Raw genomic sequence first — 92,366 nt, forward strand, 5'->3', positions numbered from 1 at the left:
CAGGCCTACGCCAAGGCGCTGCGCATGGCCAAGACCTGCGTCGGCAGCACCTGGTGCCGCTTCGGCGTGCAGGACAGCGTCGGCCTCGGGGTCTTCCTCGAGAACCGCTACAAGGGCATTCGTACCCCCCACAAGATGAAGTTCGGCGTCTCCGGCTGCACCCGTGAATGTGCGGAAGCACAGGGCAAGGATGTCGGCATCATCGCCACCGACGCGGGCTGGAACCTCTATGTAGGCGGCAACGGCGGCATGAAACCGCGCCACGCCGATCTGCTGGCGTCTGACCTCGACCGCGAGACCCTGATCAAGCTGATCGACCGCTTTATGATGTTTTACGTCACCAGCGCCGACAAACTGCAGCGCACCTCGGTCTGGCTCGGCAACCTGGAAGGGGGCGTCGACTATCTGCGCGAGGTGATCGTCGATGACAAGCTGGGGCTGGCCGAGACGCTAGAGCGCGATATCCAGACCCTCATCGACAGCTACGAGTGCGAATGGTCGCGCACCCTCAACGAAGAGGAAGCGCTCAAGCGTTTCAGCCACTTCATCAACAGCGACAAGCGCGACCCGGACGTTCAGTTCGTCGCCGAGCGCGACCAGCACCGACCGGCCACTCCGGCCGAGCGCATCCCCGTCTACCAGATCGAGGTGGAGACCAAATGATGAAACTTGCCTGCCAACTCAACCACATCCTGCCGGGCACCGGCGTCTGTGCACTCATTGAAGGTCGCCAGAATATGCCTGTTTCACTCGATGTGGAGGTTCAATCATGAAATTCGCCTGCCAACTCAACGACATCCTGCCGGGCACCGGCGTCTGCGCTCTGATCGAGGGTCGTCAGATCGCTCTGTTCCGCCCGAGCGCGGCCGCCGAGGTGTTCGCCATCGACAACCGGGATCCCTTCTTCACCGCCAACGTGCTGTCGCGGGGCCTGATTTGCGAACACGACGGCGAGCTCTGGGTCGCCAGCCCGCTCAAGAAGCAGCGCTTTCGCCTGAGCGACGGCCACTGTTTCGACAACCCTGAGATGTCGGTGCAGAGCTACCCCGTTGAAGTGCGCGACCAGCAGGTCTGGGTCGCCGTCTAACACCAGACCCCACCCCGGCCCTCCCCTTCACAGGGGAGGGAGCAAAAAGCCCCTCCCCCTTGACAAGGGGGAGGCAGGGAGGGGGTTAAAAAACAGTCAGGGCTGCCCGCGGGCGGCCCTCTTGAAGGAAACAAAGATGTATACCGAAACCATCAACAAGTGCGCCGCCAACGCGGCCCGCATCAATCGCTTCGAGCGCAGCGACAAGCTCGGCTTCTGGCTCAGCTCGGCCATGGCGGGGGCCTATGTGGGCCTCGGCATCATCCTCATCTTCACCCTGGGCAACCTGGTGGATCCCGCCATCCGTCCGCTGGTGATGGGGGCCACCTTTGGCATCGCCCTGACCCTAGTGATCATCGCCGGCTCCGAGCTGTTTACCGGCCACACCATGTTCCTCACCTTCGGGGTGAAAACGGGCAAGATCACCATGGCCGACCTGCTGCGCATCCTGCCGCAGACCTGGGCGGGTAACCTGATTGGCTCCATCGTGGTGGCGCTCATCTACTCCTACGGCGGCAGCCTGCTGCCGGATGCGGGCAGTCTGGCCCACAAGGTGGCGCTGGCCAAGACCCAGGCACCTGCCTTGACCCTGTTCATGAAGGGCGTGCTGTGCAACTGGCTGGTCTGCCTCGCCATCTGGATGGCGCTGCGCACCGAGGGTGCCGCCAAGTTCATCGCCATCTGGTGGTGCCTGCTGGCCTTTATCGCCTCCGGCTACGAGCACTCGGTCGCCAACATGACCCTGTTCGCCCTCTCCTGGTTCGGTGCCCATTCCGAGGCCTACACCCTGGGTGGCATCGGCCACAACCTGCTGTGGGTGACCCTGGGCAACACCGTCTCCGGTGCCCTCTTCATGGGCCTCGGCTACTGGTATGCCACTCCCAAGGCTGAGCGCCCGGTCGCGGTGAGCGACGCCACCACCACTGCCAGCCAGACCCAAACCGCCTGATCAGGAGGCCCCATGGACTACTTGCCCATCTTTTGCCGACTCGACAACAAACCCGTGCTGCTGGTCGGCGGCGGCGAGGTAGCGGAGCGCAAGGCGCGCCTGCTGCTGGATGCCGGTGCCCAGCTCACCGTGGTCGCGCCCGAGCTCGACCCCGAGCTGGCAGAACTGGCTGCCAACGGCAGCATCGAGTGGCTGGCCGGTGAATTCGCGCCGCAGCAACTGGCGGGCAAGTGGCTGGTGGTAGCCGCCACCGATCGGCGCGAGGTGAATGCCCTGGTCTACCAGAGCGCCAATATGGCGCGGATCTTTGCCAACGTGGTGGATGACCCGAAACGCTCCAGCTTCATCATGCCGTCGATCATCGATCGCTCGCCCCTGATGGTGGCCATCTCCTCCGGTGGCAAGGCGCCTGTGCTGGCTCGCTTGCTGCGGGAAAAACTCGAGGCCCTGCTGCCCCAGCATCTGGGCGCCGTCGCGGCCTTCGCCGGCAGCCTGCGGGAGCAGGTCAAGGCGCGCTTCGCCACCATGGGCGAGCGGCGCCGCTTCTGGGAGCGGCTACTCGGGGCGGACCGACTAGGGCAGGCGCTGGCGCGGGGGGATCACGCCTCTGCCCACCAACTGGCCGACAACCTGTTTGCCGACGAGAGCCAGAGCGCTGGCGAGGTGGTGCTGGTCGGTGCCGGCCCCGGCGATCCGGGTCTGCTCACCCTGCACGCCCTGCGCCAGATGCAGCAGGCGGACGTGGTGGTCTATGACCGGCTGGTCTCGGACGAGGTGATGGCGCTGGTGCGCCGCGACGCCAAACGCATCTTCGTCGGCAAGCAGGCGGGCAACCACTGCGTGCCGCAGGAGGGGATCAACCAGCTCTTGCTGGAAGAGGCGAAGAAGGGCCAGCGGGTGGTGCGGCTGAAGGGGGGCGACCCCTTCATCTTCGGCCGTGGCGGCGAGGAGCTGGAGACGCTTGTTGGTACTGGCATCGGTTTTCAGGTGGTGCCGGGAATCACGGCGGCCAGCGGCTGCGCGGCCTACGCCGGTATTCCGCTGACTCACCGCGATCACGCCCAGAGCGTGCGTTTCGTCACCGCCCACGGCAAGGGTGGCGCTCAGGATCTCGACTGGCCGCTGCTGGCCAAAGATCGGCAAACGCTGGTCTTCTATATGGGGCTCTCCTCCTGTGCCACCATCCGCGAACAGTTGCTGACCCACGGCAAGGCGAGCAACACCCCGGTGGCGCTGATCGAGCGCGGCACCCAGCCCTGCCAGCGGGTCATTCGTGGCACCCTCGATCAGTTGCCCGAGCTGGCGGTGGGGGTCGAGAGCCCGGCCCTCATCATGGTGGGATCTGTTGTGACCCTGGCGGACCAGCTTGCCTGGTTCGGGCAAGGAGGCGCCGCAGACGCGGCCCTGGCCTCGGCCTGATCGCTGCATCCATTCCAACGCCACCCTCGGGTGGCGTTTCTTTTTCTGCATTTACTGTCATAACCTGTTGTTTTAAGTCTGGTATCCTAAGGGGACTGTCCGCCGGATCACCGAATTCAGGAATTCTGCTTCATGTCCCTCCCCCCCAAGAACAGCGCCAAACAGCGTGAACACGACAGAGCCCGCATCCTCACGCTGCTGCTGGCCGATGACGCCCTCACCGAGAGCCTGCTCGACCCGCAAGGGGAGCAGGACGCAGAGCTTCGGGACCAGACCAGCGAGCTGACCCGGCTGGTCAACAGCCTGCCCGCCGCCGATATCGCCGATGCGCTGGAGTCCCTGCCGCCGGACGAGCGCCACGTGCTGTGGCAGCAGGTGGATGCAGACAAGCACGGCCAGATCCTGGTGGAAGCGTCGGAGACGGTGTGGGACAGCCTCATCAGCGGCATGAGCGACAAGGAGCTGCTGCACGCCCTGAGCACCCTCGACATCGACGACCAGATCTACCTGGGCCAGCACCTGCCCCGCAACCTGATGGGGCGGCTGCTCACCTCCATGGCGCCGGTGGACAGGGACAAGGTGCGGGAGGTGATCCGCTACGGCAAGCACACGGTCGGCGCCATGATGGACTTCGAGCTCATCACGGTGCGGCCCGATGTGACCCTGGCCACCGTCCAGCGCTATCTGCGCCTACGCGGCCAGATCCCCGAGAACACCGACAAGCTGTTCGTCACCGATCGGCGCAACCGGCTGCAGGGGGAGCTGCCCCTCACCGCCGTGCTGCTGCACAAGCCCGAAACCCTGGTGAGCGACGCGATGGAGAAGGATCCGGTCACCTTCGATCCGGAAGACAACGACGAGGCCGCCGCCCGCACCTTCGAGCGGGACGACCTGGTCTCCGCCGCCGTGGTGGATGCCAGGGGCAAGCTGATGGGACGGCTCACCGTCGCCGAGGTGGTGGACCTGGTCTATGAGGAGAGCGACACCGACCTGCGCCGGATGGGGGGGATCAGCGAGGAAGAAGACGTGTTCGCCCCCGTCTCCAAGGCGGTCAAGACCCGCTGGGCCTGGCTTGCCATCAACCTCTGCACCGCCTTCGTGGCATCGCGGGTGATCGGCCTGTTCGAGCACACCATCTCCCAGCTGGTGGCACTGGCGGCCCTGATGCCCATCGTCGCCGGGATCGGCGGCAACACCGGCAACCAGACCATCACCATGATAGTGCGGGCGCTGGCGCTGCAGCACATCCAGACAGGCAACGTCTCCTTCCTGCTGTGGCGCGAGCTGGGGGTGGCCCTGATCAACGGCCTGGTGTGGGGCGGCATCATGGGCATCGCCACCTTCCTGCTCTATCAGGATGCGGCGCTGGGGGGCGTGATGACGCTCGCCATGATCCTCAACCTGCTGGTGGCGGCGCTGATGGGGGTCATCATCCCCATGACCATGAGCCGGCTGGGACGCGACCCGGCGGTGGGGGCCAGCGTGATGATCACCGCCATCACCGACACCGGCGGCTTCTTCATCTTCCTGGGGCTGGCGACCCTGTTCCTGCTCTAGAGCCCGAGGCTGACCGCCTGCGGCTCCTGCCATGACGCGGGGCAGCTTTCGCGCAAAAACGGCATTTCCCGCCACTGGGCAAGGAATAGTCGTTGAAATGCCAACCCCACTCCTTATACTGGATCCACCTGTTTCCAGCGGTGGATCTGACACAATGGAATACAACACTTCAGAACTGTGCGACATCTATCAGGACATGGTGGATGTACTCGAACCCATGCTCTGCTCCTTCGGCGGCCGCGCCTCTTTCGGCGGCGTCATCACCACGGTCAAGTGCTTCGAATCGAACGGTCTTATCCGTGAACTGGTCAAGGAGAACGGCGTTGGTCGCGTGCTGTTGATCGACGGCGGTGGCTCCATGCGACGTGCCCTGATCGACAGCGAGATCGCCACCACGGCGGCGGAAAATGAGTGGGAAGGGATCGTCTGCTACGGTTGCGTGCGCGAAGTCGACATTCTGGAAGATCTGGATATCGGCATTCAGGCCCTGGCGGCCATTCCGGTGGGCGCCGACAGCAAGGATATCGGGGAAACCGATCTGCCTGTCAACTTCGGCGGCGTTACCTTCCTGCCGGATGACCACCTCTATGCCGATACCACAGGGGTGATCCTCTCCCCCGATGCCCTCGACATCGAGTAAATAGCGCTGAGTGAAAATGGGAGCCCTGGCTCCCATTTTTTATGCCCGCTGATGGCGGAAAAGACGCAAAAAAAGAGGGCCAGTAAACTACTGGCCCCTTAACTGGAAGCAATGTGAGCAATGTCGTGCCTTCACAAGAAGTCCATCACGTTGGAACAAATGAAGTCTTTCCCGGAAAACAAGGTAACAATAATCATTCTCATTTAACTGTGCAAGCCTTATTTGCGAAGATCGCAAAAAAATTGACCACCCATGGGGGTGGTCAATCTCATCAGGCTTGTCGCGTAGCAGCTTGCAGGCCAGCCAATCCGGCCTCCCCCACCAGCTTGCGGCTGAGATAGCGCAGCAGCACACCGTAGAGCGGCACAAACAACCCCAGACTTATCAGCAACTTGAATACGTAATCCACGGTCGCGATCTCGACCCAGTGCTCGGCCATGAAGGGATCCGTGCTGCGCCAGAAGGCGATGCTGAAGAAGGCGATGGTATCCACCAGATTGCCGAACAGGGTGGAGGCCGCCGGTGCCACCCACCAGGCTTTCAGCAGGCGCAGGCGGTTGAACACCACCACATCCATGAGCTGGCCCACCAGATAGGCCATAAAGCTGGCTAACGCGATCCGGGCAACAAAGAGATTGAACTCTGCCAGATTGCCCACCCCCTGGAAGCTCCCTTCGAAGAAGAGTACCGAGAGCACGTAGGATACGGTCAATGCCGGCAGCATCACGGTCTGGATGATCTTGCGCGCCAGGCCTGCGCCGAAAATCCGCACCGTCAGATCGGTGGCCAGGAAAATGAACGGGAAGCTGAAGGCACCCCAGGTGGTGTGGAAGCCAAAGATGGTGATCGGCAGCTGCACCAGGTAGTTGCTGCTGGCAATGATCAGGATGTGGAACAACGAGAGACGCATCAGTGCCGTCTGGTACTGAGCCGGAGTCAGGTTCATATTGTGACCTTTTTGGTTAATGGGGTTAGGGAACCCATATCGCCACCATGGCGATAATCAAGGGGCGAGATTATACGCCCCAAAATTGATAGTTCAATCTTTATGCGGTTATCTCAAGGGATTGACTCGCATCGCACGCCAAGCTCACTCCCGGGACTGCCGAGCCAGCCAGAGCAGCGCCTCCGCGTCGTCCGGCTGCACCGCCGCCAGCCAGCAGCCGCTGTAATGTTCGTACTCGAGCCGAAAGCAGCTGCCTTCAAACTCCAGCAGCCAGCTGTGGCGATCCGCCCCCCACTCCCGCTCGAGTGCCGCCAGCTCCCACTCCTGCAACAGGGCCTCTGCCAGAGTCGGGAAGCTGTCCCAGTCAAGGCCCGGGCAGGTCAGCATCACCACCCCGGCTTCCCTGTCTATCTGCGTGATACGCCAGTTCATCTGCGGCTCCTCAACTGCTGCACGAGAGCTCGCCCCCGCAATACCAGCCCGGATGCGGGGTGGCGAGATCCTCGTATTCGGGTTGGTCATCATAGGGGTGCTGCAGGGCCACAAACAGCCGCTCGAACGGCGCCATGTCGCCCCGTTCAGCCGCCTCTATCACCTGCTGGGCCAGGGCGTTGCGCAGCACATACTTGGGATTGACCGCATCCATCTGCCCCTTACGCACGCCATCCTCGCTCCCTTCCCGGGCGAGGCGTGCCCGATAGGCCTCAAGCCACCCCTGCCAGACGGCAGGATCGGGCAGCAAGGCCAGCAGGCGGGCGGGCCAGTCACCCTGAGCGGTCAATTCCCCCAGCCGTCGCAGGAAGAGGTGGTAATCCACCTTGTGCGCCGCCAGCAGCCGGAACAACTCGCGGAACAGCGCCGGATCGTCGTCTTCCCACACCGCCAGCCCCAGCTTGGCGCGCATCAGCTCGGAGTAGTGCAACATCAGCTGGTGCTCGTACTGGGCCAGGGCCGACGCGAGCGCGTCGCCATCCACATGGCCGGCCAGCGCCTGCGCCAGCTTCTGCAGGTTCCAGTATCCGACCGCAGGCTGCTGATCCAGCGCATAGCGGCCGTCCGGATCCGAGTGGTTGCAGACGAAGTCCGGCACATAGGCATCGATGAAACCATAGGGGCCGTAATCCAAGGTCAACCCGAGCAGGGACATGTTGTCGGTGTTCATCACCCCGTGACAGAACCCCGCCGCCTGCCACTTGGCGATGAGCCGCGCGGTGCGGCGCACTACTTCGGCAAACAGCTCGGCGCCATCGGCCAGCTCGGGGAAGTGGTAACGCCGCGCATAGTCGATGAGGGCGGGGATCTTCTCCCCCTGCCCGCTCCAGGCGAAATACTCGAAGTGACCGAAGCGCAGATGGCTCGGCGCGGTGCGCAGCACGGTCGCCCCGCTCTCCACCAGCTCCCGGTAGACAGGCTCGTCACTGCCCAGCAGCACCAGAGCCCGGGTGGTGGGAATGCCGAGGGCATGCAGCGCCTCGGAAGCCAGGTACTCGCGAATGCTGGATCGCAGCACGGCACGGCCGTCGCCGAAGCGGGAGAATGGCGTCTTGCCCGCCCCTTTGAGGTGCAGGTCCCAACGGCACCCATCCGGCGCCAGCTGCTCCCCCAGCAGCAGGGCGCGGCCATCCCCGAGACGCGGGCTGTAGCCGCCGAACTGGTGGCCCGCATAGACCTGAGCCACCGGCTGCATGCCCGGCAGGGGCTGCCCCTGGCCGCAACAGGCGAGCCACTGCGCCTCGCTCACCTCCCCGAGCCCCAGCTCCCCAAGCAGCGCACGGTTCAGATGCAGCAATCTGGGGCCATGCAGCGGCTGCGGGGCAACGGGCTCGCAAGCCCAGGGGAGTTCGGTGGCAAAAGTGTTGATCAACTTCATGGTGATGAGGGTTGTCCCTGCGTATGCTCGTGTCACTCTTTATACCGCCGTCGGCTCGTCGAGGCTAACAGGCGATCACGATTATTCATTTCAAGGAGAAGACGATGCAAAAGTGGGTCTATACCCTGCCCCTGCTGGCGCTTGCCTGGGGCCATCAGGCCAAGGCGGCCGACATAGACGAAGGCAAGGCCAAATCCGTGGTCTGTGCCGCCTGTCATGGCGCGGATGGCAAGGCGAGCGTCCCGACCTACCCCCACCTCGCGGGCCAGAACCAGGCCTATTTGCTCAAGCAGATGAAGGCGTTCAAGGAGGGTTCCCGTACCGAGCCACTGATGGTTCCCTTCATGGCGATGCTGACCGAGGCGGACATGGAGAATCTGGCGGCCTATTACGCCAACCTCAAATAATGCATGGCGCCGACCAACGGGCGCCTTTCCACTGTTTGTTGTGCCAGCCTACCGGCCTGGGCCTGCTGCGGTCGATGACAAGGTCTACCAGGGCCGACCCTACCGGCGGCAGTAGTCGATGATCAGGTCCATAAATGCCTCACCGAAGCGCTCCAGCTTGCGGTGACCGACACCGTTGACCGCTAGCATTTCCTCCTCGGTCATCGGCATGAGCTGCGCCATCTCCACCAGAGTCGCATCGTTGAACACCACGTAGGGCGGCACCTCTTCATCCTCGGCGATCTGCTTGCGCAGGGCGCGCAGCTCCTTGAACAGCCGCTTGTCATAATTGGCGTTGTCGAGCAGGCCGTTGCGCTTCTCCTTGCGGCTGGAGATGGGCTGCAGGCGGGGTACCGCCAATTCCAGCTTCACCTCGCCGCGCAGCACGGGGCGGGCCGCTTCGGTCAACTGCAACACCAGATTGCGGGTGATGTTCTGGGTCAGCAATCCCTTGTGGATCAGCTGGCGGATGACGCTCATCCAGTATTCGTGGCTCTGATCCTTGCCGATGCCGTAGGTCGAGAGCTTGTCGTGACCGTGATCCTTGATGCGCTGGTTCAGCGACCCGCGCAGCACCTCCACCACATAACCCACCCCGAAATTCTGTCCCACCCGCCAGACACAGGAGAGCGCCTTCTGGGCATCTTCGGTGCCGTCATAACTCTGGGGTGGATCGAGGCAGATGTCGCAGTTGCCGCACGGCTTGTCGTTGTACTCGCCGAAGTAGTTGAGCAGCACCTGACGGCGGCAGGTCTGCGCCTCGGCAAAGGCCGCCATCACGTTGAGCTTGTACTGCTCCACCTGCAGCTGCTGGGGGTTTTCGATGTTGTCGAGCAGCCGGCGCACCCGCCCGATGTCGGCGGGATCGTAGAGCATCAGCGCCTCGGCCGGAGTGCCGTCACGCCCGGCACGGCCGGTTTCCTGATAGTAGGATTCGATGTTCTTCGGGATGTCGTAGTGCACCACGAAGCGCACGTTGGGCTTGTCGATGCCCATGCCAAACGCCACCGTCGCCACCACGATCTCGATGTCATCCTTGAGGAAGGCCTCCTGGGTCTGCTGACGCAGCTCCAGCGGCAGACCGGCATGATAGGGTGCCGCCTTGCAGCCGTGACGGGAGAGCCGCTCGGCCACCTCCTCCACCCGATTGCGGCTGGAGCAGTAGACGATGCCGCAGTTGCCCTTCTGGCTCTGCACGTAGCGCAGCAGCTGCTCCGCTGCCTTGAACTTCTCCACCAGGCTGTAGCGGATATTGGGCCGATCGAAGCTGGCGGTGTGGATGAAGGGATCGTTCAGTTCCAGCCGGTGCAGCATGTCGCTGCGGGTCGCCTCGTCGGCGGTGGCGGTGAGCGCTACCACCGGCACCTGGGGGAACCACTGCTTGAGCCGTCCCAGCGCCGCGTATTCCGGCCGAAAATCGTGCCCCCACTGGGAGACGCAGTGCGCCTCGTCGATGGCGAACAGGCCGAGGGGCAGCTCCGCCAACCGGTCCATGAACTCGTGCTGCAGCAAACGCTCGGGGGAAACATAAACCAGCTTGATCTCGCCCCGGCGCATGGCGGCAAAGTTCTGGATCATCTCTTCCCGGCTCAGTGCCGAGTTGATGTAGACCGCCGCCACGCCGTTGGCGCGCAGGGTGTCGACCTGATCCTTCATCAGCGAGATGAGGGGGGAGACCACCACCCCGAGCCCGGGCCGCAGCAACGCCGGGATCTGGTAGCAGAGCGACTTGCCGCCGCCGGTGGGCTTGAGCACCAGGGCATCGCGCCCCGCCACGATCTGCTCGATGATTTCGAGCTGGCCCGGCCGAAACTGCTGATAGCCAAACACCGCCTGCAACAGGGCAAGGGGATTCTCTGGCTGAGGGTCAGGCAGGGTTTCGGCAATGACGGTCATGGGCTCTCCTTTGGGGTCGCCATTCTAAAGCAGCCGCCGCCCACAATAAACCTGCCATTGCGAGTGTTAAGGAAGTGTTGCAGACTGGCTGGAGTTTTTACTCGGCTTTGATGACAGGGCGGACTCAAGGAATGAAACAGATGCTCAAGAAGATGGCGCTCAGTGGCATAGCCAACCTGTTCGCCGAGAGGATGCCCTTCAACAAACTGATCGGCATGCAAGTCACCCACTACGACTTCGATAAAGTGGAGCTGCGCATCAAGATGGAACAGAAGCTCATCGGCAACCCTTTTCACAACATACTGCACGGCGGGGTCACCGCCAGCCTGCTCGATGTGGCGGGCGGCATGATAGTCGCAGCCTCCTGCATCGACGAGCTGGAGGACTTCTCCCCCAGCTATCTCAAGGAGCGCTTCTCGCGGCTTGGCACCATCGATCTGCGGGTGGACTATCTTCGTCCCGGTCGCGGCAACGAGTTCATCGCCACCGCCCACATCATCCGGGCAGGCAGCAAGGTCGCGGTCGCCCGCATGGAGCTGCACAACGAAGAGGGCACTCACATCGCCTTCGGCACGGGGACCTACCTCGTCGGCTAATGGTTTTTATTGCATAAAAAGTGCGCTTCTAAGCTGATTTTAATCATTAGAATTCTTACCCCCTCCTCCGCTCAGGGTCCATACTGAAAGTCGGGATTCTGTGCAGAGGGAGGATTGCAGACGATGAGCGCGATACTGGCTACCCAACCATCCAGAGCCTTGCTGACACGACTTGAGGCCATGCGCGAAGAAGTGCAGACCCCAGAGTGCCGTCACTGGTTGGAACAGGAGCTGGAGGGGTATTCTCTCTGTTCACCCCTGCCCTGGTATCGCATCATTGCCTGTCGGCAACGCGGTCACTTCCTGAATCTGAAGACGGGAAAATATCTGACTTGCCATATCGGCAGCCAAACGCTAAGCCAACGCGACCTGGCCCAAGTTCAGTTCATCTATGCCCGTGAACCCGCCGCCCACTATTTACTGCGTCACGATTCCCATATCGAGCCCTGGCCGGAATCGCTGCTGGAAGCGTATCGAGAGCAGCTGATCCCTGGTCATCTCTGCCTGCAAGCCTGGCATGAGCCCGTGTCTTCGCTGCGTTCACAACTGATGGAGGGAATAGCACATTTCATTAGTGAGTACCCCAAGCATGCAGCCCTGCAAACCCAACACGGTTTCAAGGCATTGCGGCATCAACACTGGCATATCTGAATGAGCGCCTGGGGCGCAAGGAGGGCACCATCGACAAGACCCATAACGAGATTGTCACAATCTAGAGTGCCGGAGTCAGGATCAGACTCCACCAGTGGGGCCACCGAGCGGTGGCCCTTTTAGTTGGGCAAATGAGGGAGATCGGAGCAGTAGAAGCATTCGACAATGGAAATGTCAGCTTTGCTTCAACAAACCAAATGCGAAAAGGCCGCTCATTGAGCGGCCTTTTCAAATGTGGTCGGTGTGAGAGGATTCGAACCTCCGACCCCTTCGTCCCGAACGAAGTGCGCTACCAAGCTGCGCTACACACCGATGTCTGCGGGGCGAGAATTTACCGAAAGCCCCGACCCGACACAAGCCTTTTTTTGCATTCACTCTAAAAAAATGGCTTTACGCTCAATAATTCAGCGAGTCGCAGCAAAAATCGCCCACAAGGTATCTTTCCGCCTGCCTTCAGTCCTGTCGAGGCAACCTGAACTCGGTCGGCCCCAGCAAACGCCGGCTCCAATCCGCCACCACTCCATGTTCCAGCCAATGAGCCGCATGCTGGCGCCAGTTGGGAGAGAGCGCCGGGTTCTCCAGCAGCAGTTGCAGCTCTTCCTCGTTGCGAGCCTGGTTGAACAGGATGTCGGCGGTGCGCTTCACCGTCAGCTCAGGGTAGGGTCTGTCCACCAGTGTCAGCTCCCCCTGCGGATCCACCCTTCCCTCTTCCAGCACCCGCAGCAGCCAGCCACAGCGACCACTCAGCTGCATCACCTGGGAGAGCTGGCCATAGCCAAAGCGCTGGTTGAGCTTGAAACAGGGGGATCTGGGCTGGCTTATCTGGATCAGCGCCTCTCCAAGTCGATAAACATCGCCGATGCAGGCCTGCGCCTCCGTCAGCCCCGAACCAGAGAGATTCTCGCCAAAGGCGGCAGGCTGCCAGGGTGTGCGTGGTACAGGCAGTCCCAGCGCGGTTTGCCAGGTTTTCCACCAGGCGTAGTGCTCCGCAGGGTAATGGTGCAGGGCCCGATCCGGGCCGCCATGATGGCGTCTGTCGCTCTGCTCATCCCCGCGAAGGCCGAGGAAATCGCACCACAGAGGGGCGTTGGCAGGCTGCTTGTGGATGGCACTGATGAGGCCGGGGGCCTGCTCTGGGTTCAGTTCGGCGCTCTGGCCGATGAAGAGGGAGATCCGCATTCCATTCTCCTGACGGATGGGGGAATGCGGATCTTATCACGGGGCAAGTCAGGCAACTGCCTGCATCTGGGTGGTCATGGCGATTTCGGCACGGCGGCGTTTCTCCGCCCGGGCCATCAGATACCAGCTACCGAAGGTGAACAGGGATACCGACAGCAGGATCAGACTCGCGATAGCGTTGATCTCGGGCTTCACGCCGAGACGCACCGCCGAGAACACCTCCATCGGCAAGGTGGTCGAACCCGGGCCGGAGACGAAGCTCGCCAGCACCAGATCATCCAGCGACAGGGCGAACGACATCATGCCACCCGCCGCCAGCGACGGGGCGATCATCGGGATGGTGATCAGGAAGAACACCTTCCAGGGCTTGGCTCCCAGGTCCATGGCCGCCTCCTCGATGGAGAGATCCAGCTCCCGCAGCCGCGCCGACACCACGATCGCCACATAGGCGGTACAGAAGGTGGTATGCGCTATCCAGATGGTCAGCATGCCCCGCTCCGCGGGCCAACCCACCAGCTGGGCCATGGCCACGAACAGCAGCAGCAGGGAGAGACCGGTGATCACCTCGGGCATCACCAGCGGCGCCGTCACCATGCCGCCGAACAGGGTCCGGCCACGGAAGTGAGGGATCCGGGTCAGCACGAAGGCCGCCACCGTCCCCAGCGCCACCGCCGCGATGGCGGTGTAGAAGGCGATCTCCAGGGAGCGGAACACGGACCCGATCAACTGTTTGTTGTCGAGCAGGCCGAAGTACCACTTGAGCGACCAGCCCCCCCACACCGTCACCAGCTTGGAGGCGTTGAAGGAGTAGATGACCATGATGATCATGGGCAGGTAGATGAACAGCAGCCCCAGCCACAGCATCAGCTTGGCAAAACCGAAACGTCTCATGCCTTGCCCTCCAGCTCTTTGGCCTGGTTGCGGTTGAACAGGATGATGGGAATGATCAGCACTGCCAGCATCACCACCGCCAGGGCGGAGGCCACCGGCCAGTCACGGTTGTTGAAGAACTCCTGCCACAACACCTTGCCGATCATCAGGGTCTCCGGGCCACCCAGCATCTCGGGGATGACGAACTCGCCCACCACCGGGATGAAGACCAGCATGCAACCGGCGATGATGCCGTTCTTGGAGAGTGGCACCGTGATCTGCCAGAACCGGGTCAGGTTGCGGGCACCCAGATCGGAGGCCGCCTCCAGCAGGCTCTGGTCGTGCTTGACCAGGTTGGCGTAGAGCGGCAGCACCATGAACGGCAGGTAGGAGTAAACGATGCCGATATAGACCGCCAGGTTGGTATTGAGGATCTGCAGCGGTTCGTCGATCACCCCGATGCCCAGCAGGACGCTGTTGAGCAGGCCGTTGTTGCTGAGGATCCCCATCCAGGCGTAGACCCGGATCAGGATCGCCGTCCAGGTCGGCATCATGATGAGCAGCAGCAGAACGGTCTGGGTCTCCTTGTTGGCCCGCGAAATGGCGTAAGCCATGGGATAACCGATCAACAGGCAGAGCAGGGTGCTGACCAGGGCTATCTTGAGGGACCCCAGATAAGCCGCGATGTAGAGCTCATCCTCCTGCAGCAGCAGGTAGTTGCCCAGGTTGAGCAGTATGGTGAGCTGATTGTCTGCCCAGCTCACCACGTCCGTGTAGGGCGGGATGGCCACGTCCGCTTCGGCGAAGCTGATCTTCACGACGATGATGAAGGGCAGCAGGAAGAAGAGGAACAGCCAGAAGAAGGGGATGCCGATCACCAGCTGCCGCCCTCCCACCTGTTTGAGTCGTCTCAATGCCTTCATGATTGCAGCACCACGCCGCTGTCATCTTCCCAGTAGAGGAACACCTGGTCATCCCAGGTCGGCCGTTTGCCGTGGCGTTCGGCATTGGCGATGAAAGCCTGAACGATTTTGCCCGAGGGCAACTGGATGTGATACACGGAATGGCCGCCCAGATAGGCGATGTCATAAACCTCGCCCTTGGTCCAGTTGAAGTCCGGATGCTCGATCTCTTCCGGCTTTTGCAGGCTCATCAGCAGTTTTTCCGGACGCAGGGCATAGGTGACCTTCTTGTTCTCCGCCCGGGAGCTGATGCCGTGACCCACATAGATGGGCTGCTCCAGATCCGCACAGGCGATGATGGCGTGGTCCTGCTCATCCTCCACCAGCAGGCCGTCAAACAGGTTGACGTTGCCGATGAACTCGCACACCAGCCGGCTGGCCGGGGTTTCGTAGATGTCCATCGGGCTGCCGATCTGCTCGATGCAACCGAGGTGCATGATGGCGATCCGCTCGGCCATGGTCATGGCTTCTTCCTGATCGTGGGTCACCATGACGCAGGTCACGCCGACCCGCTCGATGATCTCGACCAGCTCGAGCTGCATGGTGGAGCGCAGCTTCTTGTCCAGCGCCCCCATGGGCTCGTCCAGCAGCAGCAGCTTGGGACGCTTGGCCAGGGAACGAGCCAGGGCCACCCGCTGACGCTGACCACCGGAGAGCTGGTGCGGCTTGCGGCGGGCGTACTGGGTCATCTGCACCAGCTTGAGCATCTCTTCCACCCGGGCATCGATCTCCGCCTTGGGCAGGCCATCCTGCTTGAGGCCGAAGGCGATGTTCTGGGCCACCGTCATGTGGGGGAACAGGGCATAGGACTGGAACATCATGTTGATGGGGCGCTCGTACGGCGGCATGTCGGTAATGTCGACGCCGTCGAGGAACAGCCGTCCTTCCGTGGGTCGCTCGAACCCGGCCAGCATCCGCAGCAAGGTGGACTTGCCGGAGCCGGACCCACCCAGCAGGGCGAAGATCTCGCCCTTGTGGATGTTGAGAGACACGTTGTCGACCGCCAGCGTTTCGTCGAACTGCTTGCTTACCCTGTCTATTTTGACCAGCACTTCTTTACGCTGCTGGCTGCCCTCGAGGGCTTTCTTGTAGGCACTGGAGGCTATCGCCATTACCAAACTCCCAAAGGTGATTCCGGCCTGGGCCGATCCATCAATACAATCTGGCGCCCCGGGATGGGCGCCAAGGTTAGGTTCCGGATTTGATCTTGGTCCAACTCCGGGTGATCAGGCGCTGCACCGAGCGGGGATGTGCTTCCTGCACATACAGACGCTCAAGCACCGCCTGGGGGGGATAGACAGACTCGTCCTCGCGCACGGCCTTGTCCATGAACTCTCCCGCCTTGATGTTCGGGTTCGCGTAACCCACATAGTCGCTCACCTTGGCGATGACCTGCGGTTCGAGAATGTAGTTGATCAAGGCGTGAGCCTCTTTCACGTTGGTGGCATCGGCCGGGATCGCCATCATGTCGAACCAGAGATTGCCACCCTCCTTGGGGATGCTGTAGGCAATATTGATCCCCTTGCCCGCCTCCTCGGCCCGGGACGCCGCCTGCAGGATGTCGCCGGAGAAACCCGCCGCCACGCAGATGTTGCCGTTGGCGAGGTCACCGATGTACTTGGAGGAGTGGAAGTAGGCCACGTAGGGGCGCACCTTGAGCAGCTGCTCTTCGGCCCGCTTGATATCCGCCGGCTCATGGCTGTTGGGGTTGAGCCCCAGGTAGTTGAGGGCAGCCGGGATCATCTCGTCCGCCGAATCGAGGAAGGCCACGCCGCACTGGGAGAGCTTCTTCATGTTTTCCGGCTCGAAGATGGTCGCCCAGGAGTCAATCTTGTCGACACCCAGCACTTCCTTGATCTTGTCGACGTTGTAACCGATGCCGTTGGTACCCCAGAGGTAGGGCACGGCGTACTGATGGCCCGGATCCACCTTCTCGAGCTGCTTGAGCAGCATGGGGTCCAGGTTGCTCAGGTTTGGCAGCAGGGTGAGGTCCAGCTTCTGGAAGGCCCCCGCCTTGATCTGCTTGGCCAGGAAATTGTTGGAGGGCACGACCAGATCGTAGCCGGTGCGTCCGGTCAGCAGCTTGCCTTCCAGCGTCTCGTTGGAGTCAAACACGTCGTAGACGGTCTTGATCCCGGTCTTCTGCTGAAAGTCACTGAGGGTGGTCTCGCCGATATAATCGGACCAGTTGTAAAAATGAACCACAGGGGCTGCCTGGGTCAGATTTGCAAACCCCAGGGTCAGGGCCAGCGTTGCCATCTTGGTCATCTGCACTTATCAGTCCTCATTTGTGTGATTTTGCCAGTCGCGCATCCATACGCGCCGTCCAACCTGTCGGGTGGTCACCACCCTCCCGGCCGAACTGCGGACCGGGAGGGGTACTCGTCACTCTTACTTGCCTGACTTGATCTTGGTCCAGCTGCGGGTCATCAGACGCTGCACCTTGGCCGGCAGATCCGGGAAGGTGTAGATCTTCTTGAGGGTATCCGGCGTCGGGTAGATACCCGGGTCGGTACGGATCGCCTCGTCCACCAGCGGCGTGGCCGCCTTGTTGCCGTTCGGGAACTGCACCACGTTGGTGATGTTCGCGATCACGTCCGGCTTCATCAGGTAATTGATGAAGGTGTGGGCCGCCTCGACGTTCTTGGCATCCGCCGGGATGGCGATCATGTCGAAGAAGCTGCCTGCCCCCTCTTTCGGAATGGTGTAAGTCAGGCTGACACCGTTCTTGGCCTCGGCGGCACGCGCCTTGGACTGCTGCAGGTCACCGGAGTAACCCACTGCCACGCACAGGTTGCCGTTGGCCAGATCCGAAATGTACTTGGAGGAGTGGAAGTAAGCGGTATAGGGACGGATGGAGAGGAACAACGCCTCTGCCTTCTTCAGCTCGTCCGGCTTCTGGCTGTCCGGCTTGAAGCCCAGGTATTGCAGGGCGGCCGGCAGCATTTCGGTCGGCGAGTCGAGGAAGGAGACACCGCACTCCTTCAGCTTGGCCATGTTCTCCGGCTTGAACACCAGATCCCAGGAGTCCACCGGGGCATCGGCCCCCAGCACGGCCTTCACCTTCTCGGCGTTGTAGGCATAGCCGATGGTGCCCCACAGGTAAGGGATGGAGTATTGGTTGCCCGGATCGCTCGGTTCGAGCGCCTTGAGCAGGTCGACGTCCAGGTTCTGCCAGTTGGAGAGTTTGGACTTGTCCAGCTTCTGGAAGACACCTGCCTTGATCTGCTTGGCCAGGAAGGGGTTGGACGGTACGACGATGTCATAGCCCGACTTGCCTGCCAGCAACTTGGCTTCCAGCACTTCGTTGCTGTCGAACACGTCGTAGACCACCTTGATGCCCGTCTCCTTCTGGAAGTTTTCCAGCGTATCCGGCGCGATGTAGTCGCTCCAGTTGTAGACGTGCAGCACCTTCTCGTCGGCCATCGCCCCGGTACTCATCATGACCAGCGCCACGGAAGCAGCCATCATTCCCTTTTTAAAAGACATAGTCCTTGTCTCCTAAGCAAATTGTATGCGTAAGCCAACCTGCCCGGTTCCCGCCTATTCCCGCAGCTTTGCAGCCGTCAGGTCCAGACTGAGCCTGGCCAGTTTGACCAATTCATCCACCTGTTCCTCGGTGATCACCAAGGGGGGCGATATGATCATGGTATCGCCGACAGCCCTCATCACCAAGCCATTGTTAAAACAGAACTCCCGACAGGTCATCCCGGCATGGAGCTCGGCCGGGAAGCGACGTTTCGTCTGCTTGTCCTGCACTATTTCCAGCGCGGCAACCAGGCCTTTTCCACGGGTTTCCCCCACCAGCGGATGGTCCGCCAGCTCAGCCCAGCGGTGCTGCAAATAGGGGCCGATACTATCATGAACTCGCTTAACTATGCTCTCCCTTTGCATAAGCTGGATGTTGGCAATGGCCACGGCGCAGGCGACCGGATGGCCGGAATAGGTGAAGCCATGGTTGAACTCGCCCCCCTCTTCCACCAGCACCCTGGCTACCCTGTCCCCTACCATCACGGCGCCCATCGGCAGATAGCCGGAGGTAATGCCCTTGGCCAGGCACATGAGGTCGGGTTTGATGCCAAAACCTTCACTGGCAAACCAGTGACCGGTGCGGCCAAAGCCGCAGATCACCTCGTCGGCGATAAGCAGGATGCCGTACTGGTCGCAGATGCGCTGGATCTCGGGCCAGTAGCTCTCGGGCGGAATGATGACCCCCCCCGCACCCTGGATAGGCTCGCCGATGAAGGCGGCCACCTTGTCCACCCCCAGTGCCAGGATCTTCTCTTCCAGCTGGCGGGCACGGGCCAGACCGAACTCGTGGGCGCTCATGCCCTCTCCCTCACCGAAGTGATAGGGCTGGTCGATGTGTACTATGCCCGGAATGGGCAAGCCGCCCTGGGCGTGCATCCCCTTCATGCCGCCCAGACTGGCCCCCGCCACGGTGGAGCCGTGATAGGCATTGTGGCGGCTGATGATCACCTGCTTGTCAGGTTGTCCCTTGCTGGCCCAGTAGTGGCGCACCATGCGCAGCACGGTGTCGTTGCACTCGGAACCCGAGCCGGTGAAGAAGACGTGGTTGAGGTGGGAAGGGGTGATCTCGGCCAGCAGGGTGGCCAGCTCGGCAGCAGGGGGGTGGCTGGTCTGGAAGAAGAGGTTGTAGTAGGGCAGTTGCTGCATCTGGCGAGTGGCGGCATCCACCAGCTCCTGACGGCCGTAGCCCATGTTGACGCACCACAGACCCGCCATCCCGTCCAGAATGCGCTTGCCTTCGGAGTCTTCCAGATAGACGCCTTCGGCCTTGGTGATGATGCGACTGCCCTTCTTGTTCAGGGCCTGAAAATCGGTAAACGGATGCAGATGATGGCTGGCTTCCAGTTGCTGCCACTCACGGGTCGTGTGCTGCATTGCTTGCTCCTCGGTTCCTTCGATTCGGCGAATCTTGTCGCCATTCATGAGGGCACGGGTGGCCTGCCCGGTCACTGCCATTCACGGGGCTGGCACTCTCTTGCCTGCTCGATGCCTTTCCGTGGGGCGAACATCGTCGCCAGTTGATTGCAGGTGACCCCCCTCTCCATTGCGAGAGCGGGCCTCACCTTTACTCGGTGCCTTCCGGGTCGCGGGCACCGCCGCGAGACGGGCCTTCGGCCCCTTGCTTGCGATATGACGGGGAGAGGCCTCCCCCGGGGACAGATCAGACGTTCAGCAGCAGGAATTCCCGTTCCCAGCGGCTGATCACGCCGAAATAGGTCTCGTACTCCTTGCGTTTGACGGCCACGAAGGCGCGGATGAAGCGCTCCCCCAGCATGTCCTTGATGGGTTCACACTGCTCCAGGTGGCTCAGCGATTCCTCCAGCGAGCGGGGCAGGCTGTAGGGCAGGTCATAGGCACTCGCCTTCATCTCCTGCATGGGTTCGAGCTTCTCCAGCATGCCGAGGTAGCCGCAGGCCAGGGTGGCGGCCAGGGCCAGATACGGGTTGGCATCGGCCCCGGCGAAGCGGTTCTCGACCCGACGTGCGCTCGGTTCGGAGAAGGGTACCCGCAGGCCGCAGGTGCGGTTTTCCACACCCCACTGCACGTTGCGCGGCGCACTCTCGCCAAAGGTGAGGCGGCGGTAGGAGTTGACGTTCGGCGCCAGCAGGGCGGTCACTGCCGGGGTGTATTTCTGCAGGCCGGCGATGAAATGCATGAACAGATCGGAGTTGCCCCCTTCGCTGGTACCAAACAGGTTGTTGCCATCCATGTCTTCCAGGCTCTGGTGGATGTGCATGGCGGAACCCGGTTCGTTGCTCATGGGCTTGGCCATGAAGGTGGCATAGATGCCGTGGCGATGGGCGGCCTCGCGCATGGTGCGCTTGAACAGAAACACCTGGTCGGCGAGATCGATGGCATCCCCGTGCAGGAAGTTGATCTCCATCTGGGCGGCGCCGGATTCGTGGATCAGGGTGTCCACCTCCAGCTCCTGGGCCTCGCAGTAGTCGTACATGTCCTCGAAGATGGGGTCGAATTCGTTCACCGCATCGATGCTGAACGACTGGCGGGCCGTTTCCGGGCGGCCGTTGCGGCCCACCGGCGGCACCAGTGGATAGTCGGGATCTTCGTTGCGGGTCACCAGGTAGAACTCCAGCTCCGGCGCCACCACCGGCTTCCAGCCCTGCTTCTCGTAGAATGACAGAACCCGGCGCAGCACGGAGCGGGGAGCGATGTCGATGAGCTTGCCGTTGACGTCAAAGCAGTCGTGGATCACCTGGGCGGTGGGCTCCAGCGCCCAGGGTACGAAACGAATGGTGTTGGGATCGGGATAGAGCTGCATGTCCCGCTCCAGCGGGTCTATCATGCTGTCGTCATCCGGGTACTCGCCGGTCACCGTCTGGGTGAAGATGACCTCGGGCAGCCGCATGCCCCCTTCGCGCAGAAACTTGTTGGCTGGAATGATCTTGCCTCGGGCATTGCCGGTGAAATCCGGAAACAGGCACTCCACTTCCGTGATGCGATTGCTCTCCATCCAGCCCTTGATACTGTCCATGTTAAACCCCGACTTTACGGTTGCCATTGTCAAGGGTGTCTAATATAAGGAACACCCTTGTTAATAAAATGTAATAGACCACACCATAAAAGCCCGTGATAAAGGCCTTTGTCAAGCATCGGTGTTTAAAAAACTATAAACAACGGCCTGTATAATGACCAGCGCGGCACCAAATACTAAACACTTTGTGTCACGATCAGCCCACTGCAAGCTCGATGCCAACGGCGGCGGGATCTCGTTCGATACTCAGTCAGACCCTGTCGGAGAAGGCCCATTTCTTTGCAAGGGCGCACACTCCTTATCCAATTTCCTTTGCATGTCTGCATTTTTTTGGTACAAGGCCCGCCCTGATTTGCACTCTCCTGCATGGATTTGGTGCAAAACGGGATACAAGGGCTTGGTCTGACGACAGACAGCCCCCATCAATGGGTAACATTGGGAAACTGACTGGTAGCAAACCGTATGTGTGATTTCATGACAGAAGACCAACTGACCTTCTACAAAGGCCAGATCGAGCGACAAATCCTTGAGCTCGAAGAACGTCTCAACTCCCAGGCCAGCCAGGCTATCGCCACCGATACCAACGAGATGGCGGATGAAATTGACCGTGCCAGTGTCGAGGAGGCCCGTCGCCTGGAGCTGAACCGCATCGAGCACGACAAGTTGCACCTGCGCAAGCTGAAAGGGGCGTTGAAGCGGATCAATGAAGGGGATTTTGGCTATTGCGAATCCTGTGGCGACGAGATCTCTCTCAAGCGGCTGCAGGCCCGTCCCGAGTCCCGCTTCTGTGTTGAATGCCAGAGCACCAAGGAATTCAACGACACTCACGTGTTCCGTCGCGTCGCCTGATGCGGCGAACAAGCCCGGCCTCGGTACGAGCCGGGCACAGGGCAGGCCATGCCCGAAGATGACGCGGCCGGGTGATCCCCGGCCCCTTTCACAGCAAGAGCGTGACAACTTCTGTTAGACTCCGGGCAAGTCCCGGATCCTACAGGAGATCAAAGCGTGAAATGGCTCATCAGGCTGTGCTTGTGCCTGCCATTGCTGGCACAAGCACAGACGCTCACCGTCAAGGTCCCCAGCCGACCGATCAACGATCTCGACAACGAATACCAGCTCAAGCTGCTGGAACTGGCGCTCAACCACGCCGGGCAGCCCTACAAGCTGGAGCGGGTCGACCTCAATCTCAACCAGTACAGCCTCCAGCAGGCGCTTGCCAAGGGCAAGGTCATCAATGTGTTCTGGATGGGTACCTCCAGCGCACTGGAATCCTCCCTCACCGCAGTGCCAATCCCGCTGTTTCGTGGCCTGGAAGGGCTGCGCCTCTCCTTCATCCACGCCGATGCCCAGGAGCGGTTCAACCAGATCAACACCCTGGCAGACCTCAAGAAACTGAAAGCCGCACAGGGGGTGGGCTGGGCCGACAACAAGATCCTGGAACTGGCAGGCATTCCCACCTATGCCGGGCGCTACAGCAACCTGTTTCGCCTGATGAATGACGGCGACAAGCTGGACTTCTTCCCCCGTGGTCTGGTGGAAATCTTCGCCGAACGCAGCGAGCTGGCGGCACAATATCCCAACCTGGTGATCGATCAGCACCTGCTGATCCGCTACCCCTTCGCCGAGTTCTTCTTCGTCAGCCCGGAGTCGCCGAAGCTGGCCAAGGCGATCCAGACCGGCCTCGAGCGTGCCTATGCCGACGGCAGCTTCATGGCGTTCTTTCGGGAGAACCCCAAGATCCGCGAGGCCCTGGCCAGCGCCAATCTGGAGCAGAGAGTCACCATCGCCCTGCCCAATCCCGACATGACCCCCTTGCTCAAAAGCATTCCGGCCCAATATTGGGAATATCCACCGTCTCAGGAGTAAATGGGCACGATATCCGGCGTTGAGAATATCCACCGCTGCGAGCATGAGCAGACACGGCCTCCGGTGTTGGAAATATCCACCGCTGCGAGCGTGAGCAGACACGGTATCCGGCGTTGGGAATATCCACCGCTGCGAGCGTGAACGGACACGGCCTCCGACGTTGGGAATATCCGCCGCCGGGAGCGTGATCAGCCGCGGGTCATCCCATCCGGTGGGCGCAGCCCGCCGCAGACGCACAGGAACGCGAGGTCGCCCGGCCTCAATACGCGCACCAGGGAGGTGCCATGAAACGACTGGATGACTGGTTTCGCGACTATGGCCAGAGCCATCAACACCCCGTCAATGTGGCCATCCACAAGGTGGCGGTGCCAGGCATCTACCTCTGCATCCTGGCACTGCTCTGGTGCCTGCCCGCAGGTCCCCTGCCAGCGTCCCTCAACTGGGCGGAGCTGGCGGCCATCCCGGTGCTGGTCTTCTACCTGCGGCTGTCGTTGACGATCTTTACGGGGATGACGGCCCTGACCGCCCTGGGGCTGGCCTTCTGCCACGTCTGGCAGGGGCCGCTGCTGTGGCCTGCCCTTATCGGGTTCGTGCTGTTCTGGATAGCCCAGTTCGTCGGTCACCATATCGAGGGGAAACGCCCCTCCTTTCTCACCGACCTGCAATTTCTGCTGGTAGGCCCCGCCTGGGTGCTGGCCAGCCTCTATCGTCGTTTGGGCATCCCTTTCTGAGGGAGGCCAACAGGAGAGACCATGAGACATCTTCAGACCCTTGCTCGCACCCTGCCCCTGCTGCTGGGGGCACTGATGGCCGGCCCGGTGCTGGCCGACAAGGCCGATCCCGTCGGCGAGGTGAGCACCGCCTTCAAGCTGCTCGGCCCCAACCACAAGATCCTGGTGGAGGCGTTCGACGACCCTAAAATCGCCGGTGTCGCCTGCTATCTGGCCCGCCCCAAGACCGGCGGCGTCAAGGGCGGACTCGGGCTGGCGGAAGATCCCTCCCACGCCTCCCTCTCATGCCACCAGATCGGCCCCATCACCCTGCCCGCCAAGCTGAAGGCGGGGGAAGAGGTGTTCGACGTCAGCACCTCGCTGGTGTTCAAGGAGCAGAAGGTGGTGCGTTTTTACGACGAGAAGCGCAATGCCCTTGTCTATCTGACTTACAGCACCAAGTTGGTGGATGGTTCGTACAAGAGTGCAGTGAGTGCCGTCCCCATCATGCCCTGGGGTTGAAACAGCACCACTTATCCCGTGATGACGGCCACTATTTGTTGTAATTTAACCACATCATTATCTACGGAGAGCGCACCATGAGAGTCGCCGTTTTCAGTACCAAGAGCTACGACAAGGAACATTTCCACCAGGCCAACGCCCAGTACGGTTTCGATCTGGAGTTCTTCGACGTGCGGCTGGAGGCCAAGACGGCCCGTCTCGCCCACGGCTTCCCCGTGGTCTGCCTGTTCGTCAACGATGATGCCGACCGCGAAGTGCTGACCGAGCTGGCGCAGTACGGCACCAGGGTCATCGCCCTGCGCTGCGCCGGTTACAACAACGTGGATCTGGCCGCCGCCAAGGAGCTGGGACTCAAGGTGGTGCGGGTGCCTGCCTACTCCCCCGAGGCCGTTGCCGAACATGCGGTGGGCCTGATGATGACCCTCAACCGCCGCATCCATAAGGCGTATCAGCGCACCCGGGACGCCAACTTCTCCCTGGAGGGGCTGGTGGGCTTCAACATGCATGGCCGTACCGCCGGCATCATAGGCACCGGCAAGATCGGCATCGCCACCTTGCGCATCCTCAAGGGGTTCGGCATGCGCCTGCTGGTGAGCGACCCCTATCCGAACCAGGCGGCCATCGATCTGGGCGCCGAGTACGTGGATCTCGACACCCTGTTCCGTCAGTCCGATGTCATCAGCCTGCACTGCCCCCTGTTCAAGGAGAACTATCACCTGCTGAACAAGGAGGCCTTCGCCAAGATGAAGGACGGGGTGATGATCATCAACACCAGCCGGGGCGGCCTGCTCGACTCCAACGCCGCCATCGAGGCCCTCAAGACCTCCCGCATCGGCGCCCTGGGGCTGGACGTCTACGAGGAGGAGGAAGACCTCTTCTTCGAGGACAAGTCCAACGAGGTGATCACCGACGACGTCTTCCGCCGCCTGTCTGCCTGTCACAACGTGCTGTTCACCGGTCACCAGGCCTTCCTGACCCGGGAGGCACTGCACGCCATCGCCGACACCACCCTCAGCAACATCCAGGCCATCGAGAGCCAGGGCCGCTCTGACAACGAAGTGGAGTGATCCCTGAGGCGTTGTCGCCACGCCATTGATCCCGCCGCCGGGTTGTGAGACCCGGCGGCATCGGGTAGGCTACCAGCCCTTTTTTGTACAGGAGTCTGGCCAGCATGTTCATCGGATTTGATTACGGTACCTCCAACTGTGCCGTCGCCGTGATGGAACAGGGCAGCCCCAGGCTGCTGACCCTCTCCGGTTCCCATTACCTTCCCTCCACCCTGCACGCCCCCCACCGGGACGCCATCGCCGGCCTCCTGGCCGAAGGGCTGGCCCCCGTCCAGCAGAGCGAATACCTCAAGCTGCGCGGTCCCGTGGTGACCCGGGCCCAGGCGGTGCGCCGCCAGATGCGCGAAGAGGGACTCATCGACGAGCTGAGCTTCGGCGGTGCGGCGCTGGCGCGCTATCTGGAAGAGCCGGACGAGGGCTACTACATCAAGTCCCCCAAATCCTTTCTCGGGGCCTATGGCCTCAAGGCTCCCCAGATCGCCCTGTTCGAGGACATCGTCTGCGCCATGATGCTGCACGTGCGCCGGGAGGCGGAGCAGCAGACGGGCAGCACCATCCGCCAGGCGGTGATCGGCCGACCGGTCAACTTCCAGGGACTGGCGGGGGAAGAGAGCAACCGCCAGGCCATCGCCATCCTGAGCGAGGCGGCACGCCTCGCCGGGTTCGAGCGGGTGGAGTTCCTCTATGAGCCGGTGGCCGCCGGCTTCGAGTTCGAAGCGCGCCTCACCGAGGATGCGGTGGTGCTGGTGGTGGACATCGGGGGCGGGACCACCGACTGCTCCGTGCTGCGCATGGGCCCGAGCCACCGTGACCAGCTGGATCGCAGCGGCGACCTGCTCGGTCACAGCGGCCAGCGCATCGGGGGCAACGACTTCGACATCCGCCTGACCGTGGAGGGCATGATGCCGCTGCTCGGCATGCACGAGACCCTCAAGACCGGCAAGCCGCTGCCCCATCCCCTGTTCTGGGACGCCGCCGCCATCAATGACGTCAGTGCCCAGAGCCGTTTCTACAGCCTGGATACCGCCCGCCAGTTGCAGGATCTCCAGCTCGACAGCCAGCCCGGCAGCAAGCTCCCGCGCCTCGCCAGCCTGCGGGCCCACAAGCTGAGCCATCAACTGGTGTGGCGCGCCGAGCAGGGCAAGATCGCCCTCTCCGACCACGAGCACAATCACCAGACCCTGAACGAGCTGGAAAAAGGGTTGGAGGCGGCACTCACCCGCCCCCAGCTGGCCAGTGCTTCCGCCCCCTTGCTGGAGAAGATTGGCGAGCTGATGGACGAGGCTATCCTGGCGGCAGGCGTGCAGCCTGACCGGGTCTTCGTCACCGGCGGCAGTGCCCGCTCCCCCCTCATCAAGGCCTTCATCCAGCAGAAACTGCCCAAGGTACCGCTGGAGGGGGGTGATGACTTCGGTTCGGTGGCCTCGGGCCTCGCCCGCTATGCCGAGCGCCTGTTTGCGGACTGAGACGGCCAGGGGAGCCATGGGCAACCGGTAGACAGGTTCGCTCGGGGCGGGTGTTGCCATTTGCCGACACCCCCTCTTCCCCCGGGGCGACAGAAGCGGTCGGGCTCCTCCCCCCTCGCCCTGCCGCCTGGGCCCGGGGACAGGTATGCTTGTCATACCCACCACCGGAGCCCCTTCAATGCCCAGATACCTGCTACTGTTGCTCGCCCTGCTTCTGCTCAGCGCCTGCAGCAGTGCTCCCCGCTTTGCCTCGCAAGACCTGCAACACCATCACTGGGTGCTCGATCGGCTGGATGGCCAGGCCATCGCCAGCCGCCGCAGCAATCCCCCCGACATCGAGATCGGTGAGCACTTCACCGTCAACGGCATCGCCGGTTGCAACCGCTACTTCGGCCAGGGTCACCTCAAGGGGAACAAGCTCTGGGTCACCAGCCTCGGCAGCACCGCCATGGCCTGTCCCCCCGAACTCGATCTGATAGAGCAGGCCGTGCTCGCCACCCTGACGGAGGGGGCCACACTGAGCGGTTCCACCCAGACCCTGATCCTCCAGGGAAAACGGCACCGTTTGGAATACAGACTGCAAGACTGGGTGTACTAGGGCTCACAAAACCGCTCGCCAGCAGGAACAACTGGCCAGGCTGTGGCACAATATGAGGCATTGTTAGCAATGGAGGCTGCCTCAGCCATGTCGATGGATCGCCTGTTTGGCAAGATCAAGCAACTGCCCACAATTCCGAAACTGCTGCACGAGCTGATGCAGAGTTTCAACGACGAGAATGCCCGCATCGACGAGATCGCGGCCAAGATCGCCATGGACCAGGTGATCAGCGTCAAGGTACTGCGGATGGCCAACTCCGCTGCCCTGCGCCGTGGCAATGAAATCACCTCCATCGAACAGGCGGTGATCCGCCTCGGTTTCAACCGCCTGCGCTCCGTGGTAGTCGCCTCCGGCATCATCAGCAGCTTCAAGGCCCCTCCCGGCTTTGACAAGCTCCACTTCTGGACCCAGACCTTCCAGGTCGCCACCATTGCCCGCACCCTGGCACAGCAGACCACCTCGGTGGATCCCGAGACCGCCTTCACCTGCGCCCTCATTCACAACATTGGCGAGCTGCTGATCCAGAGCACCCTGCCGGAAGAGGCGGGGCTCATCAATCTGGCCATCGAGAAAGGCAGCAGCCGGGTCGATGCCCAGCGGGAGATGCTGGGTTACGACTATGCCCAGCTCGGCGCAGAGCTGGCGCGGCGCTGGAACCTGTCGCCCGCCTTCGTGGATGCCATCGCCCAGCAGCTCGACCCCCTCTCCCACGATCCGGTCAGCAAGGAGGCCGTGCTCATCCGGCTCGCCGTCTTCGTCTCCTTCGCCTGGCAGGCCGGCGTACCGGCACAGGCCATCATCGCCCGTTTCCCCAGAACCCTGGCTGACCAGCTGGGGCTGGATCCCGCCAGCCTGGCGGATCAGCTGGAGCAGCTCCACGAGCAGGGCAACGCCCTGGCCGATTTGCTGACCCAGTAGATGTACAACGGCCGATCAGCAGGAGCCGGATCCCCGTCTCATTCTGGCGGATCAGCTCGAACAGCTGCACGAACAGGGCAACGCCCTTGCCGATTTGCTGACCCAATAGCGTCACGGCAGACCGCCCAGCCAAGCCGGAAGCACCGTCTCATTCTGGCCGGTCGTCACATACACACGCCCATGGACGGGATAAGATGGCCTGCGCCCATCCCCCACTCCTGAGCCTCTCTGACACAGTAGATACCATGACCCATCCCTTCCTGTTTCACCCCCAGGCGGCACCCTGGTTCAAAGAGAGTGCCGACACCCTGCAGCTCACCCTGTTCAGCGAGCTGGACGCCCCCATCCGCGAGGTGTGGTTGCGCCACGAGCCGGACAACGAGGAGTATCTGGTCGCCATGACGCCGGTCGCCACCCGGGACAGGCTTCAGGTCTGGCAGGTCGAACTGCCGCTGGCCAGGGGGCAGGAGATCCACCTCTACTGCTTCAAGTGCCTCACCGACGAGGAGCAGTGGTGGCTGCACGGGGCAGGCGTCAGTGCCGCCATGCCGCCGCGGGAGCAGCATTTCCGCTTCAACAGCCATCACCAGCCCCCGGCCTGGGTGCAGGATCAGGTGTTCTACCAGATCTTCCCCGACCGCTTCTGCAACGGCGACCCGTCGCTGAGCGTCAAGCATCACGAGTACGAGTACAGGGGCAAGGCGGTCATCAGCAAGGCCTGGGGCGAGCCGGTCAGCCGCCACGAAGAGGGGCACGGCGCCTGTGAATTCTACGGCGGGGATCTGGCGGGCATCGACGCCAAGCTGCACTACCTGCAATCCCTGGGGGTGACGGCGCTCTACCTCAACCCCATCTTCGATTCGCCGAGCAACCACAAGTACGACACTCAGGACTACTTCAAGGTGGATGCGCACCTCGGTACCAATGCCCAGTTTGCCGAGCTGACCCGCAACCTGCACCAGCGCGGCATGAGGATCATCCTGGATGCGGTGGTCAACCACACCTCCACCGAGCACCCCTGGTTCTGCCCGCCGCTGGGCGCCCAGAGCAACCCGGATTCCCCCTGGCGCAGCTTCTACACCTTCGATCAGGAAGGGGATTATGTTAGCTGGAAAGGGATCCGCAGCCTGCCCAAGCTGGATTTCTCAAGTGAACAGGTGCAGGACGCCGTTTATCGGGCAGACAACGCCATTCTGCGCTACTGGATGCGCGCCCCCTACCAGATCGATGGCTGGCGCTTTGACGTCATCCACATGCTGGGGGAGCGGGGCACTGCCGAGGGCAATCGCGGCCATGTGCGCGCCATTCGCGGTGCGGTGAAGCAGGAGAATCCGGACGCCTACGTGCTGGGCGAGCACTTCTTCGAGGCGAGCCAGTGGCTGCAGGGGGATCAGGAGGACGGCGCCATGAACTACTACGGCTTCGCCCACCCCATCCGCGCCTTCCTGGCGGGGCAGGACATCGCATATCACCCCATCAAGATCAGCGCCACCGAGCTGGATCACTGGCTCAAGCTGGCGCGGGCCCATATTCCGTTCAAGAACCAGCTGGCCCAGTTCAACCTGCTGGACAGCCACGACACCGCCCGCTTCCTGCACCTGCTGGGGGAAGACAAGCAGCGGATGCGACTCGCCGCCACCCTGCTCATCACCTACATCGGCGTGCCCTCCATCTACTACGGCGACGAGGTGGGGCTCTCCGGCGGCAACGACCCGGACTGCCGCCGCTGCTTCCCCTGGGATACCACCGACTGGGATCACGTGCTGCACGACCACTATCGCCGCCTGATCCAGCTGCGCCGCCAGCGCCCGGCCCTGCGCCGGGGAGACATCCAGACCCTCTACGCCGGCCCTCACAGCTATGTGTTCGCCCGTACCCTGCAAAGCGATCAGGTGGTGGTCGCCTGCAACCGCCACCCCACGGAGCCGCGCACCATCAGCCTGCCCCTGTGGCAGACCGCCAGCCCCGCCAGCCGCTTCACCGACGCCTTCAACGGCGACAAGTTCGAGGTGGTGCAGGGGGAGGTGCAGCTCACCATCCCGGCCAACTCCGCCAGGGTACTGCTGTCGAGCTAGGGATCGCGGCAATAGAAAACCGGCGCTCGGGGCGCCGGTTTTTTTATGCCTGCATCCCCCGAAGTGGCGGATGCTGCCTCATCGCTGTTTTTCGATCCGATAGCCCTACGTCGCCATGTGTGATGCGACGAATACATCAAACATCATCTCTTCATCAGTAGTTGATGCTGACATAGGGGACTTCGGTCACATCCCACGCCTGCTTGAGGTAGACGGTGAGCACGAAGAAGAAGTTGGCCAGCAGATTGGCGAAGCGATAGAGGATGGGATCGAAGCGCACGCCGCTCTCTTCCAGGCGTACCAGCAGACGCACCACCTTCTTGCTGCCACAGCGGCACAGGTGCAGGGTGGGAATGGGCTGGGGCCCCTGGGGCAGCACGAAGCCGGTCACCCGGCCGCGACTCGCCTCGTTGTAGTGATCGTACCGTCCCTTCAGCCAGTCCAGATCCTCCTCGAAGATGCCGAGCCGTCCCCGCACCGAGCCGTTGAGGTTGTAGATGAGCCGCTGCAGGGTCGCCAGATCCGCCATCACGGGCCGGGTATCCTCATCCGGCATCAGATGAGAGAGCACGGCCCCCACCTGGCAGCAGAGCTCGTCGGTGGCGATCTCGTAATCGCACTGGAACTGGGTTTCGAAGATGAAGGGGTAGCAGAGCTCGCGCTTGTCTCTTGGCTTCTTGGGGTTCATGGCATCGCCGGGCTGGGGAAAAGGGCAGTGTGCCAGCCCGGGGACGGGCTGGCAAACACCCCGCCCCCGCCGGCATCACGGGGGCGTCGCCAGACTAGCCGGTCGCCATCTGCTGGCCAAGCAGCCGCATGGCCTCCAGCATCCGCTGGTTGAAGCCCATGAAGCCTGCCCCCTGGGTCGCCCCGTCCTGACCCCGCGCCGCCAGCACGGTGGGCGTCAGCGCCTCCTGCTGGGAAGGGGGCAGCAGGGCGTCGGCCTGCTGCTGCAACCGGCTGAGCCTCGGCAGGTAGTCCGCCAGGGGCTTGAGGCTCTCCTGCAGGGAACTGGCCCCCTGGTAGGTCTGACTCAACTTGGCCGATTGCTTGAGCTTGAGGGAGTAGGAGACCAGCTGGCTGTCATCCAGTTGCAGCCCGTTCAGCCCGTCCGCCAGGGTCTTGCCGTCGCCCCCCTTGAAGAACTGCCCGGCCAGCTCGTCCAGCCCCTTGACCAGGGTGCCGATGGCATCCATCTCGGCACTGTCGAGATCCCCCTCCAGGGAGAAGTCGAAGCTCTGGCTCGACTTGAGGCTGAACTGGCTGCCACCCCCATCGCTCTGGGACTTGAACTGCCAGCTGTCGCTGAAGCGCAGCATCACCTTGTCCCCGTCCCGGGTCTCGATCTCGAGGAGGGCCTGCTGGCGGCTGGCCATCCTGGCATCCCCCAGATCCGTGGTCGACACCTTGCCGAAGAACTCCTTCTCGAACTCGTCGAGCCCCTTCTGGATCAGCTTGTAGCTCTGATCCATGCCGGTCTTGATGTCCTCGTTGTCCGCCCAGTCACCGAGCTGCTTCCTGGCGTCACCGAAGCCCTTGTCCACCCCCTTGCGGGCCTGCTCCATCATCTTGGTCAGGTCGTCGTCGGACTTGCCGTCCGCACGGGCCGCGCCTATCCGCCCGGTGACGAACTGCAACACGTTGTCCGCCACCGACTGGAAATCGAACAGGGTCTCCGGGGTGACCTCCTGGGGCTCCTGCACCTTGGGTGCCTTGTAGCCCTGGCCGTTGATCTCCAGCGCAAATTGCAGCGCCTGCTGGATCAGCACCTGGGCCCATTTCGGGGGCTTGTTCAGGGAGACCTCATCCCCCTTGTCCGCCGTTTTCGACTCCGTCTGTTGAGGCGATTTGGGAGCAATGCCCACTCCCTTGGGTTGGGCTGTGCCCATGCCATCAATTTGCATCATTACTCTCCCGCCTATAGTGGTGGATCGGTTATCGGCCCGACTGGCCACTTCTTGACCACAAAAAACTTGGACAATCCGCAACGGCCTTTTAAAATCCCCACCCTTTGGTTGGCTGCGGCCTTCCCCCGGTCTTTCCCCGGCTCAGCCCGGTGCATGCGAGGTATCCATGACTCAATCCCAGCCATCTTCCGCCGACGCCCAGGGCAGACGGACTCCTGCCGACTACCAGGCCCAGCTCGACGAGAAGCGCGATCGCCTCACCCAGCTGTTCGCCCCCTTCAATCCGCCCGCGCTGGAGCTGCACGCCTCTCCCGCCGAGCACTACCGGATGCGCGCCGAGTTCCGCATCTGGCACGAGGGGGATGACCTCTTCCACTGCATGTATGCACCGGCCACCAAGGAGATCATCCGGGTCGACAGCTTCCCCACCGCCAGCCTGCTCATCAACCGGCTGATGCCTGTGCTGCTGGCCGGGCTGCGCCCGCACCCCGTGCTGCGCAAGAAGCTGTTCCAGATAGACTACCTCTCCACCCAGTCCGGCCAGATCTGCGTCAGCCTGCTCTACCACCGCAAGCTGGAAGCCGAGTGGCAGCAGGCCGCCGAGGCGCTGCAGGCCGACCTGCGTGCCAAGGGGTTCGAGCTGCAACTGATTGGCCGCGCCCACAAGCAGAAGATCTGCCTGGGGGATGACTTCGTCATCGAGCGGTTGACCGTGCAGGGGCGCGAGCTGGTCTACAAGCAGGTGGAAAACAGCTTCACCCAGCCCAACGCCGCCATCAATGAACAGATGCTGGGCTGGGCCCTGGACGTGACCAAGGAGAGCGAGGGCGACCTGCTGGAGCTCTACTGCGGTAACGGCAACTTCTCCATCGCCCTGGCGCAGAACTTTCGCGAGGTGCTGGCCACCGAGATTGCCAAGCCGAGCGTGGACTCCGCCCAGTTCAACATCGCCGCCAACGGTGTCGACAACCTGATCATCCTGCGCATGTCGGCGGAGGAGTTCACCATGGCGATGCGCGGCGAGCGGGAGTTCAACCGCCTCAAGGGGGTCGAGCTCGGCGCCTACCAGTGCAACACCATCTTCGTCGACCCGCCCCGGGCCGGTCTGGACGACGCCACCGTCAAGCTGGTGCAGGATTACGACAACATCCTCTACATCTCCTGCAACCCCGAGACCCTGCAGACCAACATGGCCGTGCTCGGTGAAACCCACGAGATCGCCCGCTTCGCCCTGTTCGACCAGTTCCCCTGGACCCACCACATGGAAGCCGGGGTGTACCTGAAGCGCAAGGGCGGCTGATCCGGGCGGTTCCCCGGCTGCCCCATGGCAGCCGGGGCCGCTTTGGCCACTGAAGGGCGCGGATCCTGCCTCATCGGACCGACCCGCCACGGGACAAGTGGGGCGGCCCGATGCCAACCGGTTCATCCTGCCCCCCCTTCCCCCCGGGAGAAGGGGCAAAAACCCCCGCATTGATTAGTTATCCCGGTGCAGAGCGCGGACGCAGCCGTTATGCTGGCGACACGCCCACTCACGCCATGACCGGGGAACCACGCCACCATGCCACGCGTTCTGTTTGTTGAAGACGATCCCGAGATAGGTCAGCTCATCAGCAGCTGGCTCGGTCGCCACGACATCGAGGTGCTGCTGGAGACCCGGGGTGACCGGGCACTCGACAGGGCCCTGGCCGAGCAGCCGGATCTGGTGCTGCTCGACATCATGCTGCCGGGGCAGGATGGCCTCTCCCTGTGCCGGGATCTGCGCCCGCGCTTTGCCGGCCCCATCGTCATGCTCACCTCGCTCGACAGCGACATGAACCAGATCCTGAGCCTGGAGCTGGGGGCCAACGACTACATCCTCAAGACCACGCCCCCCCCGGTGCTGCTGGCCCGGCTACGAGTCCAGTTCCGCCAGCAGGGGCAGAGCCAGCAGGCCGTGGTCCCCGCCGCCCCGCCCCAGCGCCTGCAGTTCGGCCGCCTCCAGATAGACGGCCCGGGTCGGGACGTGCGCCTCGATGGGGAGAGCATTCCCCTCTCCACCGCCGATTTCGACCTCCTGTGGGAGCTGGCCTGCCACGCGGGCCAGATCCTGGGGCGGGAGGCGCTGTTTCGAAGCCTGCGGGGGCGCGACTACGACGGCCAGGATCGCAGCATGGACGTGGCCATCTCCCGTCTGCGCCGCCGGCTCGGGGATGACAGCAACAACCCGACCCGCATCAAGACGGTGCGCCAAAAGGGTTATCTACTCGTACCCCAGGCCTGGGAATGAGCTGGTGTCTCACACGCCTGCACACCAGAAGCCAGGGAATGACAGCAACAACTCGATCTGGATCAAGACGGTGCGCCAGAAGGGTTATCTACTCGTACCCCAGGCTTGGGAATGAGCTGGTGTCTCACACGCCTGCACACCAGAAGCCAGGGAATGACAGCAACAACTCGATCTGGATCAAGACGGTGCGCCAGAAAGGTTACCTGCTGGTGCCCCAGGCCTGGGAATAAGCCCCGCCGAATGACCTTGATGCACTCAGCCTTCTCCCCTTGCGGGAGAAGGGTTGGGGATGAGGGGCAACAAGGCAATGCCCAGACGCAATCCAGGCAAGAGGAGAGCCCCCATGCGACGCCTGTTTATCCAGTTCTATCTGCTGCTGATAGGCTGCTTCACCCTCGCCATTCTGCTCATCGGGCTGGTCTATCAGGTCAGCGCCGAGCGGGCGGGGGACCGTTATCTGGAGCGGATGATGCAGGGCTCCCTCGGCCTGCTCACTGGCGAGCTGGCCCGGCTGCCGCCGGAACACTGGGCCACCCGCACCGGCGAGCAGAGCCGCCAGCTCAATCTGCCGCTGCAGATCGGCGTCCTCGCCAACCAGCCCCTGGCCAGCGAGGATCAGGCCTTCCTCGAGGCGGGAAACATCGTCATCGTCGAGGAGGATGACACCTTCCTGCAGCGCATCCCGAACACCGACAAGGTGCTGATCGTCGGCCCCGTCCCCTACCTCTCCTACCTGCACGAGCTGCACTGGGTGGACGTGGGGCTGCTGCTGCTCATCGGCCTTTCCCTCGGCCTGCCCATCCTGCTCTGGCTTCGCCCACACTGGCGCGGCCTGCAACAGCTCGAACAGACCGCCCGCCGGGTCGGCGACGGGGATCTCTCCTGTCGCACCGGTTTGCCGCCCGGCAGCAGCCTGGGCCGGGTCGGCCGCACCTTCGACCAGATGGCGGCGCAGTTGCAGGCCATGCTGGCCAGTCGCAAGCAGTTGACCGACGCCATCGCCCACGAGCTGCGCTCCCCCCTGGTGCGGCTGCGCTATCGCCTCGCCATGCTGGCCGAGCCTCCCTCACCCGAGGAGCAGCAGGGACTGGAGCGGGACCTCGGCGCCCTCGATGCCCTCATCGAGGAGATGCTCACCTATGCCAGGCTCGATCGCCCCGAACTGCCGCTGCAATGCAGCGATCTGGAGCTCGGCAGCTGGGCCGGCAGCCGCCTGGCCGACTGGCAGGCCCTGCGACCGGACAAGCGGCTCGACTTCGTGCGCCCGGCCATGGCTCTGCCCTGGCGCGGCGACACCCGATTGCTGGACCGGGCGCTGGAAAACCTCATCGGCAACGCCCTGCGCCATGCCACCAGCCAGGCAAGCCTCTGCATAGCGCGACAGGGGGACGACTATCTGCTGGAGGTCGCCGACGATGGCCCCGGCATCGATCCCGCGCTGGCCCCGCAAATCTTCGAGCCCTTCGTGCGCCTGGATCAGAGCCGGGACAGACGCACCGGCGGCGCCGGGCTGGGGCTGGCCATCGTGCGCAGCATCGCCCACCACCACGGCGGCGAGGTGCAACTGCTGCCCGGCAGCAGCGGTGCCCGTTTCTGCCTGACCCTGCCCGTACATTTGGATACAAACCGTCACCAGTCGCTCACTGAACCGCAGGTCGAACAACCCTAGGATGAAGTCATGGAGAAACGCTCCATGTCATCAAACCGAACGAGGAACTGGAATATGAACAAGCTGATCCCCCTGACTCTGGCCGCTGTCTTCGCCCTGACCTCCGGCTTCACCATGGCTGCCACCCCGACCAAGGCCGCCGCTCCCCACGCCACCCAGACCAAGGTCGTGAAAAAGCATCACAAGGCTGCCCACGCCAAGGCGCCGGCCGTCAAGGTTGCTCCCAAGACCAAGTAAGCTGCCCGCTTCCACCATGAAAAAGGGGCCCCCGACAGGGGGCCCCTTCTGTTTTGCGCGCTTGCCGTGACTCAACCCAGCATGTAATCCGCCGGCAGTTCGATGCGGGCCACCCCGGAGGCAACCGCCGCCAGTGCCACGGCACGGGCAACCCGCGGCAGCAGGCGGGCGTCCATGGGCTTGGGAATGACGTAGTCCTTGCCGAAGGCGAGTTCACTCACGCCAGCAGCGGTCAGCACCTCGGCGGGCACCGGCTCCTTGGCCAGAGCACGGATCGCCTCCACTGCCGCAATCTTCATGGCATCGTTGATGCGGCTGGCACGGGCGTCGAGGGCGCCGCGGAAGATGAAGGGGAAGCAGAGCACGTTGTTGATCTGGTTCGGGTAGTCCGAGCGGCCGGTACCCATGATGAGATCCCCGCGCACTCCGTGAGCCAGGGCAGGCTTGATCTCGGGGTCCGGGTTGGAACAGGCGAAGATCACCGGGTTGGGGGCCATCAGGGCCACCGCCTCGGCAGGCAGTACGTCCGGGCCGGAGACGCCGACGAAGACGTCAGCCCCGTCGATGACATCCATCAGGGTACGCAGGGGGGTGTCGTTGGCGAAACGCTGCTTGTACTGGTTGAGATCGGTGCGGCCGCTGTGGATCACACCCTGGCGGTCCAGCATGAAGATGTTGTGCGGCGCAGCCCCGCACTTGATCAGCAGATCCATGCAGGCGGTGGCGGCGGCACCGGCGCCCATGCAGACGATGCGGCTGGTGCCAATCTCCTTGCCCTGCACTTCCAGCGCGTTGAGCAGCCCGGCGGCGGTGACGATGGCGGTACCGTGCTGGTCATCGTGGAACACCGGGATGTCGCAGCGGGCGATCAGCGCCTCTTCAATCTCGAAGCACTCGGGGGCCTTGATGTCTTCCAGGTTGATGCCGCCGAAGGTGTCGGCGATGGCGGCCACCGTATCGATGAACTGGGCGCTGGTCTCGTGCTTCACCTCGATGTCGATGGCGTCGATGCCGGCAAAGCGCTTGAACAGCAGGGCCTTGCCCTCCATCACCGGCTTGGAGGCCAGCGGGCCCAGATTGCCCAGCCCCAGGATGGCGGTGCCGTTGGAGATGACGGCCACCAGGTTGCCCTTGCCGGTGTAACGGTAGGCATCGGCCGGATTGGCGGCGATCTCGCGTACCGGTTCGGCAACGCCCGGGCTGTAGGCCAGCGCCAGATCGCGAGCGGTCTCGGCGGGCTTGGTGAGGGCGATGGCGATTTTGCCCGGGACAGGTTGGGCGTGGTAGTCGAGTGCCTGTTGGCGGAGATCGTGCTGCTGATCGGACATGGGGGACCCCGATACGGAAATGAATGAGTGATGCGTTGGCTCGCCAGCGGGCGAGGGCTGAGGATCATAAAGAAATCCCCCGCCCTTTCACAGCATAAAATATCGCTGGATAGCAATGACAGGCTAATCAGTAGCATGTCATGCCACCCAAAACTACCCAATTAGTTATAGATTCGATTTCAATCCATGACTGGAATGCCGGCTTTTGCCTCTGCCTGCCGGGCGATGGCCTCCGTCATCCCCTGGAAGATGAAGAGGTGAAACGGCAGCATGGCAAGCCAGTAGGCCAGCCCCCAGGCCCCCTGCGGGTGCCAGTGGGCCGTCACCCTAAGCCGGGTCAGGCCGGACTCCAGGGGCTGGATGTTGAACTCCAGCCGACCGACGCCGGGGGCCTTCATGTTGAACAGCAGATCCAGCCTGCGTCCTTCATCCACCCCGAGGATCTGCCAGGAGTCGAGCATGTCCCCCTTCACGAAACGATCCGGATTGGTGCGGCCACGGGTGCGGGCCGGGCCGCCAATCAGGTGATCCATCCATTCGCGAACCACCCACAACTCGTTCATGTAGAAGTAGCGCTGCTCACCCCCCAGTTGTTGCAACACCTGCCACACCACCTCGGGGGCGGCGAGGCAGATGGCATCGCCGCTGGCGGTGCGGTCATAGAAGCCGTACTCGGGATGGCGCCAGCGCAGGCCGAGCGGGGTCTCCTCCCCCTGCTGCTCGGCGCCCAGCCGCTGCTCCAGAGAGAGGCTCTCGGCCAGCGCCTCGTCGAAGCTGAGCAGGGTTTGCGGCAGCAGGGCCCGCAGTGGGCCGTCGTCGGCCGGGATGTCGTGCTTGAGCCCCCCCACCAGCGCCTTGGCGATGGGTTGGGGAACCGAGGTGGCGAACTGCAGCCACCAGGCGGAGAGCCGGGGGCTCAAAAAAGGTATCGGAATGATGGGGCAGCGTTTGCCGATATGGGCTGCGAACTTCTGGAGCTGCTGCTGGTAGCTGAGCAGCTCGGGGCCGGCCGCATTGAAGATCTGGCCATCCACCCCGTCGGCTTCCACCAGCCCGCCCAGATAGTGCAAGAGGTTGGAGAGGGCAATGGGGGGCGTGCGGGAGCGCACCCACTTGGGCGTCACCATCATGGGCAGGTTGTACACCAGATCCCGCATCACCTCGAACGCCGCCGAGCCGGGGCCTATGATGATGCCGGCACGCAGCTCTACCGTGGGCACCCCTGCGCTGCGAAACAGCTCCCCACAGTAGCGCCGGGAGTTGAGGTGGCGACTGTTGCAGGGCTCGGGCTGGATGGCGCCGAGATAGACGATACGGCGCACCCCGGCGGCACGGGCGGCGGCGGCGAAGTTCTTCACTCCCTGCTGCTCCAGCCGGTGAAAACCGGCCCCCGCCCCCATGGCGTGAACCAGATAGAAGACGGTGTCGACCCCCGCCAGCGCAGGGGGCAGGGTGGCCGGCTTGAGGCTGTCGGCGAGGCGAAACGCCACCCCCTCCGGCAGACGGCAGGGACGACGGGCCCCGGCGATGACCCTGTACCCCAGACCCTGCAGATGAGGCACCAGGTAGGATCCTATGTACCCGGCAGCTCCCATCACCAGACATGTGCGCATCGGCTCTTCTCCCTTGGTTGAGCCAACACCATAGGGCAAAGCGGGGAATTACAGAATGGCGGCCAATAAAAAAGGCACCCGATGGGCGCCTTTTTCAGAATTCTTCAGAAGCAAGATTACTTCTTGGAGGTCAAGCCACCGAAACGCTTGTTGAACTTGTCTACGCGGCCGCCGCTAGAAACTTCTTTCTGCTTGCCGGTGTAGAACGGGTGGCACTCGGAGCACACGTCCAGGTTCAGATCTTTACCGATGGTAGAGAAGGTGTTGATGACGTTACCGCAAGAGCACTTGGCGGTGATGGCTACGTAGTCAGGATGGATACCAGCTTTCATGGACAACCTCAATTATCAGGCCGTGTCGCCATCCGATCTCTTGTCGGACACCACACGATTGTTGAACACAGTTTCAAAGGCTGCGAATAATATAGGAAACGCCTGAGATCAGGCAAGTGGCTTCGCAGAAAAAATAGGCAACCCCTGGTGAATTCTTCCCAAACGCTGGATCTGGTTCGTGTGGCTGTGCCGGTGCCGTTGCGCCGTCATTTCGACTATCTCTCTCCCCTGCCCTTGCCTGCCCCCGGTTGCCGGGTCGAGATCCCGTTCGGCCCGCAGACCCTGGTCGGTCTGGTGGTGGATCACCCGACCGAGAGCCTGGTCCCCCGCAACAAATTAAAGCCCTTGAAGAGGGTGCTCGACAGCGCCCCCGTGCTGGGGCCCGACATTCTGGCGCTGATGGCCTGGAGCGCCGGTTACTACCAGCACCCGCTGGGGGAGGTACTGCCCCACGCCCTGCCGGTGCTGGTGCGCAAGGGGGAGCACGCCGCCTATCGGGAGCTGGAGTTCTGGTTTGCCACCGATGCGGGCATGGCCATCGACCTCAACGAGCTCAAGCGGGCGGCCAAGCAGCAGCAGGCCCTCGCCTTGCTGCGCAAGGGGCCGCAGACCCCCTCCGCCCTCAAACAGGAGGAGATCCAGAGCGCAGCCCTCACCGCGCTGGAGAAGAAGGGGCTGTTGGAGAAGCGTTCGCTCGAGCCGAGCCATGATGGCGACTGGGCCACCCGCTTCGAGCCGGGTGAGGGGCTGCGCCTCAACGGCGAGCAGGCGCTGGCGGTGGCCGCCGTCACCAGCCAGAGCAACAAGTTCGGTGCCTTCCTGCTGGACGGCATCACGGGCTCCGGCAAGACCGAGGTTTACCTCAGCATCCTCGAGCCCCTGCTCAAGGCGGGCAAGCAGGCGCTGGTGATGGTGCCGGAAATCGGCCTCACCCCCCAGACCATCAACCGCTTTCGCCGCCGCTTCAACGTGCCCGTGGTGGCAATGAACTCCGCCATGAACGACAGGGAACGGCTCGATGCCTGGCTCGCCTGCCGCGACGGTGGTGCCGCCATTCTGATCGGCACCCGATCCGCGGTGTTCACGCCGTTCAAGGACCTCGGCATCATTATCATCGACGAGGAGCACGACGGCTCCTTCAAGCAACAGGACGGCTTTCGCTACCACGCGCGAGATCTGGCGGTGATGCGGGCCCATCGCGCCGGCATTCCCATCCTGCTTGGATCTGCCACCCCGTCGCTGGAGACGCTGCACAACGCCCGTAGCGGCAAGTATCACCACCTCACTCTCACTCGCCGCGCCGGCAACGCCCAGACCGCTCGCCAGGTGATCCTCGACATCAAGAACGTGCGGCTGCAGGCGGGGCTCTCCCCCCAGCTGGAACAGCTGATGGCCGAGCATCTGGCAGCGGGCAACCAGGTAATGCTGTTTCTCAACCGCCGCGGCTATGCGCCGGCACTCATCTGCCACCAGTGCGGCTGGAGTGCCGCCTGCGAGCGCTGTGACGCCTGGTACACCTGGCACCAGGCCGGGCGACGGCTGCACTGCCACCACTGCGACAGCGTGCGCCCTCTGCCCCATCACTGCCCAGAGTGCGGCAGCAGCGAGTTGATCGGATCCGGGGTCGGCACAGAGCAGCTGGAGCAGCTGCTTGGCACCGTTTTTCCCCAATATCCGGTGGTGCGCATCGACCGGGACAACACCCGCCGCAAGGGGGAGCTGGAGACGCACCTCGGCGACATCAAGGCGGGCAAGTACAAGATCCTGATCGGCACCCAGATGCTGGCCAAGGGCCACCACTTCCCCGACGTGACGCTAGTGGGCCTGCTGGACGTGGATGGCGCCCTGTTCAGCGCCGATTTTCGCGCCGCCGAGAAGCTGGCCCAGCTCTACACCCAGGTGGCGGGCCGGGCTGGTCGCGCCAGCAAACCGGGGCTGGTGGTGCTGCAGAGCCACCATCCCGAACACGCTCTGCTGCAGGATCTGACCCAGAACGGCTATGGCCACTTCGCCGACACGGCGCTGAAAGAGCGCCGCCTGCTGGGGCTGCCACCGTTCAGCCATCAGGGACTGTTCCGGGCCGAGGCCAACGGCCGCGACGAGGTACAGCTGTTCCTCAGTCGTCTCGCCGATACCCTGCGCAGCGCCCGCTATCCCCAGGTGCAGGTGCTGGGGCCCATCAGCGGCTTCATGGAGCGCAAGGCGGGCAAGTTTCGCATGCAGCTGCTGGTGCAGGGGCCCAGCCGGGCACCGCTGGCCCAGCTGCTCGACTGGGCGGTGAAGGAGCTGGAGGGGTGGCCCGAGACCAAGCGGGTGCGCTGGAGTCTGGATATCGACCCCACGGAACTGAACTAGCGCGGCTCTGCCAGCACGGCCTCCGCCAACACCCTGGCCTGTTCCAGAGCCAGAGGCTGCTGATAGCTGTGGGCCATCACCACGGCCCCTTCCAGCAGCAGGCATAACCCGGTGGCCTGCACCTCGGTGCATTCGAGGGCCTCCCTGACCCAGTTCAGCAACGCACGCTTGTGGGCCACCACCAGCTTGCGCACCGGGTGGCGAGGATCGGAGAACTCGGCGCTCGCGTTGATGAAGTTGCAGCCGTAGAAGTCGCGGCGGCCAAACCAGTCTGCAAAGCCATCGAGCAGCGCCAGCAACCTGGCCTCCCGCCCCGACACCCCATCCATCCTGGCATCGAGCAGGGCAAAGAACTCCGCATCCCGTGCCATCAGCACGGCTTCGATCAAGGCATCCTTGGTGGGGAAGTGGCGATAGAGGGTGCGTTTGGTACTGCCCGCCTCGGCCCAGATGCGATCGATGCCGGTGGCGTGAAAGCCGTGACGATTGAACAGCCGATAGGCTGTCGTCATCAGCTGTTGCCGTTTTTCGCTCATGGTGAATTTCCTCTTGAAGTACACCGATCTGTCTACCTAATGTCGCAGGCTGGATCAAGTGATCCGGCACAGACAAGGAGACAGGAGATGGAAACAAGACGATGGCGAAGTGCCTGGCTGGCAGGGCTCGGTGCCTGCCTGGCCATAATGTTGCTCGGCTGGCTGGACATGAGCTGGCAGTCAACCCTGTTGATGGCACCGTTCGGGGCAAGCTGTGTGCTGCTCTTCTCACTGCCGGACAGTCCGCTGGCCCGTCCGCAGAACGTGCTGGGAGGCCACCTGTTATCGGCCACCGTGGGTTTGGTGGTGCAATTGCTCCCGCTACCGATGGAACTCAAGCTGGCGCTGGGTGTGGGCCTGTCCATTGCACTCATGCAGGGACTGGGGCTGATCCACCCCCCCGCCGGAGCCAATCCACTGTTGATCCTGCTCACCACCCAGTCCTGGCCTTTCCTCTGGCAAACAGTGCTGCCCGGCGCCTTGCTGCTGATCATGGTGAGTCATTGCGCCAAGCGGCTGCAAACGTCACGGCTCACACCCACATAAACAACGAGGGGGCCAAGGCCCCCTCGTTGTTTAATAGCAAGGCAAAGATGGCTTATTCGGCGACCTGGGAGACCCCGGTCAGGCGCACCTCGACCCGGCGATCCGGGGCCAGGCAGGCGATCATCTGCGCCTTGGCGCCATCAGGGCAGCTGCCCCCGGTCACGGGCGAAGACTCTCCCCGCCCTTCGGCACGCACCTTGTCGGCAAACAATCCCTTGGCGATGAGATAATCCGCCACCGTGCGGGCACGCTGTTCGGAGAGGGACTGGTTGTAGGCCTCCGAGCCGATGCGGTCGGTATGACCGATCACCGTCGCCACCCCGTCTTTCGGATTGGCCGCCAGGATCTGGGCAAACAGGTTGTCGAGGGCCTGGCTGGCGGCTGGCTTCAGGGTCGCCTTGTTGAACTCGAACAGCACATCGGAATCCAGGCTGAACTGTTTCTCCACCAGCACGGGGGCCGGGGCGGGCGCAGGTTCGGGCGCAGGCGTTGGTGCCACCGGCTCGTCGCCGATCTGGCCGAAGCGATAGAGCATGCCGACCGACAGCAGGCCGTTGTCCATCTCGATGCCTGACTCGTCGAGGGAAGTCTTGCCAAGGGGGGTGGTGTACTGGTATTCGAGGCGGGCGGCCCAATCCTTGTCGATGGCGTATTCGACCCCCAGCGCCCCGACAAAGGCGGCACCATGATATTTGTTGCCCTCATGGGATTCGGAGAGGCTGCTGGTGCCATCGCTGGCCCTGACGTTGAGTGAGCTCTCGGTCCAGGCATAGGCCCCCCCGAGACGGCCGTAGATATCCAGTGCCGAGGTTGCAGGCAGGATGATCTTCATGGTGGCCTGCACCATCTGGGCCTTGGCCTCGCCATCGAGTGCGAAATCAACCCCGTTGCCCGAGTAGTGCTTGTCCACCTGATACTTGCCGAGCCAGTCATAGCCGAGCTCAATCGCCACGTTTCTGTTTACCTGATAACCGGCAAACAGCCCCAGACCGAGATCATCGCTGTTCTCGTTCACCTTGGTCGCATCGAACAGCTCTTCGACCTGAGCGTTGTAATCCACCCCGTAATAATTTGACCAGCCGGCCTTGCCGCCGACATACCAGGTGTTGTCCTGGGCGGCAGCCTGCACCGTCCCTGTTGCCATCAAAGCGCCGATCAGGACGGCGAGCATAGATCTGTTCATGGATGAGCCCCTGCAATGAATTGTTATGACGCGGCTGCGTCTCTCTTCCCTGACGGGGCCCTGAACCCAAGCCCCGCATTCAGATTATCCCATCTGCAACCAGCCTCAAACGACCAGGGACTCAGGAGTGTGATATTGGCGACATTATCGGCCACCGTGCCCCCAATCATGGGGGCCGGCGCGTTGCCCATAAAAAAACGAAGAGCCGGGCTCTTCGTTTTTCATCTGGCAAGGGGATGGCTCCCCGCTCACTGACTGCCCTGGCTCGCCAGGAACAGGCGGTAGGCGGGATCCTCGCTCACCTCTTTCCAGCCGTAGCCAATCTCGTGCAGGTAGTCGTGGAAAGCCGCCACGTCCTCGTCCGGCAGCTCGAAGGCGCAGAGCACCCGTCCGTAGTCGGCGCCGTGGTTGCGGTAGTGGAACAGGCTGATGTTCCAGCGACAGCCCAGGGTCTCGAGGAAGCGCATCAGGGCCCCCGGCTGCTCCGGGAACTTGAAGCTGTAGAGGCGTTCACCGAGGGGCCGGGCCGGGCGGCCGCCAATCATGTAGCGCACGTGGTTCTTGGCCAGCTCGCTCTCGGTCATGTTGACCACCGGATAACCGTTGCCGCCGAGTTGATCGATGATCTGGCCCAGCTCCTCGTCACCGCCGGTGAGGCGCACCGAGACGAACAGCGACGCCTGCTCGGCATCGGCGTAGCGGTAGTTGAACTCGGTCACCATGCGGGGCCCCAGCTGACGGCAGAAGTCGAGGAAGGCCCCCTTGCGCTCGGGGATGGTCACCGCCAGCATGCCCTCGCGCTTCTCGCCGATCTCGCAGCGCTCCGACACGTAACGCAGGCTGTGGAAGTTGACGTTGGCGCCGGACAGAATGGCCGCCATCCGCCCCCCTTTCACCTGCTCTCGCTCGCTGTAGGCCTTGAGGCCCGCCAGGGACAAGGCCCCTGACGGCTCGGCGATGGCGCGGCAGTCATCGAAGATGTCTTTCAGGGCGGCGCAGATCTGGTCGTTGGAGACGGTCACCACCTCGTCCAGATACTGGTTGCACAGCCGGAAGGTCTCCTCGCCGATGCGCTTGACCGCCACCCCGTCCGCAAACAGGGAGACCCGGTCCAGATTGACCGGCTCGCCAGCCGCCAGCGCCGCCTTGAGGCAGGCGGACCCCTCCGCCTCCACCCCGATCACCTTCACATCCGGCAGCAGCTGCTTGATGTAGACCGCCACCCCGGCGGCCAGGCCGCCGCCGCCCACCGGCACGAAGACGTGGGTGAGGTGGGTATCCTGCTCCAGCAGCTCCTTGCCGATGGTGCCCTGGCCCGCGATCACCTCGACGTCGTCGAACGGCGGGATCAGGGTGTAGCCCTCCAACTCGGCGAGTCGGCGGCTCTCGCCGTAGGCCTCATCGAAGCTGTTGCCAAACAGCATGACGTTGCCGCCCTGACGGCGCACCGCGTCGATCTTGATGTCCGGCGTGGTCTTGGGCATCACGATGATCGCCTTGATGCCGAGCTTGGCGGCCGACAGGGCGACCCCCTGGGCGTGGTTGCCGGCAGAGGCGGCGATGACGCCGCGTTCTTTCTGCTCCTGGGTCAGGGTGGCGATCTTGTGGTAGGCGCCGCGCAGCTTGAAGGAGTGAACCGGTTGCAAATCCTCCCGCTTCAGGCTGACGTGATTGCCGAGCCGCTCGGAGAGTTTCTTCAGGGTTTGCAAAGGGGTGACCCTCGCCGCCTCGTAGACGGGGGAGAGCAGTACCTTGCGTAGATAATCCGCCGCAGAGACCATGGTTTATACCCCCGTCTCGTGGCGAAGGGCGCGCAATGCGCCCATATCATGACAGTTCATTCTCTCACTCCCCCAGCAGGGTGCGATCGCGCACCGCGCCCTTGTCGGCGCTGGTGGCGAACATGGCGTAGGCGCGCAGGGCAAAGGAGACCTCGCGCTGACGATCGACCGGCTTCCAGCCACGGGCAGAGACGGCGGCGCGACGAGCAGCCAGCACGCTGTCTGCCACCTCCAGCACCATGCTGCGGGCTGGGATGTCGATGTTGATGATGTCGCCATCCTCCACCAGACCGATAGTGCCACCGGAGGCCGCCTCCGGGGAGACATGACCGATGGAGAGACCCGAGGTACCGCCGGAGAAGCGACCGTCGGTGATGAGGGCACACGCCTTGCCCAATCCCATGGACTTGAGATAGGTGGTGGGATAGAGCATCTCCTGCATGCCGGGGCCCCCTTTCGGGCCCTCGTAGCGGATCACCACCACTTCACCGGCTTTCACCGTGCCGTCCAGAATGCCGCTCACCGCGCTCTCCTGGCTCTCGAATACCCGGGCCGGGCCGCGGAAGGTGAGGTTCTCCTCGTCCACCCCGGCGGTCTTGACGATGGCCCCGTTGAGGGCGAGGTTGCCAGCGAGGACCGCCAGGCCACCTTCCTGGCTGTAGGCGTGATCGAAGGAGCGGATGCACCCCTCGGCGCGGTCCAGATCCAGCTCGGGCCAGCGGCAATCCTGACTGAACGCCTTGGTGGTACGGATGCCGGCAGGGCCTGCACGGTAGAAGTCGTGAACCCCCTTGTCATTGCTGCGGCTGACGTCATATTCGGCCAGCAGCTCCACCAGGGAAGTGCCCAGCACGTTGCGGGTATCCCCGTGCACCAGGCCCGCTTTTTCCAGCTGACCCAGGATGGCAACCACGCCGCCGGCGCGGTGCACGTCTTCCATGTGGTACTTCTGGGTGGAAGGCGCCACCTTGCACAGCTGGGGCACCTTGCGGGACATGCGGTCGATGTCGGACATGGTGAAGTCGACGCCCGCCTCCTGGGCTGCCGCCAGCAGGTGCAGCACGGTATTGGTGGAGCCGCCCATGGCGATGTCGAGCGCCATGGCGTTCTCGAACGCCGCCTTGGTGGCGATGTTGCGCGGCAGTGCCGAGGCATCGTCCTGCTCATACCAGCGCTTGGCCAGAGTGACGATGCGCTGGCCCGCCAGCTTGAACAGCTGCTCGCGATCGGCGTGGGTCGCCAGCAGGGAGCCGTTGCCCGGCTGGGAGAGACCCAGTGCCTCGGTCAGGCAGTTCATGGAGTTGGCGGTGAACATGCCGGAGCAGGAGCCGCAGGTGGGGCAGGCGCTGCGCTCGATCTGGTCGCTCTGGGCGTCGGAGACCTTGGGGTCGGCACCCTGGATCATGGCGTCCACCAGATCCAGCTTGATGATCTGGTCGGAAAGCTTGGTCTTGCCCGCTTCCATGGGTCCGCCGGAGACGAAGATCACCGGGATGTTGATGCGCAGGGCAGCCATCAGCATCCCCGGGGTGATCTTGTCGCAGTTGGAGATGCAGACCATGGCGTCGGCGCAGTGGGCGTTGACCATGTACTCCACCGAGTCGGCGATGAGCTCCCGGGACGGCAGGGAATAGAGCATGCCACCGTGGCCCATGGCGATGCCGTCATCCACGGCGATGGTGTTGAACTCCTTCGCGACCCCGCCAGCCGCCTCGATTTCGCGGGCGACCAGCTGGCCCAGATCCTTGAGGTGGACGTGGCCCGGCACGAACTGGGTGAAAGAGTTGACCACGGCGATGATGGGCTTGCCGAAATCCTGATCGGTCATGCCGGTGGCACGCCAGAGGGCGCGGGCCCCGGCCATGTTACGTCCGTGGGTGGTGGTGGCGGATCTCAACTTCGGCATTGTCTCTACTCCCTGAATGCCCCTGGGGCGCATTGTCTTTCAACATGAATGTGTGATTCGCGGATCGGTAATCGATCCTGGTGAAGGCACCTCGGGGAGCCTTCACCGGAAGCGACTCGGGGAGGCGTGACGCCTCCCCGCTCTCATCAGTCGTTGACCGGCGTCAGCCAGCCCCACTTGTCTTCGGTCTTGCCGTTGAACAGGCCGAAGAAGGCGTTCTGCAACTGCTCGGTCACCGGGCCACGGCAACCGGCGCCCACCTTCATCCGATCCACCGAGCGCACCGGGGTCACCTCGGCCGCCGTGCCGGTCATGAAGATTTCGTCTGCGACGTACAGCGCTTCACGGGGCAGCGCCTGCTCGCGTACCTCGTAACCCAAGTCGCGCGCCAGCGTCATGATGGTGTCGCGGGTGATGCCGGGCAGGATGGCGGCGGTGGCGGGCGGGGTGAACAGCACGCCGTTCTTCACCAGAAACAGGTTCTCCCCCGCCCCTTCGCTCAGATAGCCGTTCACATCCAGCGCCAGCCCCTCGGCGAAGCCGTTGCGCTTGGCCTCGCGGCTGATGAGCTGGGAAGAGAGATAGTTGCCCCCCGCCTTGGCACCGGTCGGGATGGTGTTGGGAGCGAGCCGGTTCCAGGAGGTGACGCACACATCCACCCCGTTTTTCAGCCCCTCTTCTCCGAGGTAGGCGCCCCAGGGCAGGGCCGCGACCATGAGGTCGGCCTTGGCATCCAGCGGCGGATGCAGCCCCAGCCCCACGTTGCCGACAAAGGCCAGCGGGCGCAGGTAGCCGCTCTTCAGGCCGTTCTCGCGCACCACGGTGCGGCAGGCTTCATTCACTTCGGTCTCGCTGTAGGGGACGTCCATCCAGTAGATCTTGGCGGAGTCGAACAGGCGTCGGGTGTGCTCCTGCAGGCGAAAGATGCAGGTCCCCTTGGGAGTGTCATAGGCCCGCACCCCCTCGAACACCGAGGAGCCGTAGTGCAGGGCATGGCTCATGACATGCACCTGGGCATCCTGCCAGGGGACCAGCTTGCCGTTGAACCAGATGTATTGGGGGTGGGCGGCGGATTGGGAAGGCTGTGACATTGGCTTGGCTCCTTAAGCTCTGATCCGGGGTTGCTGTTCCAGTGCATCGACCCGGGAGACATCCACCAGCTTGACCAGCTGGCACCACAACTGCTGGATGGGACGTACCGATTCGACAGTAACCGTGATCCGCAGCTGTTGGCAATCCTGCTCCATGTTGAGGGCGCAGAGATTGAAACCGCGGTGACGGACCACCCGCAGCACCCGTTCCATCACTTCGGGTCTGGGTTGGGCATGGATTTCCAGGGTGCTGGTATTGAGCTGGTTCATGGGCGTTGCTCCATCATCTTGTGGTTGGCGACTCCTGGCGGAACCAGGGGCCAGACATTTTCTTCCTCTGAAATAGCCACATGCAGCAGATAGGCACTCTCGCTCGCCAGCAGGCGATCCAGTGCCGGACCTATCTCTTCCTTGCATGTGATGGTCTCGCCGGGAATGCCGAAGGCGGCAGCCAGGGCGACGAAATCGGGGTTGTCGGACAGATTGGTCTCGCTGTAGCGACCGTCGAAGAACAGCTCCTGCCATTGGCGCACCATGCCGAGGCGCTGGTTGTCCAGCAGCACCATCTTCACCTTTAGCCGGGCCCGGCGGATGGTGCCGAGCTCCTGCACGTTCATCATGAAGGAGCCGTCCCCGCTCACCAGCACCACCTCGTCATCGGGGCGCGACATCTTGGCGCCGATGGCGGCGGGCAGGCCGAAGCCCATGGTGCCGAGGCCGGCACTGGAGAGGTGGTTGCGCGGGCTGGTGAAACGCATGTGCTGGGCCACCCACATCTGGTGCTGACCCACGTCGCAGGCCACCACGCTGGTGTCAGGCAGCTGGCTTGAAAGCTCTTTGAGCAGAGCCGGGGCGTAGATGGCCTGACCCGGATGGTCGTAGCGGAAGGCGTATTCCCGAGCCATGGTGGCGCAGTGCTCGCGCCAGGGGTCGAGGGTCAGCGTCATCGCCAGGGCGGGCAGCACACGCTTGAGATCCGTGGTGATCCCCACATCGGCGGCGCGGCGCTTGCCGAACTCGGCGGCGTCCACATCCAGGTGGATCACCTTCGCCTCGGGGGCAAATTCCTCCAGCTTGCCGGTCACCCGATCATCGAAACGGGCGCCTACCACCACCAGCAGATCGCACTGCTGTACCGCCAGGTTGGCGGCCTTGGTACCGTGCATGCCGAGCATGCCCAGATAAACGGGGCTGTCGGGGTCGAGGGCACCTATCCCCTTGAGGGTGGTGACCGCCGGCATCCCCGTGGTGGCGGCAAAGTCGCGCAGCTGCTGCTCGGCATTGGCCATGCCCACCCCACCACCGACGTAGAGTACCGGACGCTCGGCACCGGCCAGCAGGGTGCGGGCGGCCGTCAGCTCGGCCTGATTCAGGGGCTCGGGTTCCTCCACGGCAAACAGCGGGCTTTGAGAAGGAACGGCGGCCAGCTGCACATCCTTGGGCAGGTCGATGAGCACGGGACCCGGACGCCCTTCGGTGGCGATGGCGAAGGCTTCGGCAATGACCCGTCCCAGATCCGCCGGGTCCGTCACCATGAAGGAGTGCTTGGTGCAGGAAAGGGACATGCCGAGCACGTCCACTTCCTGAAAGGCATCGGTACCGACGGCGGCGCAGGGCACCTGGCCGCTGATGGCCACCAGCGGTACCGAATCGAGCAGTGCCTCCGCGAGGCCGGTGACCAGGTTGGTGGCGCCGGGGCCAGAGGTAGCGATGCAGACCCCCACCTGACCGGAAGCGCGGGCATAACCCACCGCAGCCATGGCGGCACCCTGCTCGTGGCGGCAGAGCTGATGGGCCAGGCCACCGTCATACAGGGCGTCGTAGACCGGCATGATGGCTCCGCCCGGGTAACCAAACACCTGGGTCACACCCTGTTTCTTGAGAGCCTGTACCAAAAACTGCGCGCCGTTCATGTGGAAAATCCTGTCCTTTGGTCGAAAAAAAACCCCCGGGCCGTGAGGCTCGGGGGTCGCTTGTTTCGTTCTGTCCGGTGGTGGGTCTATCCCTTGTTCCGTGCAGCCAAACGAGCCCCGAGCGGTGAGATAATAATCACCACTAGGACCACAATAATGCTGACGAAACGGGAGGCCATGTTCATAGTTACAACCGGAAATCCTGTGAAATGGGAGCGGAGCTTGCCGCGAATGGCTATTAGAACTAGCACGGTGATTTTTATTGGGCAAGCACTTTTTACCTGACAAGACTCTGATTTTAACTGCTCTGAAACCTGACAACTGGAACAAAAAACTAATAAAAAACGATTAACCAGCATATACATCAAACCAAGGACGGTATTTATGTCATTAGCTGTTGTTTATAGCCGTGCCAGCCTGGGGATAGCGGCGCCGCAAGTCACGGTGGAGGTGCACCTCTCCAACGGCCTGCCCGCCTTCAACATGGTGGGGTTGCCGGAAACCTCGGTGAAAGAGTCGCGGGATCGGGTGCGCAGCGCCCTGCTCAACGGCAATTTCGAATTTCCGGCCAAGCACATCACGGTCAACCTGGCCCCTGCGGATCTGCCCAAAGAGGGGGGCCGCTTCGACCTGGCCATCGCCATCGGCATTCTCGCCGCATCCAAGCAGATACCCGCAAAATACCTGCTCGATCACGAATTTTTAGGGGAATTGGCCCTGACGGGCGAGATCCGCCCCGTGCTTGGGGTGCTCCCCTCGGTGCTCGCCTGCCGCGACGCAGGGCGCACCCTGCTGGTCCCACGGGAGAACGGTCCGGAGGCTTCCCTCATACAGGATGCCGAGGTGCGCACCGCCCACCAGCTGCTGGCGGTCACCGCCTGGCTGGCGGGCCAGTACGAACTGCCGCTGCCGGAACCCCAGAGCGCGGAGACCCTGCCCGACGTGCCGGATCTGCAGGATGTGATCGGTCAGTCCCAGGCGAAGCGGGCGCTGGAGATCGCCGCAGCTGGCAGCCACAACCTGCTGTTCATCGGCCCCCCCGGCACCGGCAAGAGCATGTTGGCCAGCCGTCTGCCCGGCATTCTGCCACCGCTGAGCGAACAGGAGGCGCAGCAGACCGCCGCCATCCACTCCATCGGCGGCCTCACCCCCCGCGCAGGCCACTGGCACCACAGGCCGTATCGCACGCCCCATCACAGCGCCTCGGCAGTGGCGCTGGTGGGCGGGGGTACCCATCCCAGGCCTGGCGAAATTTCCCTCGCCCACAACGGGGTCCTGTTTCTGGATGAACTGCCGGAGTTCGAGCGCAAGGTGCTCGACTCCCTTCGCGAGCCGCTGGAAACCGGGCACATCACCATCAGTCGTGCCGCCCGCCAGGTGGATTTTCCCGCCCGCTTCCAACTGGTGGGTGCCATGAATCCCAGCCCCTGCGGCCATTATGGCGACGGCCAGACCCGCTCCAGCCCGGATCAGATCCTGCGCTATCTGGGCAAGCTCTCCGGCCCCTTTCTCGACAGGTTCGATCTGACGGTAGAGGTCCCGCTCTTGCCCAGGGGGAGCCTGACCGGCAAGGCGGAGCGGGGGGAGTCGAGCCAGCAGATACGCGAACGGGTGCTGGGGGCGCGAGAGCGCATGCTGAGTCGCAGCGGAAAACTCAACAATCTGCTGGATAGTCGTGAAATCGAAGATGTTTGCAGATTATCGCCACAGGATGCTGAGTTTCTGGAGGGTGCAATCCAGAAGCTGGGGCTCAGCATCCGGGCCTGGCACCGCATCCTGCGGGTATCGCGCACCATCGCCGATCTGGCGGGACACGCCACCATCGAGAGAGCGCATCTGATCGAAGCCCTGGGCTATCGTGCCATGGACAGGCTGTTGTCACGGCTGCGCGGGGGCCAGTGAGCGGGGGAACGGCAGCAGACACCTCCCGACCCGGAAAGGGCGCCACCATGGTCTAGTCGTGGGCCGGCTGATATTATGGCAACAGATCTGACCACTTGGTTGCCATCCACCGATACGAAGACGGATTCCACCATGCCCAACAAGCTGATAGAGCGACTGCGCGGCAGCCTCTCGACCCTGCTATATTTCATCAACACCCTGTTCTGGTTTGTCCCCGTCCTGCTGCTTGGCCTCATCAAGCTGCTGCAGCCCTTCCAGGGGGCGCGACGTCTCTGCAACACCCTCCTGGACGGCTGTGCCACCCACTGGATAGGTTTTAACAATCTGATCCAGAAAACCATCATCAACACCCCTTTCGATGTGGTCGGAGTGGACAAAGGGCGCCGGAATGAGTGGTATATGGTGATTGCCAACCATCAATCCTGGGTCGACATACTGGTACTGCAGCGGATTTTTAATCAAAAAATCCCCTTCCTGAAGTTTTTCCTCAAGAAAGAACTGATTTGGGTACCTTTTCTCGGCCTGGCCTGGTGGGCGCTGGATTTCCCCTTCATGCGGCGATATTCGCGCAAGTTGCTGGAAAAGAAGCCGCATCTGAAGGGAAAAGACATAGAGACCACGCGCCAGGCCTGTGCCAAGTTCCGCCATATGCCGGTGAGTGTGATGAACTTCGTGGAAGGGACCCGCTTCACCGTCGGCAAGCACGACAAGCAAGGGGCACCCTATCGTCATCTGCTGCACCCGAGAGCAGGGGGCATCGCCTTCACCCTGGCGGCCATGGGGGATCAACTGCACAAGCTGGTGGATGTGACCATCGCCTATCCCGGCGGCGTCCCCAGCTACTGGGACTTCATGTGCGGTCGGGTCAAGGAGATCAAGGTTCGGGTCCGCTTTCTGCCGATCGAACGCAATCTGGTGGGGGATTACTTCAATGACCCCGAGTTCCAACAAGAGTTTCAACAGTGGTTGAACGGGATCTGGCACGAGAAGGACCAGACCCTGGATAAGCTGCTGGCGGACAAGACGCAGTAAGACACTCATGCCAAACCTGCTCCCGGGCCCCCTGGCGCTGTTCATCAGCGCCGGCCTGACCATACTGTTTACCGCCCTGTGTGCCAGCCTGATCCTGCTGGTTTCTCTGGCCAAACTGCTGCTGCCCGTGCCGGCCTTTGGCCGTGCCTGCAGCCGGCTCAACAATCGCTTCATGGGCCTGTGGCTCGGTTGCAACACCCTGGTGATCCGCCTCACTACCCGCATCGACTGGCAGATTGAGGACAATACCCGGCTGCGCAAGGATGGCTGGTATCTCATCATCAGCAACCACATGAGCTGGACCGATATCGTGGTGCTAGGCCACCTGTTTCGCAATCGGCTGCCGGTGCCCAAGTTCTTCATGAAGCACGAGCTCATTTACATCCCGCTGCTGGGGTTCGCGTGCTGGGGGCTGGACATGCCCTTTATGCGCCGCTATTCGAGAGAGTTTCTGTTAAGAAATCCGCATCTGCGGGGCAAGGATATCGAGACCACCCGCAACGCCTGCGAGAAGTTTCGCCACATTCCCACCACCGTCATCAACTTCGTGGAGGGGACCCGCTTCACCGATCAGAAGCGCGAGGCCACCCGCTCCCGCTATCGCCATCTCATGCCCCCCAAGGCGGCAGGACTCGCCTTCACCCTGGCAGCCATGGGCGATCAGTTCGACAGCCTGATCAACGTCACCATCAGCTACCCGGACAACTCCGACACCCCCTTCAAGGATTTCCTGATGGGGAAGATGAAGCGCATCCGGGTGCGGATCGAGGAGCTGCCGGTGGACGAGCAACTGGTGGGGGATTACTTCAACGACAAACAGTTCAAACGCGGTTTCCAGGAGTGGCTGAATGCACGCTGGAAGGAAAAAGACGAGGTGCTGGCGCAGTGGCAGGCGGCCGATGCGGCGGCTCAGACCGATCCGCAGGCAGCCAAGGCGAGCGCCGAGGCCAGCTCGGGCAGCTGATCCTCGCTGAACACCGCGATGCCATGGCGGCGCAGCAAAGCCGTGGTCTTGCCCTCTCCCGCCAGTGAAACCCCTTCGAAGCGGCCATTGTAGATGCGGCCGCTGCCGCAGGAGGGGCTCCCCTCCTTCAGAAGGGCGAAGCGAATGCCCTGCTGCTGACAGAGGGCCAGCGCAAGGGCGGCGCCCCGATCGAACTCCTCCGTCACATCCAGCCCGCTTTCGGTGACCACCCGCTCCCCCTGGCGCTCGGCAGGGGGGCGTGGCGTCGGCAGGCCACCCGCCACCTCGGGGCAGAAGGCCAGTGCCCGCCCCTCGGCTTCCAGCGCCTGCAGCCAGTCGCTGACAATCCCCTTGCTCTGGCCGTCGTAACGCACTGGCTGCCCCAGCAGACAGGCGCTCACCAGCACCTTGTGCATTCCCGTCTCTCCCATGCTTTGACTTCCTGTGTGAGGTGCCAGTGCACCAGACCCGCTATGGGGTGACAATCCGGCTTTCGCAGACATCGGCTTATGCTTCCGCACCGTGCATCACCTGATCGAACATGACGCAACAGGGGGTCTCCAGCCGATAGAGGATGGCGGGACGTTGCTTGCCGGTCCGCTTGCGCCCTGTGTCCACCAGGATGTCGGCACGGTGGAGCCGCTTGCGAAATGCGGCCGTGTTCATGGGGGTCTGCAGGACGATCTCGAACGCCCGTTGCACCTCGGAGAGGGTGAATTCTGCCCCCAGCAGATGCAGCGGCAGGGTGCTGTAACGGCTCTTGATGCGCAGCCGCTCCAGCCCCATGGCGACCAGCTTGCCGTGATCGAAGGCGAGTTGCAGGCCGGGCAGATAGTCCAGAGGATGCCAGCGACCGCGCACCGCCCCCCCATCGGGATCCGCCAGACAGAGATAGACGAGGGTGGTGGACCAGCCGCGGGGATCCCGCTCCAGGTTGCCGAGGGTACAGACCTGCTCGCTGTAGCAGTGCTCCAGCCCCCACTCTGCCAGAAGGCGATGGCGAGCCGCGTCCAGATCCCGATCCCGGGTCTCGTCGATGCGCAGGGCCGGCAACTGCCAACAGTGGGCAAAGGGGGGGCGATCCCGGGTCTCGAGAAGCAGCTCGAGCCGCTCCTCGCGCAACCGCAGCACCACCATATCCAGACTCATTCTCGGCATCCTGGTCGACCTGCTCGCCTTCTAATAATGTTTGGTAGATAATATCACAAGAATATTATGTGAAGGAGCCATCCATGGGAATCATCGCCAGCCTGGATATTGATGCGCAGAAGGGATTCACCCCCCTCTGCCCGAACGAGCTGCCCGTCGCTGGCGGGGATACCATAGTAGCGGCGCTCAATGCCCAGGCTGCCCTCGCCACCCTGCGAACCGGCAGCAAGGATGCCCACCCCGCGAACGCCCCCTGGGTGGTGACCGAACCCGGCGCCATGTTGCAACCCCTTGCTCTGGCGAATGCCGATCTCACCTGGCCGGCCCACTGCGTGCCCGGCACACCTGGGTTCGAGCTGCTCGACGGCCTGCCCGCCCCCATCGACTACGACTTCTTCGTCTGGAAGGGGGTCGAGCCGGACCTGCATCCCTATGGCGCCTGCTATCACGACCTGGCGGAGCGGCGCAGCACCGGGCTCATCGAGTTCCTGCAAGCCCGCGGCGTCACTACCGTGCTGGTCGGCGGCCTCGCCACCGACTACTGCGTCAAGACCAGCGTGCTGCAACTGCGTCGCGCCGGTTTCCGGGTCATCGTCCACCTCGACGCCTGCCGCGGCATCGCCCCCGAGACAATCGACCAGGCCCGCACCCGGATGATCGAGGCCGGCGCCGAGCTGGCCCAGACCCTGGCCGACATTCAACGCCTGCTGGATGCCTGATATGCCTTCCATTTTCCACTGCCCACCCGACACCGGCGCCCACCCGTCACAGATGCAGCCAGAGTGCGTTGCCCGCGCAGCACTCATCACAGGAGCCTGATATGCCTCCCATCCTCCACAGCCTGCTCGACACCGATGCCTACAAGCTGCACATGCAGCAGGCGGTGTTCCATCGCTATCCGGATGCCAACGTCATCGCCGAGTTCCACAGCCGCAACGAAGAAGATCTGCTGCCCATGATGGGCCAGATCGAGGAGCAACTGCGCCTCGCTGGCTCCCTGCGCCTGACCCGGTCCGAACTCGACTTCCTGGCCGAACGCCCCTTCTTCACGCCCGACTACCTGGACCACCTGCGCCGCAAGCCGCTGGACGCCTCCCTGCTCAAGGTGTTCGAGCAGGATGGCCGCATCAATGTGCGGGTCGAAGGCCCCTGGCAGGACGTGATCCTGTGGGAGATTCCGGTACTCGCCATCATCAGCGAGATGCGCAACCGCTTCCGCTATCCCCAGTTCGGCGTCAGACAGGCACTGGAGCGGCTCGATCAGAAGATCGACAAGCTGGAGCGGGAGCTGAGCCGGGAGGAGATGAGCGAGTTCAACCTCATCGACTTCGGCACCCGTCGCCGCTTCTCCCTCGCGGTACAAGACGCCGTGGTGGGTCGCCTCAAAGAACGACTGCCGGCGTTTCGCGGCACCAGCAACTACCTGCTGGCCCAGAAGTACCGGTTGCCCGCGGTGGGCACCCAGGCCCACGAGTGGTTCCAGGCCCACCAGCAGCTCGGCTTCCCGCTGGAGCTCAGCCAGCGTGCCGCCCTCACCAGCTGGCTGGACGAATTCACCAACCACCTCGGTATCGCGCTCACCGACTGCATCACCATGGATGCTTTCCTGCGTGACTTCGACTTCGAGCTGGCAAGCCGCTACCAGGGGCTGCGCCACGACTCCGGTGATCCCGTGGTGTGGGGCGAGAAGGCCATCAGCCACTATCAGCGGCTCGGCATCGACCCTGCCGAGAAGACGCTGGTCTTCTCCGACGGGCTCAACCTCGACAAGGCCGTCGAGCTGCTGCGCCACTTCCGCGGCCGCATCAACACCAGCTTCGGCATCGGCACCAAGCTCACCTGCGATCTGCCCGGCGTCAACCCAATGAACATCGTGTTCAAGCTGATGGAGTGCAACGGCGGCCCGGTCGCCAAGATCTCCGACAGCCCGGGCAAGACCCTCTGCCGGGATGCGGACTTCATTCGCAACCTCAAGCAGGCCTTCCACGTCGGGGTCTGAGTCAGGCCCGCGAGACGCCAAACAAAAAGCCCGCCGGTTTGCACCGGCGGGCTTTTTTATCGACTCAGGAATTATCAGTCCTTCTTGGCCAGCAGGAATTTCACCAGCTGGTTGAACTGCTCCTGGGAAGTGATGGATTCAATCTTCACCATGTATTTGCCGTTGACCAGGAAGGCCGGCACACCGCGCACATTGTAGCTCTCGGTGTTGCGATCGAACTGGGAGACCATGCCGGAGACGGCGAAGCTGTCGACGGCACCGTCGAACTCCTCGGCCGGCACGCCATTGTCCACGAAGACCTGCTTCACGTCGGCGCGGCTCTGGGGGATCTGGCGCTGGGTGTGGATCTTGTCGAAGATGGCCGGGGTCAGCTTGCCTTCCACGTTCAGCAGATTGGCGACGGCGTAGGCACGCTGCATCTCGGGGCCCATTTCACGGCCCAGGAAGGCCACCGGGTTCTTCTTCATCGGCACGCCTTCCGGCAGGCTCTTCTTCAGATCCTCGGCAATCGGCTCGAACTTGGCGCAGTGCGGGCAGAAATAGGAGAAGAACTCCATCACTTCCGGCTGGGCGCTGCCGGTCTGGCTGACCACATCATAGTTGACACCTTCCTTGAATTGCGGGGCGGCGTGAACCATGGGGATCATCAGCATGGCAGCGAGGAAAAATAGTACTTTTTTCATGACGTTTCCTGTTAAGGGATCACTGTGAGGCACGCCCGGCGAACCGAAGCAGTCCAAGCCTATTGCCTCACCCTCGTGCCGTCAATGGCAAAGGCAGACAGGCGGGACCGCCATCCCGCCTCCCACGGGCACCTTGCCGCTGTGGCAATGGTACGGGCGACACCACCAACGGACGCCCCGTGGCGTGGCGATCTGCCGGGTTCGCGCCCCTACCACTGCGGCATCAGGCTGAGCGGCGGGGCCTTCAATGCCTCGAGCTGATCATGCAGGGTCGCAATCTGCTGGCGCCAGTAGTGTTCGGTGTTGAACCAGGAGAAGTGGCGGGGGAAGGCGGGATCTTCCCAGCGTCTTGCCAGCCAGGCCATGTAGTGGACGATGCGCATGGCACGCAGCGGCTCGATGAGCGCCAGCTCCCGCGGGTCGAACTCCATGAACTCCTCATACCCCGCCAGCAGGGTATCGAGCTGGATCTGCTGCTCATGACGCTCCCCGTTCAGCATCATCCAGAGATCCTGGATGGCGGGGCCGGTGCGGCAATCGTCGAGATCGACAAACAGGGGGCCGTCACGCCACAGGATGTTGCCCGGGTGGCAGTCCCCATGCAGGGAGATGCGTGCCACATCCAGGGTCATGGCGTCGCATACGTGCCGGATCAGCTCGTCCAGCACCCCGAAGAAGGACTTGGCCAGCCCGCTCGGCAACCACTCGCCTGCCGCCAGCAACTGACGCGGCTCGTGCAGCATGCTCTCCACATCCAGCGGAACCCGGTGATGAAAGGCATGGCTGGCACCGACGCTGTGGATGCGACCGAGGTAACGCCCCACCCACTCCAGCTGGTCCAGGTTGTCCACCTCGAACTGACGCCCCCCGACGCTCTGCCAGATGGCAAACGGGTAGCCCTGATGCTCCAGCAGGGTCTCGCCGGCAAAGGCAATGGGAGCGGCGACCGGGATCTCAGCTTCACAGAGGCGAGCGGCAAACGCGTGCTCTTCCAGGATCTGGGCCCGGCTCCAGCGACCGGGGCGGTAGAACTTCACCACGTAGCGACGGCGATCCTCATCCTGGAACTGATAGACGCGGTTCTCGTAACTGTTGAGCTCGATAAGGCCGGAGTCGATGCGCAAGCCGCTGAGATCGATGGCATCCATGATGAGATCGGGATTGAGGTCGGAATAGTTGAAACGCATGTCATCCACCATAGAAAAGGGGCGCTGTTGCGCCCCATTCTATCACCACTGTCTGCCGTTGCCGTGCATGGCGGTGCGCCTTGCCATCACAACCTGCTGATAAACTTGCTCGGTTGGCGCAACGTCCCCTTGCTGTCGTCCGGCGCCGCGCCTTCCCGCTTGAGCACGAACTGGACGTCCAGAGTGGGCCGCTTCAGGTTGAAGGGATCCACCGCCAGGCTCACCGGCAGGGTATAGATCTCGCCCGCCTTCAGTGTCACCTCGCGGGGTCCGAACCACTGGTACTCCGGCAGCCCTTCCACGTCCAGCCGGTAGGTCTGGGAGTTCAGGGTCTTGTTGAGGATCTTCAGGGTATAGGTGTTCTCGATGAGCCCTTCACTGTTTTCCCGGAACAGCTGGTTGCGATCCCGCAGGATATCGAGCCCCATGGGCATGATGGACATGGCGTTATAGACGAAGACCCCCAGCATGACGACCATCACCAGGCCATAGCCAATCAGCTTGGGCCGCGCCACCTGGGTTTCACTGTGGGCCAGCTTGTGCTCGGTGGTGTAACTGATGAGCCCTTTCGGATACCCCATCCGCTCCATGGTCTGATCGCAGGCGTCGACACAGGCGCCGCAGTTGATGCACTCGTACTGCAGACCGTCACGGATGTCGATACCGGTCGGGCAGACCTGCACGCAGAGGTCGCAGTCGATGCAGTCCCCCAGCCCCAGGGCCTTGGGATCGGTCTTGCGACCACGGGCGCCGCGGGTCTCGCCACGCTGGCTGTCATAGCCGACGATGTAGGTGTCCTTGTCGAACATGGCGGACTGGAAGCGGGCATAGGGGCACATGTGGATACACATGATGGCGCGCATCCAGCCGGCGTTGCCATAGGTGCAGGCGGCAAAGAACAGCACCCAGAAGATGACCCAGCCTCCCGCCTGCAGGGTGAAGAAATCGGGTACCAGGTGGAAGACATCCTGGAAGTAGGCGACGAAGGTCAGCCCCGTGCCCAGCGACAGCAGGATCCAGGCCAGGTGCTTGGCGCCCTTACGGGCCAGCTTCTCGCCGCTCCAGGGCGCCGCATCCAGCTTGCGACGCTTGTTGGCGGCCCCTTCCAGCTTCTCCTCGAACCAGATGAACAGGAAGGTCCACACCGTCTGGGGACAGAGGTAGCCGCACCAGACCCGGCCCAGGAAGGTGGTCACAAAGAAGAGGGCGAAGGCCGCGATCATGAAGACCCAGGCCAGCAGGGTGAGATCCTGCGGCCAGATGGTGGCACCGAAGATATGGAACTGCTGGTGCTCCAGATCGAACAGCACCGCCTGACGGCCGTCATAACGCAGCCAGGGCAGGAGGACAAAGAGCGCGACGAAGAACCAGCCCATGGCCTTGCGCACCCGCTGCCAGTAGCCGGTCTGGGAGCGGACATAGATGCGGTTGCCGGGGTTGAACCTGTCATCTCCCGCCTTGAAGGTGTTGGGATTGAAAGTCCCGGTGACGTCACCGGTCACATCCTTGATGTCGATCTTGTCCTTGTCGGCCATTGCAACACATCGCTCCACTCATATTGTTATGAAAGCGATTATATCTTAAACAACCTGCTAATTGTGTGGGTTAAATGTATCTATAGTTCGAGTCCCGTCGCAATTTCAGGCAACAAAAAAGGCGCATAGCCAGTTGACTATGCGCCTTTTCACAGATTCTCTTGAAACCTTTCTCTGATGGCGATATGACGCCCGGATTACTTGATGCCGCGTGCCTTGAGCAGGGCTTCCTTGAAGTCGGGCACGTGATCCTTGGCCAGCCCCGGGATCATCGCCTGCTTGTCGGATTCCCGCATCTTGAGGTGGTAGATCAGCATGTCGTCGGTCAGTGCGGACAGCGGACCGTCAAATCCCGCCTCCTCGGCCAGTTTGGCAACAAACTGCACCAGGCTGAGATCCTGCTCCTTGATCCAGGCAGGCTGCAGCAGTTCCAGCAGCTCTTCGATACGATGACATTGCATAGACGACCTCTTTAATCTGTCTTGTGAAACTCAGGCAACCTTACCCATCAAGGCTACTTCGATACGATCCCGGCCATTATGCTTGGCCTGATAGAGCGCCGCATCCGCTTTCTGGATAAGCTCGGCAATGGAGTGATGCTGATCCGGCACCAGGGTCGCCACCCCGAAGCTGCAACTGACCCGCCCCGAGACCCGGGATTTGTGGTGGGGAATGCCGAGGGCTCGCAACGAGGTACGCACCTGCTCGGCGATCTGCATGGCCCCCTGCAAGGTGGTGCAAGGCAGCAGCAGGGCGAACTCCTCTCCGCCGTAACGGGCAGCGAGATCGTCTTCCCGCCGCAGCACTTCGGCCAGCAGGCTCGCCACCTGTTGCAGGCACTGGTCCCCCACCTGATGACCATAGTGATCATTGAACTGCTTGAAGTAGTCCACATCCACCAGCACCAGAGAGAGAGGCGCCCTGGCACGGTGGCAGCGACGCCAGGCGCGCGCCAGGGAGTCGTCGAGATGGGCCCGGTTGGCGATGCCGGTCAGACCGTCGAGGCGGGACGTGAGCTTGAGGTGCTCGGAGACCGCCTTCAGCTCGGCCACCAGGTCCGCATTGGAAAAACTGTGGTAGAGAGAGGCCACCTGATCCCGCCGCAGGCGCCGCAGCAGGGTCGGCAGAAAGACGAACAGGTACCCCGCCAGCATGCAGGAGACGATACGCTCCTGGGTGTTGCCGCCACTGAGCTCGAACAACATGGCAAACCCGAGGGGCAGCACGGCCCCATAGAGGGTACGACGGCTGCCGAACAGCATGATGGCGCTGCCGGTCAGGATCAGGCTGGAGAGCATCATCATGGCGGCACGATAGGTGTCGGGCAGCTTGTCCATGTAGAGCAGCACGCCCAGTGCCCAGACGATGGAGGTGATGGTCACCCCGACAAAGAGCTCGCGCTCGAGCACCGGCAGCGGAAGCTCCGCCAGCCTGGGCTGGCGCCAGCGCAGATGCCACCAGCGCCCCAGCAACAGCAGCAGGACCAGACCGAGCCAGCCCAGCGACTCGCTGGCCGGCAGGTAATCGTGGAACAGCAGGCTCCAGCTGATCGCCAGCAGCCCCAGGCAAGGCAGGCTGAAGGAGGCATGGGTATAGAGCTGGACCATGATGGCCCGCCGCACCTGATATTTCACACTCTGTGTCAACTGGGTACTCCCTGTACAAGAGCCGCACAGTTTAACACTCCCCTTTCCTGCTCAACAATCAATCGACCGCTATTAAGCTGCCACTCAGCGCGTCCTCTCTCGCACAGGCCCCGACAGACCCTTTTCTGCAGGGTCGAATGGCGCAGCCCTCCCTCACCCTTTCTCCAACTCGTCGAGGATGGGGCACTGGGGATTCGCATCTCCGTGACAGCAGCTCACCACCTCCTCGAGGGCGCTGAGCATGGCTTGCAAACCGGCGATGCGGGAGCGCAGATCGACGATTTTCTCCTGGGCCAGCTTCTTCACCTGGGCACTGGTTCTGTGCTCGTCCCGATAGAGCGCCAGCAGCTCCTGACACTCCTCCAGATTGAAGCCGGTCTCCCGCGCACGCTTGACGAAGCGCAGCTCCCGCAGGGAGGCATCCGTATAACTGCGATACCCGTTGTCGCTGCGCACCGGCGACGAGATGAGGCCGATGCTCTCGTAGTAGCGGATGGTCTTGGCGGTCAGGCCGGTGGCCTTGGCGACCTTGCTGATGTTCATGAATGACTCCTTTGGGATTCAGATGCACGCAGGCTGCCCGCCCGGGGCTGCCAGCGCTTCAATAACAGGGAATTGCTCAAGACGGTGATGCTGCTCAGGGCCATGGCCGCCCCCGCCAGCTCGGGGCTGAGGTAACCCAGCGCCGCCAGCGGAATACCGATGATGTTGAACACGAAGGCCCAGAACAGATTCTGCTGGATGGTGCGCCAGGTGGCCGCCGAGATGTCGATGGCATCGGCCACCAGCCGCGGGTCGGATCGCATGAGGGTGATGGAGGCGGTCTCCATCGCCACGTCGGAGCCGGAGCCCATGGCGATACCCACATCCGCCGCCGCCAGCGCCGGGGCGTCGTTTACCCCGTCTCCCACCATGGCGACCAGCCCGCTGGTTTGCGCCCGCAGCGCCTCGACTTTTTCCACCTTGCCGGCTGGCAGCACGGAGTCAAAGGCCCCGTCCAGCCCCAGCTTGGCGGCGATATGGGCCACCGGCGCCGCCGCATCACCGCTCACCAGCCAGCTGGCGATGCCGCGCTGACGCAGGGTGGCGATGGCATCCGGGCTCTCGGGGCGCAGGGTATCGGCCAGCGCCGCAATGCCAGCCACCACACCGTCGATGGCCACCCAGACCCGGGTCGCGCCGTCGGCGGCTTGTTCACCCTGTTGTGGCACTGCAATGTCGAGCTGGGCCAGCAAAGAGCCATTGCCGATGGCGACCCTATGGCCCGCCACCTGACCGACAATACCGGCACCGACCCGCACCTCCACCGCGTCGGGCTGGGGCAGCATCGCCTCCTTGTCGACCGCCTCGCGCATGGCCAGCGCCAGCGGGTGTTCGCTCGCCTGCTGCAGGGCGGCGGCCAGACGCAGCTGCTCGGCTGTGCCGCTCCAGCTCGCCAGCACGGGCCTGCCCTGAGTGAGCGTACCTGTCTTGTCGAAGATAAGCGCCTTGATGGCGTGGGCCTTTTGCAGGGTATCGACATCCTTGATCAGAATGCCGTGGCGCGCCGCCACCCCGGTACCGGTGACGATGGCCGCCGGCGTCGCCAGCCCCAGCGCACAGGGACAGGCGATGACCAGCACGGCCACCGCCGCCAGCAGCGCCTGACCGAAGTCGTTACTGATGGCGTACCACACCAGCAGGGTGAACAGGGCGATGGCCATCACCACCGGCACGAACACGGCAGAGACCTTGTCCACCAGCTGTTGCAGCGGCGCCTTGCCCATCTGGGCACTCTCCACCAGGGCGATGATCTTGCTGAGGCTGGAGTCCTCCCCCACCGTAGTGGCTTCAATTTCCAGCACGCCGGAGCGGTTGATGGCACCGCCCAGCACCTTGTCGCCCTCACCGCGCGGCACCGGCAGGCTCTCGCCGGTGAGGATCGACTCGTCCAGCTCACTCTCACCGCTCACGATTCTGCCGTCCACCGGTACCCGTTCCCCCACCAGCACCCGCAGCCTGTCGCCGCGCAGCACCTCGTCGATGGCGACGCTCTGCCAGCGCTCGCCGCGCCAGACGGTGGCGGTTTCCGGCCGCAGCGCCATCAACTCGCGAATGGCGGACTGGGTGCTGCGTCTGGCTCGCGCTTCCAGCAGTTTTCCGAGGGAAATCAGGGTAATGATGATGGCACTCGCCTCGAAGTAGAGTTGGCCACTGGCGGCCACCCCCAGATTAAGCAGCAGATAGAGGCTGTAGAAGTAGGCCGCACTGGTACCGGTCGCCACCAGCACATCCATGTTGGCGGAGCGGTTCTTGATGGCGAGCCAGGCGCCGCGATAGAAGCGGGCCCCAATCCAGAACTGCACCGGGGTGGCGAGCAGCAGCTCCAGCCAGGCGGGCAGATGCCAGGGGAACAACCCGGCCATGGCCAGCATCCCCGCCAGCAGCGGCAGGGTAAGCAAAGCCGAGACGATGACCCGGGTTTGCGCCTGACGGGCGCTGGCGGCCTCCTGCGCTTCCCGCTCCAGCAACTGCTGGCGGCGGCCGCTGGCCGAGCCTTGCGCCAGTTGGGCGCCAAAGCCGAGGGCCTCGATCTGCTCGCGCAGGGCCGCGGGCGTCTGCATCCCGGGTACCAGCACAATCCGGGCCTGCTCGATGGAGAAGTTGACGTCGGCGGAGATGACGCCGGGCAGCGCCGCCAGCATCTTGTGCAGGCGGGCCGAGCAACCGGCACAGGTCATACCGGTGATTTGAAACAATATGGTCTCACTGCCGTAGTCGTAACCCTGCGCCTTGATGCTCTCCAGCACCGCCGGCAAACGGTCAGAGCTGGCCAGCTCGATGGCGGCTTGCTCCAGTGCGAAGTTGACGGTGGCCGATACCCCATCGAGCTTGTTGAGGGCGGTCGTGATGCGGCCGGCGCAATTGGCGCAGCTCATGCCGCTGAGCGGCAACTGCAGATGAATGGGTGATTGAAGATGAGTGATCATGTTGTTCCTCCCAGGAACCCGTCGGCACCACAAAACGCCGACTGGCAAACCCTAACCTTTACTGTAAGGGTAAGCTCAAGCCACATGATCCACTTTTTGCAGATGAAAAAACGGCGCCCGTTTGCTGCCAGAGAACAAACGGGCGCCGCCTTCAACTATTGCGCGGTATGCGCGGCGACTCAGATACCGTACTGGGCGCGGTAAGCCTTCATGGCGGCCAGTTGCGCCGCCAGCTCCGGCTGTTCGGCCTGCTTCTCTTCCAGATACTGGATCAAGTCGCTCATCTGGATGATGGCGATGATGTGAGCGCCGTAGTCACGCTCCACCTCCTGAATGGCGGAGAGCTCGCCCTTGCCCTTCTCCTGACGGTCCAGCGCGATCAGCACGCCAGCCAGGGAGGCGCCGTTGGCCTGGATCAGATCCATGGATTCGCGGATGGCGGTGCCGGCAGTGATGACATCGTCCACCAGCATGATCCGCCCCTTGAGCGGGCTGCCCACCAGATTGCCACCCTCGCCATGATCCTTGGCCTCCTTGCGGTTGAAGCACCAGGGCACGTCCACGTCGTGCTGCTCCACCAGCTGCACGGCGGTGGCGGAGGCGATGGGGATCCCCTTGTAGGCCGGGCCAAACAGCACGTCGAACTCAATGCCGGCATCCATCAGGGCGGCGGCATAGAAGCGGCCGAGACGGGCCAGATCGCGGCCGCTGTTGAACAGACCGGCGTTGAAGAAGTAGGGGCTTTTACGACCGGATTTCAGGGTAAATTCACCGAATTTGAGGACCTGCTTCTCCAGGGCGAACTCGATAAATTGACGCTGGTAGGCTTTCATTCTGGCTCCTTGCTTGGCTTGTCGTTTACTTGTGTGGGGGTATAAAAAAACGCGGTCAATGCCGCGTTTGCAGGATCTGTTGACGCTTCGTCACAGCCGCGACGGAGTCGGTTTTTGCGCAGAACTAGGCATGAGATGCGAAGTTTGGTAATCCAAACGAGGCATCGAATAACGACGTTATGCACAAAAACAGACCCGTCCCTACGGGTTGCGTGGCAAAGGATGCCATGCGTTGTTGCAGGACTTGCCAAGGGAATAACCATTGGCGGCATCCTGCGCCTAGCCTGGCATCCTTGGACACTGCAACGCGACTTGTGCCGAAACATCAACAGGTCCTGGTATCAGGAAAGTGACTGCTTCTGCAGCGCAATGATGTCGGCGATGCCGCCCTTGGCGAGCGCCAGCATCTCCAGCAGCTCCTCGTGGGTGAAGGGTTCGGCCTCCGCGGTACCCTGCACCTCGATGATGCGACCATCTTCGGTCATCACCACGTTCATGTCGGTCTCGGCGGCGGAGTCTTCGATGTACTCCAGATCGCAGATGGCTTCCCCTTCATACATACCGACGGAGACGGCAGCGATCATCTGCTTGAGCGGGCTCTGCTTGAGCATGCCTTTCTCGACCATCCAGTTCAGCGCATCCACCAGCGCCACGCAGGCACCGGTGATGGCGGCGGTGCGGGTGCCACCGTCGGCCTGCAGCACGTCGCAGTCAACGGTAATGGAGTGCTCACCCAGCGCGGTCAGGTCTACTGCGGCGCGCAGGGAGCGGGCGATCAGCCGGGAGATCTCCAGAGTGCGGCCACTCTGCTTGCCGGAGGCCGCTTCGCGGTTCATCCGGGAGTGGGTGGAGCGCGGCAGCATGCCGTATTCGGCAGTCACCCAGCCCTGGTTCTTCCCTTTCAGGAAGCGAGGCACGCTGGTGTCAACGCTGGCGGTGCAGAGCACGCGGGTGTTGCCGAATTCCACCAGCACGGACCCTTCAGCATGCTTGGTGAAGTGGCGGGTAATGGTGACCGGACGAAGCTGCGCGGCAGTGCGATCGCTGGGACGTGACATGGGACGGACCTCTGGGCTGGCTGAATTGGCGCAGGAGTATAAGTGATCCCAGCCCAAATATCAGCCGCTAAAACCACGCTGTCGGCTGACGGAGCAGGGCTGGCTGAGTATACTGGCCCCACACTTCATCAAGCCCGGAACAATCAATGATTCACAGCATGACCGCCTACGCCCGCAAGGAACTCAAGGGCGACTGGGGCACAGCCGTTTGGGAAATTCGTTCGGTCAACCAGCGCTATCTGGAGACCTACATTCGCCTGCCGGAACAACTGCGCAGCCTGGAGCCGGTTCTGCGTGAGCGCTTCCGCGCCAAGCTGCAGCGCGGCAAGGTGGAGTGCAACCTGCGTTTCGAGGCCGCCCAGGCCGCCGCCAGCCAGCTGCACATCAATGAAGAGCTGGCCAAACTCATCATCGAGAGCGCCAACTGGGTGATGAAAGAGGCGGGCCAGGGTCAGCTCAATCCGGTGGACGTGCTGCGCTGGCCGGGGGTCATGGCTGCCGCCGAGCAGGACATGGACGTGGTCGCCACCGAGCTGATGGCCGGCTTCGACCTGACCATGGAAGACTTCCTCGCCTCCCGCGCCAGCGAAGGGGCCAATCTCAAGGCGCTGATCGAACAGCGTCTGGCCGGCATCCAGGTAGAAGTGAAGAAGGTGCGCGAGCACCTGCCGCAGATCATCGAGTGGCAGCGCCAGAAGCTCACCGACCGGCTGGCCGAAGCCAAGGTGGAGCTGGACCCGGCCCGCATCGAGCAGGAGATCGTGCTGCTGGCCCAGAAGATCGACGTGGCCGAAGAGCTGGATCGCCTGGAGATGCACATCAGCGAAACCAACAAGATCATGAAGAAGGGTGGCGCCTGCGGCCGTCGCCTCGACTTCATGATGCAGGAGTTCAACCGCGAGTCGAACACCCTCGGTTCAAAGTCGATCAACGCCGAGGTGACCCAGTCCGCCGTCGAGCTGAAGGTGCTCATCGAGCAGATGCGCGAGCAGATCCAAAACATCGAGTGATCTCCCTCATCGATGCACCAGCCCCCGCCACGCGGGGGCTTTTTTATTCTCGTTTCCCGCAGCGCTCAGCCACCTGACTGATGGTAACCCCTAGCAAAGGGAGCCCGACATGTGCCATCACGCAAAGAGGGTCTGCCATGCAGACCCTCTCCTTCTTTTTGATCCATCCCCCGCCCGTGCAGGCTAGACCGGTGACTTCAGCCTTCGGCTGCGCAGCAGCAGGGGGAGCTGGTAGAGCACCAGAGCGCCCAACACCAGGCCAGCGCCGGCCAGCTTGGCGGGGCCCAGCGGTTCGTCATAGAAGAGGGTGCTTAAGATCAGGGTCCAGACCGGTTCCAGCAGCATCAGCAGGGCGGCGTGGGCCGTGGTCATCCGGCTCAGGGCGTGGGTGAGCAGCCAGTAGCGCAGGGTGGTGGCGATCAGGACGCTGGCCGCAAACCAGCCCCAGATACCAGTGCCGATGCTGGCGGGCCACTGCTCGGTCAGCAGGGAGAGCAGGGTGCCGAGCAGTCCGGTCACCGCCAGCTGGATGCAGGTGAGCCAGGTAGGAGGGATGGACTGGGCGAAGTGGCGGTGCACCGCGAGCTGAACCCCCAGGGTGGCGGCCGCCGCCAGAAACCAGAACAGGGAGAGCGACACGCCCCAGTGAGTGCTGCTGGAGAGCAGCAGCAGACCCGCGACGGCCACGGGCAGAGTCAGCCAGTAGTGACGGCCGGGTCTGGCCTTGAAGGCGGCCCAGGCGGCGAGCGGCGCCATCAGGGTGGCCACGCTCATGATGAAGGCGCCGCTGCCGAGGGCATCGCTCTGGCTGATGGCGGTAACCCAGAACAGCAGGCTGGCCCCGAGCAAGGTGCCGCACCCGGCGGCACGCAGCAGTTGTGAGCCATTGGGGGGCGGCTCGCGCAACCAGGCGAGCGGCAACAGCAGCAGGGCGGCCAGCAGGAAACGGCTGCCGATAAAGGCGGCGGTGGGCAGTTCGCGAATCGCCTCTTTCGAGAAGAGCCAGCCAGCGGCGGCCAGCAGGGTGACCAGTATCATCAACAGCAGGGGAGCGCGGTTCATCGGAGCATCACAGGGTCAGGGGCAAAGGGCAGAGCATAAAGGAAAGGGACGCGGATTGTCTCCCGGGGTTTGGCAGACATGCGGGCGGGGCGGCCACCACGCCGCCCCGCCTCAGTCGTCACCTTCCAGGCTGGCGAGGCAGTGGGAGAGGGTGCGCGCCAGCGCCCCCTGGTTGCGCAGCACCACGGCACGGGCCTGCTCCCCCATCTCGCGGCGGGCAGGGGCATCGCCGAGCAGGATGCTCACACGGTGGCCGAGCGCCTCGGCGTTCGCCACCACGGCAGCCCCCCCCTGGGCCACCAGCTGGCGGGTGATGTCGCTGAAGTTGAAATAAACGGGGCCGGTCAGGCAGGGTTTGCCCAGCGCCGCCGGTTCCAGCAGGTTGTGACCGCCCACGGGCACCAGGCTGCCACCGACAAAGGCGAGATCCGCCGCCGCCAGCATCAGCGGCAGCTCGCCCATGGTGTCACCCAGGTAGATCTTGTCGCTCTCGCCGACCGCACTGCCCGCCGTGCGCCGCACGCAACCGTAGGGGGCGCACAGCTCGGCCACCCGATCGAAACGCTCGGGATGGCGCGGCACCAGGATCAGCAGGGCGGAGGGATGGGCCTTGAGCACCCGCTCGAAGGCGGCCAGCACCTGCTCGTCTTCCCCCTGGTGGGTACTGGCGGCGATCCAGACAGGTCGGGCCTCCCCCAACTGCTGGCGCAGGGCACGGCCCCTGGCCTGCACCTCGTCGCCGAACTGGATGTCGAACTTGATGGAGCCGGTCACCGCCAGCCGATTGCGCGCGATTCCCAGACGATGGAAGCGGTCCGCATCGTCCTGGTGCTGGCAGAGCAGGTGGGTCAGGGGCCGGCTGAGGGCATCGAAGGCGCCCTGGAAGCGGCCATAGCGCCGGCAGGAGCGCTCCGAGAGGCGGGCATTGAGGATGGTCACCGGCAGGTGGCGCGCCTCGCAGGCCGCCAGCCAGTTCGGCCACAGCTCGGTCTCCATCACCCAGAGAGCGCGGGGCTTGACGGTGCTCAGAAACGCCGAGACGGCCCAGGGGTAGTCGAGAGGCGCATAGCGGTGCACCACCAGATCCCCGAGCTTGGCCGCCTGCTCGGCACCGGTGCGGGTGGTGGTGGTGAGCAGTATGGGCAGCTCAGGCAGCTCGGCCTTGAGGGCACGGATGAAGGGGGTGATGGCCAGGGTCTCCCCCACGCTCACCGCATGGATCCAGAGCGGGGCCTCCTGTCCGGTGGCGGGTGTCCGCCCCAGGTGCTCTGCCCAGCGCTTGCCGAAGCCGGGCTTGCCTTTCTTGGGCTTGTAGAGCGCCAGCAGTGCCAGCGGCAACCCCAGGTGGATCAGCAGGTTGTAGAGCAGCCGGTAGATCATGTTATCGGCCTTCGCCCCCGTCGGCGGCCTGAGCCACCGGCTGCAGCGCGATCACCCGATCCTCCGGCTCGCTCCGCTCCAGTCGCTTGCCAGCCTCGATGACCTGCTCCGGCATCAGCTCGATCAGGCACTTGAGGTGGCCGAACTTGCAGGTGCGCTTGAAGCAGGGGCGGCATTCGATATCGGTGTGGACGATCTCGACCCTGTCCGCCAGGGGCGGCGTGTAGAGCGGCGAGGTGGAGCCGTAGACGCCGATCAGCGGCCGGTTGAGGGCGGCCGCCACGTGCATCAGGCCCGAGTCGTTGGCGATGACCCGACTGGCCAGGGCCATCAGATCGATCGCCTCGTGCAGGCTGGTCTTGCCCGCCAGCACGTGGCAGTTGGGGCGTGACAGGGGGTTGATCCGATCGCGGATGGTGTTGGCCACCTCCACGTCCTTGCCGGAGCCGAAGATCCACACCTGCCAGCCCTCGTCGAGGTGCTTCTGGGCCACCACGGCGTAGTGCCCCTCCGGCCAGCGCTTGGCCGGGCCGAACTCGGCCCCCGGACAGAGCACCAGCACGGGGCGGGCGCGATTCAGGCCGAGCCGCTCCAGGGCCTTGCCCTGGTTGATGAGATCCACGTGCAGGGAGGGATGGGGAATGGCGGGGATGTCGGCCCGGCTCTTCATCTGCCCCTTGGGGTAGGCCAGCGCCAGATAGCCTTCCACCATCAGCGGGAAGGCCTGCTTGTTGCTGCGCATGTCGTTGAGCAGGCCGAAGCGGTGCTCCCCCTTCCAGCCGGTGCGCACCGGGATCCTGGCAAACCAGGGGATGAGGGCCGACTTCATGGAGTTGGGCTGGATGATGGCCTGATCGTACTGCTCGGCGGCCAGCTGCTTGCCGAGCCGGCGGCGGGCCCCCAGCTTGAAGTCGCCGTGGCCGAGCGGCATGGGGATGGCTTTGTCCACCTCGGGCATGCGCTCCAGCAGCGCAACGCACCAGGCCGGCGCCATCACATGGAGCTCGCTGCCCGGGTGGTTGCTCTTGAGCGCCTTGTAGAGGCTCTGGGACATCACCATGTCGCCGACCCAGGAGGGGCCGATCACCAATATCTTCATCGCGCGTCTTCTCTCGGGACTAGCCCGGCTGTTGATCGTTACTGGGCGAGATTATGCCCCAAGAAAGGCCGAAGAAATAACAGAAGATACCCGTCAGCCCCGCCGGACAGCCTCTTTGTCGGGATCCGCTGCGCCCGCTCAACCACACAAGCACCTTTCCCGCCCCGATAGAGGCGTGCCGGGCGCCACCAGATGCCACGGTGGCAGGCAAGCCGGTCAAATGAGCCAGGCCCATGCCCCGGCCGGGGTTTTAGGCTAGAATAGGCGCCAATCCGAGCATGACCCGCCCGCCGGGTGCCAATGAGAGTCCCTTGCCTGTGAAAAAACCGACCCTGGCGGCCGTCCTGATCGTCAAGAACGAAGCCGACAACCTGCGTGCCTGCCTCGCCTCCCTCGAAGACCTGGTGGATGAGATCGTCGTCCTCGACTCCGGCAGTCAGGATGACACTCCCGCCATCGCCGCCGAGTTCGGCGCCCGCTTCTTCGTCAACACAGCCTGGCCCGGCTTCGGCCGCCAGCGTCGCCTCGCCCAGTCCCATGTCCAGTCCGACTGGGTGCTGTGGCTGGATGCGGACGAGCGGCTCACCCCCGAGCTCAGGAGCGCCATCCAGGGGGTCATGGCCAACCCGGCCAGCGACACCATCTACTCCATCCCGCGCCTCTCCTGGGTGTTCGGCCGCTTCATCCGCCACAGCGGCTGGTACCCGGATCGGGTGCTGCGCCTCTACCCCAAGGCGCTGACCGGCTACAACGAGGCGCTGGTACACGAGAAGGTGGAGGTGCGCGCCAACATGAAGATCGTCAACCTGCAGGGCGACCTCCTCCACTACACCTACCGGGATCTGGAACATTACCTGGTCAAATCCGCCGGCTACGCCCGCGCATGGGCCGATCAGCGCACCGCCCGCGGCAAGAAGGGATCCCTCGGCCAGGGGCTGGTCCACGCCGTCGGCTGCTTCCTCAAGATGTACCTGCTCAAGGCCGGTTTCCTCGACGGCAAGCAGGGCCTGCTGCTGGCCATCCTCTCCGCCCACTCCACCTTCGTCAAATACGCCGATCTCTGGGTTCGCCAGCAGCCCCAGCAGCCGAAATAGGGCATCGCGCCTCAAACATCCCATTAATCACTCACCCCTTGTTCCAGCGGAACAAGGGGCAAACCCCATTGCCATGGAGCGGGCGCAGCCCTCGCGGGGCCGCTCACGGCGCAAACCTGGGCGCCACGGACGAAAACTGGCCGCTATAAGCCGAATGCATGAATATTGGCAACATGACCCGACTCCGGCTTATACCGACAGGTTTCCCCTGCCCGGAGCCCGGGCAGGCCCGTAAAGGGGCTGTCGGGGGCCACGCCCGGTAGGCTGGCCTGCCAGCAGGGCGCATCCCCATACAAGACAGGGCCCCGCGGGGCCCTGTCTGTATGTTCTGTGCGCGCTCTCAGCGCTCGGCGCGCCAGAAGGGCGGCGCCCAGCGGGCGATCGCCGCCGCCATGGCCTTGGGATCGAGCTGGCTCATGTCATCCGGATGATCGCTGTCCTCCGGCGGGCTGAACGCCAGATGGCGCCCCTCGCTGTTGAGGGGTCGCCAGCGCAGCGGCGTCGCCGAACGGTGCGCCGGGAAGACGCCGACGGTCGGCACGTCCAGCGCCGCGGCGATGTGCAGCGGCCCGGTGCTGCCCGCCACGAACAGGGCGGCATTGGCCATCACCTGGCAGAACTTCGGCAGCCCCTCGTCGGAGCGATAGATCCAGCCGTTGCCCCCATGGGCCAGCAGTTCCGCCGCCAACTGCTCCGCCTTCCCCTCCTCCCCCGGGCCTGCCGTCAACACGCACTGCAACTCGGGACAGGCCTGGTTGAGCTTGATGATGAGGCGCGAGTACTGCTCGATGGAGAGGTTGTTGGCCGAGCCACCGCTGCCCGCATGCACCATCAGCCAGGGGCGGCTGGCGTCGAGCCTGAGACGGGCGGCGACCTGCTCGCGCACCTGCAGCAGGCTCTCGGGGTCGAAGTCGAGGTAGGGGCCCTGTGGCTCCACCACGGTCTGATGCTGATCGGCGAGGAAGCGGCGCACCAGATCCAGGTTGTATTCGTACTCCGGCTTCTGGGAGCGGGAGCGGCGCTGCACCAGGCGCTGGTTGTAGAGCACCTGGGCCAGCTTGGTGGCTGGTGCCAGCCGGTAGGGAATGTGCGCCTTCCACACCAGCTTGGCATTTCGGGTGTTGGAGAAGAGGCAGATGGAGGCATCGAAGGCGGCCGCCTTGATACGCGCCAGCAGGGCGCGTTGCTGCTCCTTGTCGGCCCGGGCACCCGGATCCAGGATGATCTCGTCGATCCATGGGCAGAGGCGGGCCAAGGGCGCCGTGTAGGCGGGAACCAGGGCAGTCACATGACACTCCATGGAGCGCTTGAGCATGGCAAAGCTCGGCCACGCCAGCATGAAGTCACCAATCTTGTCATTGCGGACTACCAGAATACGTTTCATAAAAAATCCCTATGCTCCCTGTCACCAGCGAAGGAGGCTTGATGCGCGATGCGGGTATTCTTGCCTGATGCAGGGCGATTCTCAAGCGAAGACGCCACGGGGCCCCGATTTGTGCGACCCCGGCCGCCGATCAGCGCCAGAAATCCGCGCCATCCCGGTCGCGACAAACCGGCAACAGCCCCTATAATGCGACCAGTTTTCCGGTTTCAGGAATCAGCAGCATGACCAACAAGGTAATCTATCCCGGCACCTTCGATCCCATCACCAACGGCCATACCGATCTCATTGGCCGCGCCGCCAGACTGTTCGACGAGGTGGTGGTCGGGGTGGCCAACAGCCCGAGCAAACGGCCGCTGTTCGATCTCGAGGAGCGCGTTCAACTGGCCCGGCAGGTGACGGTTCACCTGCCCAACGTCAAGGTGGTGGGCTTCTCCGGCCTGCTGGTGGATTTCGCCAGGGAGCAGCAGGCCAACGTGCTGATCCGCGGCCTGCGCGCCGTCTCCGACTTCGAATATGAGTTCCAGCTGGCCAACATGAACCGCCGCCTGATGCCGGAGCTGGAGAGCGTCTTCCTCACCCCGGCGGAGGAGAACTCCTTCATCTCCTCCACTCTGGTGAAAGAGGTGGCGCTGCACGGTGGCGACATCCGCCAGTTCGTCGACCCCCTGGTGGCCCAGGCCATCGCCGCCAGGCAACAGCGCTAATCCCTCCCCTGATGGGCAGAAACGAACAAGGGCTACCCGCGGGTAGCCCTTGTTGCATCAACGCACTGCACGCCTAGCTGTGGGCAAACTGCTGGCGGATCGCCCGCTCCAGCCCGTCCAGCCACTCGTAGCGACGCCGGTACATGGCCCGCTTCTTGGCGGCCACCTCCTCCAGCGGCTTGCGCACCACGGGTTGCAGCCGCACGAAGTTGGCGTCCTGATCGAGGGCGCCAAACTCCTGCCACAGCTCGTCGTAGTCCGCCTGCAGGCAGGCTTTCTTCTTCTTGCTGTACCGTCTTGCCTGGAAGATGTGGGCCTTCATGCGCACCGCACAGACCCGGTGGGCCCCCATGGCCCCGGCCAGCGCCATCACCAGCATCACCACCAGCGACTTGGGTCTCAGACCCTGACCCGCCCGGGTCAATGCCCGCACCTGCTCCTGGGGCTGCTCGACACAGGGCTCCGGCCCCTGCACCGACCCGATCACCAGGGCCAGCTCCTGTTCGTTGCCCGCCAGGGAGAAGGCACAGCTGTAGAGTCGCTCCCCCCGCGCGTTGACGATGGAGAGCGCCAGCTCCGCCTCCCGGCGGAAGGTGCCGTCGTGACGCAGCACGATGCGCCAGCCGCCATCGGGATAATGGCCCAGCACTATCCCCTCCCCCAGATAGAGCGGGTCGATGAGCTCGGGGTACAGGCCCAGCAGCAGGCGGTAGTGATCCTCCACCATCTTGACCCGCTGGTTCACCGTCGAGCAGGCGAAGCGATAGGGTCGCATCGGCTTGTCGAGCAGCTCGGGGTGGCGGGCGGGAAGCGCCCGCAGGGGGGCGCTCTGGAACAGCTCGAATACCCGGTTCAACTGCGCACGGTAGAGCAGACTGCGCAGCAAAAACTTGCCGCGATTGAAGGTCTTGCGGGCGCTGTCTTCGGGATAGAGGAAGCGGGCCATATCGTGGGCACAATAGTGCCCCTGCCGGGATAACTGTTCCCAGTCTATTGATTTAGCTGTCATTTTATTACCTCGCAGCCTGAACTGGCGAGATAGTAGTCATGGGCTGACGCCGCTTCAACAGACCGGAAATACTCTCTTACAACTTGGCCGATCCCGGCTCAAAAATCCCACTTTCAGCGTTGGCAGTGGGAGCAGAACACCGTGGTTCGCTGGCCCATCTTCACCTCGGTGAGCAGGGTGTGGCAGTGGAAACAGGGCTGGCCGCCACGGCCGTAAACCTGCAGCTGCTGGACGAAATAGCCCGGCTTGCCGTCGGCGCTGGTGAAATCCTTGAGGGTGGTGCCCCCCTGGCGAATGGCTTCGGCCAACACCCGCTTGATCTCGCTCACCAGGGTGCCCAGCCGCTCGGCGCTGATGTTGCCTGCCGCCCGCCTGGGATGAATGCCGGCGGCATAGAGCGCCTCGTTGGCGTAGATGTTGCCCACCCCGACCACCACGTGGTTGTCCATCAGGAACTGCTTGATGGCGGTGCTGCGCCCCTTCGCCCGCTCCCGCAGATAATCGGCATGGAAGGCATCGGTGAGGGGTTCCGGCCCCAGCTTGGCGAGCAGGGCATGGGCCTCGGCCGGTTCGCGGGTCCACAGCAGGGCGCCAAAACGGCGAGGATCGTTGAGCCGCAGCAGCTTGCCGTTGGCCAGCTCGATATCCACGTGATCGTGCTTCTCGGCCGGGGTGCCGATGTCCAGCACCCGCAGGCTGCCGGACATCCCGAGATGCAGGATGGCGGTGCCGAAGTCGGTCTCCAGCAACAGGTATTTGGCGCGGCGGCTGACGCGGTGGATGACGAGATCCACCAGCTCCTGGATCTCGCCGGGCACGGGCCAGCGCAGGCGGCCGTCCCGCACCACCACGCGGGTCACCTTGATGCCGGTAAGCCAGGGGGAGATGCCCTGGCGGCTGACTTCGACTTCCGGTAATTCAGGCATGGGCGATCTCTCGTTCAGGGAATGGGACGCATCAGGTCACGGTATTGCGCCTGACTCAAGCTGAGCCAGGTCGAGGAGGGCAGCAGGGCGGCAAACTTGCCGTCGTCCTGATAGAGCCCGACTTCCACCGGATCGCTCTGTCCGGCGATCCAGATCTTGAGGGTCACCGGGGTGCCGCGCACGGGCTCGCCGGGGGGCAGCAGCCAGCCTTGCCACGCCTCGATGCGGGCCGCCAGCTGGGTGCTGCCAAGCCCCAGATCCGGCGCGCTGCGCCAACCCTGGCCGATACGCTCTATCTGCCAGCTCGGCCCCTGCCAGGTCAGCACCACGGCACTCTCCGGCAACAACGGACGCGCGCGTTTGGCACTGTTCTCCTGCTGGACCTGCTCCAGCCGGTGCAACAGGGTAATGACGATCAACACGACCACGATGATCACGTTGTTCCAGCCTTTGCGGCTCAGTTTGAACATGGCTAGCCTCCCTTCGAATCGGCAGTGTACTGAATTCCAGCCATAAAAAAACCCGGCACGAGGCCGGGTTTTTGCAGCGAAACCAAGTAATTACTTGATTTTGCCTTCTTTGTAGATCACATGCTGACGAATCACGGGATCAAATTTCTTGATCTCCATTTTTTCGGGCATGGTGCGCTTGTTCTTGGTAGTGGTATAGAAGTGACCAGTACCGGCGCTGGAGTTCAGGCGAATCTTATCGCGAATACCTTTAGCCATGATCTAATTCCTTATACCTTAACGCCGCTGGCACGCAGTTCAGCCAGAACCACTTCAACGCCGCGCTTGTCGATGATACGCATGCCTTTTGCGGATACGCGCAGGCTCACGAAGCGTTTTTCACTCTCAACCCAGAAACGGTGAGTGTGCAGGTTCGGCAGGAAACGACGCTTGGTAGCGTTGTTAGCGTGCGAACGGTTGTTACCAACTGCCGGGCGCTTGCCGGTTACTTGGCATACTCTAGACATGTCAGTCTCTCCAAATCTTACTTCATTGCTCGAGCAAATATCTGCCCCGCTGGCCTTCGATTGCGGGGCAAACAGAAGGCGGCATTTTATACAGCATCCGTGATCAAAGATCAACTAATACAGTGCCAGAGCCCAGTCACAACCAACCACGCTCTGCGAAAGAAACCGTGATGCCATCACCGATCACCAGGTGATCAAGCACTCTGATATCGACCAGGGCCAGGGCGGCCAGGATCCGATCCGTGATCTGGCGGTCCGCCCGACTGGGCTCGGCCACGCCGGACGGGTGATTATGCGCCAGAATCACGGCGGCTGCATTATGTTTGAGCGCGATCTGCACGATTTCTCTGGGCCAGACGCTCGCCGAGTCGAGGGTGCCGTAAAAAAGTTCGACAAACCGGATGACCCTGTGCTGGTTGTCGAGCAGCAGCAGGGCGAACACCTCCCGCCCCCGATCCCGCAACTGGGCTTGCAGAAAGTCACGGGTAAGCCCGGGCGAGGTGAGCGCCTCTCCCCGTTGCAACTGTTCGGCCAGATGGCGCCGCCCCATCTCCAGCACCGCCTGCAACTGGGCATACTTGGCAGGTCCCAGCCCGTGAGCGCCACAAAAATCCTGCTGCTCGGCTCCCAGCAGTGCCCGCAGGGAACCAAACTGCTGCAACAACTGGCGGGAGAGGTCCACCGCACTCAACCCGCTGACCCCGGTGCGAAGAAAGATGGCCAGCAGTTCGGCATCGGAGAGCGCCGTCGCCCCTCGGCGCAGCAGCTTTTCCCTCGGGCGCTCCTCTTCCGGCCACTCCTTGATGCTCATTTGTCTCTCCCTCATGGCTATTGAGAGAAAACATAGCAAAGAATCCCGCGAGCCCGACCACAACTCCCCCATGTCAGCCTCTGTCGCCACCCATTGCCTGTGCTATCTTAGCCGACCAGTCAGAGTGAGCCGGAAGAGAAGCAGCAGATGAGATTGGCCGATAAACGCATCCTGTTGGGTGTCAGTGGCGGGATCGCCGCCTACAAGAGTGCCGAACTGGTACGTCGCCTGAAAGATCAGGGGGCCGAGGCGCGAGTGGTGATGACCCGCTCCGCCAAGGAGTTCATCACCCCGCTGACCCTGCAAGCCGTCTCAGGCCACCCGGTGGCCGACAGTCTGCTGGACCCGGCTGCCGAGGCGGGCATGGGCCACATCGAACTGGCCAAGTGGGCCGATCTGGTGCTGATCGCCCCCGCCAGCGCCAACCTGATGGCCCGCATGGCCGCCGGCATGGCGGACGAGCTGCTCACCACCCTCTGCCTGGCCACCCCGGCGACTATCGCCCTGGCGCCGGCCATGAACCAGCAGATGTACCGCAACGCCGCCACCCAGGCCAACCTCCAGACCCTCGCCGAGCGCGGCATTCAGCTGTGGGGGCCGGATTCCGGCAGCCAGGCCTGTGGCGATGTGGGCCCGGGCCGGATGCTGGATCCCCTGGAACTGGTGGAACGCTGCTGCCAGCAGCTCGCCGCCGAACCGCTCCTGGCAGGCGTCAGGCTGCTGCTCACCGCCGGGCCGACCCGCGAGGCGCTGGATCCGGTGCGCTATATCAGCAACCACAGCTCCGGCAAGATGGGCTACGCCATCGCCCGCGCCGCCCGCGAGGCGGGCGCGGAGGTGACCCTGGTGAGCGGCCCGGTGGCACTGGCCACCCCGGCCGGCGTTACCCGCATCGATGTGGAGAGTGCCCTGCAGATGCACGAAGCAGTGATGAGCCGGGTCGGTGAGTGCGACCTCTTTATCGGCTGCGCTGCCGTCGCCGACTACCGCCCCGCCCAGGTGGCCGAGCAAAAGATCAAGAAGACCGGCGACAACGACCAAATGCAGCTGACCCTGGTCAAAAACCCCGACATCATCGCCGATGTGGGGGCGTTGTCAGACAAACCCTTCACCGTCGGATTTGCCGCCGAAACCGTGGATGTGGAACAATACGCCCTCGACAAACTTCGACGTAAGCGGCTGGACATGATCGCAGCCAACGATGTGTCCCGTGCAGGCCAGGGTTTCAATGCCGATGACAACGCCCTGACCGTCTTCTGGCAAGGGGGTCAAGCCGCCCTGCCCCTGGCCGATAAGCTGACGCTCGCCCGTCATCTTGTCGCCCTGATTGCACGCCATTATCGACCCTGAGCCCATTGAACATGCCGGGAGCCCCAGGTTCCTGCAGTACCACCCGATCGCCAGGCGATCCAATTGAAAAAGATTCATGACGACACAAATTGAACTGAAAATCCTGGATGCCCGCATCGGCACCGACTTCCCGCTGCCCGCTTACGCCACACCGGGCTCCGCTGGCATGGACTTGCGCGCCCTGCTGGATGCCCCGCTGACCCTGGCCCCGGGCGACACCACGCTGGTGCCAACCGGGCTGGCCATTCACATCCAGGATCCGGGTCTGTGCGCCACCATCCTGCCCCGCTCCGGCCTCGGCCATAAGCACGGCATCGTGCTGGGCAACCTGGTCGGCCTCATCGACTCCGACTACCAGGGTCAGTTGATGGTCTCGGTCTGGAACCGTGGCAACGACAGCTTCACCATGCAGCCTGGCGAGCGCATCGCCCAGCTGGTGATCCTGCCGGTGGTACAGGCCAGCTTCCAGCTGGTCGACGAATTCAATCAGAGTGAACGGGGTGAAGGCGGGTTTGGTTCTTCTGGTCGCCAATAACAAGACCACACGGCCCCCTGGGGCACGTGCCAAATAATAGAATCAAGCCATTGTTTTTTTAGGGGAATCCATGGCAAGCAGTAACCAGAAACAGAGTCGGCGCGATCAGATCCTGCAGGCACTCGCCCACATGCTTGAAACCAGCCCGGGCCAGCGCATCACCACGGCACGCCTCGCGGCCGAGGTGGGCGTGTCCGAGGCGGCCCTCTACCGGCATTTTCCCAGCAAGGCGAGGATGTTCGAGGGGCTGATCGACTTTATCGAGGATTCCCTGCTGTCACGGGTCAACCTGATCATGGCCGAAGAGAAGGACACCATGTCCCGCTGCCATCACATACTGCAGCTGCTGCTGGTGTTCGCCGAGCGCAACCCCGGCATCACCCGCATTCTCAATGGCGATGCCCTGCTGGGCGAACACGATCGGCTGCGGGATCGCATCAGCATCCTGTTCGACAAGCTGGAGACCCAGATCAAGCAGGTACTGCGCGAGAAACGGCTGCGGGAAGGCCAGGGCTTCCAGCTCGACGAGACCATGCTGGCCAACCTGCTGCTGGCCTATACCGAGGGCCGCATCAGCCAGTTCGTCCGCTCGGAGTTCAAAATCAAGCCCACCGCCGGGTTTGAAGATCAGTGGCAGTTTATCCGCAGCCAGTTGCTGCAAAGCTGAGCCAGCAGACCGCATCAACCAATGCACGTCCCGCTCCGAGTTCACAATCAAGCCCACTGCCGGCTTTGAGGATCAGTGGCAGTTTATCCGCAGCCAGCTGCTGCAAAGCTGAGCCAGCAGACCGCATCAACCAATGCACGTCCGCTCCGAGCTCACAATCAAGCCCACCGCCGGGTTTGAAGATCAGTGGCAGTTTATCCGCAGCCAGCTGCTGCAAAGCTGAGCCAGCAGACCGCATCAACCAATGCACGTCCGCTCCGAGTTCACAATCAAACCCACTGCCGACTTTGAAGATCAGTGGCAATTCATCCGCAACCAGCAGCTGCAAAGCTGAGTCCGCACATGCCGAGCGTCCCTGCGCCAGCAGGGTTGTGACAAAACGGGAGGCCTTGGCCTCCCTTGCTTTTTGTGGCACAAAAGAAGAGACAAGCACCAGATGCGACCCAGCTTGTCGCGCTCAAATGTTACATTCATCTGCCATAAATCTTCACACCAACAGGACATCCTATGGAACCCGAGATCATTACCGAAGCACAGACCTGGCTGACCAACAACCAGGGGCTGATCATCGAGTATGCGGTCAACATCGCCGCCGCCCTGATCACCCTGCTGGTCGGTTACATTGCAGCCAACCTTCTCAGCGGTGGCGTGGTCAAGGTGATGCAGACCCGCAAGCTGGACACCACCGTCACCCACTTCGTCGGCAGCATCCTCAAATACACCATCCTGGTGTTCGTGGTGATCGCCGCCCTGGGCCGGGTCGGGGTGCAGACCGCCTCCTTCGTCGCCATTATCGGTGCCGCCGGTCTGGCCATCGGTCTGGCGCTGCAGGGCTCTCTCTCCAACTTTGCCGCCGGTTTCCTGCTCATCATCTTCCGCCCCATCAAGGCAGGGGAATTTATCGAGGTGGCAGGCACCAATGGCGTTGTGCAATCGGTGCAGCTCTTCACCACCACCCTCACCTCGGGTGACAACAAGATGGTGGTAGTGCCCAACTCCGCCATCCTCAACGGCACCATCGTCAACTACTCGCGCATGGATACCCGCCGCGTCGACATGACCTTCGGCATCGGCTACGGCTCCGACCTGCGCAAGGCCAAACAGATCCTGGAGCGGCTGGTGAGCGAAGAGCCCCGCATCCTGAAGGAGCAGGCCGCCACCATTGCCGTTGCCGCGCTGGCCGACTCCTCGGTCAATATCGTGGTGCGTCCCTGGGTCAAGACCGGCGATTACTGGGGAGTCTGGTTCGACTTCCACGAGAAGGTGAAGCTCACCTTCGACGCCGAGGGCATCGAGATTCCCTTCCCCCAGCGTGTGGTCCACATGCAAAAGACTGCGGATTGATCCTCGGTGTGCGTTCTCCAGTGCCAGCCTTCGGGCTGGCACTGTCGTTTCTGCCTTCTGTGACATGAAAAAACCGGCCACAGGCCGGTCTTGCGCACCAGGTCGCACCGCGTTCTCACCCCAGCCGGCGTGCAACCCGGTTGAGCAGGGGCTGCATCAGCACATAACCCCCCAGCACGGCTCCGATCACCGCCAGTACGCGGATCTCCAGCGTCGGCGCCGCATTGGCCAGCGTCAGGGTCAGCAAACCGATGAGGCCGGTGGCGATCAGGCTCAGGGCAAACAGGGATAACAGGGCTTTCATCTCGATCTCCTCATTCCACACCATTGATTCCATACCTTGGCCATCCCTGGGAGATCTCGTCCATTCGGCTCATATGATAGCCAGCGTCTGTTGCCCACCATTTGCGCCTGCTCAAAAAACCGTCCGATGAGCGTCTGTTGAATACCCTTTGATCTGTCACGCCAGCTTTCCAGAGCCACGGCCGCGCTCCCCTTGAAATGAAAGCCTTTTCAACCCGAACAAGCATGCGCGAACGCAAGATCCCGGGGTACTGAGTGACTCATAATCGCACTGTTTTGGTTGTACACTCCCTCGTTGCAGACAATTGGTAATGCTCTGTTACACGGGGCGCACGGAGTGCCCGGTATAATGCTCGCATAATAAGGTTTGGCGGGAGCCTTGCCTGCAAGGTTCAAACACAACTTGGAAGACTGATAATCCTATGAAAAATATCAATCCAACCCGGACCCAGGCCTGGCAGGCACTGGAAGCCCATTTTGCAGCCAACAAGGAGATGCGTCTCAAGGATCTGTTCGCACAGGATCCCAAGCGTTTTGACAAGTTCTCCCTCACCTTCGGTGGCGACATCCTGGTCGACTACTCCAAGAACCTGATCACCGAAGAGACCCTCAAGCTGCTGGTGAACCTGGCTGGCGAGACCGATCTGCGCAGCGCCATCGACGCCATGTTCAACGGCGACAAGATCAACATGACCGAAGGGCGCGCCGTACTGCACACCGCCCTGCGCAACCGCTCCGACCGTCCCATCGAGGTTGACGGCAAGGACGTGATGCCGGAAGTGAACGCCGTACTGGCCAAGATGAAGGGCTTCTGCGAGAAGGTCATCGGTGGCGAGTGGAAGGGCTATACCGGCAAGGCCATCCAGCACGTGGTCAACATCGGCATTGGTGGCTCCGATCTGGGCCCCGTCATGATCACCGAGGCCCTGCGCCCCTACAAGAATCACCTGGAGATGCACTTCGTCTCCAACGTCGACGGCACTCACATCGCCGAGACGCTCAAGAAGATCGATCCGGAAACCACCCTGTTCCTGGTGGCCTCAAAGACCTTCACCACCCAGGAGACCATGACCAACGCCCTGACCGCCCGCGACTGGTTCCTCGGTCACGCCGGTGACAAGGCTCACGTGGCCAAGCACTTCGCCGCCCTGTCTACCAACGGCAAGGCCGTGGCCGAGTTCGGCATCGACACCGACAACATGTTCGAGTTCTGGGACTGGGTCGGCGGTCGTTACTCCTCCTGGTCCGCCATCGGCATGCCCATCGCCCTCTCCCTCGGCTTCGAGCACTTCGAGGCCCTGCTGCAAGGCGCCTTCGAGATGGACATGCACTTCGCCACTGCCGCCTATGAACAGAACGTGCCCGTACTGCTGGCCCTGATTGGCCTGTGGTACAACAACTTCCATGGTGCCGAGTCCGAAGCCATCCTGCCGTACGATCAGTACATGCACCGCTTCCCTGCCTACTTCCAGCAAGGCAACATGGAGTCCAACGGCAAGTACGTGGACCGCGACGGCCATCCGGTTGACTACCAGACCGGTCCCATCATCTGGGGTGAACCGGGTACCAACGGCCAGCACGCCTTCTACCAGCTGATCCATCAGGGCACCAAGCTGATCCCCTGCGACTTCCTGGCGCCGGCCATCAGCCATAACCCCATCGGTGACCACCATCCGAAGCTCCTGGCCAACTTCTTCGCCCAGACCGAAGCCCTGGCCTTCGGCAAGAGCAAGGAAGCGGTGGAGGCCGAGTTCCTGGCCGCCGGCAAGACGCTGGAGCAGGTCAAGGATCTGGTGCCGTTCAAGGTGTTCGAAGGCAACCGCCCGACCAACTCCATCCTGTTCAAGCAGCTGACCCCGAAAACCCTCGGCTCCCTGATCGCCATGTACGAGCACAAGATCTTCGTACAGGGCGCAATCTGGAACATCTTCTCCTTCGACCAGTGGGGTGTGGAGCTGGGCAAACAGCTGGCCAACAAGATCCTGCCGGAGCTGGGCACCGATGAGGCCGTCACCAGCCACGACGGCTCCACTAACGGCCTGATCAACACCTGGAAAGCCTGGAAGGCCTGATTCTCCCGCCCTCCAGAATGCAAAAGCCCCGCTCGATGAGCGGGGCTTTTTTATAGGCTTCAATCTGTCTGTTTGCATCATCCGGACGACAGGCCAGGTGTCTAAGCCAGCCAGTAACGGGGATCGTCATCCCCGCCCCTTCCGATGCCGCTCAGCGAAGGCTTAACCGCCGACGGCAATACGCTTCATGTCCTTCATGTAACCACGCAGGGTCTGGCCGATCTTCTCGATCGGGTGGTTGCGGGTCGCTTCGTTGGCAGCCAGCAGGGCCAGGTTGTCCACCGCCTTGCTCTCGGCACGGGCACTGCCCAAGTCCCCTGCTTGCAGGGTCGGCATGAAGTGCTCACGCAGCAGCGGCACGGCAGCGTTGGCAAACAGGTAGTTGCCGTACTCCGCAGTATCGGAGATGACCACGTTCATCTCGTACAGACGCTTGCGGGCGACGGTGTTGGCGATCAGCGGCAGCTCGTGCAAAGACTCGTAGTAGGCGGACTCTTCATAGATGCCGGAGGCCACCATGGTTTCGAACGCCAGCTCGACACCCGCCTTGACCATGGCCACCATGACCACGCCATTGTCGAAGTACTCCTGCTCTGCGATCTTGCCGACATAGGCAGGGGCATTCTCGAAGGCGGACTTGCCGGTCTCTTCGCGCCAGCCGAACAGCTTGGCATCGTCTTCGGCCCAGTCAGCCATCATGCCGCGGGAGAACTCGCCGGCGATGATGTCATCCATGTGCTTCTCGAACAGCGGACGCATCAGGGTGCGCAGTTGCTCGGAGAGCTCGAAGGCACGCAGCTTGGCCGGGTTGGAGAGACGGTCCATCATCAGGCTGATGCCACCCTGCTTCAGGGCCTCGGTGATGGTCTCCCAGCCGAACTGGATCAGCTTGCCGGCATAGGCCGGGTCGGTGCCCTCGGCAACCAGCTTGTCGTAGCAGAGCAGGGAACCGGCCTGCAGCATGCCGCACAGAATGGTCTGCTCGCCCATCAGGTCGGATTTCACTTCCGCGACGAAGGAGGATTCCAGCACGCCGGCACGGTCGCCACCGGTAGCAGAGGCCCACGCCTTGGCGATGGCCATGCCCTCACCCTGGGGATCGTTCTCCGGGTGCACGGCGATCAGGGTCGGTACGCCGAAACCGCGCTTGTACTCTTCACGCACTTCGGTACCCGGGCACTTGGGCGCCACCATCACGACGGTGATGTCGGAACGGATCTGCTGACCCTCTTCCACCACGTTGAAGCCGTGGGAGTAGCCCAGCGCGGCGCCCTGCTTCATCAGCGGCATTACGGTTTTGACGACGTCGGAGTGCTGCTTGTCCGGAGTCAGGTTCAGCACCAGATCGGCGGTCGGGATCAGCTCTTCATAGGTGCCGACCGCGAAGCCGTTGTCGGTGGCCTTCTGCCAGGAGGCGCGCTTCTCGGTGATGGCGGCCTTCCGCAGGGCGTAGGAGATGTCCAGCCCGGAGTCGCGCATGTTCAGACCCTGGTTCAGGCCCTGGGCGCCACAGCCCACAATCACCACCTTCTTGCCCTTCAGCACGTTGCAGCCGTCCGCGAACTCTTCGCGCTGCATGAAACGACACTTGCCCAACTGGGCCAACTGCTGACGCAGGTTCAAGGTGTTGAAATAGTTAGCCATGGTGATTGCTCCGTTCGATTGATTCCATGCCGGATAGCGGCGTTGTCGAAACCACTATAGCGCGGGACACTTATTGCCTGAACTGATATATTCGAAACAGTACGTTGCAGGAATTGAAATGTGATTTCCCGCAATCTCCCGCCGCCGAGCCATCGTGCTACAGGGCGCCTGACAACGCCGCAGGAATAAAAAGATGGACCTTCGCAATCTCGAACTGTTTCTCCACCTCGCCGACTCCCTTCACTTCGGCAAAAGCGCCGATGCCATGGCGGTCAGCCCCTCCACCCTGAGCCGCGCCATCCAGCGACTGGAACAGGAGACCGGCTGCGTGCTGTTCGAGCGGGACAACCGCTCGGTGCGGCTCACCCCTGCTGGTGACAAGCTGCGGGAGTTTGGCGGTGCCTTGCTGCAGGAGTGGCGCCAACTCAAACAGGAGCTCAAGCGCAGCGACGAGCCGCTGCAAGGGCGGCTGCGGGTGTTCTGTTCGGTTACCGCCAGCTACTTTCTGCTACCTGAGGTACTGGAACGCTTTCGTCGCCGTTATCCCCAGCTGGAGATCAAGCTGGAGACCGGCGACCCGGCACTGGCAGTGGACAAGATCCTGGCTGACGAAGCCGATCTGGCCATCGCCGCCCGCCCGGATGCCCTCTCCGCCAAGCTAGAATTTGCCAGTCTGCAGCAGGTACCGCTGGTGTTCATCGCCCCCCGCACCGCACCGCAGCAGAGCCAGTGGTTTTCTCAGGGAGAGCCAGACTGGGAGCGCCTGCCACTGATCCTCTCCGAGCAGGGGCTGGCCCGAAAGCGCTGTGATCAATGGTTTCGCAACAAGGGGATAGCTCCCAACATCTATGCAGAAGTGGCGGGCAACGAGGGCATCGTCGCCATGGTGGCCCTCGGGTTCGGTGTGGGTGTCGTGCCTGCCGCCGTCATCGATCACAGCCCCATGGGGGACAAGGTGCGTGTGGTCGAGCCCAAACCGGCGCTCAAGGCGTTCGACGTCGGCATCGCCGTACTCAAGAAGCGGCTGGAAGAGCCGCTGATCCGCGCCTTCTGGGACACCGCACGCGGCCAGGGAGGCCTTCGCTGATCCGGCAGGCGTCAGAGCCACGGTGAGTGTCAAATGTATCAGTATGAAAGTGGGGGAGAAGAGGGGACACTGGCCGGCACCATCCAGCCACCATCAAGGAATAGAGCGTGAGCCAGCATCTTGTCGAAATCCGCAGTGCCATCCTGTTCGCAGAATATCTGCAAAGCCTCGGGGTCCAGCGCCATGAACTCGATCGGGAGCAGGAGATCTATCTCCAGGACAGGCACCTCGCCACGGTGCAATGCATTCAGGGGGAGCTGCGCTTTTATCTGCGCGCCAGCGCACTGGCCAGATCGTGATCCGCAATCGGTCACAGAACCCGCACGCAAAGCGTATTAGACTGGCACCATCCGTCCCCCTCGCCCCGGGGGCCACCACGAGGAGTGCCCATGAAACAAAGCGGCCTGGATCGGCTCTTCAAACCTCACTCGATCGCCGTCATCGGCGCCTCCAGTGATCCGCAGAAGGCAGGCCATGTGGTCATCCGGCACCTGCTGGCGGGTCAGTTCCAGGGCCCTATACTACCCGTAGCCCCCCGCAGCCAGGCCATCGCTGGCGTGCTCGCCTATCCGGACATAGAGAGCCTTCCCCTCTCCCCCGATCTCGCCATCGTCTGTACCCGGCGCGAACGGGTACTGCCGCTCATCGAGGAGCTCGGCAAGAAAGGAACCGGAGCCGCCATCATACTGGCCGCCCAGTTCTCCACTGACGAGCGCCTGCGGCTCAAGCATCTGTGCCAGCAATACGGCATCCGGCTGCTCGGCCCCAACAGCATGGGCATGCTGCTCCCCGGGCAGGGTATCAACGCCAGCTTTTCCCCCATTGCAGCGACTCCGGGACAGGTGGCGTTTCTCTCCCAGTCTGCAGCGGTCAGCACCACCATCCTGGATTGGGCCAAGCAGCGCGAAATCGGCTTCTCGGCCTTCATCTCCCTGGGCGATCATTGCGACATCGACTTTGGCCAACTGCTGGATCAGCTCTCCCGGGACGGGACGACCCGCGCCATCCTGATCTACATGGACAAGCTGCACGATGCCAGGCACTTTCTCTCCGCCGCCCGTGCAGCCTCGCGCAACAAACCCATCCTGATCCTCAAGAGCGGTCGGCACGACCCGGCCAACGGTCTCGACAATGTCTATGATGCCGCCATCCGCCGGGCTGGCATGCTGCGCGTCCGGGATACCCACGAACTGTTTGCCACTGTCGAGACCCTGAGCCACTCCCTGACCCTCAAGGGGGAGCGGCTCGCCATCCTCTCCAACGGGCGCGGCCTCGCCAACATGGCCGCAGACGTACTGCTGTCTCGGGGAGGCAAGCTGGCGATGCCACCCCTCGACATCGGCAGCGATGCCGATATCGAGGCCTACAAGAGTGCACTCGAGACGCTGCTCCAAGGGGACAGTGCCGATGCCATCCTGCTGATCCATGCACCGTCCCTCACCGCCCGAGGTGTCACCCTCGCCAGCAACCTGATCGACTTCATCAAGCAGCATCCCAGGGCCAGACGATTCAACATACTGACCAACTGGGCAGGCGAATACTCCGCCCAAGAGGGGAGACGTCTGTTCAACGAGGCGGGCATCCCGACCTATCGCACCCCGGAAAGCGCCGTCACGGCCTTCATGCACATGGTGGAATATCGCCGCAACCAGAAACAGTTGATGGAAACACCGGCCTCCCTGCAAGGCGACAGGCTCGATGTCGAGCGCTGCCAGCAGCTTCTTGGGCAAGCGCTGGACCGCCAGCAGCGGGTGCTGGACACCCACCTGGCCCATCCCATCTTGCAGGCAGCCGGGCTATCCACCCTCGCGACCTGGATCGTCTCCGATGCCATCGAGGCAGCACTGACAGCAGAACAGATTGGCTACCCCGTAGCGGTGAAGCTGCGATCTCCCGACATCGCCCACAAATCCGATGTACACGGTGTCATGCTGAACCTGCGCACCTCGGCGGAAGTCGCCCAGGCGGCGGATGCCATTCTAGACAGGGTACGTCAGCGCGATCCTGGCGCCCGCATAGAAGGGCTTCTGGTACAACGCATGGCACGCCGCAGCGGGGGTCTGGAGCTACGGATCCGCTTGCAGCAGGATCCGGTCTTCGGCCCCGTCATCCTGCTCGGGGAATCCGGCGCCGAGCCCCGCGAGATGGTCGCGGCCCTTCCTCCCCTCAACCAGGCACTGGCTCGCTACCAGATCATTGGTGCCCTCAAGGATGGCAAGATCCGCGAGCAGGCCAGTCCGGTACGGCTCGATATCGACGCCCTCGGCCAGGTGCTGTGCCAGCTCTCCGAGCTGCTGCTGGCCTTCCCCGAGATACAAGAACTGGATCTGCACCCGCTGCAGGCCTGTGGCGAAGAGATGGTGATCCTGGATGCCCGGCTCGTCCTGGCAGAGCGAGGGCAACAAGTGCTGCCACTGGCCATTCGCCCCTATCCCACCGAGCTGGAAGAGGGTGCCTGGCTGAAAGATCAGAGTCATGTGCTGCTGCGCCCCATTCGCCCCGAAGACGAGCCGGCCCACAAGCAGTTCGTGCGGCAGGTGTCTGATGAAGACAGGTACAAACGCTTCTTCGCCGACGTGGGGGAGCTGGGGCATGAGGAGCTGGCCCGCATGACCCAGATCGATTATGACCGGGAAATGGCCTTCGTCGCCGTGGGTCAGGACGGCCCTTTCAGCCAGCAGATCCTGGGAGTGGTGCGAGCCATTGCCAGCCCGGATCAATCGGATGCGGAGTTTGCCATCCTGGTCCGCTCAGACTTGAAAGGGCTCGGACTCGGCAAGTTGATGATGGAAAAGATCGTGCGCTATGCCAGAGAGCGTGGCATAGGCCAGCTATCTGGCATGACCATGCCCAGCAATCGCGGCATGATCAATCTGGCCAAACGGCTCGGTTTCAAGATCGATATTCAGCTGGAAGACGGGATAGTCAACATGGAGCTGCCCTGTGCTGATCAGGTTGTATAACGATACAATCGTGGTGGTAAATCAACCAGATATGGATGGATAACGTGAATTTCAGGCAATAAAAAACCCCGCTCGAGTGAGCGGGGTTTCTTGTATTGGGTGCCTGGCAGTGTCCTACTCTCGCATGGCGAATGCCACACTACCATCGGCGCTACAGCGTTTCACTTCTGAGTTCGGCATGGGGTCAGGTGGTTCCACTGCGCTATTGCCGCCAGGCAAAATCTTCAATCTTAGAAAGCTGACGTGAATAACGACTTTGCTAGTTGCTGGTCATTATCACTGAATTTGTAAGTAGTTCATGCACTTGCTACAAGGCCAGAAACACTTCTTGGGTGTTGTATGGTTAAGCCTCACGGGTAATTAGTATGGGTTAGCTCAACGTATCGCTACGCTTACACACCCCACCTATCAACGTTGTGGTCTCCAACGGCCCTTTAGGACCCTCAAGGGGTCAGGGATGACTCATCTCAGGGCTCGCTTCCCGCTTAGATGCTTTCAGCGGTTATCGATTCC

87 protein-coding genes, 1 tRNA gene, 2 rRNA genes and 1 pseudogene (1 of these 91 only partly in view) are annotated in these 92,366 nt (G+C 62.9%); 41 read left to right on the forward strand and 50 right to left on the reverse strand.

Features of this window, described 5'->3' with window-relative positions; translation table 11 throughout:
• From nirB to rraA, 6 genes are all read left to right on the forward strand, one after another.
• Window positions 1-663 carry the end of a nitrite reductase large subunit NirB gene (gene nirB, locus HKD46_RS00520; RefSeq protein ID WP_171864738.1) on the forward strand. 1,884 nt of this gene lie to the left of the window's left edge, so only the last 663 of its 2,547 coding nucleotides appear in the window; its start codon lies off the left edge, out of view; it ends in the stop codon at window positions 661-663.
• Window positions 664-769: 106 nt separating this feature from the next.
• A complete protein-coding gene (gene nirD, locus HKD46_RS00525; RefSeq protein ID WP_171864739.1) occupies window positions 770-1,087 on the forward strand; it encodes a nitrite reductase small subunit NirD in 318 nt (105 codons plus the stop codon).
• A 136-nt stretch (window positions 1,088-1,223) separates the two neighbouring features.
• Window positions 1,224-2,036, forward strand: coding sequence for a nitrite transporter NirC (gene nirC, locus HKD46_RS00530; RefSeq protein WP_171864740.1), 813 nt, complete (start codon window positions 1,224-1,226; stop codon window positions 2,034-2,036).
• A 12-nt stretch (window positions 2,037-2,048) separates the two neighbouring features.
• Complete coding sequence (gene cysG / locus HKD46_RS00535; RefSeq protein WP_171864741.1) at window positions 2,049-3,455, forward strand: siroheme synthase CysG; 1,407 nt, start codon at window positions 2,049-2,051, stop codon at window positions 3,453-3,455.
• A gap of 132 nt (window positions 3,456-3,587) precedes the next feature.
• Window positions 3,588-5,012, forward strand: a complete 1,425-nt coding sequence (gene mgtE, locus HKD46_RS00540; protein WP_045522860.1) for a magnesium transporter — start codon at window positions 3,588-3,590, stop codon at window positions 5,010-5,012.
• Window positions 5,013-5,166: 154 nt separating this feature from the next.
• Complete coding sequence (rraA, locus tag HKD46_RS00545; RefSeq protein WP_010676045.1) at window positions 5,167-5,652, forward strand: ribonuclease E activity regulator RraA; 486 nt, start codon at window positions 5,167-5,169, stop codon at window positions 5,650-5,652.
• Between the two features lie 271 nt (window positions 5,653-5,923).
• Here rraA and HKD46_RS00550 read toward each other — a convergent pair whose 3' ends face one another.
• The 3 genes from HKD46_RS00550 to HKD46_RS00560 all read right to left on the reverse strand — a co-directional run bounded on the left by HKD46_RS00550 (window position 5,924) and on the right by HKD46_RS00560 (window position 8,468).
• Window positions 5,924-6,598: a 7-cyano-7-deazaguanine/7-aminomethyl-7-deazaguanine transporter gene (locus HKD46_RS00550; protein WP_171864742.1), complete on the reverse strand. Its 675-nt coding sequence runs from the start codon at window positions 6,596-6,598 to the stop codon at window positions 5,924-5,926.
• Between the two features lie 144 nt (window positions 6,599-6,742).
• On the reverse strand, window positions 6,743-7,030 hold the full coding sequence (locus tag HKD46_RS00555) for a DUF3630 family protein (protein WP_041214245.1): 288 nt from the start codon (window positions 7,028-7,030) through the stop codon (window positions 6,743-6,745).
• A gap of 10 nt (window positions 7,031-7,040) precedes the next feature.
• On the reverse strand, window positions 7,041-8,468 hold the full coding sequence (locus HKD46_RS00560) for a YdiU family protein (protein WP_053288006.1): 1,428 nt from the start codon (window positions 8,466-8,468) through the stop codon (window positions 7,041-7,043).
• 104 nt (window positions 8,469-8,572) lie between these two features.
• On the opposite strand from HKD46_RS00560, the gene HKD46_RS00565 reads away from it, so the two are divergent.
• Entirely contained in the window at window positions 8,573-8,875 is a 303-nt protein-coding gene (locus tag HKD46_RS00565; RefSeq protein ID WP_053288005.1) for a cytochrome c, read from the forward strand.
• A gap of 99 nt (window positions 8,876-8,974) precedes the next feature.
• Here HKD46_RS00565 and recQ read toward each other — a convergent pair whose 3' ends face one another.
• On the reverse strand, window positions 8,975-10,810 hold the full coding sequence (recQ, locus tag HKD46_RS00570) for an ATP-dependent DNA helicase RecQ (RefSeq protein ID WP_171864743.1): 1,836 nt from the start codon (window positions 10,808-10,810) through the stop codon (window positions 8,975-8,977).
• 131 nt (window positions 10,811-10,941) lie between these two features.
• On the opposite strand from recQ, the gene HKD46_RS00575 reads away from it, so the two are divergent.
• The gene (locus tag HKD46_RS00575) at window positions 10,942-11,406 is read left to right on the forward strand and encodes a thioesterase family protein (protein ID WP_069784940.1); all 465 of its coding nucleotides are present in this window, start codon (window positions 10,942-10,944) and stop codon (window positions 11,404-11,406) included.
• Between the two features lie 123 nt (window positions 11,407-11,529).
• Window positions 11,530-12,057: a hypothetical protein gene (locus HKD46_RS00580; protein ID WP_010676052.1), complete on the forward strand. Its 528-nt coding sequence runs from the start codon at window positions 11,530-11,532 to the stop codon at window positions 12,055-12,057.
• 235 nt (window positions 12,058-12,292) lie between these two features.
• Here HKD46_RS00580 and HKD46_RS00585 read toward each other — a convergent pair.
• The 9 genes from HKD46_RS00585 to HKD46_RS00625 all read right to left on the reverse strand — a co-directional run bounded on the left by HKD46_RS00585 (window position 12,293) and on the right by HKD46_RS00625 (window position 21,591).
• Window positions 12,293-12,369: transfer RNA gene (locus tag HKD46_RS00585), tRNA-Pro, on the reverse strand.
• A 141-nt stretch (window positions 12,370-12,510) separates the two neighbouring features.
• Window positions 12,511-13,236 carry an MOSC domain-containing protein gene (locus tag HKD46_RS00590; protein WP_171864744.1) on the reverse strand — a complete coding sequence of 242 codons (726 nt, stop codon included), beginning with the start codon at window positions 13,234-13,236 and terminating at the stop codon, window positions 12,511-12,513.
• A 48-nt stretch (window positions 13,237-13,284) separates the two neighbouring features.
• On the reverse strand, window positions 13,285-14,127 hold the full coding sequence (locus tag HKD46_RS00595) for an ABC transporter permease subunit (RefSeq protein ID WP_010676054.1): 843 nt from the start codon (window positions 14,125-14,127) through the stop codon (window positions 13,285-13,287).
• Window positions 14,124-15,029, reverse strand: coding sequence for an ABC transporter permease subunit (locus tag HKD46_RS00600; protein WP_010676055.1), 906 nt, complete (start codon window positions 15,027-15,029; stop codon window positions 14,124-14,126). The genes HKD46_RS00595 and HKD46_RS00600 overlap by 4 nt, the downstream gene beginning before the upstream one ends.
• Window positions 15,026-16,180, reverse strand: a complete 1,155-nt coding sequence (gene potA / locus HKD46_RS00605; RefSeq protein ID WP_010676056.1) for a polyamine ABC transporter ATP-binding protein — start codon at window positions 16,178-16,180, stop codon at window positions 15,026-15,028. The genes HKD46_RS00600 and potA overlap by 4 nt, the downstream gene beginning before the upstream one ends.
• 76 nt (window positions 16,181-16,256) lie before the next feature.
• Complete coding sequence (locus HKD46_RS00610; RefSeq protein WP_045522886.1) at window positions 16,257-17,336, reverse strand: polyamine ABC transporter substrate-binding protein; 1,080 nt, start codon at window positions 17,334-17,336, stop codon at window positions 16,257-16,259.
• 123 nt (window positions 17,337-17,459) lie between these two features.
• Window positions 17,460-18,557 carry a polyamine ABC transporter substrate-binding protein gene (locus tag HKD46_RS00615; protein WP_029314872.1) on the reverse strand — a complete coding sequence of 366 codons (1,098 nt, stop codon included), beginning with the start codon at window positions 18,555-18,557 and terminating at the stop codon, window positions 17,460-17,462.
• Window positions 18,558-18,611: 54 nt separating this feature from the next.
• Entirely contained in the window at window positions 18,612-19,973 is a 1,362-nt protein-coding gene (locus HKD46_RS00620; RefSeq protein WP_113977701.1) for an aspartate aminotransferase family protein, read from the reverse strand.
• 286 nt (window positions 19,974-20,259) lie between these two features.
• Window positions 20,260-21,591 (reverse strand): glutamine synthetase family protein, encoded by a 1,332-nt coding sequence (locus tag HKD46_RS00625; RefSeq protein ID WP_010676060.1) that lies wholly within the window; start codon window positions 21,589-21,591, stop codon window positions 20,260-20,262.
• A 462-nt stretch (window positions 21,592-22,053) separates the two neighbouring features.
• On the opposite strand from HKD46_RS00625, the gene HKD46_RS00630 reads away from it, so the two are divergent.
• The 9 genes from HKD46_RS00630 to malZ all read left to right on the forward strand — a co-directional run bounded on the left by HKD46_RS00630 (window position 22,054) and on the right by malZ (window position 30,813).
• Window positions 22,054-22,440 carry a TraR/DksA C4-type zinc finger protein gene (locus tag HKD46_RS00630; RefSeq protein WP_010676061.1) on the forward strand — a complete coding sequence of 129 codons (387 nt, stop codon included), beginning with the start codon at window positions 22,054-22,056 and terminating at the stop codon, window positions 22,438-22,440.
• A gap of 156 nt (window positions 22,441-22,596) precedes the next feature.
• The gene (locus HKD46_RS00635) at window positions 22,597-23,457 is read left to right on the forward strand and encodes a hypothetical protein (protein ID WP_010676062.1); all 861 of its coding nucleotides are present in this window, start codon (window positions 22,597-22,599) and stop codon (window positions 23,455-23,457) included.
• Window positions 23,458-23,741: 284 nt separating this feature from the next.
• Complete coding sequence (locus HKD46_RS00640; protein ID WP_043153437.1) at window positions 23,742-24,188, forward strand: DUF962 domain-containing protein; 447 nt, start codon at window positions 23,742-23,744, stop codon at window positions 24,186-24,188.
• Between the two features lie 21 nt (window positions 24,189-24,209).
• A complete protein-coding gene (locus HKD46_RS00645) occupies window positions 24,210-24,689 on the forward strand; it encodes a CreA family protein (protein ID WP_041214236.1) in 480 nt (159 codons plus the stop codon).
• Between the two features lie 77 nt (window positions 24,690-24,766).
• Window positions 24,767-25,756 (forward strand): 2-hydroxyacid dehydrogenase, encoded by a 990-nt coding sequence (locus HKD46_RS00650; protein ID WP_042878605.1) that lies wholly within the window; start codon window positions 24,767-24,769, stop codon window positions 25,754-25,756.
• 104 nt (window positions 25,757-25,860) lie between these two features.
• Window positions 25,861-27,222, forward strand: coding sequence for a molecular chaperone (gene yegD, locus HKD46_RS00655; RefSeq protein ID WP_042878606.1), 1,362 nt, complete (start codon window positions 25,861-25,863; stop codon window positions 27,220-27,222).
• Between the two features lie 178 nt (window positions 27,223-27,400).
• Window positions 27,401-27,820, forward strand: a complete 420-nt coding sequence (locus tag HKD46_RS00660; RefSeq protein WP_010676067.1) for an META domain-containing protein — start codon at window positions 27,401-27,403, stop codon at window positions 27,818-27,820.
• Window positions 27,821-27,889: 69 nt separating this feature from the next.
• Window positions 27,890-28,738, forward strand: a complete 849-nt coding sequence (locus HKD46_RS00665; RefSeq protein ID WP_039039670.1) for an HDOD domain-containing protein — start codon at window positions 27,890-27,892, stop codon at window positions 28,736-28,738.
• A 245-nt stretch (window positions 28,739-28,983) separates the two neighbouring features.
• Entirely contained in the window at window positions 28,984-30,813 is a 1,830-nt protein-coding gene (gene malZ / locus HKD46_RS00670; protein ID WP_029314873.1) for a maltodextrin glucosidase, read from the forward strand.
• A gap of 154 nt (window positions 30,814-30,967) precedes the next feature.
• Here the strand turns inward: malZ and HKD46_RS00675 are convergent, their stop codons facing one another.
• Both HKD46_RS00675 and HKD46_RS00680 read right to left on the reverse strand, forming a co-directional pair.
• Window positions 30,968-31,501, reverse strand: a complete 534-nt coding sequence (locus tag HKD46_RS00675; protein ID WP_042016441.1) for an ATP--cob(I)alamin adenosyltransferase — start codon at window positions 31,499-31,501, stop codon at window positions 30,968-30,970.
• Between the two features lie 94 nt (window positions 31,502-31,595).
• Window positions 31,596-32,717, reverse strand: coding sequence for a DUF5610 domain-containing protein (locus tag HKD46_RS00680; RefSeq protein WP_103243913.1), 1,122 nt, complete (start codon window positions 32,715-32,717; stop codon window positions 31,596-31,598).
• Between the two features lie 169 nt (window positions 32,718-32,886).
• Here HKD46_RS00680 and trmA point away from each other — a divergent pair, with 169 nt between their 5' ends.
• The 4 genes from trmA (at window position 32,887) to HKD46_RS00705 (ending at window position 36,892) form a co-directional block, all read left to right on the forward strand.
• A complete protein-coding gene (gene trmA / locus HKD46_RS00685) occupies window positions 32,887-34,020 on the forward strand; it encodes a tRNA (uridine(54)-C5)-methyltransferase TrmA (RefSeq protein WP_171864745.1) in 1,134 nt (377 codons plus the stop codon).
• Window positions 34,021-34,278: 258 nt separating this feature from the next.
• A complete protein-coding gene (rstA, locus tag HKD46_RS00690) occupies window positions 34,279-34,986 on the forward strand; it encodes a two-component system response regulator RstA (protein WP_010676073.1) in 708 nt (235 codons plus the stop codon).
• 343 nt (window positions 34,987-35,329) lie between these two features.
• Window positions 35,330-36,655, forward strand: coding sequence for a two-component system sensor histidine kinase RstB (rstB, locus tag HKD46_RS00700; RefSeq protein WP_171864746.1), 1,326 nt, complete (start codon window positions 35,330-35,332; stop codon window positions 36,653-36,655).
• 54 nt (window positions 36,656-36,709) lie between these two features.
• On the forward strand, window positions 36,710-36,892 hold the full coding sequence (locus HKD46_RS00705) for a hypothetical protein (protein ID WP_010676075.1): 183 nt from the start codon (window positions 36,710-36,712) through the stop codon (window positions 36,890-36,892).
• A gap of 71 nt (window positions 36,893-36,963) precedes the next feature.
• Here HKD46_RS00705 and HKD46_RS00710 read toward each other — a convergent pair whose 3' ends face one another.
• From HKD46_RS00710 to rpmE, 3 genes are all read right to left on the reverse strand, one after another.
• On the reverse strand, window positions 36,964-38,220 hold the full coding sequence (locus HKD46_RS00710) for a malic enzyme-like NAD(P)-binding protein (protein WP_043153426.1): 1,257 nt from the start codon (window positions 38,218-38,220) through the stop codon (window positions 36,964-36,966).
• Window positions 38,221-38,399: 179 nt separating this feature from the next.
• Window positions 38,400-39,833, reverse strand: a complete 1,434-nt coding sequence (locus tag HKD46_RS00715) for a DUF2867 domain-containing protein (RefSeq protein ID WP_043153425.1) — start codon at window positions 39,831-39,833, stop codon at window positions 38,400-38,402.
• A gap of 116 nt (window positions 39,834-39,949) precedes the next feature.
• Window positions 39,950-40,165 (reverse strand): 50S ribosomal protein L31, encoded by a 216-nt coding sequence (gene rpmE, locus HKD46_RS00720; protein ID WP_010676078.1) that lies wholly within the window; start codon window positions 40,163-40,165, stop codon window positions 39,950-39,952.
• A gap of 147 nt (window positions 40,166-40,312) precedes the next feature.
• Between rpmE and priA the strand changes: the two genes are divergently transcribed.
• The gene (gene priA / locus HKD46_RS00725; protein ID WP_171864747.1) at window positions 40,313-42,520 is read left to right on the forward strand and encodes a primosomal protein N'; all 2,208 of its coding nucleotides are present in this window, start codon (window positions 40,313-40,315) and stop codon (window positions 42,518-42,520) included.
• On the opposite strand, the gene HKD46_RS00730 is transcribed toward priA, so the two are convergent.
• A complete protein-coding gene (locus tag HKD46_RS00730) occupies window positions 42,517-43,056 on the reverse strand; it encodes a TetR/AcrR family transcriptional regulator (RefSeq protein WP_052815780.1) in 540 nt (179 codons plus the stop codon). The genes priA and HKD46_RS00730 overlap by 4 nt on opposite strands.
• 150 nt (window positions 43,057-43,206) lie before the next feature.
• Here HKD46_RS00730 and HKD46_RS00735 point away from each other — a divergent pair, with 150 nt between their 5' ends.
• Window positions 43,207-43,602 carry an HPP family protein gene (locus HKD46_RS00735; RefSeq protein WP_171864758.1) on the forward strand — a complete coding sequence of 132 codons (396 nt, stop codon included), beginning with the start codon at window positions 43,207-43,209 and terminating at the stop codon, window positions 43,600-43,602.
• Between the two features lie 52 nt (window positions 43,603-43,654).
• Here HKD46_RS00735 and ompA read toward each other — a convergent pair whose 3' ends face one another.
• From ompA to ilvG, 6 genes are all read right to left on the reverse strand, one after another.
• Window positions 43,655-44,785 carry a porin OmpA gene (ompA, locus tag HKD46_RS00740; protein WP_041211986.1) on the reverse strand — a complete coding sequence of 377 codons (1,131 nt, stop codon included), beginning with the start codon at window positions 44,783-44,785 and terminating at the stop codon, window positions 43,655-43,657.
• Between the two features lie 248 nt (window positions 44,786-45,033).
• Window positions 45,034-46,566 (reverse strand): threonine ammonia-lyase, biosynthetic, encoded by a 1,533-nt coding sequence (gene ilvA / locus HKD46_RS00745; protein ID WP_010676083.1) that lies wholly within the window; start codon window positions 46,564-46,566, stop codon window positions 45,034-45,036.
• A 64-nt stretch (window positions 46,567-46,630) separates the two neighbouring features.
• Window positions 46,631-48,472 (reverse strand): dihydroxy-acid dehydratase, encoded by a 1,842-nt coding sequence (gene ilvD, locus HKD46_RS00750; protein WP_052815779.1) that lies wholly within the window; start codon window positions 48,470-48,472, stop codon window positions 46,631-46,633.
• A 146-nt stretch (window positions 48,473-48,618) separates the two neighbouring features.
• Window positions 48,619-49,563, reverse strand: coding sequence for a branched-chain amino acid transaminase (locus tag HKD46_RS00755; RefSeq protein WP_052815778.1), 945 nt, complete (start codon window positions 49,561-49,563; stop codon window positions 48,619-48,621).
• Window positions 49,564-49,575: 12 nt separating this feature from the next.
• Window positions 49,576-49,833 carry an acetolactate synthase 2 small subunit gene (gene ilvM / locus HKD46_RS00760; protein ID WP_052815777.1) on the reverse strand — a complete coding sequence of 86 codons (258 nt, stop codon included), beginning with the start codon at window positions 49,831-49,833 and terminating at the stop codon, window positions 49,576-49,578.
• Window positions 49,830-51,476, reverse strand: a complete 1,647-nt coding sequence (gene ilvG / locus HKD46_RS00765; protein WP_052815776.1) for an acetolactate synthase 2 catalytic subunit — start codon at window positions 51,474-51,476, stop codon at window positions 49,830-49,832. Before ilvG ends, ilvM begins: the two co-directional genes overlap by 4 nt.
• 384 nt (window positions 51,477-51,860) lie before the next feature.
• Here ilvG and HKD46_RS00770 point away from each other — a divergent pair, with 384 nt between their 5' ends.
• From HKD46_RS00770 to HKD46_RS00780, 3 genes are all read left to right on the forward strand, one after another.
• Window positions 51,861-53,378: a YifB family Mg chelatase-like AAA ATPase gene (locus HKD46_RS00770; protein ID WP_052815775.1), complete on the forward strand. Its 1,518-nt coding sequence runs from the start codon at window positions 51,861-51,863 to the stop codon at window positions 53,376-53,378.
• A 132-nt stretch (window positions 53,379-53,510) separates the two neighbouring features.
• Window positions 53,511-54,410 carry an acyltransferase gene (locus tag HKD46_RS00775; RefSeq protein WP_171864748.1) on the forward strand — a complete coding sequence of 300 codons (900 nt, stop codon included), beginning with the start codon at window positions 53,511-53,513 and terminating at the stop codon, window positions 54,408-54,410.
• A 7-nt stretch (window positions 54,411-54,417) separates the two neighbouring features.
• Complete coding sequence (locus tag HKD46_RS00780; protein ID WP_171864749.1) at window positions 54,418-55,374, forward strand: acyltransferase; 957 nt, start codon at window positions 54,418-54,420, stop codon at window positions 55,372-55,374.
• Here the strand turns inward: HKD46_RS00780 and HKD46_RS00785 are convergent.
• Window positions 55,320-55,805, reverse strand: a complete 486-nt coding sequence (locus HKD46_RS00785; RefSeq protein ID WP_161469581.1) for a DUF523 domain-containing protein — start codon at window positions 55,803-55,805, stop codon at window positions 55,320-55,322. The two genes, HKD46_RS00780 and HKD46_RS00785, sit on opposite strands and share 55 nt — an antisense overlap.
• A 76-nt stretch (window positions 55,806-55,881) precedes the next feature.
• Window positions 55,882-56,532 carry an NrtR DNA-binding winged helix domain-containing protein gene (locus tag HKD46_RS00790; protein ID WP_171864750.1) on the reverse strand — a complete coding sequence of 217 codons (651 nt, stop codon included), beginning with the start codon at window positions 56,530-56,532 and terminating at the stop codon, window positions 55,882-55,884.
• A 74-nt stretch (window positions 56,533-56,606) separates the two neighbouring features.
• Here HKD46_RS00790 and HKD46_RS00795 point away from each other — a divergent pair, with 74 nt between their 5' ends.
• A complete protein-coding gene (locus tag HKD46_RS00795; RefSeq protein ID WP_069652407.1) occupies window positions 56,607-57,242 on the forward strand; it encodes a nicotinamidase in 636 nt (211 codons plus the stop codon).
• Window positions 57,243-57,343: 101 nt separating this feature from the next.
• Entirely contained in the window at window positions 57,344-58,522 is a 1,179-nt protein-coding gene (gene pncB, locus HKD46_RS00800) for a nicotinate phosphoribosyltransferase (protein WP_161469583.1), read from the forward strand.
• 74 nt (window positions 58,523-58,596) lie between these two features.
• Here the strand turns inward: pncB and HKD46_RS00805 are convergent, their stop codons facing one another.
• The 9 genes from HKD46_RS00805 to rph form a co-directional block, all read right to left on the reverse strand.
• Window positions 58,597-59,205: a thiol:disulfide interchange protein DsbA/DsbL gene (locus HKD46_RS00805; protein ID WP_010676095.1), complete on the reverse strand. Its 609-nt coding sequence runs from the start codon at window positions 59,203-59,205 to the stop codon at window positions 58,597-58,599.
• A gap of 209 nt (window positions 59,206-59,414) precedes the next feature.
• Window positions 59,415-60,404 carry a serine/threonine protein kinase gene (locus HKD46_RS00810; RefSeq protein WP_039039688.1) on the reverse strand — a complete coding sequence of 330 codons (990 nt, stop codon included), beginning with the start codon at window positions 60,402-60,404 and terminating at the stop codon, window positions 59,415-59,417.
• Between the two features lie 74 nt (window positions 60,405-60,478).
• Entirely contained in the window at window positions 60,479-61,927 is a 1,449-nt protein-coding gene (ccoG, locus tag HKD46_RS00815) for a cytochrome c oxidase accessory protein CcoG (RefSeq protein WP_103243923.1), read from the reverse strand.
• Window positions 61,928-62,124: 197 nt separating this feature from the next.
• Window positions 62,125-62,388, reverse strand: coding sequence for a YihD family protein (locus tag HKD46_RS00820; RefSeq protein ID WP_010676098.1), 264 nt, complete (start codon window positions 62,386-62,388; stop codon window positions 62,125-62,127).
• Between the two features lie 30 nt (window positions 62,389-62,418).
• Entirely contained in the window at window positions 62,419-63,573 is a 1,155-nt protein-coding gene (locus HKD46_RS00825; protein WP_039039690.1) for a diguanylate cyclase, read from the reverse strand.
• A gap of 153 nt (window positions 63,574-63,726) precedes the next feature.
• Window positions 63,727-64,116 (reverse strand): Cu(I)-responsive transcriptional regulator, encoded by a 390-nt coding sequence (gene cueR / locus HKD46_RS00830; protein WP_010676100.1) that lies wholly within the window; start codon window positions 64,114-64,116, stop codon window positions 63,727-63,729.
• Window positions 64,113-66,542, reverse strand: coding sequence for a heavy metal translocating P-type ATPase (locus tag HKD46_RS00835; protein ID WP_171864751.1), 2,430 nt, complete (start codon window positions 66,540-66,542; stop codon window positions 64,113-64,115). Before HKD46_RS00835 ends, cueR begins: the two co-directional genes overlap by 4 nt.
• Window positions 66,543-66,721: 179 nt before the next feature.
• Window positions 66,722-67,375, reverse strand: coding sequence for an orotate phosphoribosyltransferase (pyrE, locus tag HKD46_RS00840; protein WP_010676102.1), 654 nt, complete (start codon window positions 67,373-67,375; stop codon window positions 66,722-66,724).
• A 341-nt stretch (window positions 67,376-67,716) separates the two neighbouring features.
• Window positions 67,717-68,433: a ribonuclease PH gene (rph, locus tag HKD46_RS00845; protein ID WP_024945517.1), complete on the reverse strand. Its 717-nt coding sequence runs from the start codon at window positions 68,431-68,433 to the stop codon at window positions 67,717-67,719.
• A gap of 146 nt (window positions 68,434-68,579) precedes the next feature.
• Between rph and HKD46_RS00850 the strand changes: the two genes are divergently transcribed.
• Window positions 68,580-69,443: a YicC/YloC family endoribonuclease gene (locus HKD46_RS00850; RefSeq protein ID WP_010676104.1), complete on the forward strand. Its 864-nt coding sequence runs from the start codon at window positions 68,580-68,582 to the stop codon at window positions 69,441-69,443.
• A gap of 183 nt (window positions 69,444-69,626) precedes the next feature.
• Here HKD46_RS00850 and HKD46_RS00855 read toward each other — a convergent pair whose 3' ends face one another.
• The 3 genes from HKD46_RS00855 to waaF all read right to left on the reverse strand — a co-directional run bounded on the left by HKD46_RS00855 (window position 69,627) and on the right by waaF (window position 72,984).
• Window positions 69,627-70,505, reverse strand: coding sequence for a DMT family transporter (locus tag HKD46_RS00855; RefSeq protein WP_048209623.1), 879 nt, complete (start codon window positions 70,503-70,505; stop codon window positions 69,627-69,629).
• Between the two features lie 111 nt (window positions 70,506-70,616).
• On the reverse strand, window positions 70,617-71,885 hold the full coding sequence (waaA, locus tag HKD46_RS00860) for a lipid IV(A) 3-deoxy-D-manno-octulosonic acid transferase (protein WP_171864752.1): 1,269 nt from the start codon (window positions 71,883-71,885) through the stop codon (window positions 70,617-70,619).
• A 1-nt stretch (window position 71,886) separates the two neighbouring features.
• Complete coding sequence (gene waaF / locus HKD46_RS00865) at window positions 71,887-72,984, reverse strand: lipopolysaccharide heptosyltransferase II (protein ID WP_171864753.1); 1,098 nt, start codon at window positions 72,982-72,984, stop codon at window positions 71,887-71,889.
• Between the two features lie 317 nt (window positions 72,985-73,301).
• Between waaF and HKD46_RS00870 the strand changes: the two genes are divergently transcribed.
• A complete protein-coding gene (locus HKD46_RS00870) occupies window positions 73,302-74,078 on the forward strand; it encodes a glycosyltransferase (protein ID WP_171864754.1) in 777 nt (258 codons plus the stop codon).
• 340 nt (window positions 74,079-74,418) lie between these two features.
• Here HKD46_RS00870 and HKD46_RS00875 read toward each other — a convergent pair whose 3' ends face one another.
• On the reverse strand, window positions 74,419-75,462 hold the full coding sequence (locus HKD46_RS00875; protein WP_171864755.1) for a glycosyltransferase family 9 protein: 1,044 nt from the start codon (window positions 75,460-75,462) through the stop codon (window positions 74,419-74,421).
• 221 nt (window positions 75,463-75,683) lie between these two features.
• Between HKD46_RS00875 and coaD the strand changes: the two genes are divergently transcribed.
• Window positions 75,684-76,166, forward strand: coding sequence for a pantetheine-phosphate adenylyltransferase (gene coaD / locus HKD46_RS00880; RefSeq protein WP_103243926.1), 483 nt, complete (start codon window positions 75,684-75,686; stop codon window positions 76,164-76,166).
• A 73-nt stretch (window positions 76,167-76,239) separates the two neighbouring features.
• Here the strand turns inward: coaD and HKD46_RS00885 are convergent, their stop codons facing one another.
• The 6 genes from HKD46_RS00885 to radC all read right to left on the reverse strand — a co-directional run bounded on the left by HKD46_RS00885 (window position 76,240) and on the right by radC (window position 79,888).
• Window positions 76,240-77,112 carry a VirK/YbjX family protein gene (locus HKD46_RS00885; protein ID WP_041212006.1) on the reverse strand — a complete coding sequence of 291 codons (873 nt, stop codon included), beginning with the start codon at window positions 77,110-77,112 and terminating at the stop codon, window positions 76,240-76,242.
• A gap of 176 nt (window positions 77,113-77,288) precedes the next feature.
• Window positions 77,289-78,101 (reverse strand): bifunctional DNA-formamidopyrimidine glycosylase/DNA-(apurinic or apyrimidinic site) lyase, encoded by an 813-nt coding sequence (gene mutM / locus HKD46_RS00890; RefSeq protein WP_010676112.1) that lies wholly within the window; start codon window positions 78,099-78,101, stop codon window positions 77,289-77,291.
• 14 nt (window positions 78,102-78,115) lie between these two features.
• Window positions 78,116-78,571 (reverse strand): hypothetical protein, encoded by a 456-nt coding sequence (locus HKD46_RS00895; protein WP_045522759.1) that lies wholly within the window; start codon window positions 78,569-78,571, stop codon window positions 78,116-78,118.
• Window positions 78,572-78,661: 90 nt separating this feature from the next.
• Window positions 78,662-78,829, reverse strand: coding sequence for a 50S ribosomal protein L33 (gene rpmG / locus HKD46_RS00900; protein ID WP_005323752.1), 168 nt, complete (start codon window positions 78,827-78,829; stop codon window positions 78,662-78,664).
• A gap of 11 nt (window positions 78,830-78,840) precedes the next feature.
• Window positions 78,841-79,077, reverse strand: coding sequence for a 50S ribosomal protein L28 (gene rpmB / locus HKD46_RS00905; RefSeq protein ID WP_005307492.1), 237 nt, complete (start codon window positions 79,075-79,077; stop codon window positions 78,841-78,843).
• Window positions 79,078-79,213: 136 nt separating this feature from the next.
• Complete coding sequence (gene radC / locus HKD46_RS00910; RefSeq protein ID WP_010676114.1) at window positions 79,214-79,888, reverse strand: RadC family protein; 675 nt, start codon at window positions 79,886-79,888, stop codon at window positions 79,214-79,216.
• A gap of 147 nt (window positions 79,889-80,035) precedes the next feature.
• On the opposite strand from radC, the gene coaBC reads away from it, so the two are divergent.
• The 5 genes and pseudogenes from coaBC (at window position 80,036) to HKD46_RS00935 (ending at window position 83,784) form a co-directional block, all read left to right on the forward strand.
• The gene (coaBC, locus tag HKD46_RS00915) at window positions 80,036-81,238 is read left to right on the forward strand and encodes a bifunctional phosphopantothenoylcysteine decarboxylase/phosphopantothenate--cysteine ligase CoaBC (RefSeq protein ID WP_171864756.1); all 1,203 of its coding nucleotides are present in this window, start codon (window positions 80,036-80,038) and stop codon (window positions 81,236-81,238) included.
• 76 nt (window positions 81,239-81,314) lie between these two features.
• Window positions 81,315-81,773, forward strand: a complete 459-nt coding sequence (gene dut, locus HKD46_RS00920; RefSeq protein WP_010676116.1) for a dUTP diphosphatase — start codon at window positions 81,315-81,317, stop codon at window positions 81,771-81,773.
• Window positions 81,774-81,843: 70 nt separating this feature from the next.
• A complete protein-coding gene (slmA, locus tag HKD46_RS00925) occupies window positions 81,844-82,440 on the forward strand; it encodes a nucleoid occlusion factor SlmA (protein WP_005307475.1) in 597 nt (198 codons plus the stop codon).
• Between the two features lie 139 nt (window positions 82,441-82,579).
• Window positions 82,580-82,663 (forward strand): annotated as a pseudogene (locus HKD46_RS00930) (nucleoid occlusion factor SlmA); the annotation flags it as partial.
• A gap of 284 nt (window positions 82,664-82,947) precedes the next feature.
• Window positions 82,948-83,784: a mechanosensitive ion channel domain-containing protein gene (locus HKD46_RS00935; protein WP_042864726.1), complete on the forward strand. Its 837-nt coding sequence runs from the start codon at window positions 82,948-82,950 to the stop codon at window positions 83,782-83,784.
• A gap of 115 nt (window positions 83,785-83,899) precedes the next feature.
• Here the strand turns inward: HKD46_RS00935 and HKD46_RS00940 are convergent, their stop codons facing one another.
• A complete protein-coding gene (locus tag HKD46_RS00940; RefSeq protein ID WP_029314882.1) occupies window positions 83,900-84,088 on the reverse strand; it encodes a hypothetical protein in 189 nt (62 codons plus the stop codon).
• 421 nt (window positions 84,089-84,509) lie between these two features.
• On the opposite strand from HKD46_RS00940, the gene pgi reads away from it, so the two are divergent.
• Window positions 84,510-86,159 (forward strand): glucose-6-phosphate isomerase, encoded by a 1,650-nt coding sequence (gene pgi, locus HKD46_RS00945; protein WP_103243929.1) that lies wholly within the window; start codon window positions 84,510-84,512, stop codon window positions 86,157-86,159.
• Between the two features lie 162 nt (window positions 86,160-86,321).
• On the opposite strand, the gene ilvC is transcribed toward pgi, so the two are convergent.
• Window positions 86,322-87,803: a ketol-acid reductoisomerase gene (gene ilvC / locus HKD46_RS00950; protein ID WP_171864757.1), complete on the reverse strand. Its 1,482-nt coding sequence runs from the start codon at window positions 87,801-87,803 to the stop codon at window positions 86,322-86,324.
• A gap of 193 nt (window positions 87,804-87,996) precedes the next feature.
• On the opposite strand from ilvC, the gene ilvY reads away from it, so the two are divergent.
• The 3 genes from ilvY to HKD46_RS00965 all read left to right on the forward strand — a co-directional run bounded on the left by ilvY (window position 87,997) and on the right by HKD46_RS00965 (window position 91,853).
• Entirely contained in the window at window positions 87,997-88,890 is an 894-nt protein-coding gene (gene ilvY, locus HKD46_RS00955) for an HTH-type transcriptional activator IlvY (RefSeq protein ID WP_043153306.1), read from the forward strand.
• Window positions 88,891-88,997: 107 nt separating this feature from the next.
• Complete coding sequence (locus HKD46_RS00960) at window positions 88,998-89,189, forward strand: hypothetical protein (RefSeq protein ID WP_010676124.1); 192 nt, start codon at window positions 88,998-89,000, stop codon at window positions 89,187-89,189.
• A 90-nt stretch (window positions 89,190-89,279) separates the two neighbouring features.
• Window positions 89,280-91,853 (forward strand): bifunctional acetate--CoA ligase family protein/GNAT family N-acetyltransferase, encoded by a 2,574-nt coding sequence (locus HKD46_RS00965; protein WP_103243931.1) that lies wholly within the window; start codon window positions 89,280-89,282, stop codon window positions 91,851-91,853.
• Between the two features lie 101 nt (window positions 91,854-91,954).
• Here the strand turns inward: HKD46_RS00965 and rrf are convergent.
• Window positions 91,955-92,069: ribosomal RNA gene (gene rrf, locus HKD46_RS00970) — 5S ribosomal RNA — on the reverse strand.
• 123 nt (window positions 92,070-92,192) lie between these two features.
• Window positions 92,193-92,366: ribosomal RNA gene (locus tag HKD46_RS00975) — 23S ribosomal RNA — on the reverse strand; the annotation flags it as partial.

Origin of the sequence: Aeromonas sp. TW 6 (assembly GCF_013168745.1) — a bacterium.
In the GTDB taxonomy this organism is placed as follows: domain Bacteria; phylum Pseudomonadota; class Gammaproteobacteria; order Enterobacterales; family Aeromonadaceae; genus Aeromonas; species Aeromonas caviae.

Bases quoted from the DNA above. Each gene is read 5' to 3' on its own strand.
- HKD46_RS00715 (WP_043153425.1), bottom strand. From the start codon at position 39,833: ATGCGCACATGTCTGGTGATGGGAGCTGCCGGGTACATAGGATCCTAC.
- nirD (WP_171864739.1), top strand. From the start codon at position 770: ATGAAATTCGCCTGCCAACTCAACGACATCCTGCCGGGCACCGGCGTC.
- ilvG (WP_052815776.1), bottom strand. From the start codon at position 51,476: ATGAACGGCGCGCAGTTTTTGGTACAGGCTCTCAAGAAACAGGGTGTG.
- HKD46_RS00660 (WP_010676067.1), top strand. From the start codon at position 27,401: ATGCCCAGATACCTGCTACTGTTGCTCGCCCTGCTTCTGCTCAGCGCC.
- HKD46_RS00785 (WP_161469581.1), bottom strand. From the start codon at position 55,805: ATGGGAGAGACGGGAATGCACAAGGTGCTGGTGAGCGCCTGTCTGCTG.
- HKD46_RS00615 (WP_029314872.1), bottom strand. From the start codon at position 18,557: ATGTCTTTTAAAAAGGGAATGATGGCTGCTTCCGTGGCGCTGGTCATG.
- HKD46_RS00630 (WP_010676061.1), top strand. From the start codon at position 22,054: ATGTGTGATTTCATGACAGAAGACCAACTGACCTTCTACAAAGGCCAG.
- ompA (WP_041211986.1), bottom strand. From the start codon at position 44,785: ATGAACAGATCTATGCTCGCCGTCCTGATCGGCGCTTTGATGGCAACA.
- HKD46_RS00780 (WP_171864749.1), top strand. From the start codon at position 54,418: ATGCCAAACCTGCTCCCGGGCCCCCTGGCGCTGTTCATCAGCGCCGGC.
- HKD46_RS00565 (WP_053288005.1), top strand. From the start codon at position 8,573: ATGCAAAAGTGGGTCTATACCCTGCCCCTGCTGGCGCTTGCCTGGGGC.
- rstB (WP_171864746.1), top strand. From the start codon at position 35,330: ATGCGACGCCTGTTTATCCAGTTCTATCTGCTGCTGATAGGCTGCTTC.
- HKD46_RS00755 (WP_052815778.1), bottom strand. From the start codon at position 49,563: ATGTCACAGCCTTCCCAATCCGCCGCCCACCCCCAATACATCTGGTTC.
- HKD46_RS00555 (WP_041214245.1), bottom strand. From the start codon at position 7,030: ATGAACTGGCGTATCACGCAGATAGACAGGGAAGCCGGGGTGGTGATG.
- HKD46_RS00705 (WP_010676075.1), top strand. From the start codon at position 36,710: ATGAACAAGCTGATCCCCCTGACTCTGGCCGCTGTCTTCGCCCTGACC.
- ccoG (WP_103243923.1), bottom strand. From the start codon at position 61,927: ATGGCCGACAAGGACAAGATCGACATCAAGGATGTGACCGGTGACGTC.
- HKD46_RS00640 (WP_043153437.1), top strand. From the start codon at position 23,742: ATGAAACGACTGGATGACTGGTTTCGCGACTATGGCCAGAGCCATCAA.
- waaA (WP_171864752.1), bottom strand. From the start codon at position 71,885: ATGATCTACCGGCTGCTCTACAACCTGCTGATCCACCTGGGGTTGCCG.
- HKD46_RS00600 (WP_010676055.1), bottom strand. From the start codon at position 15,029: ATGAAGGCATTGAGACGACTCAAACAGGTGGGAGGGCGGCAGCTGGTG.
- HKD46_RS00895 (WP_045522759.1), bottom strand. From the start codon at position 78,571: ATGTTCAAACTGAGCCGCAAAGGCTGGAACAACGTGATCATCGTGGTC.
- cueR (WP_010676100.1), bottom strand. From the start codon at position 64,116: ATGAACATCAGCAAGGTCGCCAAGGCCACCGGCCTGACCGCCAAGACC.
- HKD46_RS00645 (WP_041214236.1), top strand. From the start codon at position 24,210: ATGAGACATCTTCAGACCCTTGCTCGCACCCTGCCCCTGCTGCTGGGG.
- HKD46_RS00575 (WP_069784940.1), top strand. From the start codon at position 10,942: ATGAAACAGATGCTCAAGAAGATGGCGCTCAGTGGCATAGCCAACCTG.
- HKD46_RS00665 (WP_039039670.1), top strand. From the start codon at position 27,890: ATGGAGGCTGCCTCAGCCATGTCGATGGATCGCCTGTTTGGCAAGATC.
- mgtE (WP_045522860.1), top strand. From the start codon at position 3,588: ATGTCCCTCCCCCCCAAGAACAGCGCCAAACAGCGTGAACACGACAGA.
- HKD46_RS00620 (WP_113977701.1), bottom strand. From the start codon at position 19,973: ATGCAGCACACGACCCGTGAGTGGCAGCAACTGGAAGCCAGCCATCAT.
- trmA (WP_171864745.1), top strand. From the start codon at position 32,887: ATGACTCAATCCCAGCCATCTTCCGCCGACGCCCAGGGCAGACGGACT.
- HKD46_RS00835 (WP_171864751.1), bottom strand. From the start codon at position 66,542: ATGATCACTCATCTTCAATCACCCATTCATCTGCAGTTGCCGCTCAGC.
- ilvD (WP_052815779.1), bottom strand. From the start codon at position 48,472: ATGCCGAAGTTGAGATCCGCCACCACCACCCACGGACGTAACATGGCC.
- HKD46_RS00850 (WP_010676104.1), top strand. From the start codon at position 68,580: ATGATTCACAGCATGACCGCCTACGCCCGCAAGGAACTCAAGGGCGAC.
- HKD46_RS00625 (WP_010676060.1), bottom strand. From the start codon at position 21,591: ATGGACAGTATCAAGGGCTGGATGGAGAGCAATCGCATCACGGAAGTG.
- coaBC (WP_171864756.1), top strand. From the start codon at position 80,036: ATGAGATTGGCCGATAAACGCATCCTGTTGGGTGTCAGTGGCGGGATC.
- pgi (WP_103243929.1), top strand. From the start codon at position 84,510: ATGAAAAATATCAATCCAACCCGGACCCAGGCCTGGCAGGCACTGGAA.
- HKD46_RS00590 (WP_171864744.1), bottom strand. From the start codon at position 13,236: ATGCGGATCTCCCTCTTCATCGGCCAGAGCGCCGAACTGAACCCAGAG.
- rstA (WP_010676073.1), top strand. From the start codon at position 34,279: ATGCCACGCGTTCTGTTTGTTGAAGACGATCCCGAGATAGGTCAGCTC.
- pncB (WP_161469583.1), top strand. From the start codon at position 57,344: ATGCCTCCCATCCTCCACAGCCTGCTCGACACCGATGCCTACAAGCTG.
- HKD46_RS00610 (WP_045522886.1), bottom strand. From the start codon at position 17,336: ATGACCAAGATGGCAACGCTGGCCCTGACCCTGGGGTTTGCAAATCTG.
- HKD46_RS00935 (WP_042864726.1), top strand. From the start codon at position 82,948: ATGGAACCCGAGATCATTACCGAAGCACAGACCTGGCTGACCAACAAC.
- ilvY (WP_043153306.1), top strand. From the start codon at position 87,997: ATGGACCTTCGCAATCTCGAACTGTTTCTCCACCTCGCCGACTCCCTT.
- coaD (WP_103243926.1), top strand. From the start codon at position 75,684: ATGACCAACAAGGTAATCTATCCCGGCACCTTCGATCCCATCACCAAC.
- HKD46_RS00580 (WP_010676052.1), top strand. From the start codon at position 11,530: ATGAGCGCGATACTGGCTACCCAACCATCCAGAGCCTTGCTGACACGA.
- HKD46_RS00885 (WP_041212006.1), bottom strand. From the start codon at position 77,112: ATGGCCCGCTTCCTCTATCCCGAAGACAGCGCCCGCAAGACCTTCAAT.
- HKD46_RS00875 (WP_171864755.1), bottom strand. From the start codon at position 75,462: ATGAAACGTATTCTGGTAGTCCGCAATGACAAGATTGGTGACTTCATG.
- pyrE (WP_010676102.1), bottom strand. From the start codon at position 67,375: ATGAAAGCCTACCAGCGTCAATTTATCGAGTTCGCCCTGGAGAAGCAG.
- cysG (WP_171864741.1), top strand. From the start codon at position 2,049: ATGGACTACTTGCCCATCTTTTGCCGACTCGACAACAAACCCGTGCTG.
- rpmE (WP_010676078.1), bottom strand. From the start codon at position 40,165: ATGAAAGCTGGTATCCATCCTGACTACGTAGCCATCACCGCCAAGTGC.
- HKD46_RS00710 (WP_043153426.1), bottom strand. From the start codon at position 38,220: ATGTCCGATCAGCAGCACGATCTCCGCCAACAGGCACTCGACTACCAC.
- slmA (WP_005307475.1), top strand. From the start codon at position 81,844: ATGGCAAGCAGTAACCAGAAACAGAGTCGGCGCGATCAGATCCTGCAG.
- rraA (WP_010676045.1), top strand. From the start codon at position 5,167: ATGGAATACAACACTTCAGAACTGTGCGACATCTATCAGGACATGGTG.
- dut (WP_010676116.1), top strand. From the start codon at position 81,315: ATGACGACACAAATTGAACTGAAAATCCTGGATGCCCGCATCGGCACC.
- waaF (WP_171864753.1), bottom strand. From the start codon at position 72,984: ATGAAGATATTGGTGATCGGCCCCTCCTGGGTCGGCGACATGGTGATG.
- HKD46_RS00595 (WP_010676054.1), bottom strand. From the start codon at position 14,127: ATGAGACGTTTCGGTTTTGCCAAGCTGATGCTGTGGCTGGGGCTGCTG.
- HKD46_RS00855 (WP_048209623.1), bottom strand. From the start codon at position 70,505: ATGAACCGCGCTCCCCTGCTGTTGATGATACTGGTCACCCTGCTGGCC.
- potA (WP_010676056.1), bottom strand. From the start codon at position 16,180: ATGGCGATAGCCTCCAGTGCCTACAAGAAAGCCCTCGAGGGCAGCCAG.
- HKD46_RS00820 (WP_010676098.1), bottom strand. From the start codon at position 62,388: ATGCAATGTCATCGTATCGAAGAGCTGCTGGAACTGCTGCAGCCTGCC.
- ilvC (WP_171864757.1), bottom strand. From the start codon at position 87,803: ATGGCTAACTATTTCAACACCTTGAACCTGCGTCAGCAGTTGGCCCAG.
- HKD46_RS00805 (WP_010676095.1), bottom strand. From the start codon at position 59,205: ATGAAAAAAGTACTATTTTTCCTCGCTGCCATGCTGATGATCCCCATG.
- rpmG (WP_005323752.1), bottom strand. From the start codon at position 78,829: ATGGCTAAAGGTATTCGCGATAAGATTCGCCTGAACTCCAGCGCCGGT.
- HKD46_RS00965 (WP_103243931.1), top strand. From the start codon at position 89,280: ATGAAACAAAGCGGCCTGGATCGGCTCTTCAAACCTCACTCGATCGCC.
- mutM (WP_010676112.1), bottom strand. From the start codon at position 78,101: ATGCCTGAATTACCGGAAGTCGAAGTCAGCCGCCAGGGCATCTCCCCC.
- HKD46_RS00795 (WP_069652407.1), top strand. From the start codon at position 56,607: ATGGGAATCATCGCCAGCCTGGATATTGATGCGCAGAAGGGATTCACC.
- HKD46_RS00940 (WP_029314882.1), bottom strand. From the start codon at position 84,088: ATGAAAGCCCTGTTATCCCTGTTTGCCCTGAGCCTGATCGCCACCGGC.
- HKD46_RS00770 (WP_052815775.1), top strand. From the start codon at position 51,861: ATGTCATTAGCTGTTGTTTATAGCCGTGCCAGCCTGGGGATAGCGGCG.
- HKD46_RS00560 (WP_053288006.1), bottom strand. From the start codon at position 8,468: ATGAAGTTGATCAACACTTTTGCCACCGAACTCCCCTGGGCTTGCGAG.
- ilvA (WP_010676083.1), bottom strand. From the start codon at position 46,566: ATGGTCTCTGCGGCGGATTATCTACGCAAGGTACTGCTCTCCCCCGTC.
- yegD (WP_042878606.1), top strand. From the start codon at position 25,861: ATGTTCATCGGATTTGATTACGGTACCTCCAACTGTGCCGTCGCCGTG.
- HKD46_RS00550 (WP_171864742.1), bottom strand. From the start codon at position 6,598: ATGAACCTGACTCCGGCTCAGTACCAGACGGCACTGATGCGTCTCTCG.
- HKD46_RS00810 (WP_039039688.1), bottom strand. From the start codon at position 60,404: ATGGTGGATGACATGCGTTTCAACTATTCCGACCTCAATCCCGATCTC.
- HKD46_RS00790 (WP_171864750.1), bottom strand. From the start codon at position 56,532: ATGCCGAGAATGAGTCTGGATATGGTGGTGCTGCGGTTGCGCGAGGAG.
- radC (WP_010676114.1), bottom strand. From the start codon at position 79,888: ATGAGCATCAAGGAGTGGCCGGAAGAGGAGCGCCCGAGGGAAAAGCTG.
- rpmB (WP_005307492.1), bottom strand. From the start codon at position 79,077: ATGTCTAGAGTATGCCAAGTAACCGGCAAGCGCCCGGCAGTTGGTAAC.
- ilvM (WP_052815777.1), bottom strand. From the start codon at position 49,833: ATGAACCAGCTCAATACCAGCACCCTGGAAATCCATGCCCAACCCAGA.
- rph (WP_024945517.1), bottom strand. From the start codon at position 68,433: ATGTCACGTCCCAGCGATCGCACTGCCGCGCAGCTTCGTCCGGTCACC.
- HKD46_RS00680 (WP_103243913.1), bottom strand. From the start codon at position 32,717: ATGCAAATTGATGGCATGGGCACAGCCCAACCCAAGGGAGTGGGCATT.
- malZ (WP_029314873.1), top strand. From the start codon at position 28,984: ATGACCCATCCCTTCCTGTTTCACCCCCAGGCGGCACCCTGGTTCAAA.
- HKD46_RS00675 (WP_042016441.1), bottom strand. From the start codon at position 31,501: ATGAACCCCAAGAAGCCAAGAGACAAGCGCGAGCTCTGCTACCCCTTC.
- HKD46_RS00775 (WP_171864748.1), top strand. From the start codon at position 53,511: ATGCCCAACAAGCTGATAGAGCGACTGCGCGGCAGCCTCTCGACCCTG.
- nirC (WP_171864740.1), top strand. From the start codon at position 1,224: ATGTATACCGAAACCATCAACAAGTGCGCCGCCAACGCGGCCCGCATC.
- recQ (WP_171864743.1), bottom strand. From the start codon at position 10,810: ATGACCGTCATTGCCGAAACCCTGCCTGACCCTCAGCCAGAGAATCCC.
- HKD46_RS00730 (WP_052815780.1), bottom strand. From the start codon at position 43,056: ATGAGCGAAAAACGGCAACAGCTGATGACGACAGCCTATCGGCTGTTC.
- HKD46_RS00650 (WP_042878605.1), top strand. From the start codon at position 24,767: ATGAGAGTCGCCGTTTTCAGTACCAAGAGCTACGACAAGGAACATTTC.